The sequence below is a fragment of the Streptomyces sp. NRRL S-455 genome (assembly GCF_000717875.1).
Taxonomy (GTDB): Bacteria; Actinomycetota; Actinomycetes; order Streptomycetales; family Streptomycetaceae; genus Streptomyces.
The window spans coordinates 230,687-332,170 of the sequence record NZ_JOCT01000003.1; the positions used below are offsets into that span (position 1 = coordinate 230,687).

The following is a 101,484-nucleotide window of genomic DNA, read 5'->3' on the forward strand; positions in this document are numbered from 1 at the left end:
GTGCACACCACTGCGCAGCCGCACCAGATGCAGGGCCAGTTGCCCGAGCATCAGCGGATCTGCAACCTCTGCCGGGAAATCAAGTCGGTCGCCGAGATCTCGGCGCTCCTCACGATCCCTCTCGGCGTGGCCAGGATCCTCGTCGCCGACTTGGCGGAGGCGGGACTGGTCGCCATCCATCAGCCCGGCGGCGACGAGAACGCCGGCGGCCAGCCAGACGTGACACTGCTCGAAAGGGTGCTCAGTGGACTTCGCAAGCTCTAGCGGCGGTCCTTCCCGCTCCACCACCTCGGCGAAGATCGTGGTGGCGGGTGGCTTCGGCGTGGGCAAGACCACGTTCGTCGGGGCCGTCTCGGAGATCAACCCGCTGCGTACCGAGGCCGTCATGACGTCAGCTTCGGCCGGCATCGACGACCTCACCCACACCGGGGACAAGACGACCACGACGGTCGCCATGGACTTCGGCCGTATCACCCTGGACCAGGACCTGATCCTGTACCTGTTCGGTACGCCGGGCCAGCTTCGAGAACAGCGGCCTGCCGTTCGTCATCGCGCTGAACGGCTTCGACGGGCAGCAGCCGTACACGCCGGACCCGATCATCACGACCGACGCGCGGCATCGGGCCGATGCGAAGTCGGCGCTGATCACGCTGGTGGAGCATGCGCTGATGGCGCGGCTTCGCTAGTCAGTTGCTGTGGGACAGCCCCTGGCGGCCTCTGGGCTGCCGGGGGCTGTCGCGTTGCCGGGTGCGGGTTGTTTGTGGTTTCTCGCGCAGTTCCCCGCGCCCCCAAAAAAGAAGGCCCCTCCAGGAGGGGCCTTCTTTTGGGTTCTGGGACTCAGCGCCAGCTGTGCGGGGCGCGGAAGCCCGGCTCGCGTTCCAGGCGGCGCCAGCCGGCCTTGGCGCGGCCTCGGTGGGTCGGGGTCGAGTCGGTGGGGCGGGCGGCGGCGCGGGCCAGGAGGATCGCCGTGATGGCGGCGACTTCCTCAGGCTCGGCGTGGCCCTTCTCGACGCGGATGTCAGGCAGGTCCATGGGTGTCAGTCTCCGTGAGAGAGAGGTCCGCGGGGTTGCCGCGGCGGGTCCGCCGGGTTACTGGGGCGGGTTGCCGTGCTTGCGGGAGGGCAGGTCGGCGTGCTTGGTCTGGAGCATCGCGAGCGACTTGATCAGGACCTCGCGGGTTTCCGAGGGGTCGATCACGTCGTCGACCAGTCCGCGCTCCGCCGCGTAGTAGGGGTGCATCAGCTCGGACTTGTACTCCTTGACCATGCGTGTGCGCATGGCCTCGGGGTCCTCGGCCTCGGCGATCTGGCGGCGGAAGATGACGTTGGCGGCACCCTCCGCGCCCATGACGGCGATCTCGTTGGTCGGCCAGGCGTAGGTGAGGTCCGCACCGATGGACTGGCTGTCCATGACGATGTACGCACCTCCGTAGGCCTTGCGCAGGATCAGCGAGATCCTCGGCACGGTCGCGTTGCAGTAGGCGTAGAGGAGCTTCGCGCCGTGGCGGATGATCCCACCGTGCTCCTGGTCGACGCCCGGGAGGAAGCCGGGGACGTCCAGAAGGGTGATGATCGGGATGTTGAAGGCGTCGCACATCTGGACGAAGCGAGCCGCCTTCTCGGACGCCTCGATGTCCAGGACACCGGCCAGGACCTGCGGCTGGTTGGCGATGATGCCGACGACCTGGCCGTCCATCCGGCCCAGCGCGCAGATGATGTTGCGGGCCCAGCGCTCGTGGACCTCCAGGTACTCGCCGTCGTCGACGATCTCCTCGATGACCTTGGCCATGTCGTACGGCCGGTTGCCGTCGGCCGGGACCAGGTCGAGGAGGACGTCCGAGCGGCGGTCCACCGCGTCCGTGGACTCCGTGCGGGGCGGGTTCTCGCGGTTGTTCTGCGGGAGCAGCGAGAGGAGGTAGCGGACCTCGGCGATGCAGGTCTCTTCGTCGTCGTAGGCGAAGTGGCAGACGCCGCTGGTCTCGGCGTGGACGTCCGCGCCGCCCAGGCCGTTCTGGGTGATCTCCTCGCCGGTGACCGCCTTGACGACGTCCGGGCCGGTGATGAACATCTGCGAGGTCTCACGGACCATGAAGACGAAGTCGGTGAGGGCGGGGCTGTAGGCCGCGCCGCCCGCGCACGGGCCCAGCATGACGCTGATCTGCGGGATCACGCCCGAGGCCTTGGTGTTGCGCTGGAAGATGCCGCCGTAACCGGCGAGGGCCGAGACGCCCTCCTGGATGCGGGCGCCCGCGCCGTCGTTCAGCGAGACCAGGGGCGCACCGGCCGCGATGGCCATGTCCATGATCTTGTGGATCTTCGTGGCGTGGGCCTCGCCCAGGGCGCCGCCGAAGACGCGGAAGTCATGGGCGTAGACGAAGACCGTGCGGCCCTCCACCGTGCCCCAGCCGGTGATCACACCGTCGGTGTACGGCTTCTTGGTCTCCAGGCCGAAGCCTGTCGCCCGGTGCCGGCGCAGCTGCTCGACCTCCCGGAAGGAGTCCGGGTCGAGGAGGAGCTCGATGCGTTCCCGTGCGGTCAGCTTGCCCTTGGCGTGCTGCGCCTTGGTCGCCTTCTCACTCGGTCCGGCCACCGCCTGCGCACGGATCTCGTGCAGTTCGGCCACGCGTCCGCGCGCGTCGGTCGGCTCACCCGGCGCCTCATCCAAAACGGTCATGTAGCGACCTTACGAAGCCGACCGAGGATTGCGGGCCGTCGACTCCTCACAGTCTCCGGCCTGTTTTCCTGGTACCCCTGAACAGAACCGGGGCCTGGTGCAGCCTTTCCGACTGCTCAGAGGGCGTGTTGCTTGTAGGGGTCGCACAAAGCCGTCAGCCGAGAGTCACCTCACACATGTGTGGGGCGCATGCCTCCCCCGGGGTGACGCGCAGGCGCAGCCGGCGGCCCGTGGAGAGTACGTCGACCGACTCGTCCGCGCGGACGACCCGGCGGACCGGGCGGTTCCAGGTGATCTCCAGCGGCTCACCCGTACGGGGCGGTTCGCTCACGCAGAGGGTAGCGGTCCGGCCCCGGCGGACGGCCAGCACGCTCGCGCCGGCGGAGGCGGTGAGCGGGCCCGCCGTGCCGGCCTGCCAGAAGTTCGCGGCCGTGCAGCCGAGCGAGGGCACGGTGACCGCCTGGCGGCCGGCGTCGTTGGCGAGGACCGACAGCCAGCCGCGGTCGGCGGCGCGGCGCGCGACCGCGCGGCGGGACGCCCCGGGCATCAGGACGTAGGCGTAGCCGGCGTCCTCGGGGTCGGTCCCGTGGTCGAGCCAGAGGGTCTGCCAGCGGCGGGTGCGGCGCTCCGGTGCGCCGCCGGTGTTGATGTCGGACCAGGCGCCGGTGCGGTCCTCGCGCAGTGCCCGCGGCTCGCCGTCGAGGAACACCCAGCCGCCGTGGCCCTCAAGGTGGGCCCAGTCCGGGCCCCGGACGAAGCGCTGGGTGCCCGACTCGCCGAGGTTGCGGTTGTCGACGACCGTCTCGACCGGGACGCCGTCGGCGCAGCTGATCCCGGCGCCCAGGCAGATCACCGCGTCAGCGAGGCAGAACCAGGACTTGCGGGCCTGGAGGGTGGAGCCGAGGCCCTTGAGGTGCTGGCCGAGGGCCGCGTACTCGCCGTCGGTGGTGCCGCCGACCCAGCGCACGTCCGGGCGGGCCGCGCCCCACTCGCCGCCTTCCCGGTCGGCGAGGCGCTTGGTGGAGACCGTGACGCCGGGCAGGCGGTACCAGTCGACGGTCGGCCAGAACCAGTCCGTGTACTGGTCGCCGGTCCCGGCCCACCAGCTGACCATGCCGGCACCGGTGTGCCAGCCGCGTGGGTTCTCGCCGTTGCCGCACTCGTAGTGGGCGATGCGGTCGCTGGCCATGGCGATGTTCACGGTGAAGCCGGGGCGTCGGTGGACCGCACGGTCCATGGCGGCGAAGAGGCGGTGTCCGACGGGTTCGGGCGCGGCCGGGACGGGCGAGGCGGCGACCGCGTGCAGCCGGGCCAGGTCGGCCACGCCGAACTGGCGTGCCGAGAGGACCGGGGTGACCGTGTCGCGTTCGATCCAGCCCTTGATCCGGGCGTGCCAGCGGTCGCGTTCCGCCGGGCTCGCGCCGGTCGCGAGGAGGGCGATGGCCGCGATGAGCTGATGGCCGTGGAAGTGGTCGCCTCGCATGACCGCACGGTCGTCGTTGCTGAGGAGACCGCGGCTGATGGCCCGGCCGTTGACGCTGTCCATGACCAGTCCGTCGTGGATGAGCGGCGCGTAGGCGTGCTCGACGCTGTCCAGGATGATCTGCCGGTTCGGGTCGGTGACCTCCCAGTCGGTCCCGGCGAGCAGGGCGAAGAGTCTGCCGAGGCCGTCGAGCAGGACCTGCCCGTAGGTGCCGGAGTAGGCGACCCAGGTGTGCTGCACGAAGGAGCCGTCGGCGTGGAGGCCGTCGCCGCGGGTGACGTACGGGAAGACCGGGGAGAGCGCGTCACGGGCGAGGGCGATCTTGGCCGGGGCAGGGCCCAGGATGCCGCGCAGGGCGACGGAGCGGCACAGGTCGACGCGGTTGGCGCCGGTGGAGGTGCCGGAGTAGTCGCCGAGGGCCGAGTCGGGGACGAAGTGGTCGACGGCGGCGCAGGCGGCGGCGACGCGGGCGCCGTCCAGCTGGTCGTACAGGGCGGCCGTGATGTCCATGAGCAGCCGTGGGCTGCCGATCTGCCATTCCCACCAGTTGCCGTAGCGGGTGGTGGTGGGGTTGTAGACGGTGGCCGAGAGGTGGTCGAGACCGCGCAGGATGCCTGCGAGCAGGCCGGGGTCGGCGGTCGAGCCGGTGCCCTGCTGGAGGTAGGCCTGGGTCATGGTCCACAGACGGCTGTAGCTGCGGGTGATGCCGGACGGCGGGTCGAAGGGGTGGCCGGGCCAGAGGGAGTTCGCCGTCGGTGCCATCCCGGCCCACAGGTCGCGGGCGAGCCGGCCGGTCTCGGCGAGGCGGGAGGCGTACGGCTGTGCCGTCGCGTCGTAGCCGGTGCCGAGGGCGATGCCGAGCCACCGCCGCCGGAGGGTTTCGTAAGGGTCCGCGCCAGGAGCGTCCGGGACACCGGGCCGGGGCGTCGCACCGCCGGTCGCCGCCAGGGCCATGGCCGTCAGCAGCAGGGCACGGCGGCTGTGGCCGGGCAGGGCGGCGGAGCGGGCCGTGAGACGGGAGAAGGCGCGACGGCGGGGAAACATGCCCATGCCCTACCACCGAGAGAGTGCCCCTGAACGGGAGATCCAGCCAAGTGACCGGGACGGGAGCAGCGGCGCGTGCGTCAGCGCGTCGTCAGCCGAAACGGTGCAGCAGGCGGCGGTGGAGGCCGGGCGCGAGGCCGCGGACGCGGACGGGGAGGCGCAGCCAGGCGGGGATGAAAGCCTCGTCGTGATCCCGGCGTACGGCCTCCCAGATCGCGTCGGCGACGCAGCCGGGCGGGACGAGCCGGGGGCGGGCGCGACCGTGGGGCCTGCCGCGGCGGGCGAAGAAGGCCGTGTCGACCGGTCCGGGCATGATGAAAGTCGCGCCCACGCCCGTGCCGCGCAGCTCCTGGCGCAGTGCCGCGGCGAAGGCGGCCAGCCCGGCCTTGGCGGCGGAGTACACCGCCTCCTCCCGCACGCCCACACAACCCGAGATCGAGCCGATCAGCACCACGCGGCCCCGCCGGGCCGCGATCATCGAAGGCAGGACCTCGCGCACGAGGTGGAGCGTGGCGTTGAGGTCCAGGGCCAGCACCCGGTCGATGTCGGTGTGCGGCATGGCGGCGAAGGGGCCCACCCAGCCGATGCCCGCCCCGGCGATCAGGACGTCGATCCGGCCGGTCGTGCGCAGCGCGGACTGGGCCAGCAGGCGCGGACCGTCCGGGGCGGCGAGGTCGGCGGGCAGCACGACGGCAGGTGTGCCGGACGCCGTCCGCTCCAGTCGGTGCCGGTCGCGGCCGCTGAGGAGGAGTTGCCAGCCGTCCAGGGCGAAGCGCCGTGCCGTGGCGGCCCCGATGCCGGAGGAGGCCCCGGTGATCAGGGCCACGCGCCGGTCCAGACGTGGTGGCGGCCCGTACACGCGCACGCGTGCGGGGGCGGGGGCCGCCGGGCGGCGTGGGGCGGCGCCCGCCGGTGGGTCGTGGGCCGAGCCGGAGCCGGTGAGTGTCACGAGTCGCTCTCCCCTGCGCTGTTCATCCGCCGTGGTCTCGTCTGTCTCCCTGCGGTCCTTGCAACGGAACCTCGTCTTCCAGGACACCGCCATCGCGGTGCCCCGCGCCAGTTCGGGGACCCGGATCCTGGACGGCCTCACCCGTTCCGGCGTGCCGTGTCCGGCAGGTGGGTGGCGGACCACGCCTTCCGTACCGGATCGGGCAGGACCACCCCTGCGTGCCGTGCGATGCCGCCAGGCGGCGGTATGGGCAGTACGGGACACCGCCCAGCCGGGATACGAAGGACGCAGCCCTCCGTGTCCCGTACGGCTCCCGTGGCGAGGTGACCATGCGCGTGCTGCTCGTCCACCCCAGTGCCCTGATGTACTCCGAACTCTTCTTGCGGCTGGAGCCGCTGGGGCTGGAACGGGTGGCCGGCGCCGCCCGCGAAGCCGGCCACGAGGTGCGGGTCGTCGACCTCCAGGTGACGGGGCACCGGTCACTGCGCGACGAGGTGCGGTCCTTCCGGCCGGAGGCCCTCGGCATCTCGCTGAACTACCTGGCGAACATCCCGGAGGCGATCGAGCTGGCCGCCGAGGTGAAGCGGGTCGTGCCGGGCTGCTTCGTGTTCCTCGGCGGACACAGCGTCTCGTTCGTCGCCGAGGAGGTGCTGGAGCAGGCCGAGGGGGCGGTGGACGCCGTGGTGCGCGGGGAGGGCGAACCGGCGATCGCACCCTTGTTGGAGGCCGTGTGCGAGGGGGGTGTGGAGGGCGTGCCGGGCATCGTCACGGCCGCCGGGCGGGGACCCGCGCCGCTGATGCTGCACGGCATCGACACGCCGCTGCCCGCACGGGACCTCATGCGCCACCGCAGGCGCTACTTCATCGGAGAGCTGGACCCGTGCGCCTCCATCGAGTTCACGCGCGGCTGCCCGTGGGACTGCTCGTTCTGCTCGGCGTGGACGTTCTACGGCCGCAGCTACCGCAAGGCGTCACCCGAGGCGGCGGCCGAGGACCTGGCGAACATCCGTGAGCCGAACGTCTTCATCGTCGACGACGTGGCCTTCATCCGGCCCGAGCACGGGGACGCCATCGCCGCCGAGGTGGAGCGGCGCCGCATCCGCAAGCGCTACTACCTGGAGACCCGCAGCGACGTCCTGCTGCGTCACCCCGAGGTCTTCGCACGCTGGGCCCGGCTGGGGCTGCAGTACATGTTCCTGGGGATGGAGGCCATCGACGCGGAGGGCCTGGAGCTGTACCGCAAGCGGGTCAGCCCCGATGAGAACTTCCGCGCCCTCGAGACGGCCCGCCGTCTCGGCATCCAGGTCGCCATCAACCTGATCGTGGACCCGGCCTGGGACGAGGAACGCTTCCGGGTGGTGAGGGAGTTCGCGCTGGCCGTGCCGGAGATCGTGCACTTCACGGTGATGACGCCGTACCCCGGTACGGAGATCTGGCACACCGAGTCGCGGCGCCTGACGACCCGCGACTACCGGCTCTTCGACATCCAGCACGCGGTCGTGCCCACCACACTTCCCCTGGAACGCTTCTATGAGGAACTGGTGCGCACCCAGGCCGTCATCAACCGCAAGCACCTGGGCCTGCGCACCGCCGTCGGCGCGGCCCGGGTCCTGACCCGCAACCTGCTGCACGGTCAGACGAACTTCGCCCGCATGCTGTGGAAGTTCAACCAGGTGTACAACCCGCGCCGGCAGCTCGCCGACCACAGCCGGCCCGTGCGCTACGAACTGCCCCTGCCGCAGCACCTCGACGTCGGCGACCGGCGCCGGCTGTACGTGCACGACCGGGGCGCGACGCAGGGCGCGCCCTCCCGCCGGACGACCGACTAGCTGCGCGCGCCGCCCCAGCCGCATCCGGCGCAGCCGCTTGTGGGGGCCAGCGCCGCGTGGGTCAGCGCCGCCAGCAGGTGCGGCCGGTCGAGGAGCTTTCCGAGGGCGTCCGCGTACACAAGGGCCAGCCGGCCCCATCCAAAGATGTTGAACATTGAACAGAATGGGTCTACGGTGGACCGTGCCGAGGTAGTTCAATGCTCAACATGATCGCAGGAGGCGTACCCCCATGAGCATCTTCAGCCGCAACGACACCGAGACCGCCCCCGCCACCGACCTGGCCGCCCTGACCGGCGACTACACGATCGACCCCGCGCACTCGACGATCGGATTCGTCGCCCGGCACGCCATGGTCACCAACGTCAAGGGCGGCTTCCAGGACTTCACGGGCACGCTGCACCTCGACGGCACCGACCCGTCGCGGTCCACGGCCTCCATCGACGTCGTGATGAACAGCATCAGCACGGGCAACGCCGACCGCGACGGCCACCTGAAGAGCGCGGACTTCTTCAGGACCGACGAGTTCCCCACCATGACCTTCCGTTCCACCGCGGCGGAGGACCTGGGCGGCGGCGACTACCGCATCACCGGCGATCTGACGATCCTCGGCACGACCCGCCCCCTCTCCATCGACCTCGAGTTCAACGGCGCCGCGAAGGACCCCTTCGGCAACGAGCGCGTCGGCTTCGAGGGCAAGGCGGAGATCCTGCGCTCCGAGTGGGGACTCACCTGGAACGCCGCACTGGAGACCGGCGGCGTCCTGGTCTCCGACAAGATCAAGCTCAACTTCGACATCTCGGCGATCAGGAACGCCTGAGCCGGCGGCCACGCCGTACGGGTGGGCCCCGTGCGGCGTGGCCGAATCGGGCCCCTTGTGTGAAGTCTCGGGACGTTCCCATAATCCAGCAGCACAATTTTGACCGGTCCATGCCAGCACATGGACGTTCTTTTTGTCCCTGCTACTGTCATGCGCTCGTCAAACTGATGCTTCGGTTGCACATCTCCCCGAGTCAACCCCCCACGGAAGGCATCACGTTGAAGAGACTCCTCACGGCCCTCAAGAGATGCGCGGTCCTCGGCGCCGCCGCCCTCGCCGTCGCCAGCCTGCAGCCCGTCTCCGCCGCGCAGGCCGCCCCGTCGCCCGTCGTGGGCGGAACCCGTGCCGCCCAGGGCGAGTTCCCGTTCATGGTCCGGCTCTCCATGGGCTGCGGCGGCGCGCTCTACACCCAGCAGATCGTGCTCACGGCCGCGCACTGCGTGGGCAGCTCCGGCAACAACACCGGCATCACCGCCACCGCGGGGGTCGTCGACCTCCAGTCCACCAGCGGCCGGGTCCAGGTCCGCTCCACCAAGGTGCTCCGCGCCCCCGGCTACAACGGCACCGGCAAGGACTGGGCGCTCATCAAGCTCGCCCAGCCCATCAACCTGCCGACCCTGAAGATCGCCACCACTGCGCAGTACAACACCGGTGACTTCACCGTCGCCGGCTGGGGCGCCAACCGCGAGGGCGGCTCCCAGCAGCGCTACCTGCTGAAGGCCACCGTGCCGTTCGTCAGCGACGCCGCGTGCAAGGCCTACGGCGGTCTGTACAGCGGCCTCGTCGCGAACGAGGAGATCTGCGCCGGCTTCGACGCGGGCGGCGTGGACACCTGCCAGGGCGACTCCGGCGGACCGATGTTCCGCAAGGACAACGCCGGCAACTTCATCCAGGTCGGCATAGTGAGCTGGGGCGAGGGCTGCGCCCGGCCCGAGGCTCCCGGCGTCTACACGGAGGTCTCGACGTTCGCCTCCGCCATCGCCTCGGCGGCGTCAACCCTCTGACTACCCCTTCGTTCCCCCGTGCGGGCCCGGTGCCGTCGAGCGCCGGGCCCGCACGCCCTCGGCTTGCGCCCGCTGCACCAGCAACTCCGCGCGTCTGTTCGCGAACATGGGCGATGGCATCCGGGGAGATGCCCAGGCCGCCCCGCTTGGACCGCGCTCCTCCGCCCAGGCGCGGGAGGCGTGCGGAAAACCGGTGGACCCGGTCCCCAGGGCGAACCTAGTCTGCGGGGCATGTCCAGCCCCGAGGCGTCCAGACTGCGGCCACCGGCACTCCGGTGGCTGCTCGTGACGCCGATGCCGGGCCGCTGAGGCTGCCCGCTCGCTCCGCTGCCGGTGTGCCGTCCGACGTGTCGTGTCCGTCGTTCGACTTCCGGGTGCGGAGTTTCCTCATGCCGTTCGCTCTTCTTCTGCTGGGCCTTGCCGTGTTCGCGCAAGGCACGTCCGAGTTCATGCTGTCCGGGCTGGTGCCGGACATAGCGCGGGATCTGGGGGTGTCCGTTCCCGCGGCCGGGGCGCTGACCTCGGCGTTCGCCGCGGGGATGGTCGTCGGGGCGCCGCTGGTGGCGGGGCTCGCGCGGCGCTGGCCGCGCCGGGGTGCGCTGCTGTCGTTCCTCGTCGTCTTCCTCGCCGTCCACGTCACCGGTGCGCTCACCAGCAGTTTCGAGGTCCTGCTCGTCACCCGGGTCGTGGGCGCCGTCGCCAACGCCGGGTTCCTCGCCGTCGCTCTCGTGGCCGCCGTGGGCATGGTCCCGCCGGACGCCAAAGGGCGGGCGACGTCCGTGCTGCTGGGCGGGGTGACACTGGCCTGCGTGGCCGGGGTCCCCGCCGGGGCCGTGCTGGGCGAACTGTGGGGATGGCGAGCGGCGTTCTGGGCCGTCGCGCTGGTGTCGGTGCCGGCGCTGGTGGCGGTGGCGCGGTCCGTGCCGGGCGGCGCCGCCGGGGGTGCGCCGCCCGCGCTGCGGGGTGAGCTGCGGTCGCTGCGCAGTCCCCGGCTCGTGGTCACGCTGCTGCTGGGAGCCCTGGTCAACGGCGCGACGTTCTGCACCTTCACCTATCTCGCGCCGCTGGTCACCGAGGTGACGGGCCTGGGCGGCGGCTGGATTCCCGGGGTGCTCGCGCTCTTCGGGGCAGGGTCGTTCGCGGGGGTGACCGTCGCGGGCCGGTTCGCCGACCGGCGTCCCGTGCCGGTGCTGGTGGGCGGGGGCTTCGCGGTGTGCGTGGGCTGGTGCCTCCTCGCGCTCGGGGCCGGGCACCCCGCCCTGGCGCTCACGCTCGTCTTCGTCCAGGGGGCGCTGTCCTTCGGCGTCGGAGCGACACTGATCTCCCAGGCCCTCTACGCGGCCCCGGGGGCACCAACGCTGGCCGGCGGTCTCGCCACGGCGGCGCTCAACGTGGGCGCCGCGCTGGGCCCCTGGGCGGGCGGCGCGGCGATCGGCGCCGGGTTCGGCTACCGGTCGCCGGTGTGGGTCAGCGCGGGGCTGGTCGTGCTGGCGTGGGGCGTGGCGGGGGTGGTGCGGCGACAGCGACGGCACCAGGTGGAGCGGGACACAGGGGTGTCGCGGCGCTGAGTCCAGCCGGTGGGACGGTACGGGTCGCGGGGTGCTCCCCGCCGCCCGCCCGGGGACTCAGGGGCGGGAGCGACGAGGTGCGGCAGCGGGTCGCGTGAACCGCACCGGGCAGGCCTCGCAGACCGAGGCGTTTCCCGAACCGAACGCGCGCCGTGCCGCAGGGGCTCGTCAGAAGCCGCCGCCGAAGTCTCCCCCACCACCGAAGTCCCCGCCGCCGAAGCCGCCGCCGAAGTCTCCGGTGTCGTAGTCCGCGCCGGAGACGTCGCCGCCCTCGTAGCCGCCGAAGTCGCCGTAACCGGAGCCGTAGTCGGCCGCGTAGGCGGGGCCGGCCATCATGCTGCCGAGCATGGTGCCGACGAGGAGGCCGGGCAGGAGGCCGCCGCCGAAGTAGCCGCCGGCCCACGGGCCGTACGCCGGGCCGGCCTCCCAGTACGGGCGGCGGCCGTAGTCGGTGTCGACCTCTCGGATCAACGGGTCGCGGCCCTCGGCGAGACGGGTCCGGTCGGCCGCGCAGACCGGGACCTCGCGTTCGGTGCCGCCCTGGGGCGTCCAGCGGGCGTCGGCGACCGAGGGGCCGTGGCGCGGGTCGAAGAAGCACGGCGGGCGGCGCTCCGGCAGCGGGGCCCCCGTGCGGCGGGCCGCGAGGCGTGCCAGGGAGAACCGGCCGTCCTCCACGGCCTCGGTGACGGCCTTGACGTCCTCCGGCCTCGTCGCGGCCGCCATCAGGGACTTCGACCGCTCGTAGGCGTCCAGGGCGCGTTCGTAGTCGGTACGCATCGCGTCGTCGGCGCCCGGCTCCCCGGGATGGAAGTCGAGCCGGTCCAGCTCCTCACCGAAGGCCGTGATGTCCTCGTCGACCACCACGCGCAGCTTCTCCAGCGCGGCCCGCTGCTCCTCCTCGTGGCGGCGGCGGTTGCGCCGTGCCAGCGCGTAGGCACCCGCGCCGCCGGCCGCGACCAGGGCGCCGACCGTGATCAGACCGCCGACCGGTACATCGCTGCCCGAGCCGTCGCTCCAGCTGCTCGGCGCCGAACCGCCCACGTTGCGCAGGGCGCCGTCGACGAAGTCGTTCAGCTGGGCCTTGGCGTCGCCCGCGCCCTGGACGGCTGTGACCAGGTTGGACACCGACTGAGCGCTCATCACCGCGCTGTCCGCCCTGGCGTCGAACTTCTCGCCGAGGCGGATGCCGTACAGGCCGGTGACGCCGGTCTCGGTACGGAGGTTCTTGAAGAGGTCCTGCGTGGGGTAGTCGGCCGGAAGGACCGCCACGAAGACGGGCTTGTCCGCGTCCTTGATCTTGTCGGCGAGCGCCTCGGCGTCCGATGCGGCGAGCTGGTCGGAGGCGGCGGGATCGACGTAGACGGGACTCTCACGGAGCTCGTTGGCGACCTTCGACAGATCGGTGGCCGCGTGCGCCCCGGGCGCACCGACCATCAGCACCGCCAGTACGGCGGCGACCGGCACGATCAGCAGACGTACGACGGTGCGTACCAGCGCGGCCTTCATATCTTCGAAGCTACCCGAATCGGGACAGAAAGGGACATCCGTCAGGGTCAAGAATTCCGGGGGGAGCTGCGCCTACGATGCCTTGTCACCGCGGTGGGGCCTCTCCGGCCCACCGGTTCAGCAGAAGGGGCGGGTACAGGGGCATGTTCGGAAGACGCAGGGCCGCGGACATCACGGTGTCCGCACTCGCCGAGCTGGACCGGTCGCGTACGCGGGCCGACCTGCTGTGGGAGCTGTTCCGGCATGCCGAGGCGGAGGTGACGGGGGCGATCGGCTGGTACCTGGCGCGGCGCCGGGGGCCATCGCTGTGGTCGCGTTCGTTGCGGGCGCTGGCCGCGTTGCTGGTCATAGTCGGCTCGATCACGCCACTGGTGCACGCGGCTGCCCCTACGACCGTGCAGCCCGAGTGGGGTTTCGTCTTTCTGGCCGGCGGGGCGGGCTGCGTTCTGTTCGACCGGATCTTCGGCTTCTCGGCGTCCTGGACGCGGTACATCCGCACGGAACTGGCCCTGCAGCAGATCCTGAAGCGGGCGCAGTCCGAGTGGTCGCAGACGTTTCTGCGAACCACCGACTCCCCCAGCGACAAGGAGCAGGCCGCGCTGCTCGGGGTCATCGAGCGGTTGCGCACGGACGCCCAGCGGATCATCGAGGACGAGGGCTCGGCATGGGTCGGCTACCTGGCCGACGGGGTGGAGGAACTGACCCGCTCCACGTCCCACGCCTCCGGGCAGCGTCCGGGCGGAGCGGGGCTGTTTCGGCTCGACCGGGTGCCGGGGCGGGAGCGGGGTGGTGACGCCCCCGTGCCGAGGTCTCGCGACACGGCGATGTGAGACTCGGCAGCTCGGCGTTTCCAGGTGCTCGGCGTTGGTGCTGACGCCGGGGCGTTGCGCAGCCCGGCGGTGCGGGGTGCCGCTGCGCCCACCCGTGCCGCCCCCAGCGGCACGACTGCCCGCAGCTGGGACAGCCCGCACCCGCGCATGCACGGAAGGGGACGTGTCGGGGGGTGTCCGCCCGCAGCTGGTTGGCGCGTCAACGGACAGTCAATTGATCTCCGACCCCATCGCGCCGTTCCGAGGACGTCGACCATTCGCCGGAGCCGTCCGACGTGGAGATCAGTACGCGGGTCGTCGAGTTGGTGCCGTGCCTGCCCTCCAGGATGCGGACCTTGTAGTCCACCAGCTCCAGCTTGGCGAGCTGGGGATAGATCTTCTCCAGGCCGACGCGCAGCGCGCGGTCCAGCGCGTTGACCGGCCCGTTGCCCTCGGCCGTGGCGACGATGCGCTCGCCCTTCGCCCACAGCTTCACCGTGGCCTCGTTGGCGTGGGACCCGTCCGGCCGGTCCTCGACGATGGCGCGCCAGGACTCCACCTCGAAGTAGCGCAGCGGCTCGCCCTGGACCTCGGTCCGCAGGAGCAGTTCGAAGCTCGCGTCCGCCGCCTCGTACGTGTAGCCCCTGAGCTCGCGCTCCTTCACCCGCTCGACCACCCGGCCGACCAGCTCCCGGTCGCCGCCGAGGTCGATACCGAGTTCCTTGCCCTTGAGCTCGATGGACGCCCGCCCCGCCATGTCGGAGACCAGCATCCGCATGGTGTTGCCGACCAGCTCGGGGTCGATGTGCTGGTACAGGTCCGGGTCGACCTTGATCGCCGAGGCGTGCAGGCCGGCCTTGTGGGCGAAGGCGGAGAGGCCGACGTAGGGCTGGTGGGTGGAGGGGGTCAGGTTGACCACCTCGGCGATGGCGTGCGAGATGCGCGTCATCTCGCGCAGGTGCCCCTCGGGCAGGACCTTCTTGCCGTACTTCAGCTCCAGCGCCGCCACGACCGGGAAGAGGTTCGCGTTGCCGACGCGCTCCCCGTAACCGTTGGCCGTGCACTGCACGTGCGTCGCGCCCGCGTCGACGGCGGCCAGGGTGTTGGCGACCGCGCACCCCGTGTCGTCCTGGGCGTGGATGCCGAGCCGCGCGCCGGTGTCGGCCAGAACCGTGGAGACGACCGCCTGGATCTGCGCCGGGAGCATGCCGCCGTTGGTGTCGCAGAGGATCACCACGTCCGCGCCGGCCTGGGACGCCGTCCGGACCACGGACTTCGCGTACTCGGGGTTCGCCCGGTAGCCGTCGAAGAAGTGCTCGCAGTCGACGAACACCCGGCGGCCCTGCTCCGTCAGGAACGACACCGTGTCGCGGACCATCGCCAGGTTCTCGTCCAGGGTGGTGCGCAGGGCGAGTTCGACATGGCGGTCGTGCGACTTGGCGACCAGAGTGATCACCGGGGCGCCGGACTCCAGCAGCGCTTTGACCTGCGGGTCCTCCGCGGCGGTGGTGCCGGCCCGTCGGGTGGAGCCGAAGGCGACCAGCTGCGCGTGCCGGAAGTCGATCTCCTCCTGGGCGCGGGCGAAGAACTCGGTGTCGCGGGGGTTCGCGCCGGGCCAGCCGCCCTCGATGAAGCCCACACCGAAGTCGTCCAGGTGGCGAGCGATGGCGAGCTTGTCGGCGACGGTGAGGTTGATGCCCTCCCGCTGGGCGCCGTCGCGCAGGGTGGTGTCGAAGACGTGGAAGGAATCGTCGAGCTCGCTGCTTGCGGTCATGGTCTCAAGGCTCCTGAGGATGGGATCTCGGTCGTACCGGAATGACCGGCTCCACCGCCCTCACATACTCCCTCGCGCTCTCGCCTCCGGCTGCGGGTGGGCCAGAAATGCGAAAAACCTCTCGCGGGTGCGAGAGGTCTGCGCGCGGGTCGAGGACGACGGTGTCCGCCCGTACCTGGTCGTACGTGGCGGTCACTGCGGACCGGCGCGCCTGCTGCCAATAATCATGGCGAACGAGAGCACGGGGGCAGTCTGGCACAACCCCCGCGCCTCGCTCACGGCTGTCTCAGTATGCGGTCGGTCACGCAGGGGCACTCAGCCCAGCTGGTGCATCCAGCCGTGCGTGTCCTCGGCCGTACCCCGCTGGATGTCGAGCAGCGCCTGCCGAAGCCGCAGTGTGACCTCGCCCGGCTCCCCACCGCTCTGCTTCCATTCCGCCCCGGCCCGCTTCACCGTGCCGACCGGCGTGATCACCGCGGCCGTACCGCAGGCGAACACCTCGGTCAGCGACCCGTTCTCCGAGTCCCGCTGCCACTGCTCGACCGACACCCGCCCCTCCTCGGCCTCGTAGCCCAGGTCGCGGGCCACGGCCAGCAAGGAGTCACGCGTGACGCCTTCCAGGATGGAGCCCGTCAGCGAGGGTGTGACGATCTTGTCGCCGTACACGAAGTACAGGTTCATCCCGCCGAGCTCCTCGACCCACCGGTGCTCCACGGCGTCGAGGTAGCAGACCTGGTCACAGCCCTTGGCGGCGGCCTCGGCCTGGGCGAGCAGGGACGCCGCGTAGTTGCCGCCCGTCTTCGCGTCGCCCATGCCGCCGGGGACGGCACGCACGCGGTCCTCGGAGACCCAGATGGACACCGGCTTCACACCACCGGGGAAGTACGCACCGGCAGGCGAGGCGATCACCAGGAACAGGTACTCGTTGGCCGGCTTCACACCGAGCCCGACCTCGGTGGCGATCATGAACGGGCGCAGGTACAGGGATTCCTCACCGCCGTGCGCCGGGACCCACGCCTTGTCCTGCTTCACCAGCGCGTCGCACGCCTCGATGAACGTCTCGACCGGCAGCTCCGGCATCGCCAGCCGCCGCGCGGACCGCTGGAAACGCTCGGCGTTCTTCTCGGGGCGGAACGTGGCGACCGAGCCGTCGGGGCGGCGGTAGGCCTTCAGGCCCTCGAAGATCTCCTGCGCGTAGTGCAGGACCGTGGTGGCGGGGTCGAGGGAGATCGGCGCGTACGGCACGAGCTGCCCGTCGTGCCAGCCGCGGCCTTCCGTCCACTTGATCGTCACCATGTGGTCGGTGAAGTGGCGGCCGAATCCGGGGTTGGCCAGGATCGCCTCGCGCTCGCTCGCGGAGAGCGGGCTGGCGGAGGGCTTGAGCTCGATCGTGGGCGTCGTCATGGGTTGATGTCCTTCACCGGTTGTAGTGACGGGCCGCGCTCGGTACTGCTCTGATGGTGACCAGTGCTAGGACTTCCGAGCATTCCCTCTTTCCGCAGCCTCGCGTTCGATTATCGCCCGGAGGCGGCGGCGGAAGGAACGGGGTGAAAAGCGGCCCGGTGGTCGATGGTGGCACCCGGCGGGAACATGCGGAAGCCGCCGGGTGCGGATGCGACCCGGCGGCTTACGAAAAAGCAGCGGCGGGTCAGCCGGCTACTCGTACGGCGAGGGCGTCGCCGGTCTCCGAGGTGGAGCGGGCGGGCTTGCCGGTGCGCTCCGACAGGTCGGCGGAGACCGCCTCGTCGATGCGGGCGGCCTCGGCCTCGTAGCCGAGGTGGCGCAGGAGCAGGGCGACGGACAGCACGGTGGCGGTCGGGTCGGCCTTGCCCTGGCCGGCGATGTCCGGGGCCGAGCCGTGCACGGGCTCGAACATGGACGGGAACTCTCCGGACGGGTTGATGTTGCCGGAGGCGGCCACGCCGATGCCGCCGGAGACGGCCGCGGCGAGGTCGGTGATGATGTCGCCGAAGAGGTTGTCGGTGACGATGACGTCGAAGCGCTCGGGCTGGGTGACCAGATAGATGGTGGCCGCGTCGACGTGCATGTACTCGGTGGTGACCTCGGGGAACTCCTCGGCCACCCTGTTGAAGACGTTCGTCCACAGATGACCCGCGAAGGTCAGCACGTTGTTCTTGTGGATCAGCGCCAGCTTCTTGCGCGGGCGGGCCTGGGCACGCGCGAAGGCGTCACGGACCACGCGCTCGACACCGTAGGCCGTGTTCACGGACACCTCGGTGGCGACCTCGTGCTCGGTTCCCTTGCGGATCGTGCCGCCGTTGCCGGTGTACGGGCCCTCGGTGCCCTCGCGGACCACGACGAAGTCGATCTGCGGCTCGCCGGCCAGCGGGGTGGCGACACCCGGCAGCAGCTTAGAGGGGCGCAGGTTGACGTGGTGGTCGAAGGCGAAGCGGAGCTTGAGCAGGAAGCCGCGCTCCAGGACGCCGGACGGCACGCTCGGGTCGCCGATCGCGCCGAGCAGGATGGCGTCGTGCCGCTTCAGGGCGTCGAGGTCGGCGTCGGTGAGGGTCTCACCGGTGGCGTGGTAGCGCCGGGCGCCGAAGTCGTACTCCTTGGTCTCCAGCTTCACATCCTGCGGAAGGACGGCGGAGAGGACCTTCAGGCCTTCGGCCACGACCTCCTGGCCGATGCCGTCACCGGGGATCACTGCGAGATTGATGCTGCGAGACATGCGGGCACCCTACTCCTCGTCCCATGGGATGACACAGGCTGTCCGTGATGCGGACAGGAAGCGGGCACCCGCTCGGCGGACCGCACGCGGCCGACGGTTTCCGTTCACCCGTACGTGTTGCGGCCGTTGGGCTCCGCTGGGAAGTTCACTCGACATGGAGATCCCTCACTTCGGCATCCCGCCCGAGCTCGCCCGCCGGATGAGCATGGCCGAACAGCACGAGTACCTGCGGACGCGACTGTCCCGGCGCCGCACGCTGGTGACGGCGGGCGCGGTGGCGGGTGGCCTGCTGACCGGCTGTTCCGGCTCGGGACCGGGCGGCTCCACGCCGACCGGGAGTCCGTCGCCGAGCACGTCGAAGGTTCCGGGCCCCTTCATCGCCCCCTTCGGCCGCCATCTCGCCTTCGGCGCCGACCCGAAGACGCAGATGCGGATCTCCTGGCAGGTGCCGTTCGCGGTGAGGAAGCCGTACGTCCGCATCGGCCTGCGCCCCGACGACCTCGGCCGCAGGATCGAGGCCGAGCTGCGCGATCTGCGTACCCCGGAGCTGAAGGGCGTACGGGCGGCGGTCGAGCAGTACTACTCGCACGCCGCGCTGGACGGTCTGCGGCCGGACACGACCTACTACTACGGCGTCGGCCACGAGGGCTTCGACCCGGCGTCCCCGCGGCACCGTTCGACCATCACGTCCTTCCGCACGGCACCGGCGAGCCCGCCCGGGCGGTTCGTGTTCACCGCCTTCGGCGACCAGGGCGTCGGCGAGGAGGCGGCCCTCAACGACCGTCTGCTGCTGCGCCAGAACCCTGCCTTCCACCTCCACGCCGGCGACATCTGCTACGCCGACCCGACCGGCAAGGGCAAGGAGACGGACGTCTTCGACGCCCGGCAGTGGGACCGGTTCCTCAAGCAGACCGAGCCGGTGGCCAGGTCGGTGCCCTGGATGGTGACGACGGGAAACCACGACATGGAGGCCTGGTACTCACCGGACGGCTACGGCGGTCAACTCGCCCGCTTCTCCCTGCCGGACAGCGGCTTCGACGCCCGCACGGCCCCGGGCGTGTACGCCTTCACCTACGGCAACGTCGGCGTGGTCGCGCTGGACGCGAACGACGTGTCGTACGAGATACCCGCCAACCACGGTTACACGGAGGGGCGGCAGACGAAGTGGCTGGACCGGAAGCTCCGTGAACTACGGGCCGCCGACGACGTCGACTTCATCGTCGTCTTCTTCCACCACTGCGCCTACTCGACGTCCACGCACGCCTCCGACGGCGGAGTGCGCGCCGAGTGGCTGCCGCTGTTCGCCCAGCACCAGGTGGACCTGGTGGTGAACGGGCACAACCACGTGTACGAGCGGACCGACGCGATCAGGAACGGCGAGGTGGGCAGGCCGGTGCCGGTCGGCGGGACGACAGATCCGAAGCGGGACGGGATCGTGTACGTCACGGCGGGCGGTGGCGGCAAAGACCTGTACGGCTTCCCGGACGGCGTGAAGGAGAGCTACGAGGGGAGCCCCGCCGACCGCGAGTCGGTCGACACGTTCCGGTGGACCAAGTCCCGGGACACCAGGGCGGAGTCGGTGGAGTGGTCGCGGGTGCGCTACCGGGGGTTCTCGTTCCTCTCGGTGGAGGCCGTGAGCGGCGCCGCGCCGAGGCTGAAGGTGTCGGCGCTGGCCTCGAGCGGTGAGCGGATCGACCATTTCGAGGTGCGGCGCGGGGCCTGAGACCCCGCACCGCGCCTCGTCGGGTGCGGCTCCCGGATCAGGGGCGGTGCGGCTCAGTGGCCGGTGGATCCGCCGTTGTCCCTGCGGTCGAGGGCACGCTGGAGTGCGGCGGCGGCGTTCTTGCGGTCGGACTCGCTCGTACGGGAGACGTGGCGGACTCGGCGGCGGACGGTCGTCTCGGCCATGGGAAATCGACTCCTTCGACAGCGTGGAGCGCGGAGAGAGATACGAGACGCCGGAGGGGGCGGGGAGCGGTGCCGCAGGGGTTGCCTGCACGGGGCCCGGCTCACGACCGCCATTCGCTTGGTCGAGCGAGACGTTCGGCTTCTACAAAAGTAAGGGAGGCCGGAGCGTCTGTCTGCACAATTACTCGGACTTCCTACTATCTGAGACGGTGGACTGGGTCACACCGTGCTGACCTGCGGCGATTCCTAGAGCACATCACCGTCGCGCCAGTCGAAGACGAGTTCCTGAGCGGGGTCGAGCGGACCTGCGAGGCCGGTCCGGACGTACGTGCTGTCCTCTTCCTCCGGCAGGCGGACGATGCCGTCCCGGGGGCTGAGGGCGTGCACCTCCCCGCGCCACAGCCGCCAGCCGCGGGAGGTGTAGAGCCGGGCGCCGGCGTCGCTGGCGGAGAGGGCGCCGAGATCGTAGGCGCGGTCGACGACGCGTTCCAGTTCCGCCATGACCTGACCGCCGAGGCCGGTGCCGCGGGCGTCGGCGCGTACCGCGACGTTCTCGACGTACCCGGTCCGCAGCCACCGGCCGCGGTGCCGCACCCGGCGCATCACGACCGCCCCGTGCGCGGCCAGCCCCGAGGCGTCGTACACGAGGGTGTGCATGCCTCCGAGGCCGTGGTCCCAGTCCTCGTCGCTGAAGTCGCCGTCGAAAGCGGCGTCCAGGAGGTCCCGCACGGCGCGGAGGTCGGCGGGGGTGAGGTCGGCGGTGTGGGCGGAGTGCGCTCGGGTGGTCATCGGCCCAGTATGCGAACGGGCCGGGTGGCTCTCGACCGGTTCGACGCTGCCCGCACGGTCCGGTGACACGCCGGCGGGCCGGGTCGTACGACCCTTCTGCGGGGCACCGGCCTTGTCGTTGGTGCCGGAGGCGCGGCCGCCGCCGAAGGGCTGCTGGCCGACGACGGCACCGGTCGACTTGTCGTTGATGTAGAAGTTGCCGGCCGCGTAGCGGAGCTTGTCCGCCGTGTAGGCCGCCGCCGCGCGGTCGTTCGCGATGACCGAGCCGGTGAGGGCGTAGTCGGAGACGGACTCCATCTGCGTGAGCATCTCGTCGTACTTGTCGTCCTCGTAGACGTGCACGGCGATGATCGGGCCGAAGTACTCGGTGCGGAAGACCTCGTTCTCCGGGTCGTTGCACTCGATGACCGTGGGGCGGACGAAGTAGCCCTCGGAGTCGTCGTAGGTGCCGCCCGCGACGATCGTGCAGGTGGCGTCCTCCTTGGCGCGGTCGATGGCGGCCTTGTTCTTGGCGAAGGCACGCTCGTCGATGACGGCGCCGATGAAGTTCGACAGGTCGGTGACGTCACCCATCTTGATGCCGTCGACCTCCGCGGCGAATTCCTCCTTGAAGCCGGAGTTCCAGAGGGAGGCGGGGATGTACGCCCGGGACGTGGCGCTGCACTTCTGGCCCTGGTACTCGAAGGCACCCCGGGTGAGCGCCGTCTTCAGGATCGCCGGGTCGGCGGACGGGTGGGCGACGAGGAAGTCCTTGCCGCCGGTCTCGCCGACCAGACGCGGGTAGGTGCGGTACTTCTCGATGTTGTTGCCGACCGTCTTCCACAGGTACTGGAAGGTCTTGGTCGAGCCGGTGAAGTGGATGCCGGCGAGGTCGCGGTGCTCCAGGGCGACCTTGGAGACCTCGATGCCGTCGCCGGTGACGAGGTTGATGACGCCCTTGGGCAGACCGGCCTCCTCCAGCAGCTGCATCAGCAGCACGGCGGCGTGGGTCTGCGTCGGGGACGGCTTCCACACCACGACGTTGCCCATCAGGGCCGGGGCCGTCGGCAGGTTGCCCGCGATGGCGGTGAAGTTGAAGGGCGTGATCGCGTAGACGAAGCCCTCCAGCGGGCGGTGGTCCAGACGGTTCCAGACGCCCGGGGAGTTGGCCGGGGGCTGCTCGGCGAGGAGCTTGCGGGCGTAGGAGACGTTGAAGCGCCAGAAGTCGATCAGCTCGCAGGGCGTGTCGATCTCGGCCTGCTGGGCGGTCTTGGACTGGCCGAGCATGGTGGAGGCGGCGAGCGTCTCGCGCCACGGCCCGGACAGCAGCTCGGCGGCGCGCAGGATGATCGCGGCGCGGTCGTCGAAGGACAGGGCGCGCCAGGCGGGCGCGGCGGCCAGGGCCGCGTCGATGGCGTCCTGGGCGTCCTGCTGCGTGGCGTTGCGGTACGTGCCCAGCACGGCCTGGTGGTTGTGCGGCTGCACGACCTGGAAGGCCTCACCGCCGCCCATCCGCTTCTCACCGCCGATGGTGCAGGGCAGGTCGACGGGGTTGTCGGCCAGCTCCTTCAGCCTGGCCTCCAGCCGGGCACGCTCGGGCGAGCCGGGGGCGTAGCCGTGCACCGGCTCGTTGACGGGGGTGGGGACCTGGGTCACAGCGTCCATGGTTTCCGTAACTCCTTACTGAGCGGTGGTTCGGTCTCAGCCCGTGAAGAGCTGTCAGCCCTTGGTGAGCATCGAGCGGGCGAAGAAGCGCAGGTTGGCCGGCTTCTCCGCGAGACGCCTCATGAAGTAGCCGTACCAGTCGGTGCCGTAGGCGGTGTACACGCGCATGCGGTGCCCCTCGGCGGCGAGGCGCGACTGCTCGTCGCCGCGGATGCCGTAGAGCATCTGGAACTCGTACTCGTCGAGCTTTCGCCCGGCCTGGTGGGCGAGCTCCTGGCCGATGGCGATCAGGCGGGGGTCGTGGGAGCCGATCATCGGGTACCCCTCCCCTTGCATCAACGTCCGGAGGATCCGGACGTATGCCCGGTCGATCTCGTGTTTGTCCTGGTACGCGACCGAGGCGGGCTCCTTGTACGCGCCCTTGACCAGCCGTACCCGGCTGCCGTTCCCGGCGAGGCGGCGGGCGTCGGCCTCGGTGCGGAAGAGGTAGGCCTGGATGACGCAGCCGGTCTCCGGGAAGTCCTTCCGCAGCTCCTCGTGGATGGCGAACATCGAGTCGAGGGTGGTGTGGTCCTCGGCGTCCAGGGTGACCGTGGTGCCGATCTCGGCGGCTGCCTCGACGACCGGGCGGATGTTCTTCAGGGCCAGCTCGTGGCCGTCCTGGAATGTGGGGGTGGGCCCGGAGGGCCCATCGAACAGGGCGGTGGTGGGCGACGGGAGGGCCTGCCCGAACATCGACAGCTTCACCGACATCTCGGCGCGGGTGCCGAGCTCCAGCGGTTTCAGGCGGTCGATCAGCTCCAGGTAGGCGTCCCGGGCGGCGGCCGCCTGGGCGGGGCTGGTGATGTCCTCCCCGACGACGTCCAGCGTCAGTTCCAGACCCTGCTCGGCGAGCCTCCGGATGACCGGGACGATGTCCTCGACGTCCTCGCCCGGGATGAAGCGGTCGACGACCTGCTTGGTCACCGGGGCCGCCGAGACCAGGCGTCGCATCCGGTCGCTGCGAGACGCGGCGAGAATCACGGGACCCAGCACGGGGCACCTCCAGAGCACAACCAACGGATGGCCGGATCCCGGGCGGATGACGCTTCGGATACGGCGCGGAGAACCACCGTGAAACCTAAGGATCCCTCCGATCGTCGGCCATCGACAGCTGTCACGCATTCGTGCCGCAGATCTCAGACAGATGTATGAAGGCACCCCTGTGGTGCGCGACAATGCCGGGATGACGTCGGAACACAGGGGCGACTACGAGGAGCTGGTCGACGAGATCTCGGAGCTGCTCGGCGCGCCCGCGACGCTGGAGAACCGGGACTTCGAGCTGATCGCCTTCGGCGCGTACGACAGTGAGGGCGACCTCGATCCGTCGGCCCTGGACCCGGTGCGCACCCGCTCGATCCTCACCCGCCGCTCGACGGCGGCCGTGCGGGCGTGGTTCGAGGGCTTCGGCATCACGCGCGCTTCCGGCCCGGTGCGGATTCCGCCGACGCCGGAGGCCGGGGTGCACCGGGGGCGGATCTGCCTGCCCGTGCGGCACCGGGGCGTGGTCCACGGCTATGTCTGGCTCCTGGACGACGATCCGGGACCGAGCGACGACCAGCTGTCCGCCGCCATGCTGGTCACCGCCCGCATCGGCGCACTGCTCGCGGACGAGGCCCAGCACGGGGCCGACCTCAGCCGTGAACTGCGGGCGGTCCTCACGGCCGAGCGCGGCTGGCAGCGGGACATGGCGATCGCGGAGCTCCGCACCGCCCTCGGCACCCGCGCCGACGGCCCGCACACGGTGGTGTGCGTCGCGCCCTGGCCGTCGGCGGATCCGGACGACGCGCCCTCGGTCCGAGCGGTGCCGGGAGCGACGGCGCTGTGCACGCTGCCGTGGGGAGCGACGGACCAGTGCGTGGCGGCGCTGATCCGCTTGCGCTCGCCGGACGTCCTGACTCCGGCGACGACGGCGGCGGGGCGGCTGCTGGAGCGGGCGGGTGGGGGGAGCGGGCCAGGCGGCACACCGGGGGGACCGCCGGGCGGCACCTCGGGCGGAGGGGCCACCGGGGGCGTACGCGGAGCCTCCTCCGGCGCGCCGCGCGGCGCGGGCGGTCCGGCCTCTCGCGGCACGGTCGGCGGACCGGTCGGCGCCACCTCGCGCGGCCCCTCACGCGGACCGGCGAGTGTCACCCCACACGGCCCCTCACGCGGACCGTCCGCAGGTGTCGCCACTCCCCGCTCCGGCCTCGCCGAGCTGGGAACCGCCTGGTGGGAGGCGTCTGCGGCGGCACGGGCGGCGCTGGCCGAGACGCGGCTGGGCCCGGTCGCGCGGTGGTCGTCGATCGGCCCGTTCCGGCTGCTGACCGCGCTGCCGCCGGACGTGGCCCGGGATCCCGTCGTGGACGCCCTCGTCTCCCCCGGCCGGCAGGAGCTCGCCCGTACCGCCGAGGTCTACCTCGACTGCGCCGGCCAGGCCGCCCGCACCGCCGCCGAGCTGGGCATCCACCGCCAGACCCTCTACTACCGACTGGCCCGGATCGAGAAGCTCACCGGCCTCGACCTGGACGACGGAGAGGACCGCCTGCTGCTGCACATGGCCCTGAAGGCACACCGGCTCTGAGGACCTGCCCGGCCCTCCGGGTGACCGGCTCCCCATGTGATCCAAACGGCAATTGTTGAAAACGATTATCAATGCTACGGTCGGCGCATCCCATTGACCACCCCTTTACCCGGAGGGTCCCGTGCGCCTGCCCGCTCGCCGCCTGCTCCCCGCCACCGCCCTCACCGCCGCCACCGCGCTGCTCACGGGCTGCTTCACCGGTACGGAGCCGGCCACAGACGCCTCCGGGTCAGGGGGGAAACGCGTCCGCGTCGCCATGCTCCTGCCACCCCGCTCCGGCCTCTCCCCGCTCTCCGACGACGCGTTCAAGCTGTCCCGCTGGTCCACCGCCGAGACCCTGGTCAGACTGGACGCGGAGGGCGACGCACAACCCGCCCTCGCCACCGAGTGGACGCGGTCCGGGAAGACCTGGACCTTCACCCTCCGCGAGGGCGTCACCTTCCACGACGGCACGAAGCTCACCGCCCAAGCCGTCGTCAACTCCCTCACCAAGGCGGCCACCGCCTCCCCCAAGCCCCGCATCCTCGACGGCGTCGACATGACCGCGAAGGCCGACGGAAACCGGGTCACCGTCACCACCGGCGTCGAGGACCCCCTGGTGCCGCAGCGCCTCAGCTCCCCGCAGCTGTCGATCCTGGCGGCCAAGGCGTACCGGGGGAAGACGGTGAACCCCGTGGGAGCGGGCACCGGCCCGTTCGAACTGACCGAGGTCAACGGCACCTCCTCCGCCGCACTCGACCGCTACGACGGCTACTGGGGCAAGCGGGCCAAGGCCCCCGGCATCGACGTGAAGTACGTGCCCGACGGCACCGCCCGCGCGGCGGCGCTCCGCAGCGGCGAGGCCGACATCGTCGAGGCGATCCCCGTCTCACAGGCCGCCGTCCTCGACCAGGACCTCGTCACCGAGGTCCCCATGCCGCGCACCAACACCCTGTACCTCAACACCGAGAAGGGCGCCTTCCGGGACCCCGCCCTGCGCGCCGCCGCCCGCGAAGCCGTCGACGCACGGTCGATCGTGAAGGGCGTCTACGAGGGCCGCGCCGACGTCGCCGGGGGTCTGCTCGGGCCCGCCCTCCCCTGGGCCGCCGACCTCCGTACCCCCGCCAAGCGCACCAAGGCCGGTGACCCGGCCGGCAGGACCGTCACCATCGGCACGTACACCGACCGCTCCGAGATGCCCGAGGTCGCCGCCGCACTCCAACAGCAACTGCAGAAGGCCGGGTTCAGGGTGAAGCTGGACGTGCGCGAGTACGCGAACATCGAGTCCGACGCCCTCGCGGGCCGCTTCGACGCGTTCATCCTCTCCCGGGCCACCGTCCTGGACTCCGGCGACCCGGCCGCGTACCTCTACAGCGACTTCGCCTCCGACGGCACCTTCAACCTCTCGCGCCTCTCGGACCCGGAGGTCGACAAGGCGCTCAAGAAGGCCGCCGACACCCCGGTCGGCGACGCCCGCCGCAAGGCGGTCGTCGAGGCCGAGGCCGCCGTCCTCGCCCGGGACGCAGCGATCCCGATGCTCCACGAGCGCGTGATCCAGGGCGACGCCGCCGGGGTCGTGAACGCCGCCCACGACCCGCGCGAGCGGGAACTGGTCACGGCCGACACGTACGTCAAGTGAGAACCGTGGCGAAGCACGCGGCCGGGCTGACCCGCTGCGCCGGGCTCCTCACCGTCCTGGCCGTCGTCGGGCTCCTGCCCTGGCTCTCCCACCGGGACCCGGCCCTCACCGTGCTGCGGGCCCGGTCGGCCGAGCAGGAGGCGACCGAGGAGGCCCTGACCGCGATCCGCGCGGATCTCGGTCTTGACGCCGGGCCACTCTCCCTGCTGGGGCGGTGGGCCGGAGACCTGCTGCGCGGTGACTTCGGCACCTCGTGGGTGTCGGGCCATGACGTCCTGCCGTCGGTGCTCGCCGGGCTCCAGGTGTCGCTGGCGCTGATGGGCGCGGCGCTCGGCGTGGCGGTGCTGCTGGCCGCCGCGCTGGTGGCGCCGGTGCTGGTGCGCGGGCGCGGCTCGGCCGGGGCGTTCGCCGCGATGTCGGCCGCCGTACCGGAGTTCCTGCTGGCCATCGTCGCGCTGCTGGTGTTCGGGGTGTGGCTGGGGTGGCTGCCCACGTCCGGCTGGCAGAGCGCCGAGTACCTGGTGCTGCCGGCGCTGGCGCTCGGTGTCCCGGCGGGCGGGCTGCTCGGGCGGCTGGTCGCGGACGCGCTGCCCGCCGTGCTCGAGGAACGCTGGGTGGAGCTGTGGCGTGGCGCCGGGGTGAGCCGGGCCCGGATCGCGGGGGCGGCGCTGCGGCGCGTCCTGCCGCCGCTGGTCCCGCAGTTCGGGATGGTCGCCGTCGGTCTGACCGGCGGGGCGGTGGCCGTGGAGACGGTGTTCGCGGTGCCCGGCATCGGACGTACCGCCCTCGGCGCGGCCCGGTCGCAGGACCTGCCGCTGCTCCAGGGCTCGGTCCTCGCGCTGCTGCTGCTCGGCCTGGTCGCGGGCGCGCTGGCGGCGGGCGTACGGCACCGGCTGCTCGGGCCCGCCCTGCGGGACGCCGGGCTCACGTTGCCCGCGGCCCGCCCGGTCCGCGCGCACCCGGCGGTGCCGGTGACACTGGCCGCCGTCCTGCTGCTCGCCCTCGGCTGGGGCCTGCTGCGCGACCCGTACACCGTGGACACCACCGTCCGGCTCGCCGCGCCCTCCTGGGCACACCCGCTCGGCACCGACGGTCTGGGCCGTGACGTGCTCGCCCGACTGGGGCACGGCGCCGCGGCGACGGTCGGCACGGCGGCGGGCATCTGCCTGCTGGGGCTGCTGATCGCGCTCGCACTGGGCTTCCTGCCGGGGATCGCGGCGGGCGCGGCGGACATCGCCAACGCCCTGCCGCCGGTGATCGTCGGCATCCTGGTCGCGGCGGCCATGGGTCCCGGCACCGGCGGGGCGGCCCTCGCGGTGGCCCTGATCTCCTGGCCCGCCCTGTCCGCGCACGCGGCGGCGCTGGTGCAGGAGGTGCGGGCGTCGGCGTTCCTGACCGCCCAGCGGGCCATCGGGGCGAGCCCGTGGTGGATCCTCACCCGGCATGTCCTGCCGTCGGTGGCCGCCCCGGTCGCCCGCCACGCCCTGCTGCGCCTGCCCGGCATCGCCCTGGCCCTGGCCTCCCTCGGCTTCCTGGGACTGGGCGCCCAGCCGCCCGCCCCCGAGTGGGGCCTGCTGCTGGAGGAGTCCCGGGCCTATGTGGAACGCGCCCCGTGGGCGGCCCTCGCCCCGGCGGTGGCGCTGGCCCTGCTGGCCGGACTCGCGGTGTCGGGTGCGGCCCTCACCCAGGGCCGGAGAGTACGGCGAGCCACCCCGGCTCCGGCCAGGAAGGAGACCCCCGTTGGAGTCTGAGGCACTGCTGTCGGTACGCGAGCTGCGGATCGCCTTCGACGGGGTCGAGGCCGTGCGCGGCCTGTCCTTCGACATCCGCCCGCGTGAAGTTCTGGCGATCGTGGGCGAGTCGGGAGCGGGCAAGTCCCTCACGGTCCGGGCGCTCCTCGGGATGCTGCCGCGCGGCGCGGCCACCAGCGGGACGATCAGCCCGGACCTCTCGGCCCACCGCGGCCGCCGTATCTCCCTCGTCCCGCAGGACGCCCTGTCGGCACTGTCCCCCGTGCACCCGGTGGGCGACCAACTCGCCGCCGCCGTACGGTCGGTGACACGGGTCTCCCGCAAGGAGGCCCGGGCCCGGGCGGTCGCGGCCCTGGACGGCGTCGGCATCCCGGACGCGGCACGCCGGGCGCGGGCGTATCCGCACGAGTACTCCGGCGGGATGCGGCAGCGCGCGGTGATCGCCATGGCCACCGTCAACGAACCGGACATCGTGGTCGCCGACGAACCCACCACCGCCCTCGACGAGGACCACCGCGACCAGGTGCTGGAGCTGCTCGCCGAGCAGCGGGAGGCGGTCGGCGCCGCACTGGTCCTGGTCACCCACGACATGGACGTCGTGGGCGGGCACGCGGACCGGGTGCTGGTCATGTACGCGGGCCGGCTCACCGAACTCGGTCCGGCGAACGAAGTACTGACCCGTCCCCGCGCCCCCTACACGGCGGGCCTGCTGGCGTCCCTCCCGCGGAACGCCACCCCGGGCCGCCGGCTCCCCGCCCTGCGCGGCACCCCGCCGGCCCCGGGCACGCCGGCACCGGGCTGCGCCTTCGCCCCGCGCTGCCCGCTGGCGGCCGGCCCCTGCCACACGGCGGAGCCGGAGCCCCGGGAGGCGGCCGGGCGTCTGGTCGCCTGCCACCGCTGGGAGGAACTCCCCCACCCGGCGCACGACTTGTTCCTCCAGGAGCCCCAGCCCGCATGACTGAAACCCTGCTCGACGTCCGCGACCTGGTGGTCCGCTACGGCCCGGTGACCGCCGTGGACGGTGTCTCCTTCTCCCTGGCCGCGGGCGAGACCCTCGCCCTGAACGGCCCGTCCGGCTGCGGCAAGTCCTCCACAGCGCTGGCGGTCCTCCAGCTGCGCCGCCCTTCCGGCGGTGAAGTCCTCTTCGAGGGAAAGGAGTTGACGTCCCTCACCGAACGCGAGCTGCGTCCCCTCCGTCCCCGTATGCAGCCCGTCTTCCAGGACCCGTACGGCTCGCTGAGCCCCCGCCACCGCATCCGCGACGCCATCTCCGAACCGCTGAGGGTCCAGGGCCGCTGGCACCCCACCGACGGACCGGCCCGGGTTGCCGAACTCCTCGACCGGGTCGGCCTCGACCCCGCGTACGGCGACCGCCTCCCGCACGAGCTCTCCGGCGGCCAGTGCCAGCGCGCCGGCATCGCCCGCGCCCTGGCCTCCGACCCACGCCTGCTGGTCCTGGACGAGCCGGTGTCGTCACTCGACCCGTCGGTGCGCGCGGGCGTGCTGAACCTGCTCGCCGACCTCCAGGACGACCTGGGCCTCGGTTACCTGTTCATCTGCCACGACCGGGCGGTCGTACGGCACTTCGCGGACCGGGTGATCGAGATGCGGGACGGGCGCGTCACTTCCGGGCAGCGGCCTCGATCACCTGGCGCAGCCCCTCGGTGAGCTGGCCGGCCTCGGGCGCGCTCTTCGGATCGAACGTCCACTGCGCCATGAGGCCCATCATCACCGTCAGGTAGAAGTAGCCGAGGGTGTCCACCTGCTCGTCGGGGACGTCGTCCTCGCTCCCGCCGTGGAAGAGTGTGACGATGCCGCGCGCCCCTTCCCGCTGGGCGCGGGCGAGATGCTCCCGCACTTCCGGCAGCTGGTCGCCCATGGCCACGATCTCCATGCTGAGCCGCCACATCGAACCCGGTTCCCGCATGGTGGAGATGATGTTCGCCCACACCTCGGCGAACCGCTCCAGCGAACCCGGCTCCCCGCGCAGCTCCCCGCCTCCCTCGAAGGCGTCGGACATGCCCTCCACCATCTCGACGTACGCCTGCGCCAGCAACGCGTCCTTCGAGCCGTAGTGGTAGCCGATCGACGCCAGGTTGGTCCCCGACTCCTTGACGATGTCGCGCGCGGTCGTGCGCACGAACCCCTTCGCCAGCAGGCAGCGCTTGGCGCCCTCGAGCAGATCCTCGCGGTGTCCCATGGCTCGCCACCTTACCGCAGTATCCATACGGCCGTATTAAACAGTCGTACTAGACAAGCGTTTAATACGCTCGTACAGTCCTGCCCATGACGACTGAACCGCACCCTCCCACCCTCGCCGGGCGCCGCGAATGGACGGCTCTCGGCGTGCTGATGCTGCCGCTGCTGCTGGTTTCGATGGACGTGTCCGTCCTCTACTTCGCGATCCCCGCGATCAGCGCCGACCTGGAACCGAGCGCCACCCAGCAGCTGTGGATCTTCGACATCTACGGCTTCGTCCTGGCCGGCCTGCTGATGACGATGGGCTCCCTGGGCGACCGCGTCGGCCGCCGCAGGCTCCTGCTGATCGGCGCCGCCGCCTTCGGTACGGCGTCCCTGGTCGCGGCCTACGCGAACAGCGCCGAGACCCTGATCGCCGCCCGCGCGGTCCTCGGCATCGGCGGCGCGACGCTGATGCCGTCGACGATGGCGCTGGTGCGCACGATGTTCACCGACCCCGGGCAGCGCACCAAGGCGATCGGTGTGTGGTCCGGCGTGATGACGGCCGGCATCGCGCTCGGCTCGGTGATGAGCGGTGTCCTCGTCGAGCACTTCTGGTGGGGCTCGGTCTTCCTGGTCAACCTGCCCGCGATGCTGCTGCTCCTGGTTCTGGGTCCGTTCCTGCTCCCGGAGTCGCGGAACCCGCACCCGGGCCGCTTCGACGGGCTGAGCGTCCCTCTCTCGATGGCGGCGGTGCTCCCCGTGATCTACGGCCTGAAGGAGCTCGCGTCGCAGGGCTGGAACGTGCGGTACGTGCTGTCGGTGACGCTCGGGCTGCTGTTCGCCGCGCTGTTCGTCCACCGCCAGCGCACCACGGTCTCCCCGCTGATCTCACCGGAGCTGTTCCGGTGCCGCGGTTTCACCCCGGGCGTCGTCCTCAACCTCGTCGCCGCCTTCGGCATGATGGGCTCGGCCTACTTCACCACCCAGTACCTCCAGTCCGTCCTGGACAAGAGCCCGCTCGAGGCGGCGTTGTGGAGCCTGCTGCCGTCGGTGCCCATCGGACTCGCGGCGCCTCTCAGCGCACAGCTCGTGCAGCGCGGTGTTCCTCGCGCGTACGTGGTCGGCGCGGGCTTCGCGGTCAGCGCGTGCGGCTACGTGATGCTGGCACTGGCCGGCACGGACTCCCTCTGGCTGCTGCTGGCCGCGTGCGCCGTGCTGGCCTGCGGCATCGTCGCCGTCATGTCCCTGGTGGCCGATCTGGCCCTGAGCGCCGCCCCGGTGGAGAAGGCGGGCGCGGCGTCGTCGCTGCTGGAGACCGGCACCGAGTTCGGCGGCGCGCTGAGCATGGCGTTCCTCGGCTCCATCGGTACGGCGGTCTACCGCCACGAGATCCCGGCCTCGGCGCCCGCTCCGGCCCGCGAGACCCTGGGCGGCGCCCTGGCCGTCGCCGACCGGCTGCCGGGGCGCGCGGGGGACGCCCTGGCGACGGCGGCACGGGAGGCCTTCACCAGCGGCATGCACGCGGCGGCGGTCACGGGCGCGGTGCTGCTGGCCGGGGCGGCGGCAGCGGCGGCGCTGACCCTGCGGCGGGTCCGGGTACGCGAAAACGCCGGACGGGCTGATCAACTCAGCCCGTCCGGCGTCTGACGACGAGCCCGTTCAGGGCGAACGGGGGCCTGGGGGCGAAGCCCCCGGGCGGGGCCTCAGGCCAGGTTCACGGAGCGCGCCGAGGTCGCCCCGATCTCAGCGGCGACCTCGGCGAGCACGCCGGCGGTCACCGTGTCGTCGACGGTCAGCACGGCCAGCGCCTCGCCACCGGCCACGGCCCGCGACACCTGCATGCCGGCGATGTTGATGCCCGCCTCGCCCAGGATGCGGCCCACCGTGCCGACGACACCCGGCCGGTCCTCGTACTTCAGGACGACCATGTGGTCGGCGAGCGCGAGGTCGACGTCGTAGTCGCCCACGGCGACGATCTTCTGGAGGTGCTTCGGGCCGGCCAGCGTGCCGGAGACCGACACCTCCTCGCCGTCGGCGAGGGTGCCGCGCACCGTGACGACGTTGCGGTGCTCGGTCGCCTCGGAGCTGGTGGTCAGCCGCACCTCGACGCCGCGCTCCTGCGCGAACAGCGGCGCGTTGACGTACGACACCGTCTCGTCGACGACGTCCTCGAAGACACCCTTGAGGGCGGACAGTTCCAGCACCTTCACGTCGTGCTGGGTGATCTCGCCGTACACCTCGACGTCGAGGCGGACCGCGACCTCACCGGCGAGCGCGGTGAAGATCCGGCCGAGGCGCTCGGCGAGCGGCAGGCCCGGCTTGACGTCCTCGGCGATGACACCGCCCTGCACGTTCACCGCGTCCGGCACGAGCTCACCGGCGAGGGCGAGGCGCACCGAGCGGGCGACCGCGATACCGGCCTTCTCCTGCGCCTCGTCGGTGGAGGCCCCGAGGTGCGGGGTGCAGACGACCTGGTCGAACTCGAAGAGCGGGGAGTCCGTGCAGGGCTCCTTCGCGTAGACGTCGAGACCGGCACCGGCGACCCGGCCCTCCTTGAGGGCGGAGTACAGCGCCTCCTCGTCGACGATCCCGCCGCGCGCGGCGTTGACGATGCGCACGCTCGGCTTGACCTTGCGCAGCGCCTCGTCGCCGATCAGACCGAGGGTCTCGGGGGTCTTGGGGAGGTGGACGGTGATGAAGTCGGAGACCTCGAGCAGCTCGTCCAGCGACAGCACCTTGACACCCATCTGCGCGGCCCGCGCGGGCTGGATGTAGGGGTCGTAGGCGACGACCTTCATGCCGAAGGCGGACATGCGCTGGGCGACGAGCGCACCGATGCGGCCGAGGCCCACGACACCCAGCGTCTTCTCGGCGAGCTCGACACCCGTGTACTTGCTGCGCTTCCACTCGCCGTTCTTCAGCGCGGCGTTGGCCTGCGGGATGTGGCGGGCGGTGGCGACGAGGAGACCGCAGGCGAGCTCGGCGGCGGTCACGATGTTCGAGGTGGGGGCGTTGACGACCATCACGCCGGCCTTGGTGGCGGCGGAGACGTCCACGTTGTCCAGGCCGACGCCGGCTCGTGCGACGACCTTGAGCTTGTTCGCGGCGGCGATCGCCTCGGCGTCGACCTTGGTGGCCGAGCGGATCAGGATCGCGTCCACGTCGGCGATGGCCGGGAGCAGCTCGGCCCGGTCCGCGCCGTTGCACTGGCGGATCTCGAAGTCCGGGCCAAGCGCGTCCACGGTGGCGGGCGACAGCTCTTCAGCGATGAGTACGACGGGTTTCGAGCTCACGTGAGTCCTCACAAGTCCAATGCTGCGGACGGCCGTCCCGACGGCCGCGGGCGGTGGAGGTGGGCCGCGTGGAAGACGCACGACGCTGTGGGCCTGACGCGTATGTAGTGCAGCAGTCTAGTGGCGCCGAGGGCGTCTTTTGCGCCGCTGCGGAAGGATCACCCGTCCGTGGCCGGACGGGATGGACAACGCCGTACCACCGACGTTACCCCGGGTCGGCCGAAGGGGCCGGGGCAGTCGGCCCCGGCCCCTCGGCCGTGAGGCTTACGCCTCCTCGTTCACCCAGCTCATGAGCTTGCGCAGCTCCTTGCCGGTGGTCTCCAGCAGGTGCTCGGAGTCCTGCTTCTTGTACTCGTTGTACTTCTTCAGACCGCCGTGGTACTCGTCCATCCAGTTCTTGGCGAACGTGCCGTCCTGGATCTCGGCGAGGACCTTCTTCATCTCGGCCTTGGTGGCGTCCGTGATGATGCGCGGGCCGGTGACGTAGTCGCCCCACTCGGCGGTCTCGGAGATCGACCAGCGCATCTTCTCCAGGCCGCCCTCGTACATGAGGTCCACGATCAGCTTCAGCTCGTGGAGGCACTCGAAGTACGCGATCTCCGGCTGGTAGCCCGCCTCGGTCAGCGTCTCGAAACCGGCCTTGACCAGCGCGGCCGTACCACCGCAGAGGACGGCCTGCTCACCGAACAGGTCGGTCTCGGTCTCCTCAGTGAAGGTGGTCTTGATGACGCCGGCGCGGGTGCCGCCGATGCCCTTGGCGTACGACAGGGCCAGCGCGAAGGCGTTGCCGGAGGCGTCCTGCTCGACGGCGGCGATGCAGGGCACGCCGCGACCCTCCTCGTACTGGCGGCGGACCAGGTGGCCCGGGCCCTTCGGGGCGACCATGCAGACGTCCACGCCGGCCGGGGGCTTGATGAAGCCGTAGCGGATGTTCAGGCCGTGGCCGAAGAACAGCGCGTCGCCGTCGTTCAGGTTCGGGGCGATGTGCTCCTCGTAGACCTGGGCCTGGATCGGGTCCGGGACGAGGATCATGATGACGTCGGCCTCGGCGGCGGCCTCGGACGGGCTCACCACGCGCAGGCCCTGCTCCTCGGCCTTGGCCTTGGACTTGGAGCCCTCGTGCAGACCGACGCGGACGTCGACACCCGAGTCACGGAGCGACAGCGCGTGGGCGTGGCCCTGGCTGCCGTACCCGATGACCGCGACCTTGCGGCCCTGGATGATGGACAGGTCGGCGTCGGCGTCGTAGAACAGCTCGGCCACTTTGGGTTCTCTCCTCGGGAGTGCAGGTGTTGCGTCCCACCGTATGACGGGGGGCGGAAGGGAAGTCTGGGGGTCTCGGAATACGGGCGGCCGACGGCGCGCGCCGACCGCCCGTTTTCCGTCTTACGCCGACCGGTCGAGGGCGCGCAGCGACCGGTCCGTGATGGAACGGGCACCGCGGCCGATCGCGATCGTGCCGGACTGGACGAGTTCCTTGATGCCGTACGGCTCCAGCATCTTCAGCATCGCGGACAGCTTCTCGCCGGATCCGGTGGCCTCGATGGTGACGGCCTCCGGGGAGACGTCGACGGTCTTGGCGCGGAACAGCTGGACGATCTCGATGATCTGGGAGCGCGTCTCGTTGTCGGCGCGCACCTTCACCAGGACGAGTTCGCGCTGCACCGCCTGCGACGGCTCCAGCTCGACGATCTTCAGCACGTTGACGAGCTTGTTGAGCTGCTTGGTGACCTGCTCCAGCGGCAGGTCCTCCACACCCACGACGATGGTGATGCGGGAGATGTCGGGGTGCTCGGTGACGCCCACCGCGAGCGAGTCGATGTTGAAGCCGCGGCGGGAGAACAGGGCGGCGATCCGGGCGAGGATGCCGGGCGTGTTCTCCACCAGGACGGAGAGCGTGTGCTTGGACATGATCTGCTTCCTCTGCTTGAAAGTCCTGACGGCTCTCAGTCGTCTTCGTTGTCGCCGAAGTCGGGGCGGACGTCCCGGGCGGCCATGATCTCGTCGTTGGAGGTGCCGGCGGCCACCATCGGCCAGACCATCGCGTCCTCGTGGACGATGAAGTCGACGACGACCGGGCGGTCGTTGATGGAGTTCGCCTCTTCGATGACCTTGTCGAGGTCGTCCGGGGACTCGCAGCGGATGGCGTAGCAGCCCATGGCCTCCGACAGCTTCACGAAGTCGGGGACGCGGGTGCCGCGGGCCTCCGGGTTGACGTCGTCCGGGCCGGAGTGCAGGACGGTGTTGGAGTACCGCTGGTTGTAGAAGAGGGTCTGCCACTGGCGGACCATCCCGAGGGCGCCGTTGTTGATGACGGCGACCTTGATCGGGATGTTGTTCAGGGCGCAGGTGGTGAGCTCCTGGTTGGTCATCTGGAAGCAGCCGTCGCCGTCGATCGCCCAGACGGCCCGCTCGGGGGCTCCGGCCTTGGCGCCCATGGCGGCCGGGACGGCGTAGCCCATGGTTCCGGCGCCGCCGGAGTTCAGCCAGGTGCCCGGCTTGTCGTACTCGATGAAGTGGGCGGCCCACATCTGGTGCTGGCCGACGCCCGCCGCGAAGATCGTGCCCTCGGGGGCGAGCTGCCCGATGCGCTCGATGACCTGCTGCGGGGAGAGCGAGCCGTCGTGCGGCTGGTCGTAGCCGAGCGGGTAGGTCTCGCGCCAGCGGTTCAGGTCGTTCCACCACATGCTGTAGTCGCCCTGATGGCCCTCGCCGTGCTCCTTCTGCACGGCCTGGATCAGGTCGGCGATGACCTCGCGGGCGTCGCCGACGATGGGCACGTCGGCGGCGCGGTTCTTGCCGATCTCGGCCGGGTCGATGTCCGCGTGGACGATCTTGGCGAAGGGCGCGAAGCTGTCCAGCTTGCCGGTGACGCGGTCGTCGAAGCGGGCGCCGAGGGCGACGATCAGGTCGGCCTTCTGCAGGGCGGTGACGGCGGCCACCGAGCCGTGCATGCCGGGCATGCCCAGGTGCTGCGGGTGGTTGTCGGGGAACGCGCCGAGGGCCATCAGGGTGGTCGTGACGGGTGCGCCCGTGAGCTCGGCGAGGACCTTCAGCTCCGCGGTGGCCCGGGCCTTGAGCACGCCACCGCCGACGTACAGCACGGGGCGCCGGGCCTGGGTGATCAGCTTGGCTGCCTCGCGGATCTGCTTGGCGTGCGGCTTGGTGACCGGGCGGTAGCCGGGCAGGTCCATGGCGGGCGGCCAGGAGAAGGTGGTCTTCGCCTGGAGGGCGTCCTTGGCGATGTCGACCAGGACCGGGCCGGGGCGTCCGGTGGAGGCGATGTGGAACGCCTGGGCGATGATCCGCGGGATGTCCTCGGCCTTGGTGACGAGGAAGTTGTGCTTGGTGATCGGCATGGTGATGCCGACGATGTCCGCCTCCTGGAAGGCGTCCGTGCCGATCGCCTTGGACGCCACCTGCCCGGTGATCGCGACCAGCGGGACGGAGTCCATGTGCGCGTCGGCGATCGGGGTGACCAGGTTGGTCGCGCCGGGGCCGGAGGTGGCCATGCAGACGCCGACCTTGCCGGTGGCCTGGGCGTAGCCGGTGGCGGCGTGACCGGCGCCCTGCTCGTGGCGGACCAGGACGTGGCGCACCCTGGTGGAGTCCATCAGCGGGTCGTAGGCCGGGAGGATCGCACCGCCGGGAATGCCGAATACCGTGTCGGCGCCGACCTCCTCGAGAGAGCGGATGAGGGACTGCGCGCCCGTCACCTGCTCGGGGGCGGAGTGTCCTCCGGATCGGGGCCGGGGCTGCGGGTGGTGGGCCCCGGTGGCCTGCTCGGTCATCGGCATTCTCTTCTCAGATGCTGAGGGTTTTTGCGAGGTTTGTACGGTATCCGGCTGCTGCACGAAGGGTCCCTGTGCAACAAAAAACCCCTCGTGCCGCAAGGCAAGCGAGGGGAGCGCGCCGGGTGGGGTCGCTGAGCGGTCGAGGCTCAGCGTCAGCCGACGCGCTTTCCAAGTACGAGAATTCGGGTGCGCATGGCACAGACCCTCCCCCCGGCGCCCACTCACTGTCAAGTGGGTGGGACGGGAGTCTCATTATGTGAGCGAAGAGCGGTACCGCCTCCGATGACGGCGGACACGCCCGAGCCGTACCTCCGCGGGGCGCCGCCCGCGAACGCCGGCTCGGCCGGGCCGTCCGGCACCGGGTAGCGGCCGGAGGCGAGCGCCCGGCGCAGCCGGTACTCGTCCAGCGGACCGGAGAACGCCATGCCCTGCCCGTGCGTGCAGCCCATCTCGCGCAGGGCGGCGAGTTGCTCGGGCAGGTCCACCCCGTCGGCCACGGACTTCAGCCCGAGGTCGTTCGCAATGCGCAGCAGCCCACTGGTGATCTTGTGCAGCCGTGCGGACTCGACGACGCCTTCGACCAGGCCGCGGTCGAGCTTCAGGACGTCGACGGGGAGCCGCCTGAGGGCCGTGATCGCCCCGTAGCCACTGCCGAAGCCGTCGAGAGCGATCCGGACCCCGACCCGTCGCAGGGCGCCGAGACGCCGCTCCAGCTCGTCCAGCGAGACCCTCGGGTCGGCGTCGGACAGCTCGATGATCAGCGACCCCGACGGCAGCCCGTGACGCGTGAGCAGCCCTTCGATGGTGCCGAACGGCATCGACCGGTCGAGCAGCCGGCGGGCGCCCATCCGGACGACAACCGGCACGGACAGCCCTCTGGCGTGCCGCTCGGCAGCCTGTTCGACGGCCTCCTCGATCATCCAGCGGTTCAGCTCGGCGGTCTTGTCGCTGTCCTCCGCCACCCGCAGGAACTCCGCGGGGGTGAAGAGCACCCCCTGGGAGGAGCGCCAGCGCGCCTGTGCGGAGACCGAGGTGATCCGGCCGTCCTCCAGGCACACCACCGGCTGGTGCAGCAGGGCGAACTCGCCGTCGTGCAGCGCGGCCCGCAGGCGCGTGGCCAGCTCCGCCTTGCGTACCACGTCCTGCTGCATCTGCGGCTGGTACAGCTCGACGCGGCCCTTGCCGCCCGCCTTGGCGCGGTACATGGCCAGGTCGGCGTTGCGCAGCAGCTCGCCCGCGCCGAGGCCACGCTCGGCGAAGGCCACGCCGATGGAGGCGTTGACCCGGACATCGTTCCCGTCGATGAGGTACGGCTGGGACAGCGTCAGCCTGAGGCGGTCGGCGAGCTCCAGGATGTGCCGCTGCCTGGCCTCCCGGTCGCGGGTGTTGTCCCCGACGATCAGGGCGGCGAACTCGTCGCCGCCCAGCCGGGAGGCGGTGTCGCCCTGCCGGACCGAGTCGTGGAGTCTGCGGGCGGCCTGGACGAGCAGTTCGTCCCCCGCTTGGTGCCCGATCGTGTCGTTGACGGCCTTGAAGCCGTCGAGGTCGATGAAGAGCACGGCCGTGTTCCGCAGGGCCACGCCCCGGTCGGAGGCGCGGCGGCCCGAGAGGGCGTGCTGGACACGCTTGGTGAACAGGGCGCGATTGGGCAGGTCGGTGAGCGGGTCGTGCTCGGCGTTGTGCTGCAACTGGGCCTGCAGCCGGACCCTTTCGGTCACGTCCCTGCTGTTGAAGATGAGGCCGCCCTGATGGCGGTTGATGGTCGACTCGACGTTCAGCCAGCCCTCGTCACCGGAGCGGAAACGGCACTCGATACGTGTGGTGGGTTCCTCGACCGGGTCGGCGGCGAGGAAACGCCGCACCTCGTGCACGACGCAGCCCAGGTCCCCCGGGTGGATGAGGTTGGCCAGTTCCGTGCCCACCAGATCCTCCGCCGGGCGGCCGTAGACACCGGCGGCGGCCGGGGAGACGTAGCGCAGGACGCCACTGGGGGCGGCGATCATGATGACGTCGCTGGATCCCTGCACCAGGGAGCGGAAGTGGTTCTCCTTCTGCGCCAGCTCCTGGGTGAGGGTGATGTTGTCGAGCAGCATGATGCCCTGGCGCACGACGAGTGCGAGCACGACCGTGCCGCCGGTCAGCAGGACCACGCGGTCGACACTGCGGCCGTTGAGGACGTTGTAGAGGATCCCCAGCGTGCACACGGCGGCCGCGAGGTACGGCGTGAGGGCGGCGAGGGAGCCGGAGATGGGCCGGGCCGCCGGGTACCGGCTGTGCTCGTCTCCGGGCAGGGGCGGATGGTGGTGCGGGCCGCTGTGCGGTCCGGGCCCGCGCTCGTGCACCACGCGGGAGTGTCCCGCCGCGCCCTGCCGTTCCGGTCCGTGCCGGTCGCTCTCCGGTGTGCGGGGCGCGGCCCAGGGCGCGTACGCCAGGAGCAGCGAGCCGGCGAACCAGCCCGCGTCGAGCAGTTGTCCCGAGCGGTAGTCGTGGTGCATCAGCGGTGAGGTGAACAGGGCGTCGCACATCACGGTCAGGGCGAGGGCGCCGATGGCGGTGTTGACCGCCGAGCGGTTCACCGCGGACCGCCTGAAGTGCAGCGCGAGCACCATGCTGACCAGCGCGATGTCGAGCAGCGGGTAGGCCAGCGACAGCGCGGTGTGCGCCACGCTCGGCCCTTCGGACTTCGCGGCCTGGGCGAGGGCGAGGCTCCAGGCCAGCGTCAGCAACGAGCCGCCGATCAGCCAGGCGTCGAGCCCCAGGCAGACCCAGCCGGCCTTGGTCACGGGCCGTTTGGCGAGCACGAGGAGCCCGACGATCGCGGGCGGCGCGAAGCACAGGAAGAACAGGTCGGCGTAGCTGGGACTGGGCACGGGCACTCCCAGGACCACCTCGTACCACCCCCAGACCAGGTTGCCCAGGGAAGCCATCGCCGAGGAGAGGCCGAAGAGCAGCCAGGCGGATCGAAAGCGGGTGCGGCGGCTGCGGGCGCACAGGAAGCACGACACGGCGGCGGCCGCCGCCGCGGCGCTCAGTCCGAAGTCCCCCATGATCAGGGCCACTTCGTCCGAACCCCAGCCGAACGCGGAACCGACGGCGTATCCCGCGCAGACCAGGGCGAGGACGAGCTGGAGGGCCGGACCGGGCCGGCGCTCGGCGACCGGCGTGCGGGGCATCAGCACTCCCCGGGACGGAGACTGGGGCCGCAGCGCTCCGTCGAGTGTGGGGGTGGGGGTCGGGGGCGCGCTCACCGGGCCCTCCCGGCACGCACCGCTCCCGGGTCCCACGGGTCCCCGTGGCTGTTGATGTGATGGTCGCTGTGGTGGGTGTGGTGGCCGCCGTGATCGGCGTGGTGACCGCGTCCGCGCGCGGCCGCCCGCCCGGGTCGCCGCCGACAGCCCCGCCCCGTCGGATCGCTCGTCCAAAGGCCGTGCATCGCCTGTCGCCCCCCTCACAGTCCGAAGTGTCCATCCCCCGCGCCGAACGGTCCGCGGCGCTGCCCCTGTCGGGACGATACACCAGTCTCGTCACTCAGGGACATAGCTTCTCTACTCTGCGTGACGGCCAGCGGATATATGAGTACCCACCGCACCCGGAGGATCGCGGACGGTACTCAAGTTCGGATCAGCCGGTTGATGCACCCGTCGTGAGGATCACGTTGCGGAGCGGCTCCCGGTTCACATAACGGTTCAACTGGTCCACCAGGAGCCGCCTGGCGCGCGGCAGGAACGCGGAGGTGGGTCCGCCGACGTGCGGGCTGATGAGTACCCCCGGCGCACGCCACAGGGGGTGTTCGCGCGGCAGGGGCTCGGGGTCGGTGACATCGAGGGCGGCGGTGATGCGGCCGTTCTCCAGCTCGGCGAGCAGGGCCTTGGTGTCGACGACGGGGCCGCGGGCGATGTTGACCAGGAGCGCGCCGTCCTTCATCCGGGACAGGAAGTCGGCTCCGGCCAGGCCGCGGGTGGTTTCGGTGAGCGGGGTGGCCAGGATGACGACGTCCGCCTCCGGGAGCAGCGCGGGGAGTTCGGTGAGCGGATGCACCGGCCCGCGCGCCGTGGTGCGCTCAGAGCGCGCGACGCGCGCCACCCGCGCCACCTCGAACGGAACGAGCCGGTCCTCGATGGCGGCGCCGATCGATCCGTACCCGACGATGAGGACGTTCTTGTCGGCGAGCGCGGGCCGGATCCCCGCGAGCCATTCCCCCCGGCCCTGCGCCCGGACGAAGTCGGGGACGCCGCGCAGCGAGGCCAGGATCAGCGTGAGGGTGAGTTCCGCGGTGCTGGCCTCGTGCACCCCGCGCGCGTTGCACAGCCGCACTCCCGGACGCAGGTGCCGCAGCCCCGGCTGCACGTGGTCGATCCCGGCTGTGAGGGTCTGCACGACCTCCAGGTTGCTCATCTCCGGCAGGGGGCGTACGCAGAGCGGGCTGGGCTTCATGTAGGGGACGACGTAGAAGGCGCAGTCGGCCGGGTCCGCGGGGAAGTCCTCCTCGCCGTTCCAGAAGCGGTAGACGGGGCCCTCGGGGAGCCCCTCGATCTCGTCCGGCGGGATGGGCAGCCACACGTCAGCAGTCATGCTCTGGAGGCTATGTCAGGAGGCCGCGACGGCAGAGGTTAGGTTGGGGTGGCCGGAACAGGGAGGGTCACGACCAGGTGGAGCGCAGGACGATCGGCGCGGCGGCACTCGCGGTGGGGGCCGTCGGACTCGGGTGCATGCCGATGAGCTGGGCGTACAGCGCGTCGCGGCGGCGCGGCGACGAGTCGCTCAGAGCGGTGCACCGCGCGCTGGACCTGGGGTCCTCCCTGCTGGACACGGCCGACATGTACGGCCCGTTCACCAACGAGCTCCTGGTGGGGCGGGCGCTGAAGGAGCGGCGGTCCGACGCGTTCGTGTCGACGAAGGTCGGTCTGCTCGTCGGCGACCAGCACATCGTCGCCAACGGCCGCCCCGGGTACGTCAAACGGGCCTGCGACGCCTCGCTGCGCCGCCTCCAGACGGACGTCATAGACCTCTACCAGTTGCACCGGGCCGACCCGGAGGTCCCGGTCGAGGAGACGTGGGGCGCTATGGCGGAGCTCGTCCGGGCCGGGAAGGTACGGGCGTTGGGCCTGTGCGCGGTGGGCGCGCGGGCCGGGCGTCGTTCCGGGCGCCGGCCCTACGACGCGACGATCCGGCAGTTGGAGCGCGTGCAGCAGGTCTTCCCGGTGAGCGCGGTGCAGGCGGAGCTGTCGGTGTGGTCACCGGAGGCGCTGGAGACGTTGCTGCCGTGGTGCGAGACGCGGGGCGTCGGTGTCCTCGCCGCGATGCCGCTCGGCAACGGTTTCCTGACCGGCAGGCTGCGGCCCGGCGCGGGCTTCGAGGCGGACGACCTCCGGGCCCGGCACCCCCGCTTCACGGCCGAGATGATGGCCGCGAACCAGCCGATCGTCGCGGGCCTGCGCCGCGTTGCCCGTCGCCACGGCAACCACGTCACGCCCGCCCAGGTCGCCCTCGCATGGGTCCTCGCCCAGGGCCCCCACGTGGTTCCGGTGCCGGGCACGAAGCAGGAGCGCTGGGTCACGGAGAACACGGCCGCGACGCGCCTGCGTCTGACGGCCGAGGACCTGCGAGAGGTGGCGGGCCTGCCGCCGGCGCAGGGATCGTGGGACTGACCGGGAACCGGCGGCTGCGCGGTCGGTGGGGAGTCTTCGGGGCAAACCCGGTCACGGCGCCGCTCTCTTGGTTCTTGGTTCGGTGATCGGGAACTTGGCAGGCGCGGGAGGTGTATGACAAGGAGAACCCGCCGCCGCTCGAAGGGACCATGATCGTGCATCGTCGAGCCGTGCCGGCCGTGCTGGCCGCCGCCGCGCTCCTGCTGACGGCCGGCTGCTCCTCCGACGGCGGAGGTTCGTCCGGCGGAGACGAGGGCGCCTCCCCCAGCCGTACGTCACCGCAGTCGTCCGCGCCGGCGGGGCAGGCCGCCGAGGCGACCCCACCCGCCAAGGGCTCCGTGAAGGTGCTGCGCACCGTCGCCGAGGGCCTGGACTCCCCGTGGGGTCTCGCGCCCCTGCCGGGCGGCGGCCTGCTCGTCTCCTCCCGGGACGAGGGGACCATCGTCCGGGTCGACGAGAAGACCGGGAAGAAGACCGAGCTGGGCGAGGTGCCGGGCGTATCGGCCGCGGGCGAGGGCGGTCTGCTCGGCATCGCCCTGTCCCCCGACTTCGCCTCGGACCACATGGTCTACGCGTACTTCACCTCGGCCGGCGACAACCGCATCGTCCGCATGCTCTACGACGAGAAGAAGCCCGCCGGCGAACAGCTCGGCGCGCCCGACACGATCTACCGGGGCATCCCCAAGGGCTTCATCCACAACGGCGGCCGGATCGCGTTCGGGCCCGACAAGCTGCTGTACGTCGGCACGGGCGAGAGCGGCGACACGGGCCTGTCGCAGGACAAGGACTCCGTGGGCGGCAAGATCCTGCGGCTGACCCCGGAGGGCGAGCCGGCGCCGGGCAACCCGTTCCCGGACTCGCCGGTGTACTCGTACGGCCACCGCAATGTGCAGGGCCTGGCCTGGGACACCGAGCAGCGGCTGTTCGCCTCGGAGTTCGGCCAGGACACCTGGGACGAGCTCAACGCGATCAAGCCGGGCGACAACTACGGCTGGCCGGAGGCCGAGGGCAGGTCCGGCGACAAGCAGTTCCACAACCCGGTCGACCAGTGGACCACGGCCGAGGCCTCCCCCAGCGGCATCGCCTACGCCGAGGGGTCCGTCTGGATGGCGGGCCTGCGCGGCAAGCGGCTCTGGCGCATCCCGCTGAACGGCACCGAGGCCTCGGCCGAACCACAGGCCTTCCTGGAGGGCGAGTACGGCCGGCTGCGCACGGTGGTTCCGGCGGGCGGCGACCGGCTGTGGCTGGTGACCAGCAACACGGACGGCCGGGGCAACCCGGACGACGGGGACGACAGGATTCTGGAAGTGCGGGTGAGCTAGCGCCACAGCCGGGGAACCGGGCCGCTGCTCACTTCTCGGAGGGTTCCGCTCCCGGCTCCTGCGGCGGGCGGACCACGACCTTCCCGGACGTCAGGTCTATCGGACCGCGTCCGGGATCCCCGTCCCCGACGTCCTCCCTGGTCAGCTCCAGGCGGTTCTGCTCGTCGCGGGTGTGCTTGCGGCCCGGCGAGAACAGTTCCTCGAACACATTGAACACGGATCCTCCCTGGACCGTGACACCCCCGAAGTCCCTTACAGCGTAAACCTCAGCCGGGCGAACCGGGCATGAGCGATTCGGCCGGGAACATGCCCAGGCGGTGTGCCACCGCCGCGGCCTCGCCCCGCCCGGAGACGCCCAGCTTGGCCAGGATGTTGGAGACGTGGACGCTCGCGGTCTTCGGTGAGATGAACAGTTTCTCGGCTATCCGGCGATTGGTGTGGCCGGCGGCGACCAGACGCAGCACGTCCCGTTCGCGGCTGGTGAGGCCGAGTGCCGCGGCGGGGTCCGCGGGGGCCGGCCGGAGGGCGGGCGTCAGCGGGAGGCGGGCGCGCTGGGCGAGGGCTTCGGCGGCGTCGGCGAGCGGCCGGGCGCCGAGGTGGCGGGCGACGGCGCGGGTGAGGCGGAGCAGTTCGGTGGCGCGGTCGCGCTCGTCGTCCTCGCCATCCCCCGTCAGCAGGGACTCGGCCAGCCGGTACCGGACGCGGGCGAGGTCGTAGGGCCGCTCCAGGGCTTCGAAGGCGCTGACCACCTCCGACCAGGTGTCCGGGGTGCCGCGGCCCTCCGCGCGGTGGAGTTCGGCGCGCACCCACTGCTCGTGGGCGAGCCAGACGGGGGCGTTGGTGGTGAGCTGCTTGACGGCCCCGAGGATGCCGGCCAGCACCTCCTCGCGGCCTTCCCGTGCGGCGGGCAGCGTCCGGGCGTCGGCCTCGGCCGTGGCCGCTTCGAGCAGCAGCGGCCAGGCGTAGCGCTGGGTGCCGGGCGGGAAGCCGGACTCCAGGGTGCGGGCCAGTTCGGCGCGGGCGTCGTGGAGACGGCCCTCCGCGACGGCGACCTTGAGGGTGAGGCAGGCGATCGGGAGGTCGTGCTGCGGCATGGGGTCATGGGGGCCGTAGGAGGCGCGGCTCTCGGCGAGATGACGCCCCGCCTCGGACACCTCGCCCCGGGCGAGGGCGAGGAAGGCCAGGCTGTTGGCTCCCGACCCGTACGGTGCCGCCGTCTGCCCCCGCCGCTGGGCGCTGACCGCCGCCTCGGCGGCCTCGTCCCAGCGGCCCAGGGAGATGAGCGATTCGGCGAGGTTGCTCCAGATCCAGGCCTCGGCCACCCGCAGCCCCATCCTCCCCGCGAGCCGCAGGCCCTCCTGGAGGATGCCGACGGATTCCTCGGAGCGGCCGACACCTTCGAGGACGGAGGGCAGGTTCACATGGCTGCGGCCCACGACCGGTGCGAGACCGCGCGCCACCACCTCGTCCCTGACCTCGTACATGTGGGTCAGCCCCGCCTCGATCTGCCCGGCGTCGACCATGAGTCCGCCGAGCGTGAGCCGGGCGTTGGACTCGATGTCGTCGGCGCCCACCATGCGCGCGTACTCGACGGCCCGCTCGGCGGCGGTCAGTGCCTCGGGGCCGGGTTCGTGCAGAGACGACCAGTGGGCGGCGGTGGCGAGCACCTCGGCGTGCACCTCGGACGGCGGCAGGCCGCGCACCAGCTCCTGCGCTGTGGCGATCTCCTTCCAGCCGTCGCCACGGGCGAGGCTCTGCACCAGCCGGGAGCGCTGGACCCAGAACCAGGCGGCGCGCTGGGGATCGTCCTCCTCGTCCAGCAGGCGCAGCGCGCGCTTGGCGATCGTCAGGGCGCGTTCGCGCTCCCCGCAGAGCCGTCCCACGACGGTCGCCTCGGCCAGCAGGTCGAGGTACCTCAGCGCCGTGGTGGCCGGGTCGCAGCCGCAGGGCGGGTAGGCCTCGGCGTAGTCGGCGGGGCGCAGTGTGTCGCGCACGACGTCAGGGGCGTAGTCCCACAGTTCCATCGCCCGCTCCAGCAGCCGCAGTTGCTCGGCGTAGGCGTGCCGGCGGCGCGCCTCGACGGAGGCGTCGAGGACGGCGGGCAGGGCCTTGGCCGGGTCGTGGGCGTGGTACCAGTAGCTGGCCAGGCGGGTGGCGCGCTGGTCCGCGGGGACGAGGGCCGGGTCGCTCTCCAGGGCTTCGGCGTAGCGGCGGTTGAGACGGGAGCGTTCGCCGGGGAGCAGGTCGTCGCTGACGGCCTCGCGGACCAGGGAGTGGCGGAAGCGGTAGCCGTCGCCGCCGGGTGCGGGCGTGAGGATGCCGGCGTTCACGGCGGCCCGCAGCGCCTCGATGAGGTCGTCCTCGGCGAGCCGGGCGACGGCGGCCAGCAGCCGGTACTCGACGGTGGAGCCGCCCTCGGCGACGATCCGGGCGACCTGCTGGGCGGCCTCCGGAAGCCCTTCCACGCGGACCAGCAGCAGATCGCGCAGGGAGTCGGTCAGGCCGGTGCGGCAGCCCTCGTGGGCGGCGACGGCGAGTTCCTCGACGAAGAAGGCGTTGCCGTCGGAGCGTTCGAAGATGGCGTCGACCTGGTCCGGGTCGGGTTCCTGGGCGAGGATGCCGGCGATCTGGAGGCACACCTCGTCGCGGGTGAAGCGGGCGAGTTCGAGGCGGCGGACGCTACGGAGCCGGTCGAGCTCGGCGAGCAGGGGTCTCAGCGGGTGACGGCGGTGGATGTCGTCGGAGCGGTAGGTGGCGAGGACGACGAGGCGGCCCGTGCGCAGGGTGCGGAAGAGGTAGGCGAGCAGGTGCCGGGTGGAGGCGTCGGCCCAGTGCAGGTCCTCCAGGGCGAGCACGACGGTGTGCTCGGCGGCGACGCGCTCCAGCAGGCGGACGGTGAGTTCGAAGAGGCGGGCCATGCCGTCCTCGTCGTGCCGGCCGGCCTCACGCGCGGCCGCGGTGCCGATCTCTGGGAGCAGGCGGGCCAGTTCCTCCTCCTGCCCGGCCGCCGCGGCGGCGAGTTGCTCCGGCAGTTCGCGGCGCAGGGCGCGCAGCGCGGTGGAGAACGGCGCGAACGGCAGTCCGTCGGCGCCGATCTCGACGCAGCCGCCGAGCGCGACGACTGCACCCCGACGGCGCGCGGTGCCGGCGAACTCCTCGAGGAGGCGGGTCTTGCCGACTCCGGCCTCACCGCCGATGAGCAGCGCCTGGGGGTCACCGGCGGCGGCACCGGCGAGCACCTCGTCCAGCGTGCCCAACTCGGCGGCCCGGCCGATGAACACGGGGCTTACGGACCTTGTCTCCACGGCCCCGAGCATCGCACGCGGGCCCGGCAGCTCGGCACCGCTTTTCCCACGAGCGGCCCGCTGGACGGCGCCGGGGACGACAACGCCACCCGCGCCGTTCTCGGTCGGGACGACCACGGCACCCACCCCCGTCTCCTCGGCACGACCACACCACCGGCAGCCGGCCCCGCACGGGCGGGCACGGCACCCGCGCCCACCTCAGTCGGGACGACCACAGCACCCGTGGCTGCCTCCCGGGGCGCAGGAACGGGCACGGCACCCGCAACCGCCTCCACCCGGACAGCGACGGCCGCCGCACCCGCTCCCCCTCGGACCGTCCAGGCGTCGGCCGGTCCCGTTCCGGCGTTCACGCGGCCCTGGCGAAGAGGTGCCGGCGGAAGCGGCGGCTATGGCTCTCGTGCTCGGCGGAGCCTTCGGCCGCGCGGCGGACCCGGGCAGCCTCGCGGACCCGGCGTTCGCGGTCGGCGCGGCGGATGAGGTCGGCGGTGCGCATCTGCTGCATCTCGTACTCGTACATGGCGTGTCCTCGGTGGGAGAGCGGTCACGGAGGGGTTCCTCCGCGATGCCTCCACCTTCGTCTCCCGGGCGGGGCGGAAGCATCGGGAGAGTTCCGCATCTTCGGGGGCCGGTGGGGCCTTAGACACGCGTGAGGGGCCTCAGGAGCTCCGTAAGGTGCTTACGGATGACCCTGAGACCCCTCAGGAGCTGCCGCGACTCAGCTCGCCGACGGCAGTCCGAGCAGGATGCCGGTGTACTTGAGGACGGCCAGGAACAGGCCGATCACTCCGAGGGCCACACCCGCCCAGGCGACCGACTTGACCCAGGGAGCCTGGATCCTGCCGGGCGTGCCGAACGCGGGCCGGGCGAGCGTCCCGACGCCGACCACCAGCGCGATCACCGCGAACAGGCCGCCCCACAGGGCGGTGGTCTGCCAGGCGTCACCGTAGACCGCCTGGATCTGCTTGGCCACGCTCGCGCCCTGGGCGGTCTGGAGCTGACCGACGAGGTTCTGTCGGGCGGCGGCCACGGTGCCGACCCAGCTGCCGGTGAGCGAGACGACGCCCAGCGCGGCGGAGACCACGGCGGCGGCGCCCTGGCCGACGCCGGAGGGGCTTTCCTCCCTGGTCTCGGCGGCCGGGGCCTCGGCCCGGACCTCCGTGTCGGTCACCGCGTCGGACTTGGTGGTTTCCACCGCCTTCTCGTCGGTCGTGGCCTCGGTGGCCTCGGTCTCGTCCACTGCGTTCGTTGCCATGTCTCGCACCGTAGGGTCGCTGTCTGAGAAGTCTCTTAATGATCGTCGTGAGCGGCACGCGCGGATGCGTCGCGCCACTCGGGTGACAGCACCGACCAGACTTCGAGATCGTGCCGTACGCCACGGTAGTGGTGCGCCTCGCGCCGCACACCGTCGCGGGTCATTCCGAGCCGCCGTGCCACGTTCAGGCTCGGCCGGTTGCCCGCGGCGGCGACCCACTCGACGCGGTGGATGCCGCGCTGTTCGACGGCCCAGTCGATCAGCACCCGCATCGCGCGGGTGACGAGGCCCCGGCCCGTTCCGGCGGGCTCCAGCCAGCAGCCGACCTCGCAGGTGCCGTTCGCCGCGTCGAAGTTCAGGAACAGCACGCCGCCCACGAGCTTCCCGTCCAGCCACAGGCCGTGCAGGGACCCCGTGTCGGCGGCGCGCATGTCGGCGTACAGCTGGAGCTTGGCACGCGCCGAGGTCAGGTCCGTCTCGGTCGTCCCGAACGGGATGTACCGCCCGATGAACTCCCGGCCCCGCTCCAGGTGCGCCAGGAACTCCTCGGCGTGCCAGGGCTCGAGTGGTCTCAGTTCGGCGTCGTCACCCAGGGATATCGCGTACATCCCGCTGCCGCTCCTCCTCGGCCAGGACGCCCGCCACCTCGGCGTCCGTCGCGGCGGCCAGCCTCTCATGGGCGGCACGGCACTCGGGCGGTTCGATGCTGATCCGCGGCATGCGCCGGTCCAGCCAGCGGGGCAGCCACCAGTTGGCGCCGCCGAGCAGGTGCATCAGGGCGGGCACCAGGAGCGTGCGGAGCACGAAGGCGTCCAGGGCGACGGCCGATGCCAGCGCGATGCCGAACATGGCGATCACCCGGTCGCCGCTGAGGACGAAGGCCAGGAAGACCGAGATCATGATGACCGCCGCCGAGTTGATCACCCGGCTGGTCTCCGCCAGGCCGACCCGGACGGCTCGCCGGTTGTCGCCGGTCTCCAGCCACTCCTCGTACATCCGGCTGACCAGGAAGACCTGGTAGTCCATGGAGAGGCCGAAGAGCACCGACACCATGATCACGGGCAGGAACGGCTCGATGGGGCCCGCGCTGCCGAGGCCGAGCAGTTCGCTGCCCCAGCCCCACTGGAACATCGCGACCACCACGCCGAAGGCGGAGGCCACGGCGGCGACGTTCATCGCGGCGGCCTTCAGCGGGATGCCGATCGACCGGAAGGCGAGCAGGAGCAGCAGACAGCCCAGGCCGATGACGACTCCGGTGAAGACGGGCAGCTTGGAGACGATGACGTCGGCGAAGTCGTCGTAGCCGGCCGTCATGCCGCCCACCTGCACGTCGAGCGAGGTGCCCGCCTCGGCGCGCGGCAGCACCTCGTCGCGCAGCCGGTCGACGAGGTCGCTGGTCTGCTTCGACTGCGGGGAGGACTCCGGTACGACGGTGAGGTAGGCGGTGTCCCCGCCGGAGTCGAACGTCACCGGGGTCACCGAGGCGACGCCGTCGGTGGTGCGGAGGGTGCCGTCGAGGTTGTCCAGGGCGAGTTTGTCCTCGGCTCCGTCGACCTTCGTGACGAGGGTGAGCGGGCCGTTCACGCCGGGGCCGAAGCCGTCGGCGAGAAGGTCGTAGGCCTGGCGGGTGGTGGACGTCCCGGGGTCGTTGCCCTGGTCGGAGGTGCCGAGGTGCAGGGAGAGCGTGGGCAGTGCGAGGACCGCCATGACGGCCAGGGCGACGGCACCGAGCACCTTGGGGTGACGCTCCACGAACGCCGACCAGCGGGCGGCGAAGCCGGTGGGCAGTTCCGGCTCGGGCCCGTGCTCCGCCAGGCGGCGGCGCTCGCGGCGGCTGAGCGCGCGCATCCCGATGAGGGACAGCAGCGCGGGGAGCAGGGTCACGGAGGCCGCGACGGTGAGGATCACGGTGAGGCTGGCCGCTATAGCGACGCCGTTGAGGAAGCTCAGCCGGAGGATCAGCATGCCCAGCAGGGCTATGCAAACGGTGGCACCCGCGAAGACGACCGCCCGTCCCGTGGTCGCGACGGCGTTCGTGGCGGCCTCGGTGACGGACTGCCCGCGTTTCAGGCCGCGCCGGTGTCTCGTCACGATGAACAGCGCGTAGTCGATGCCGACACCGAGCCCGATCAGCATGCCGAGCATGGGGGCGAAGTCGGCGACGGTCATGGCGTGCCCGAGCAGCACGATCCCGGCGTAGGCGGTGCCGACGCCGACCAGGGCGGTAGCGATGGGCAGCAGCGAGGCGGCGAGCGAGCCGAAGGCGAGGAACAGCACGACGGCGGCGACGACCACACCGACGATCTCGGCGGTGTGGTCGCCGGAGGTCTGGGTGAGCTCGACGGCGCTGCCGCCCAGTTCCACCTGGAGGCCGTCGGTCTCGGCGCTCTTCGCGGCGTCGACGACGGCCCGCGCCTCGGACTCGCTGATGTCCTGGGCCTGGTCGTCGAAGGTGACCGTGGCGTACGCCGTCCGGCCGTCCGCGCTGATCCGGCCGGCGCCCGGGCCCTCGTAGGGGCTGGTCACGGAGGCCACACCGGCCAGCTTCCCGACGCGGTCCAGGGTGCGGGTCATGGTCTGCTCGACGTCGGCGGCGCGGACGCTGCCGGACGTGGTGTGCCAGACGACGGTGTCGCTGTCGCCGCCGAGTCGCGGGAAGCCCTCGTGGAGCATCTGGGTGGCGCGGCCCGACTCGGTGCCGGGGACCTGGTAGTCGTTCGAGTAGGCGGAGCCCGCTGCGGCGGCGCCTGCGGCGACCCCTGCGAAGGCGAGGAGCCACAGCAGAACGGTGACCATACGGCGTTGGACACACCAGCGTGCGAGGGCTGCCACGAAACGTGCTCCCAGGGTTACTTTTCTGGATCTTTGGCCGGGAGCAGTCGTCCATGAACTGAACAGCCCGCAAAGAACGCATGAGCAATGCGGAATCACTCTTGCAGGGGAACGAGATCGTTTGTCGGTTTCGTGGGCTTATTCACAGTGGTCGCGGTCAGTCGAACTGGTCCCCCAGCGCCATCGCCATCACCCCCGCGATCAGCAGCCACAGCGCCCGCCGGGTGCGGCCCCGGGAGCCCAGCACGGCCGCGACAGCACAGACGGCGGCCCCGCCGGCGTACGCGGCCGGGACGAGCGCGGTCGCGGAGCGGGTGAGGCGGAGCAGCGCCGCGGCCAGTCCCGCCAGGGTCAGCAGGACCCCGGTCACGGCAGCCGTCCAGCGGGCTCGTCGCGCGTCCTCTTCCGTGTCGTCGTCTGAGTCAGAAAAGTCGTCGTCTGTCTCAGGAAGATCGACGTCTGACTCAGGAAGATCGACGTCTGACTCAGCAAGATCGGCGTCCGAGTCGGGAAAGTCGGCGTCCGTCTCCACGACCTCGGCGTCTGTCTCCGGTATCTCCGGGCCGGTGTCGGAATCAGCGCGTCCACTCATGGCCGAGACGGTAGCGCGCCGTGAACGGAAACCGGATGCAGGGTGGTGAGACCCCCTGTTAGCGTCCGCTGGTCCGAGGAACGCCCGCGGCACCTCGCCGCCCGGCCGAAGCAGGTGCATTGTTTGACGGTCCGACCGAGCTCCGACGCATCCCCTTTCTTCCCCAAGGACTCAAGGAGCCCGTTCACCGATGCCGGACATCACTTCCCGGACCTCGAACGACCCCCTCACTGACCGCGTGAGCCACCCCGGCTACCCGCGCAGCAACCGCTACGACGCCCGCTGGACCATCGAGAACCAGATGGGCCCGCACGCGCTGTGGCTGCTGGAGTGGCTGGCCCCGGCCCTGGGACTCGACACACTGCGTCCCGGCTCGCGCGTGCTCGACCTGGGCTGCGGACGCGCCATGACGTCGATCTTCCTCGCCAGGGAGTACGACGCTCAGGTCACCGCCGCCGACCTGTGGATCAAGCCCGACGAGAACGCCGCGCGCATCGCGGAGGCGGGCATGGCCGACCGCGTCCTGCCCGTGCTGGCCGAGGCGCACGACCTGCCCTTCGGCGAGAGCAGCTTCGACGCGATCGTCTCCATCGACGCGTACCAGTACTTCGGCACCGATGACCTGTACCTGCCCGAGCTGACGCGGCTGCTGAAGCCCGGCGGGCGGATCGGTGTCGTCGTACCGGCGCTGCGCGAGGAGATCGACGGCGTCGAGCCACCGGAGCACCTGAAGCCGTACTGGGAGCCCGCCTTCTGGTGCTTCCACACGGCAGGCTGGTGGCGGCGTCACTGGATGCGCAGCGGCGCCGTGGAGGTCGAGACGGCCGACTGGCTCGACGACGGCTGGCGGGACTGGCTGCGCTGGTGCGAGGTCGTCGCCGAGGAGCACACGGACGAGTTCCACATCCGGATGGCCGGACAGTGCGCCGAGATGCTGCGCCTGGACCGGGGCGAGACGCTGGGCTTCGTCCGGGTCGTGGGACGCCGACCGTAGGACGCATACGCAGGGGGGATGCACCGGGCTCGGTGCATCCCCCCTGTCGGGTTCCGCGGGGCTCAGCCCTCGCTGACGCCCAGCTTCTCCAGGATCAGCTCCTTGACGCGCGCCGCGTCGGCCTGACCCCGGGTCGCCTTCATGACCGCGCCGACCAGGGCACCGGCCGCCGCCACCTTGCCGCCGCGGATCTTGTCCGCGACACCCGGGTTGCCGGCGATCGCCTCGTCGACGGCCGCCGTCAGCGCGCCCTCGTCGGAGACGACCTTCAGACCGCGCTTGTCGACGACCTCGTCCGGGGTGCCCTCGCCCGCGAGGACACCCTCGATGACCTGACGGGCCAGCTTGTCGTTCAGGTCGCCCTTCGCGACGAGCTCGGTGACCCGGGCGACCTGCTGCGGCGTGATGGCCAGCTCGTCGAGCGCCTTGCCCGACTCGTTGGCGCTGCGGGCCAGCTCGCCCATCCACCACTTGCGGGCGGAGGCGGCGTCGGCCCCGGCCTCGATGGTGGCGACGATCGGCTCCAGCGCTCCGGCATTGAGGATCGCCTGCATGTCGGTGGCCGAGACGCCCCACTCCTCGCGGAGTCGGTTGCGGCGGACCAGCGGCAGCTCGGGCAGCCCGGCCCGCAGCTCCTCGACCCACTCACGGGACGGGGCCACCGGGACGAGGTCGGGCTCCGGGAAGTACCGGTAGTCCTCGGCCTCCTCCTTCACGCGGCCCGAGGTCGTCGACCCCGTGTCCTCGTGGAAATGCCGGGTCTCCTGCACGATGGTGCCGCCGGAGGAGAGCACGGCCGCGTGCCGCTGGATCTCGAAGCGGGCCGCGCGCTCGACGGACCGCAGCGAGTTGACGTTCTTCGTCTCGGAACGCGTGCCGAACTTCTCGGTGCCGTTCGGGCGCAGCGACAGGTTCACGTCGCAGCGCATCTGGCCCATCTCCATCCGGGCCTCGGAGACGCCGAGCGCCCGGATGACCTCGCGCAGCTCACGGACGTAGGCCCGCGCGACCTCGGGGGCACGCTCGCCCGCGCCCTCGATCGGCTTGGTGACGATCTCGATGAGCGGGATGCCGGCGCGGTTGTAGTCGAGCAGGGAGTGGGACGCGCCGTGGATACGGCCGGTGGCGCCGCCGACGTGCGTCGACTTGCCGGTGTCCTCCTCCATGTGGGCGCGCTCGATCTCCACGCGGAAGGTCTCGCCGTCCTCCAGCTGCACGTCGAGGTAGCCGTTGAAGGCGATCGGCTCGTCGTACTGGGAGGTCTGGAAGTTCTTCGGCATGTCCGGATAGAAGTAGTTCTTCCGGGCGAAGCGGCACCACTCGGCGATCTCGCAGTTCAGCGCGAGGCCGATCTTGATGGCGGACTCGACACCGGTCGCGTTGACGACCGGCAGCGCGCCGGGCAGGCCGAGGCAGACCGGGCAGGTCTGCGTGTTGGCGTCCTGGCCGAGGGCGGTCGAACAGCCGCAGAACATCTTGGTCTTGGTGCCGAGTTCGACATGGACCTCGAGGCCCATGACGGGGTCGTACGACGCGAGTGCGTCCTCGTACGACACCAGGTCGGTCGTGGTGGTCACGGTGAAACTTCCCTCTCAGCCCAGCAGGACGTCGTCGTCGCCCAGCCGCTTCAGCTCGCGGTAGAGAATGGCCAGGTTGGTGACGACGGCCGCGCCGGTCACGACGGCGTCGATCAGCCGCAGCGTGTCGTTGTCTCCGCGGGCCTTCTTGATCTGCTTGTAGACACCGACGGCGCCGAACGCCGACGTGGCCATCGACACGTACAGGCCGGACTTGGAGTTCTTGAAGCCCTTGGCCTTGGACAGTGCGCTCACAGCGACGGAGCCTCCTCGATCAGCGGGTGGCCCCACTTTTCCACGAAGGCGGCCTCGACGGCGGCACCCACCTTGTAGAGGCGGTCGTCCTTCATGACGGGGGCGATGATCTGCAGGCCGACCGGGAGGTTGTCCTCCGGGGCGAGACCGCACGGCAGCGACATGGCCGCGTTGCCCGCCAGGTTGGTCGGGATGGTGCACAGGTCGGCGAGGTACATCGCCATCGGGTCGTCGGCGCGCTCGCCGATCGCGAAGGCGGTGGTCGGGGTCGTCGGGGAGACGATGACGTCGACCTGCTCGAACGCCTTGTCGAAGTCCTGCTTGATGAGCGTGCGGACCTTCTGGGCGCTGCCGTAGTAGGCGTCGTAGTAGCCGGAGCTCAGCGCGTACGTGCCGAGCATGATGCGGCGCTTGACCTCGGGGCCGAAGCCGGCCTCGCGGGTGAGGGAGGTGACCTCCTCCGCCGAGTGGCTGCCGTCGTCGCCGGTCCGCAGGCCGTAGCGCAGGCCGTCGAAGCGGGCGAGGTTGGAGGAGCACTCGGAGGGCGCGATCAGGTAGTACGCCGACAGCGCCAGGTCGAAGGACGGGCAGTCCAGCTCGACGATCTCGGCGCCCAGTTCCTTGAGCAGCTCGACGGACTCGTCGAACCGCTGGATGACGCCGGCCTGGTAGCCCTCGCCGCGGAACTGCTTGACGACGCCGACGCGCATGCCCTCGACGCTGCCGTTGCGGGCGGCCTCGACGACCGCCGGGACGGGCTCGTCGATGGAGGTGGAGTCCATCGGGTCGTGTCCGGCGATCACCTCGTGCAGCAGGGCCGCGTCCAGGACCGTGCGCGCGCAGGGGCCGCCCTGGTCGAGGGAGGAGGAGAACGCCACCATGCCGTAGCGGGAGACCGCGCCGTACGTCGGCTTCACCCCGACCGTGCCGGTGACGGCGGCGGGCTGGCGGATGGAGCCGCCGGTGTCGGTGCCGATGGCGAGCGGGGCCATGTGCGCGGCCAGTGCGGCGGAGGAGCCGCCTCCGGAGCCGCCGGGGATCTTCGTCAGGTCCCAGGGGTTGCCGGTCGGGCCGTAGGCGCTGTTCTCGGTGGAGGACCCCATGGCGAACTCGTCCATGTTGGTCTTGCCGAGGATCACGACGTCGGCGGCCTTGAGCCGCTGGGTGACGGTCGCGTCGTACGGCGGGATCCAGCCCTCGAGGATCTTCGAACCGACGGTCGTGGGCACGCCCTCGGTGGTGAAGATGTCCTTCAGCGCCAGGGGCACACCGGCCAGCGGGCCGAGCTTCTCCCCGTTGGCGCGCTTCTCGTCGACGGCTCGGGCCTGGGCGAGGGCGCCCTCGCGGTCGACGTGCAGGAAGGCGTGCACCTTCTCGTCGACGGCCTCGATGCGGGCGAGGTGGGCCTCGGTGACCTCGACGGCCGTCAGCTCGCCGGAGGCGATCTTCGCGGCGGTCTCGGCGGCGGTGAGCTTGATGATGTCCGTCACGTTCTTAGTCCTCCCCCAGGATCTGCGGCACCTTGAAACGCTGCTGCTCCTGGGCCGGGGCGCCGGAGAGCGCCTGCTCGGGGGTGAGCGAGGGACGGACCTCGTCCGGGCGCATGACGTTCGTCAGCGGGAGCGGGTGCGAGGTCGGCGGTACGTCTTGGTCGGCGACCTCGCTGACGCGGGCGACCGCGCCGATGATGTCGTCCAGCTGTCCCGCGAAGTGTTCGAGCTCTTCGGGCTTCAGCTCCAGACGCGCCAGCCGGGCGAGGTGGGCGACCTCCTCGCGCGTGATGCCAGGCATGCAGCGATCCTCTGGGGGTGAGTGAATGTGGTTTGGCCCAATCCTATGGGTCGGGAGGCCGTGCCCGTGAAACGGTTTGCCGGACCCCGGTGCTCCCGGCTCTAGCCGATCCGGCCCGAGTCGTCCGCCGTCGCCGCCGGGAGGGCCGCCCGGGGGCGCTGCCAGCCGCGGGATCCCCGGGCGCGGAGCCATGCCGTGGTCTCGTCGGGGGGCATCGCGGCGGCGACCAGCCAGCCCTGGACGGCGTCGCAGCCGAGGTCGCGCAGGCGTTCCCAGGTCTCGTCGTCCTCGACGCCCTCGGCGACGACGAGCAGGCCGAGGGAGTGCGCGAGGTCGACCGTGCAGCGCACGATCTCGGCGTCCTCGGTGTCGACCGCGAGCCGGGCGACGAACGAACGGTCGATCTTCAGCTCGCTGACCGGGAGCCGGCGCAGGTGCACGAGCGAGGAGTAGCCCGTGCCGAAGTCGTCCAGGGACATCTTGACGCCGTGCCCGGTCAGCGCGTTGAGGGTGTCGGCGGCGCGCTGCGGGTCCTCCAGGAGGACGTGTTCCGTGATCTCGAGTTGGAGCGCTCCCGCGGGCACGCCGTGCCGGGCCAGCCGGGCTGCGACCGAGCCCGCGAAGCCGGGGATGTGGACGTCGCGCGGGGAGACGTTGACCGCGACCGGGACGAACAGTCCCTGGGACCGCCAGCGCGCGACCTGGGCGAGGGCGGTCTCCAGGACGTACTCGGTGAGATGGGGCATCAGCCCGGAGGACTCGGCGATCGCTATGAACTCGTCCGGCGGCACCTTGCCCCGCTCGGGGTGGACCCAGCGGACCAGGGCCTCCAGGCCGGCGACCTGACCGTCGAAGCGGACCTTCGGCTGGTAGTGCAGCTCGACCTCGTGGGCGTCCAGCGCCCGGCGCAGGTCGCCCAGCAGGCCGAGCCGGTCCGGAGTGTTGGAGTCGCGCTTGGACTCGTAGACCTCGACACCCGTACGGTCCCGCTTCGCCTGGTACATCGCCACGTCCGCCCGCCGCAGCAGCCCTTCGGCGTCGAGGGCGTGGTCGGGGAAGACGGCGACCCCGGCGCTGGCCTCCAGGACGAGGGTGAGGCCGTCGAGGTCGAGCGGTGAGCTGAGCGCGGAGACGAGGTTGCGGGCGACCCGGGTCGCGGAGGTCGTGGAGTCGGCGACGGGCAGTAAGACCGCGAACTCGTCCCCGCCGAGCCGCGCCGCCTCCGCCCCGCGCGGCAGCGCCACGCGCAGCCGGTCGGCGATCTGCAACAGCAGCCGGTCACCGGCCAGATGGCCGAGGGTGTCGTTGACCGACCGGAAACGGTCGAGGTCGATCAGCATCAGGGCGGCGCGGGCGTCGATGCGCTCGGCGTCGTCCAGCGCGGTCCAGATGCGCTCCTGCAGCCACTGACGGTTGGGCAGCCCGGTCAGCGGGTCGCGCAGTTGTTCCTCAGCGCGGGCCCGGGCGATCCAGAGCGTGGAGTCCAGTGCGATGAGCGGGATGGAGAACAGGGGCAGCAGGATCGGTTTGGCCACGGCCACCACGCACACCAGCGGCGCGATGCCCAGCAGCGCCACCGCCACCAGGCCCTGCCGGACCAGGGCGGTGCGGGCGACGGTGGGCAGGCCCGGGCGCGGGGCGTGCAGGTACCAGAGCAGGACGCGGGAGACGGCGAGGTAGGCGGCGGCGACCAGGGCCACCTGGGGGGCCGTGTAGAGCGTCCAGGTGTCCGGGTCCGCCGGGGACTCGACGGACGGGACGGAGCCGAAGGCGCCCAGCACCAGGGCGCCGGCGCCGATGCCGAGGAGGTCGACCGCGCCGTGCAGGACGCCCTGGCGCCAGCGGTGGCGGCGGGCCACTCCGACCAGCACGACGACCGTGAGGCTGACCATGCCGGCCGGCACCCAGCCGTACAGCAGCAGCACGGCGAGGGTGAGGGCGGCGCCCGAGCCGGTGCCGCCCCACCAGCGGGAGCGGCCGAGCATGACCAGGTGGCCGACGATGATGCCGGTCAGCACGGCCAGCGCCCAGCCGGCCCGGCCGGCCGGGAAGAGCGCGTGGCCGCCGGTGAAGGCGCGGTAGAAGCCGGCGCCCAGGACGAACCCGGCCGCCGCGACGACCGCCGCGGGCAGCGCGGGCCAGGACTGGTGCCGTTCGGCGCCGGCACCCTGGTCCGTGCCCGTCAGCAGTCCAGGGGCGTGTTCGGTGACCGGCTGGGCGGCACCGCGGCCGTCCGCGGCGGCACGCCCCCCGACGCGCCCGTCCGCGGTGTACTGTCCGACGGCGCGCACCTCCACGCCCGGACGCCCCGCCGGCCGTCCGGTCCCACGGACTGCCCGCCATGCGACCGCCACGCGGCGCAGGCGCAGCCGTGAGCCCGGCACGGCGCTCTCGGTCGGTTCCATTCCCGTCCCTCTCACAGCCGGCGGTGCCCACGCCACGCGGCCCGGTGCCCGACAACCTTCAACGGCCCGCGTTGGAAATCCAATCCCTTCCCCGTGCTCCGCGCGAGCACGAAGATGCCCCGACCGCAGCTGGGCACGGCAGGCGCACATCTCAACAGTAGGCCGCAGAAGGCGTTTACGGGCGGCGGTCGCCGACGGTTGCCCGAATGCGTCCCGGCCACCCGTATGCATCTGGTATGCGCCGAACGGGTGGCCTTCAACCGCTACTCCTCGGCCGAAAGGGCGACTTCGGCTGCCGCGTCCGGGCCCTGCTCCAGCAGGACCCCGAAGCCCTCCTCGTTCAGGACCGGCACCTTCAGCTGCATCGCCTTGTCGTATTTCGATCCGGGGCTGTCACCCACAACGACGAATGACGTCTTCTTCGAAACCGAGCCGGTGACCTTCGCTCCGCGGCTCTGCAGCGCCTCCTTGGCGCCGTCCCGTGTGAAGTGTTCGAGGGTGCCGGTGACGACCACGGTGAGGCCTTCGAGCGGGCGCGGTCCCTCGTCCTCGCCGGTGCTCTCCGCCTCCATGCGGACGCCCGCGGCCTTCCACTTACGGATGATCTCGCGGTGCCAGTCCTCGGCGAACCACTGCTTGAGGGAGGCGGCGATGGTCGGGCCGACGCCCTCGGTGACCGCCAGTTCCTCCTCCGTGGCCTGTTCGATGCGCTCGATCGAGCGGAACTCGCGGGCCAGGGCCTCGGCCGCGACCGGCCCGACGTGACGGATCGACAGGCTGGTGATGATCCGGGCGAGCGGGCGCTGCTTGGCCGCCGCGATGTTCTCCAGCATGGCAAGCGCGTTCTTGCGGGGCTCGCCCTGCTGGTTCGCGAAGATCGTGGCGACCTTCTCCTCGCCGGTCCTGGGGTCGCGCTTGGGCAGGCCGCTGTCCGGGTCGAGGACGTACGCCTTGATGGGCAGCAACTGCTCGATGGTGAGGTCGAACAGGTCGCCCTCGTCCACCAGCGGCGGGTCCTTCGGCTCCAGCGGCGCGGTGAGAGCGGCGGCGGCGACGTAGCCGAAGTGCTCGATGTCCAGCGCCTTGCGGCCCGCGAGGTAGAACAGACGCTCGCGCAACTGGGCGGGACAAGTACGGGCGTTGGGGCAGCGCAGGTCGACGTCGCCCTCCTTCATCGGCCTGAGCGGGGTACCGCACTCGGGGCACTCGCTCGGCATCACGAACTCGCGCTCGCTGCCGTCGCGCAGGTCGGCGACCGGCCCGAGGATCTCCGGGATGACGTCACCGGCCTTGCGCAGCACCACCGTGTCACCGATGAGGACGCCCTTGGCCTTGACCACGTCCTGGTTGTGCAGCGTGGCGAACTCGACCTCGGAGCCGGCGACCGTGACCGGCTCGACCTGGGCGTACGGCGTGACCCGGCCCGTGCGGCCCACGCCCACGCGGATGTTGACGAGCTTGGTGTTGACCTCCTCCGGCGCGTACTTGTACGCGATCGCCCAGCGCGGGGCGCGCGAGGTGGAGCCGAGGCGGCCCTGGAGCGGGATCTCGTCGAGCTTGACGACGACACCGTCGATCTCGTGCTCCACGGAGTGGCGGTTCTCGCCGTAGTGGGCGATGAACTCCCGTACGCCTTCCAGTCCGTCGACCACCCTGTTGTGCCGGGAGGTGGGCAGGCCCCAGGTCTTCAGCAGGTCGTACGCCTGGGAGAGGCGGGTCAGGCCGGTGTAGCCCTCCAGGGCGCCGATGCCGTGCACCACCATGTGCAGGGGGCGGGTGGCGGTGACGCGCGGGTCCTTCTGGCGCAGTGAACCGGCCGCCGCGTTGCGCGGGTTGGCGAAGGGCTTGTCGCCGGCCTCGACGAGCCGGGCGTTGAGCTCCTGGAACTTCTCCATCGGGAAGTAGACCTCGCCGCGGATCTCCACGAGGTCCGGGACGCGGTCGCCCTCGAGGCGCTCCGGGATCTCGGCGATCGTCCGGACGTTCGGCGTGATGTCCTCGCCGGTGCGGCCGTCGCCGCGGGTCGCCGCGCGGGTGAGGCGGCCGTGCTCGTAGGTGAGGTTCACGGCGAGGCCGTCGACCTTCAGCTCGCACAGGAAGTGGTACTCCTGCTCGCCCAGTTCCCTGGCGATGCGCTCCGTCCAGGCGGCCATCTCCTCGTCGTTGAACGTGTTGTCGAGGGAGAGCATGCGCTGGCGGTGCTCGACCGCCGTGAACTCCGTCTCGTACGACCCGGACACCTTCTGGGTCGGCGAGTCCGGGGTGCGCAGCTCCGGGTGCTCCTCCTCCAGCGCCTCCAGGGAACGCAGCAGCTGGTCGAACTCCGCGTCGCTGACGACGGGAGCGTCCTTCACGTAGTAGCGGAAGCGGTGCTCCTCGATCTGCTCCGCGAGGCGCGCGTGCTTCTCCCGTGCCTCGGCGGGCACCGTCGTCGTCTCCGCTTGCTTGTCGCCGGCCACCGTGTCGTCCTCCCGTTACTCTGGGTTGTCCGCGAGGGATCTCGCCGCCCGGACGCAGTGGGCGAGCGCGGTGCGCGCGTAACTCGGAGATACCCCCGCGAGTCCGCACGCCGGAGTGAGCGTGACCGCCTCCGCGAGAAGCCCCGGTGACAGCCCCAGCCTGCGCCACAGCGTCCTGACACCCATGACGCTACCGGCAGGGTCTGACAATGGGCCCTCCGTGCCCGGGACAACACCGGCGAAGAGCCGGGTCCCCGCCTCCACCGCCTCACCGATCACCTCGTCGTCACGCTCGGTGAGCAGGGAGAAGTCGAACGAGACGGCCGCCGCGCCCGCCCGCCGCAGCAGGGCGAAGGGGACGTCCGGGGCACAGGAGTGGACGACGACCGGGCCGTCCCCGTGCACGCCGACGACATCGCGGAGTGTCTGCTCGACGATCTGCCGGTCGACGGCCCGATGGGTCCGGTAGCCGCTGGCGGTTTTCACCTGGCCGCGCAGGACGGGGGTGAGGGACGGCTCGTCGAGCTGGAGGACGAGCTGTGCGCCCGGGACGCGCCGCCGCACCTCGGCGAGATGCAGACGCAGCCCCTCGGCGAGGGAGGCGGCCAGGTCACGGCAGGCGCCGGCGTCGGAGAGGGCCGCCTCGCCGTTCCTCAGCTCCAGGTTGGCGGCGAGGGTCCAGGGCCCGACGGCCTGGACCTTCAACGGCCCCCCGTACTCCTGCGTGAACTCCTCCAGCGCGTCGAGGTCCTCGCCGAGCCAGGAACGGGCCCGCTTGGTGTCCCGCCCCGGCCGGTCGCCGAGCCGCCAGCCGCTGGGCTCCACGCGCGCGTACAGCTCGACGAGCATCCCGGCGGTCCGGCCGATCATGTCCGCTCCGGGTCCCCGGGCGGGCAGTTCGGGCAGGAAGGGGAAGTCCTCGAAGGTTCCGGTGACGGTCTTGGCGGCTTCTCGGGCGTCGCCGCCCGGCATGGAGCCCACACCGGTGGCGGCGCCGAACCTGAACTGGCTGTTTTCGCTCACCCGCAGAAGCCTACGCAGCGGCTCGGCCCGGGTCAGTTCCCAGGTCGCACCGTCAGGTCGTTGACCTCCGCGTCCCTCGGCAGGTCCAGGGCCATCAGGATCGCCGTGGCCACGGACTCCGGGTCGATCCACTTCGAGGCGTCGTACTCCTTGCCCTCCTGCTGGTGGACCTTGGCCTGCATGGGGCTCGCCGTGCGGCCGGGGTAGACCGAGGTGACGCGGACGCCGTTGCCGTGCTCCTCGTGGCGCAGGGAGTCGGCCAGGGCCTTCAGGCCGTGCTTGGACGCGGCGTACGCGGACCAGCCGGCGTGGGCGTTGAGGCCGGCACCGGAGTTGACGAAGATCACGTGGCCTCGGGCGGCGCGCAGCTGGGGCAGGAAGTGGCGGGTCAGCTCGGCGGGGGCGACGAGGTTGACGTTGAGCTGGTGGCGCCAGGACTTCGGGGTGAGCTCGCCGACCGGGCCGAGGTCGACGACCCCGGCGATGTGCAGCAGCGAGTCCACGCGGTCGGGCAGCGGCTGGTGGGAGAACGCCCAGGAGAGCTTGTCGGGGTCCGACAGGTCGCCGACCAGCGTCTTCGCCCCGGGGAACTCGGCCGCCAGCTCCTTCGCGCGGCCGGCGTCGCGCGCGTGCAGCACGAGGTCGTCCCCCCGGGCGTGAAGACGGCGGGCCACGGCCGCGCCGATGCCGGAGCCCGCCCCGGTGATCACATGAGTAGCCATGCCCGCCATGCTCGCATCAGAGCCAGGGGTCTTGTGATGGATCTCCGCGGGAGAAGGAGCGGCGTTCGGTGCGTGCGATCGGCGTGCGGTGCGGAGGGCCATGTGGCGGAGCCACCTGGCCCTTCGCGCCGTGCGGCATGGGGGTCCCCCCTGCTCGAGCGAAGCCGAGAGCTTGGGGGAGTGCGTGCCGGGCGTCGCGACGCTGCGGAGATCCATCACAAGACCCCAAGGTCACTCGATGCCCTGGCTCTCCTCCAGATACGCCAGCGCCCCCACCGGCTCCTCCGCGAAGAACACCAGGTCGGTGAGCGGGCGGGGCAGGAACCCCTCGTCCTCCATGCGGCGGAACTGCTCCTTCAGGCCGTCGTAGAACCCGGCGGTGTTGAGCAGGACCACCGGCTTGTCCGTGTGGCCGTGCTTCTTCAGCTCCAGGATCTCGGTCGCCTCGTCGAGCGTGCCGGTCCCGCCCACCATGATCACCACGGCGTCGGCCTTCTCCAGGAGGAGCCTCTTGCGCTCGGCCAGGTCCTTCGCGACGACCATCTCGTCGACGCCGGGGCGGGCCTTCGCCGAGAGGAACTGCACGGAGACGCCGACGAGCCGGCCGCCCGCCTCCTGCACGCCGTCGGCGACGACCTTCATCAGGCCGACGTCCGAGCCGCCCCACACGAGCGTGTGGCCGCCCTTGCCCAGCAGCGTGGCGAATTCCCGCGCGGGAGTGGTGTAGCGCTCGTCGAGATCGGCGGCGGAGAGGAAGACACAGATGTTCATGGCCCCACCGTACGGGCCCGGTCGGCGGCCACGGTCACGCGCATCTTGGACTGCCGGTGCGGCAGCCGCTCCCAGTCGTCCATGAACCGGGCGTCCAGGCCGTGCCGGGCGGCGAGTCCGGTCAGCGTCTCCGTGCGGTAGTAGAAGTCCTCGCGCAGCACCTGGTGCTCCTCGCCCTCGGTGCGGTCGAAGGTGAAGTCGAAGAACCCGCCGGGCGCGAGGATCCTGCCGACGTGGGCGAAGCACTCCTCGATGACGTGCGGCGGGGAGTGGGAGAAGACGCTGTGCGCGTGCACGACGTCGAAGTGCGCGTCGGGCAGGAAGGCGAAGGTGAGGTCGTCGGCGAGCGCCAGGTACGGCAGCTTGGGCTGCAGTTTCTCGGCGACGAGGGTGTCCTGGGCGGCGAGCAGGATGTGCGGCGAGATGTCGATGCCGTAGTAGTGGGCGGTGTCGAGGTAGTCGATGAACAGCCGTCCGGCGCGCAGGTTGCCGCAGCCGATCTCCAGCATGCGGTGGTGCGGCTGGAGACCGTGCCCCACCAGGTAGTCGAACTGCATGCGCCCGATCCGCGCCCACGCCTCGCGCGACGGGTTGTGTCCCACCGCCGCCTCCGCGCTGCGCGCCGCGTCGGAGGCCATCACGGCGCGGTAGTACGCGATGTGGTCCCGGTACCGCAGCCGCAGCCAGGCGTCCCGCGCCGCGCGCCGGGCGTGCGCGGGTATGCGCCCCGGGTGGCGCAGGGCGTACCGGACCTGGTGGGCCAGGCTGCTGCGGTTCCTTGCCGGTTCCGTGGCTCGCATGAGGGCCTCCTGCGGCGAGGGCGTGGGAAGAACTCCGCTTCAGCCTGCGCTGTATCCAGGGAGTCGGCTACCCAAGGAGGGCGATCGTGACGAACGGGCATCGCATCACCATCGAGCGGAGCGGCCGGTCCGTGCGCGTGGTGCACGGCGGGCAGGTGCTGGCGGAGAGCGACCGGCCCCTGGTCCTGCGCGAGACGGGCTGCCCCGAGCGCTACTACATCCCGGCCGAGGACGTGCGCCTCGACCTGCTGACACCCTCCGGCACGCGCACGTACTGCCCGTTCAAGGGCACCGCGTCCTACTGGTCACTGCCTGACGCCCCGGACCTCGTCTGGGCGTATCCGGACCCGAAACCGGACGTCGCGGAGATCAAGGACCACCTCTGCTTCTACCAGGTGGAATTGTCGTGATCGGCTGACGCGCGGCCCGCCTCATCGATGAACACCGCGCGGTGCGGCAGTCTGCACTGACATGGACAAGAAGATCCTTTCACGCGACGGCACCCGCATCGCCTACGAGAGCACCGGCCGGGGCCCCGCGGTCGTCCTGGTGAGCGGCGCGATGTCGACGGGCGGCACCCTGGCGCCCTTGGCCGTGTCCCTGTCGGAGCGTTTCCAGGCCGTCGTCTACGACCGCCGGGGCCGCGGCGCCAGCGGGGACACGGCGCCCTACGCCGTGGAGCGCGAGGTCGAGGACCTGGCCGCGGTGATCGACGCGGTGGGCGGCGAGGCGTCCCTGTACGGCACCTCGTCGGGCGGGGCGCTTGCCCTGGAGGCGGCGGCGAGCGGCCTGCCGGTGCGGCGCGTGGCGGTGTACGAGGCGCCGTTCGCGATGTCCGACGAGGGTGCGGAGGAGCGCGCGGAGTACACCCGGCGTCTTACGGAGGCCCTCGGTGAGGGGCGGCGCGGGGACGCGGTCGAGCTGTTCCTGCGGCTGACCGGCCTGTCCGAGGCAGTCATCAAGGGCGCCCGCCAGTCCCCCCTGTGGGCCGGCATGGAGGCGATCGCCCCGAGCCTCGCCTACGACGACGCGGTGATGGGCGACGGCCGTGTGCCCCGCGCCCGGCTGGCCTCGGTCGGTTGCCCCGTCCTGGCGGTCGCGGGCGACGCCAGCCCGTCCTGGCTCCGGGAGGCGGCCAGAGCGATCGCGGACTCGGTCCCCGAGGGCGCCTACCGCACGCTCCAGGGCCAGACGCACATGGTGGAGCCGAATGTGCTGGCGCCGGTGCTGGCGGAGTTCTTCGGCCGTGGTTGAGCGCGGTGGCGCGGTGTCATCTCACCGCGCCCCGCCACAGGTCCGGTTCCTCTTCCGCGAAGCGGCGCTCGCGCTCGTCAGCGTCCGGCAGTGCCCGCCGGACCAGCTCGCGGAACGCGCCACCGTGCCCAGGCACCCGCAGATGTGCAGGCGGCGGTGTTCGAGGTTGTCGTTCACCGCCGTGTGTCAGACCGCCGAGGTGGCCTGCTTGGCGCGGACCGTCGACGCGATCGTCGCCGACCCCACCACCCGCGTGCCGTCGTACAGCACGATCGCCTGGCCGGGGGCGACGCCGCGGACCGGCTCGGTGAAGGTGACCTCCAGGGAGCCGTCGACCAGCTCGGCGGTGACCTCGGTCTCGCCGCCGTGGGCGCGCAGCTGGGCCGTGTAGGTGCCGGGGCCGGCGGGGGCGGTGCCGCACCAGCGGGGCTTGATCGCGGTCAGGGCGGTGACGTCCAGGGCGGAGGCCGGGCCGACGGTCACGGTGTTGTCCACCGGCGAGATGTCGAGGACGTAGCGCGGCTTGCCGTCGGGGGCCGGGGTGCCGATGCGCAGGCCCTTGCGCTGGCCGATGGTGAAGCCGTACGCGCCCTCGTGGGTGCCGAGCTTCGCTCCCGACTCGTCGACGATGTCACCCTCCGCCTTGCCGAGCCGGTTCGCCAGGAAGCCCTGGGTGTCGCCGTCGGCGATGAAGCAGATGTCGTGCGAGTCGGGCTTCTTGGCCACCGCCAGGCCCCGGCGCTCGGCCTCCGCGCGGATCTCGTCCTTGGTGGTGACCGTGTCGCCGAGCGGGAAGAGCGCGTGCGCCAGCTGCTTCTCGTCCAGCACGCCGAGGACGTACGACTGGTCCTTGGCCATGTCGGAGGCGCGGTGCAGCTCGCGCGTGCCGTCCTCGTGGACGATCACCTTCGCGTAGTGGCCCGTGCAGACCGCGTCGAAGCCCAGCGCGAGCGCCTTGTCCAGCAGCGCGGCGAACTTGATCTTCTCGTTGCAGCGCAGGCAGGGGTTGGGTGTGCGCCCGGCCTCGTACTCGGCGACGAAGTCCTCGACGACGTCCTCGCGGAACCGGTCGGCGAGGTCCCACACGTAGAAGGGGATGCCGATGACGTCGGCGGCGCGGCGGGCGTCGCGCGAGTCCTCGATGGTGCAGCAGCCCCGCGCGCCCGTGCGGAAGGACTGGGGGTTGGCGGAGAGCGCGAGGTGGACGCCGGTCACGTCGTGGCCCGCCTCGGCCGCGCGGGCGGCGGCGACGGCCGAGTCGACTCCGCCGGACATGGCGGCCAGGACGCGGAGGGGACGGGAGCGCTGCGGGGTGTCAGTCATAGCCCCTCCAGGGTACGGGGCGCGGGAACCAGCGCCCGCGGGTAACCGTTGACGATCACATGGGACAGCGGAAGGCTCCGAGGGACGGCGACCGGAAGGTCGGGCGACGCGCGTTGCTGATCGGCGGGGCGGCGGCAGCGGCGGGCACGGCCGTGCTGGCCCGGGACGAGCTCGCGCGTCTGTGGTGGCGGGCTCCCGGCGTGGAGAAGCCGCGCAAGGAGGGCGAGGTCGACTTCGCGGGCGCGCGCTGGGTGGCGGCGTCGGACGCGAACTGGCGCCGCGCGGACCGGCCCGACGACTACGGCATAGACATGGTGATCATCCATGTCACACAGGGCAGCTTCGACAGCGCGGTGAAGGCCTTCCAGGACCCGGGGCACAGGGCGGCCGCGCACTACATCGTCCGCCAGGACGGGCACGTCGCACAGATGATCCGCGAGCTGGACGTGGCGTACCACGCGGGCAACCGCGACTACAACGAGCGCAGTGTCGGCATCGAGCACGAGGGCTTCGTGGACCGTCCGCAGGACCTCACGGACGAGATGTACGAGGCCTCCGCCCGTCTCACGGCCCGGATCTGCGCGCGGTACGGCATACCCGTGGACCGCGAGCACATCATCGGCCATGTGGAGGTCCCGGGCACGGACCACACGGACCCCGGGCCGCACTGGGACTGGGACAGGTACATGCGGCTGGTGCGGGAGGCGCGTACGACCCCGGCCTGATTCCGGCCGGGCCGCGTCAGGGGGTTTCTGATGGATCTCCGTGGAGGAAGGAGCGGCGTTCGGTGCGTGCTCTCGGCGTGCCGGGCGTCGCGACGCCGCGGAGATCCATCAGAAGCCCCCTAGGTGAGCCCGGCCGCCCTGGCCCGTTCCACCGCCGGCCCGATGGCCTTCGCCAGCGCCTCGACGTCGGCCTCGGTGGAGGTGTGGCCGAGGGAGAAGCGGAGGGTGCCCCGGGCCAGGTCCGGGTCGGTGCCGGTGGCGAGGAGGACATGGCTGGGCTGTGCGACGCCGGCGGTGCAGGCGGAGCCGGTGGAGCACTCGATGCCCTGGGCGTCGAGCAGGAGCAGCAGGGAGTCGCCCTCGCAGCCGGGGAAGGTGAAGTGCGCGTTGGCGGGGAGGCGGCCCTCCGGGTCCGGGTCGCCGCCGAGGATCGCGTCCGGCACCGCCGCACGGACGGCGGTGACGAGGGCGTCGCGCAGGGCGCCGATCTCGCGGGCGAACCACTCGCGCTGCTCGGCGGCCAGCCGCCCGGCGACCGCGAAGGAGGCGATGGCGGGCACGTCGAGGGTGCCGGAGCGCACATGCCGCTCCTGGCCGCCGCCGTGCAGGACGGGCACGGGGGTGTGTTCGCGGCCGAGGACCAGGGCGCCGATGCCGTACGGCCCGCCGATCTTGTGGCCGGTCACCGTCATGGCGGCGAGGCCGGAGGCGGCGAAGTCCACGGGGATCTGGCCGAAGGCCTGGACGGCGTCCGAGTGCAGGGGGACCCCGAATTCGGCGGCTGTGTCGGCGAGTTCGCGGACCGGCAGGATCGTCCCGATCTCGTTGTTGGCCCACATGACGGTGGCGAACGCCACGTCGTCGGGGTTGCGGGCGATCGCCTCGCGCAGGGTGTCCGGGTGGACGCGGCCGTGGGTGTCGACCGGCAGGTACTCGACGGTGGCGCCCTCGTGTTCGCCGAGCCAGTGCACGGCGTCGAGGACCGCGTGGTGCTCGACGGGGCTGGCGAGGACACGGGTGCGGGCCGGGTCGGCGTCGCGGCGTGACCAGTAGAGGCCCTTGACGGCGAGGTTGTCGGCCTCCGTGCCGCCCGAGGTGAAGACCACCTCGCTGGGGCGTGCGCCGAGGGCTTCGGCGAGGGTCTCGCGGGCCTCCTCGACGGTACGGCGGGCCTGCCGGCCGGATGCGTGGAGGGAGGAGGCGTTGCCGGTGGCACCCAGGTGGGCGGTGAGCGCCTCTGCCGCCTCCGGGAGCATCGGGGTCGTCGCGGCGTGGTCGAGGTAAGCCATGGTGAGCCCGATTCTACGGCTCCCCTTCGAGCGGCCTCAGAGCAAGGTTGGCCGAATCCGAAGGGAGCTGAACCGCTTGCCGGGGCGGCTGCGACCCGTTGCCCCCGGGCCGGCCGCGGCTCGTCGGCGGGCGGTTGCCCGACGACGGCTCAGAAGCTCCAGGAGGGCGTGCTGTCCGCCTGCATGAAAGCCACGAGGACCACGAGGTCGGCGACGCCCAGGCCAAGACCCAGATACGCGCGGCCGCGGCGCTTGGTGCCGCGCCACAGGGCGATGCTCGCCAGCACGATGGCGACCGGGCCGAGGAAGATGTTGAGGACGAGGAGGCCGAGCAGGCCGAGGACGAAGGACGCGACGGCCATGCCGTCGGCGTCGCGGATACCGGTGCGGCGTGTGGCAGGTGCGGTGAGCTGCATGGTGATCTGCTCCCGGTGTCGGGTCGGCGGTGGGTGGTCAGTGGGCCCGCGTGTGGCGCCGGCGACCGTGGCGCTCGCGGAGCGCGAAGATGCCGAGCCAGACGGCGATGACGGCACCGGCGGCGACGGAGAAGGTGAGCGGGGCGTGGGCGACGGCGCCCAGGACCACGCCCAGCAAGAGCAGCGCGGCGACGAGGAACAGCATGGAGAACAACCCCCAGGATTTCGGTGAACGATTGTGGTAACACTTGTTCACTGACTTCCCAGTCTAACGCCTCCCATGACTTTCCTATTCCAGAGAACAGTTGTTAACTGCATGGTATGAGTCACACCCTCGGCACCCGGCAGGCCCAGAAGCAGAAGACCCGGCAGGCGCTCCTGGACGCGGCCCTGGAGCTGCTGGAGGAGCAGAGCCTGAGCAGCCTCGGGCTGCGCGAGGTCACCCGCGCCGTCGGTGTCGCCCCGACCGCCTTCTACCGCCACTTCCGCTCCACGGCGGATCTGGGCGTGGCCCTGGTCGAGGAGGCGCTGGGCAGCCTGCACCCGATGATCCGGACGACGGTGTCCACGACGGGTGACCAGGAGGAACGCGTCACACGAGCCATCGAGCTGATCGCCCGTCACGTCGACGGGTACCCCGCCCATGTCCGGTTCATCGCCCGTGAACGACATGGCGGAGTTCAGCCGGTACGAGAGGCGATACGCGGCCAGCTGACCCGGTTCGCCCAGGAGGTCAAGGACGCACTGGCCCAGGACCCGGCGTCGGAGGGCTGGTCCGAGGACGACCTGCTGATGCTGGCGCACCTCTACGTCGACCAGATGCTGATCACCGCGTCGCTCTTCCTGGAGGCCCTGGAGGGTCCGGAGGAGGAACGCGAGGAGCGGACCCGGCAGGTCACGCGGGTGGCGACCCGTCAGATGCGGCTGATCGGGCTCGGTCGCCACCACTGGCTGGACTGACCGTCCGCCGGAAACGCCAGGGGCGGCGCGCCCGTTTCCACGAGCGCGCCGCCCGGAGCCCCACCGGGCATCCCCGAAAGGCGCCCTGGACCCGCCCTGTCAGCGAGGCAGAGATTCAGGCCAGCCGGGCCCGCGCCAGTTGCCGGGACTGGGCCACCAGCCGGCCGGCGCTGTCCCACACCTCGGCGTCCTCCTCGAGGAAGCCGCCGGCGAGGTTGCGCGTGATGATCGACACGCGCAACGGCCCCGGGGCCGGCCGGCAGCGCACGTGCACGGTCAGCTCGACGGTGGGCACCCAGCCCTTCAGCCCGAGTTCGAAGGCGGTGGGCGGCAGGGCGTCCACCGCCAGCAGCAGCGAGAACGGGTCGTGGTCGCGGCCGTCCGCGAGGCCGAACCAGGCCCGCATCTCCCCCTTGCCGGACGGTTGACCGAGGGCCCAGCCCAGCGTCGACGGGTCGAGCTTGAGCATCAGACGGTCGGTGATGGCCGAGCTTCCGGGTACGGGGGCGGGCGCGTCCTGGGGGCCGAAGCACTGGTCCATCGGCGGTATGGCGGGCGGCTCGGCGGTGGTACGGACGTCGTCGGGCAGGGCGTCCAGGTCGCCGTAGGAGGCGAGGACGCGGATGCGTTCGACCTCGCGACCCTCGTCGTCGTACTGGAAGAGCGAGGCCTGGCCGGTCGACAGGGTCCGGCCGGTGCGGACGACGTCCGTGCGGACGACCGCCGGGCCGGGCTGGGACGCGGTCAGGTAGTGCGCCGAGACGGTGAAGGGGTCGGCGTGCGGCAGGGCGTCCGCCAGGGCACGACCCAGGACGGCCAGCAGATAGCCGCCGTTGACGGCGCTGATGATCGTCCAGCCGGCGGAGAGGTCGATGTCGTAGACGCCGTGCGCGCGGCGGGTGACCGCGGTGTCACGGTCGAACTCGCTGTCGCCGATCGTGGCCCGGACGGCCGGGGCAGTGGCTGCTTCTGGCATGGCTGAACATTACAAGAACTAACTACTAAGCGGTAGCTTTGCCTTCACGGCCGGGTGGGCTGCTCCTCCTCGCTCACCATCGACCGCCGGTGCCACGCGCGCGGAGCCCGCCAGTGGTACCGCATCGCGAGCAGGCGCAGCACGAAGCCGGTGATCACCGCGAGAGCGCTGGTGAACGGGTTCAGGGCGTCGTAGCGGATGCACAGGGCGACCATGGCGGAGCCGACGATCGCCGGGACCGCGTACAGGTCACGGTCCCAGCGCAGCAGTGAGGGCACCTCGTTGGCGAGGACGTCCCGCAGTACTCCCCCGCCCACGGCGGTGGTCAGGCCCAGGCCGGCCGAAGCGGTCAGGCCGAGCCCGTACTCGTACGCCTTGATCGTGCCGGCGACGCAGAACAGGCCGAGTCCGGCCGCGTCGAAGACGTTCACGGCGACCTGGATGCGCTCCACCTGCGGGTGCAGGAAGAAGACGAGGAGGGTGGCGAGCAGCGGGGTGAGGAAGTAGCCCAGGTCCGTGAAGGCGGCGGGCGGTACCGCCCCGATGACCAGGTCCCGGAAGAGTCCGCCGCCCAGCGCGGTGACCTCGGCGAGGACGGCCATGCCGAACACGTCGAAGTTCTTGCGCACGGCCAGCAGGGCGCCGGAGATCGCGAAGACGAAGATGCCGATCAGGTCGAGCGTGTGCTGGACGGACGGACTGAAGAGTTGCTGGAGCACCCGGACATCCTCGCGCACCGTTCCCGAGGACTGAGCGGAGGTGGGTCTCGCTGTCAGGCCTCATGCCCGGCCGTCCGTGCCCGGGGGTGGCAGGCGGTGCGCCCCCCACGCCAGGGGGCCGCGGCACGCACATGCCGGACAGGCGGGAGCCCTCCCGCCTGTCCGGCATGTGCGTGGGGTCAGCCCGGCGGTCAGGCCGGCTTGTCCTCCGATGCCGGTCCGCCCGTTTCCTCCGGTGTGCCGACGCCCGGGGAAGCCTCGCCGGCGGGCTCCTCCCCGACTTCGCCGGCCAGCGCCGCCGACGTCTCCGCCGACTCGGCGAGCACCGCGTCCGGTACCAGTTCCCCCGCGTCCTTCGCGGCGGAGAGGAGGACCGTGTCCTGCGGGGCCTGGTCCTCGAAGTTCTCCGGGTGGTGGCAGGCCACCCGCTGGCCCGGCTTCAGCTCCAGCAGCGGCGGCTCGGTGGTCCGGCAGATCTCCGTCGCCTTCCAGCACCGGGTGTGGAAGCGGCAGCCGCTCGGCGGGCTGATCGGCGAGGGCACGTCGCCGCGGAGAAGGATGCGCTCGCTCTTGGCGGTCCGGCGCTTGGGGTCGGGGATCGGCACGGCCGACATCAGTGCCTTGGTGTACGGGTGCATCGGCGCCTTGTAGAGCGCGTCCCGGTCGGCGAGCTCCACGATCTTGCCGAGGTACATCACCGCGATGCGGTCCGAGACGTGGCGCACCACGGACAGGTCGTGCGCGATGATCACGTAGGTCAGACCGAGCTCCTGCTGGAGGTCGTCCAGCAGGTTCACGACCTGCGCCTGGATCGACACGTCGAGCGCCGAGACGGGCTCGTCCGCGACGACCAGCTTCGGTTTGAGCGCGAGGGCACGGGCGATGCCGATCCGCTGGCGCTGACCGCCGGAGAACTCGTGCGGATAGCGGTTGTAGTGCTCGGGATTGAGGCCGACGACCGACAGCAGCCGCTGCACCTCCTTCTTGATGCCGCCCTCGGGGGTGACCTTCTGGAGGCGGAAGGGGGCGCCGATGATGGTGCCGATGGTGTGGCGCGGGTTCAGCGACGAGTACGGGTCCTGGAAGATCATCTGCACGTCGCGGCGGAGCGGGCGCATGCCCCCGACGCCGAGGTGTGTGATGTCCCTGCCCTCGAACTCGACCGTGCCGGCGGTCGGTTCCAGTAGCCGGGTGATCAGCCGGCCCATGGTCGACTTGCCGCAGCCCGACTCGCCCACGACGCCGAGGGTTTCACCTGCGCGCACCTCGAAGTCGAGTCCGTCGACAGCGCGGACGGCGCCGGTCTGCCGCTTGAGCAGACCCTCGCGGATCGGGAAGTGCTTCTGCAGCCCGGTGACCTTCAGCAGGATCTCGCCGGGGGCCGGGTCCTTCTCGGTCAGGGTCGCACCGTCCGCCTGTGCGGGGATGCTCACTGCCTTGTCCTCTGCTTTGTCGCTCACAGCTTCGGCGCAATCTCTTCGGTCCAGATCCGCTCCCGCTGCTCCTGCGTCATGTGGCAGGCGGCCCAGTGGCGGCCGCCGACCTCGGTCAGCTCGGGGCGGACCGTGCGGGTGACGTTGTCCTTCGGGAGGTCCGCGTAGGGGCAACGCGGGTTGAAGGCGCAGCCGGACGGGATGTTGATCAGCGAGGGCGGGGAGCCCTTGACCGGGATGAGCCGGTCCTGCTGGTCGCGGTCCAGGCGTGGCATCGAGCCGAGCAGGCCCCAGGTGTAGGGGTGGCGCGGCTCGTAGAACACCTTCTCCGCGGGACCGCGCTCCACGCACCGGCCGCCGTACATCACCAGGAGGTCGTCGGAGAGTTCGGCGACGACGCCCAGGTCGTGCGTGATGATGATGACCGCGGAGCCGAACTCCTTCTGCAGGTCCCGGATGAGGTCGAGGATCTGTGCCTGGACCGTCACGTCGAGGGCGGTCGTCGGCTCGTCCGCGATGAGCAGTTCGGGGTTGTTGACCAGCGACATCGCGATCATCGCGCGCTGGCGCATACCGCCGGAGAACTCGTGCGGATAGTTGTCGACCCGCTTGTCCGGCTGGGGGATGCCGACCCGGTCGAGCATCTCCACGGCTCGGCGCTTGGCGGTCTTCTTGTCCACGTCGTGGTGGATGCGGTACGCCTCCACGATCTGCTGGCCGATCGTGTAGTACGGGTGCAGCGCGGACAGCGGGTCCTGGAAGATCATCGCCATCTCGCGGCCGCGCAGCTTGCGCACGTGGTCCGGGTCGGCGGACAGCAGCTCGGTGCCGTCCAGCCAGATCTCGCCGGAGATCCGCGCCCTGCGCTTGCCGTACTGGCCGGCGGTGTGCAGGCCCATGATGCCGAGCGAGGTGACCGACTTGCCGGAGCCGGACTCGCCCACGATGCCGAGGGTCTTGCCCTTCTCCAGCGAGAAGCTGAGCCCGTCGACGGACTTGACCAGGCCGTCGTCGGTCGGGAAGTGCACCTTGAGGTCGCGCACTTCGAGGAAGGCGGAGGGGGCGGGCCCGGCGGAGACGGGTTCCCCGACGGCCGCTCCCGTCTTGTTCAGGTCGGTCATCCCAGCCTCACTCGCGGGTCGATGACGGCGTACAGAAGGTCCACGACGAGGTTGGCGACGGCGATCGCGAGGGCCGCGAACAGGGTCACGCCGAGGATCACCGGAAGGTCCTTGCTGCTGATGGCCTGGACCGCGGCGAGCCCGAGGCCCGGCAGGTTGAACGTCGACTCGGTGAGCACGGCGCCGCCGAGCAGCACACCGATGTCGAGGCCGAACACGGTCAGGATCGGCGTCATCGCCGAACGCAGGGCGTGCCGGGTGATGACGACCCGTTCACCGAGACCCTTGGCGCGGGCGGTGCGGATGTAGTCCTCGCCGAGCACCTCCAGCATGGTGGCACGGGTGAGACGGGCGTACATCGCGGCGTTCAGCAGGGCGAGCACGATCCACGGCAGCAGCAGGGTCTCGAACCAGACGCCGATGGGGTCGTCGGTGCTCAGGTTGTCCTCGATCTTCACCCAGCCCAGGCTGTGCACGAAGATGCCCATCGCGACCATGCCGGTGAAGAAGATCGGCAGGGAGACACCGCCGAGGGCGGCGATCATCGCGCCGCGGTCCCAGATGGTGCCCCGCTTGAGCGCGGAGACCACACCGGTGGCGACACCTCCGGCCAGCCACAGCACGCACGCGCCGGCGGCGAGGGCGGCGGTGACGGGCAGCGCGTCCTTGAGGGTGTTCCACACCGGCTCCTCCGTGACGAAGGAGTAGCCGAAGCAGGGGGCCGGGCAGTGCGTCACGTCCTCGCCGTTGGCGAAGTCGCGTCCCAGGGGGATGCCCTTGACGAAGTCCCAGAACTGCAGGAGCAGCGGATCGTCGAGGCCCAGCTTGGTCCGGATTCCCTCGACCTGCTCGGCTCCTGTGGCCTTGCCGGCGAAGAGGACGGCGATGTCCTGTCCCGCCCACCTGGGCAGCATGTAGAAGACGGTGAAGGTCGCGAGCAGTACGACCAGCACCATGATGACGACGGCGATCAGGCGCCGGATGAGATAAGCAAGCACTGTGCGCGGCCCGGCGGCGGCCGGAACCCCCGCGAGGGGTTCCGGCCGCCGCCCGGGGCCATCACCTGCCCTTCGGACTGGCGGGTTTCGGCGGCGAGGGAACGGTCGGCTACGGCAGTTCGGCGGTTACTTCGTGACGCCGAGCATGACGTAGTCGTAGCGGCCGTTGTACGCGGCGGACGAGTAGACGTTCGTCAGCCGGGGGCTGCGCCAGGAGATGTTCTTCTCGTAGATGAAGGGCATCCAGTCGGCGTTGTCGATCAGGCGCTTGTTCATGTTCTCGTAGATCGCCTTGGACTTGGCCGGGTCCGTCGACGCGATCGCGTCGTCGAACATCTTGTCGATCTCCGGGTCCTTGATCTGCGACTCGTTGTAGTTGCCGTTCGGGAAGATGAAGCGGCTGTCGAACAGCGGCTGCGCGTAACCCTGGCCGGTCGGGAAGTCCGGGCCCCAGCCGGTCATGGTCATGCCGTAGCCGCGCTCCTTCACGACCTTCGGCGAACCGCTGATGCTGGAGGACTGGGCACCGTCGATCGGGTCGACCTCGATCTTGATGCCCACCTTGGCGAGCTGCTCCTGCAGAGCCTCGGCGGCGTCGACCTCGGCCGGCTGGTTGGTCCGGGCGGTGATCTTGGTGGAGAAGCCGCCCGGCTTGCCGCACTCCTTCAGCGCCTCCTTGGCCTTCGCGATGTCCGGCTTGCCCTTGCGGGCGAGGACGCCGTACGGGTCGTAGTCGGTGTAGCCGGGGATCGTCTTCGGGAAGACGGAGTTGGCGATCTCACCACCGGCGACCTCGCCACCGCGGACCTGCTGCAGACCGGCGAAGTCCGTGGCGTAGAAGACGGCCTTGCGGCAGTTGACGTTGTCGAACGGCTTGGCGGTGTGGACGAGGGCCACGTACCGGACGAACGACGTCTGGATGTTGTCGATGTTCGCCTTGTGGTCCTGCGTGGCGGTGACGCGGCCCGACTGGGTCATGCCGGTGCCGTTGACGTCGAGGTCGTAGTCACCTTCCATCAGCCGCTTGTCGTTCTCCTCCAGGTTGGCGGAGATCGTCACGGTGATCTTGTCCGGAAGGGCCGGGCGGATCGGGTCCGAGGACTTCTTCCAGTTGGTGTTGCGGACCAGGGTGAGGCCCTTGCCCGCCTTGTAGGACTCGACCTTGTACGGGCCGGAGGAGAAGGGCTTGTTGGTGTACTTGGCGCCGGTGTCCGCGCTCTGCTTCACCGGGGCGCCGGTGGGCATCGCCAGGAACTGCTCGAAGTCACCGTTGGGCTTGGGCAGCTTGAAGACGATGGTCTTGTCGTCCGGCGTCTCGATGGCCTTCAGACCCAGCTTGTCCTTGGACTTGTCCTTGTACGGGCCCGGGTATTCGCCCTTGGGGTCCAGCGTCTGCTTGATGTACGCGGGACCGCCGGTGATGGTGTCCGTCGCCCAGATGCGCTCGATGCCGTACTTGATGTCCTTGGAGGTCAGCGCGGAGCCGTCCTCCCAGGTCAGTCCGTCACGCAGCTTGTACGTGTAGGTCTTGCCGTCGGTGGAGACCTCGGCGGGGCCGGTGGCGAGGTCACCGACCAGCTTGTTGGACGCCTCGCCCGGCTTGGTGTCGTACGTGACCAGGGTGCGGGTGAAGAACCGCATGAAGTCCCAGGTCATGCCGTAGTAGGTGCGCTGCGGGTCCAGGGAGTCGAAGTCCTGCTTGCCTATGAACTTCAGCGTCCCACCCTTCTTGGTGGAGGCGTTGACGACCTTGTCGAGCGCCGCGTTGTATCCCGCGCCCTCGTCCTTGCCGTTGTCGCTGTCACCGCCGCCGCACGCCGTGGTGGTCACCAGCGCCGCGACTACGAGGGCCGCACCGGCAGCAAGCCGTCGCTTCGGGGAAGCTGTGGACATTTTCTCGTAACCTCCGAGATTCGCGGTCCCGGTCCTGAGCCGGAGAACCATGGGGTCAGCCACCTGACGGTGCGGCAGGGGCAAGTTCTTGTGAGAGCTTCAGCGGGCGCCCTTGGGGTCCAGGGCGTCGCGCAGACCGTCTCCGAAGAGGTTGAACGCGAGGACGGTCACGAAGATGGTCACGCCCGGGAAGACCATGAACATCGGGTCGTGCTCGTAGGTCTCCAGCGCGTCGCGCAGCATGCCGCCCCAGGACGCCGTCGGCGGTCGGACGCCCGCCCCGAGGAAGCTGAGCGCCGCCTCCGTGAGGATGTTGGTGGGGATCATCAGCGTCGCGTAGACGAGGATCGGGGCGACCAGGTTGGGCAGCAGCTCCCGGAAGAGGATGTGCCGTCGGCCGCCGCCGAGGCTGCGGGCGGCCTCGACGTACTCGCGCTCGCGCAGGCTCAGGGTCTGGCCGCGCACGATGCGGCCCACATAGGGCCAGCCGAAGAAGCCGATGACCAGGACGAGTACGGCGATCCGCACGCCCGAACCGGTCAGGCCCAGCAGGTCGTCGGGGAGCACCGAGACCAGGGAGATGATGAACAGCAGCTGCGGGAAGGAAAGCAGCACGTCCATGGTGCGGCTGATCAGCGCGTCGACCCAGCCGCCGAAGTAGCCCGCGATGACGCCGAAGAGGGTGCCGAGCACCATGGCGACCACGGCGGCGAGGAACGCCACGAGCAGGGAGATCCGGGCGCCGTAGACGATGCGGCTGAACACGTCGCGGCCCTTGTTGGGTTCGACGCCGAAGAGGAATTCGCTGCTCACGCCGCCCCACGCGCCCTGCGGCAGGTTGGTCAGCGGGTCCAGCTCGTCCTGGTGGAACTCGTTCGGCGGGTGGCCGAGCAGATTGACGATCAGCGGGGCGAACACGGCGACCAGGGTCAGGAAGAGGACGAAGACGCCCCCGGCGAGCGCGACCTTGTCCTGCCTGAGACGGCTCCAGGCGATCTGCTTGAGGGACCGGCCCTCGACCTTCGTGGCGCCTGACTCCGCCGGGTCGGCAGGAGCAGTCGGGGCCGCTTCCGCGGTCGTGTCGTGCAATGGCGCCGTCATCTGGCAGGGACCCCTCTCAACCGGCGGTGACCGGCCCGCACGTGCCGCGGTAGCGGCCTGATCGTCCGTCGTAGTCAGGGGTTCAGACCCCTCACGTGGTGCACAGGGGTGAAGAACCCCTGGTGCGGGGAGTCTTCAACGCTTCGCCGATCTGTTGCCAGACTTGACGGCGAATGGATGCCTAACCGTGATGCTGACCTGGAGATTCCGTTATGCGGACGTCACAGAACGTGAGTCGGACACAAGGCAGTTGGGGTACAAGAGGCAGAGCCTTGTATTTACCCGCGTAGATGCGGACATGTCCCGCAATATCGATGTCGTCCTCTGTGACCAGGCTGTGCGGGGTGGTTGGAGTGCGGTGAAGAAGGTCCGGACGCCCGGCGTGCGCCCGGAGAAGTCCGTCAGTACCCGCCCGGGTATCCGTAGCCGCCCGCGGCCGGGGCCTGGACCGGGGCGGTGGCGTGGGCCTCGCGGTCGTAGAAGGGGCGGGCTCTCGCGCGCAGCCACATGGCGACCGGGTCGTGCTCGTCGGACATCGCGACGGTCGAGACGGGCAGCCCGTCCGGTACGGCGCCCAGGGACTGCTGCATCATCGCGCGTACGGAGTCCACGGCCGGCGGCGAGGTGTCGTACACATCCAGTCCGATGGCGAGGTAGGGCGCTCCGAGCGCGGGCTGCACCCAGGCGCGGCGCAGCGAACGGACGGCCGGGGTGCGGTGGGCGTTCTGCGTGAGGAGGGCGTAGAACTGCGGGACCTCGATGGCCGGTTCGGACAGCCGCAGCGGGCCGGCGGGCTGGCGGTCCAGGCCCGTGGCGATCCGGCGCAGGTCGAGCCAGGGGATGCCGACCCCGCCGCCGGGGGCGTGCGGGTTGAGCCAGAGGCCGTAGTGGTCGGGATAGAGGGCACGGGCCACGTCGACGCCGTCGACCACCTCGTACGAGCGGTTCCAGCCGCTGGCGGAGAGCTCCTGGGCGGAGGTCACGCAGGGCGCGTAGCCGTGCCCGTCGACCTCCATGTTCCCGTACTGGGCGTCGGGGGAGCCGGCCTGGCCGTGCCAGAGGAGCATCCAGACCTGACCGGTGTGCGGGGTCGCGAGCGCGCGCAGGAGTGCCTCGTAGGCGTCGTAGCGCCCGGGCGTGACCTGGCGCAGCATGTGCTCGACCTGTCCGGCCGCGGCCGTGCCGCTCGCGCTCACCTTTACCGCCCCTTCGTACAACGCCTCAACCGTGACCTAGCTTAAGCCCGCCCGGGAGCTCGGGGCCCGGTGTCGGTTCGCGGGTCCGCCCGGTACCTGAACTACCGCTGGTAGAAGGGCCGGACCCTGGCGCGCATCCACTCCCCCACCGGGTCCTCCGCCACGTCCAGGAGGACCAGGTTGACCGGCCAGGGGGCCGGGGACCTGGTCACCGCCCGGGTGAGGGCCTCCAGGGGAAGGGCGCGCAGGTCGCCTTCCCACTGGGAGAGTTCGACGCCCACGAACATCACCGGGTCGGCGGTCTCGATCGCGGCGAGGCAGCGGCGGGCGGTGAGGACGACGCCGGTCGCCTCGAACTCGGCGGAGGCGACGCTGAGGAAGTCCACCGGGTCGTCCTGCCAGTCGGGCTCGAAGAGGCGGACCCGGCCGCCGCTCGCGGGGCCGTCCAGCGGGGTGCGGCCTGCCCGGCAGAGCTCGGCCACGGCGGGCGGCGGGAGCGGGATGCCGACCACACCGCCCGGGTTGATGGCTATCCCCGCGTGCGGGGGCAGGCCGCGGGCGAACTCCACGGCCGGGGCGATGGTGTACGACATGTGGGAGCCGACGACCTGACGGAACTGCTCCTCGGAGCTGAACACCGGCACGAACGCCTGGCCGTCGATCTCGATGCCGGGCAGGTCGAGGGGGCCGCTCTGCGGGCCGCCGCCGTTGGGGAGCGGGACCCACACGAAGCTCCGGCCGAGCACCTCGACGATCCGCCCGCCGGCCGACGGCCCGGCGCCGAGGGAGGCCGAGAGCACCTCCTCCAGCTCGTTGCCGGGCCAACCGCCGTGCGGGTGGGTCTGCGTCTGCGCCGGGAAGTCCGCGGAGAAGTCCGCCGGGAAGTCCATCTGCCTACCGCCTGCCTGGAACCACTGCTGTGGCTAAGAGGCTAACGGCTGACCGAGGGCGAGCGGTCCACGCGTACGCGACGCCGTCCGGCACGCGGCGATCCGCCGGCGGACCACGGCACCCGGCACCCGGCGGTCGCCCCTGAACCACGTCCCCTGGCCTGCCCTTGGACCACTGCACCCGACACGCGGCGAGCCGCCACGGGACCACCGCACCCGCCGTCCAGCGGTCACCCCCGAGCCACGCGGTCCGGCGATCGCCCCTGAACCACGTCTCCGGCGGTCGCGCAAAAACCGCGGCAACCGCCCTCCACCGCTTCCCCCTCGAGCCACGGCACCCGGCACCCAGCGCCTCACCCCCGAGCCACAGGGGTCCGGCCATCGCGCAGAAACCGCGGCAACCGCCCTCCACCGCTTCCCCCTCGAGCCACGGCACCCGGCACCCAGCGCCTCGCCCCTGAACCACGGAGCCTGCGCTCGCCCACCCGAGGGCCGGCACCCGGCACCCAGCGCCTCACCCCCGAGCCACAGGGGTCCGGTGGTCGCCCATGATCACGACGCGCGGCGTGCCGCACATCCGCGCCCGGGCCACGGCACCCGGCCGTCAGCCCGTGAAGCCGATACGGCGCAGGGTGTTCGCCGCGTCCCGGTCGGCGAGGATCGCGGAGCCGCAGCCGGCGGGCAGTTCGCCCCGCTCCACCGAGCGCAGCAGGCGGTGGGTCGCCGCACGGTGGCGCAGGAACGCGTAGCGCGAGACTCCGCGGCCGCGGTCGCGCTGGCCGGCCAGGGCCTCCTCCGCCGTGACGTCGAGCAGCAGCAGATGCAGGGCGGCGCCCCGGCGGCGGGCCTCGCGGGCGAGCCAGCGGCGGACCCAGGTCTGGGTGCCGCAGTCGTGCACGACGACCCCCTCACCGGTGCGCAGGGCGCGGCGCAGCCCGGCGTAGTGGGCGAGGCGGACGAGCGGGCGGTAGACCGCGTACGGCAGGAAGCGCGGCATGCGCCCCTCCCAGCGGTCGCGGGTGTCCTGGGAGTCGATGCGCCGACCCGGCACGGTGCGCCTCATCAGCGTGGACTTGCCGCTGCCCGGGAGGCCCGTGACCACGACGAGGTCGCGGGGGCCGAACAGCAGCGCGTGGGGGGATCGGCCGGCGCGGTCGCGCAGATCGCGGACGACCGGCACCGGCACCGGGCCGCAGACCGCCCGGGCCGCGCCGGCCGGCTGCCCGGGCAGCGCGACGCCCGTGGTCGTGGCGTACGCCGTGGTCCTGTTCACCGTGATCGTCCTCCCCTGGGGCCAGGTACGGAGTCCCATCCCCGCCGAGTGTAAAGAGAAGGTAATGCCCGATGTCTCTGGTTTTAGTCCTCTTCCTGCAACAGGACTGCTACAGGGTGATCCCCCTGCCGCCCCGCGAGGATGCGTGCAATGATGTGCGCGCCAACTGCATACCGGCCGTTTGAATCCGCGCGGGAGAGTTCCCAGCACCGCTGACGCTGGGGCGCCGAAGGAGCAAGTCCCTCCCTTGAATCTCTCAGGCCCCGTTACCGCGCGGGCGAGGCACATCTGAAAAGCGGGTCGCCGACCGATGGCGGCTCCACCCAAGGTGCAAGCCAGGGCCCCGTGCGGTCATGGCGAACCTCTCAGGTTCCGATGACAGATGGGGAGGACCGCCCTCGCCCGTCATTGCCCTGGGAGACGACCGACCGTGAGCAGTACAGGAGAACTCCGTCACACCGCGCTCGATGCCCTGCATCGTTCGCTCGGCGCGACGATGACCGACTTCGCCGGCTGGGACATGCCCCTGCGCTACGGCTCCGAGCGCGACGAGCACAACGCCGTGCGCACGAAGGCCGGGCTCTTCGACCTCTCCCACATGGGCGAGATCACCGTCACGGGCCCGCAGGCCGCCGCCCTGCTCGACTTCGCCCTGGTGGGCAACATCGGCGGCGTGAAGCCCGGCCGCGCCCGCTACACCATGATCTGCCGGGCCGACGGCGGCATCCTGGACGACCTGATCGTCTACCGGCTGGCCGAGACCGAGTACATGGTGGTGGCCAACGCCTCCAACGCCCAGGTGGTCCTGGACGCACTGGTGGAACGTTCCGCCGGTTTCGACGCCGAGGTGCGCGACGACCGGGACGCCTACGCGCTGCTCGCCGTACAGGGTCCCGAGTCGCCGGGGATCCTGAAGTCCCTCACCGACGCCGACCTCGACGGCCTGAAGTACTACGCCGGCCTGCCCGGCACGGTCGCGGGTGTCCCGGCCCTGATCGCCCGGACCGGGTACACCGGCGAGGACGGCTTCGAGCTGTTCGTGAAGCCGGAGCACGCGGTCGAGCTGTGGCAGGCCCTGACCAAGGCGGGCGAGGGCGCCGGGCTGGTCCCCTGCGGGCTGTCCTGCCGCGACACACTGCGCCTGGAGGCGGGCATGCCGCTGTACGGGCACGAGCTGAGCACCTCCCTCACGCCCTTCGACGCCGGGCTCGGCCGGGTGGTGAAGTTCGAGAAGGAGGGCGACTTCGTGGGGCGCGAGGCCCTGCGGGAGGCCGCCGCCCGCGCGGAGCAGAACCCGCCCCGCGTCCTGGTCGGCCTGGTCGCCGAGGGCCGCCGGGTCCCGCGCGCCGGGTACGCGGTCGTCGCCGGCGGCGAGGTGATCGGCGAGGTCACCTCCGGCGCCCCCTCCCCGACGCTCGGCAAGCCCCTCGCGATGGCCTACGTCGACGCCGCGCACGCCGCGCCCGGCACGCCCGGTGTGGGCGTGGACATCCGGGGCAGTCACGAGCCGTACGAGGTCGTGGCGCTGCCGTTCTACAAGCGCCAGAAGTAGACACTGGCCACGGGCGCCACAAGCGCTCCCGGGCACATCACCCGCTCACCAGCGGTCCCCTTCATCACCACTCCCGCGTGTACAGGAGAATTCAGGCCATGAGCAACCCCCAGCAGCTGCGCTACAGCAAGGAGCACGAGTGGCTGTCGGCCGCCGAGGACGGCGTCTCGACGGTCGGTATCACGGAGCACGCGGCCAACGCGCTCGGCGATGTCGTGTTCGTCCAGCTTCCCGAGGTCGGTGACTCGGTGTCCGCGGGCGAGACCTGTGGCGAGCTGGAGTCGACCAAGTCGGTGTCCGACCTGTACTCCCCCGTCTCCGGTGAGGTCACCGAGGTGAACGAGGACGTCGTGAACGACCCGTCGCTGGTGAACTCGGCCCCCTTCGAGGGCGGCTGGCTGTTCAAGGTGCGGGTCGCGGACGAGCCGGGCGACCTGCTCTCCGCCGACGAGTACACCGCGTTCTCCGCCGGCTGAGGAGTCGTAGCCGTATGTCCGTCCTGAACACACCCCTGCACGAGCTCGACCCGGCCGTGGCCGCCGCGGTCGACGCCGAGCTGCACCGCCAGCAGTCCACGCTCGAGATGATCGCCTCGGAGAACTTCGCTCCGGTCGCGGTCATGGAGGCGCAGGGCTCGGTCCTCACCAACAAGTACGCCGAGGGCTACCCGGGCCGCCGCTACTACGGCGGCTGCGAGCACGTCGACGTGGTCGAGCAGATCGCGATCGACCGCGTCAAGGAGCTGTTCGGCGCCGAGCACGCCAACGTGCAGCCGCACTCGGGCGCCCAGGCCAACGCGGCAGCGATGTTCGCGCTGCTCAAGCCGGGCGACACCATCATGGGTCTGAACCTCGCGCACGGCGGGCACCTGACCCACGGCATGAAGATCAACTTCTCCGGCAAGCTCTACGACGTCGTCGCCTACCACGTGGGCGACGACGGCCGCGTCGACATGGCCGAGGTCGAGCGGCTGGCGAAGGAGTCCAAGCCGAAGCTGATCGTGGCGGGCTGGTCGGCGTACCCGCGGCAGCTGGACTTCGCCGGGTTCCGCCGGATCGCGGACGAGGTCGGCGCGTACCTGATGGTCGACATGGCCCACTTCGCCGGTCTCGTCGCCGCCGGGCTGCACCCCAACCCGGTGCCGCACGCCCACGTGGTCACCACCACGACCCACAAGACCCTCGGCGGCCCGCGCGGCGGTGTGATCCTCTCCACGGCCGAACTGGCCAAGAAGATCAACTCCGCTGTCTTCCCCGGTCAGCAGGGCGGCCCGCTCGAGCACGTGATCGCGGCCAAGGCGGTCGCCTTCAAGGTCGCCGCCTCGGAGGACTTCCGTGAGCGCCAGCGCCGTACGCTGGAGGGTGCCCGCATCCTGGCCGAGCGTCTGGTGAAGGACGACGTCCGGGCGGTGGGCGTGGACGTCCTGTCCGGCGGCACGGACGTGCACCTGGTCCTGGTCGACCTGCGCCACTCGGAGCTGGACGGCCAACAGGCCGAGGACCGCCTCCACGAGGTGGGCATCACGGTCAACCGCAACGCCATCCCGAACGATCCGCGTCCGCCGATGGTGACGTCCGGTCTGCGGATCGGCACGCCGGCCCTGGCGACCCGCGGATTCACGGCCGAGGACTTCGCGGAGGTCGCGGACGTCATCGCCGAGGCGCTGAAGCCGTCCTACGACGCCGAGGCCCTCAAGGCCCGGGTGAAGGCCCTGGCCGACAAGCACCCGCTGTACACGGGTCTGAACAAGTAACGAAGAAACCTTTCAGGGCGTCCTGCCCCGCGCGGGCGGGACGCCCTGGCCCCCTTGCACCACCCCCGTAGTCAGGAGTCCCCCCGTGGCCATCTCGGTCTTCGACCTGTTCTCGATCGGCATCGGCCCGTCCAGCTCCCACACGGTCGGCCCCATGCGGGCGGCCGGGTTGTTCGCCCGGCGGCTGCGCAACGAGGAACTGCTGGAGTCGGTCGCCTCGGTGCGCGCCGAGCTGTACGGCTCGCTCGGCGCCACGGGCCATGGGCACGGCACGCCCAAGGCGGTGCTGCTCGGCCTGGAGGGTGAATCGCCGCGCACGGTGGACGTGGAGACGGCCGACGAGCGGGTGGAGACGATCAAGTCGGACGGCCGCCTGCGGCTGATGGGCGAGCACGAGATCGCCTTCTCCTTCGACGACGACATGGTCCTGCACCGCCGCAAGGCCCTGCCGTACCACGCGAACGGCATGACCCTGTGGGCGTACGACTCCTCGGGCGCGGAACTGCTGACGAAGACGTACTACTCGGTCGGCGGCGGCTTCGTCGTCGACGAGGACGCGGTCGGCGCCGACCGCATCAAACTCGACGACACCGTGCTGAAGTACCCCTTCCGCACGGGCGACGAGCTGCTGCGCCTGACGGAGGAGACGGGCCTGTCGATCTCGGCGCTGATGCTGGAGAACGAACGGGCCTGGCGGACCGAGGGGGAGATCCGCGAGGGCCTGCTGGAGATCTGGCGCGTGATGGAGGAGTGCGTCGCGCGCGGCATGTCCCGCGAGGGCATCCTGCCGGGCGGTCTGAAGGTGCGCCGCCGGGCCGCGAACACCGCGCGCAAGCTGCGCTCCGAGGGCGACCCGCAGGCCCTCGCCATGGAGTGGATCACGCTCTACGCGATGGCGGTGAACGAGGAGAACGCGGCCGGCGGCCGGGTCGTCACCGCCCCCACGAACGGCGCGGCCGGCATCATCCCGGCGGTCCTGCACTACTACGTCAACTTCGTGCCCGGCGCCGACGAGGAGGGCGTGGTCCGTTTCCTGCTCGCCGCGGGCGCGATCGGCATGCTGTTCAAGGAGAACGCCTCCATCTCCGGCGCCGAGGTCGGCTGCCAGGGCGAGGTCGGCTCCGCCTGCTCGATGGCGGCGGGCGCGCTGGCCGAGGTCCTCGGCGGCTCACCCGAACAGGTCGAAAACGCCGCGGAGATCGGCATGGAACACAACCTCGGCCTGACCTGCGACCCGGTCGGCGGCCTGGTCCAGATCCCGTGCATCGAGCGCAACGGCATGGCCGCGGTGAAGGCCGTCACGGCCGCGCGCATGGCGATGCGCGGCGACGGCTCCCACAAGGTGTCCCTGGACAAGGTCATCAAGACGATGAAGGACACCGGCGCCGACATGTCGGTGAAGTACAAGGAGACGGCCCGGGGCGGGCTGGCGGTGAACATCATCGAGTGCTGACGAGGACTCCGTCCGGCGGGAGGCGCGGCGGCGGGCCTGCGGTCACCGGGCCGATGCGCGTACGTCCGCCACGGCCGCGGGCAGGCCGGCCGGGTCGTCGGTGACGACGACCGCCACGACGGTGTCCGTACCGGGCCAGTCCTCGGCCAGCACGACCCGTGGATCGGCGAGCGCCGTCTCGGCCAACTCGGCTGCCGGGCGCCCGGACCTGGGCAGGAGCACCATGGCGGCGCCGCGCACCGGCTCGGGGATCTCGCCCGGCGGTTCTCCGCCGGTGAGGAGGGCGAGCAGCGTCTCGTAGGGCCGGACCGCCCCTCGGTGCGCGTACGGAATGAGATGGGAGTTGATCAGGTCGCCGCCCAGCCGTCCGCCGACCTCCAGCACGACGGGCCCCGCGGGACCGAGACGCAGATCGACGTGGAACCCGCCGGTTTCGAGGCCGACGGCGAGCACGGCCTGTTCGGCGGCCCGCGCCAGGCCCTTGACCTCCGAGTCGGGCAGGGCGGAGGGGACGGCCGTGGCCCATGACGGGGAGAGCGGCCCGTCGACCCACTTGTCGGTGACGCCGAGGATCCGCACCGTGCCCTCGGAGACGACACCGGAGACGGAGTGTTCCGAGCCGTCCACGTACTCCTCGACGAGGAAGTCGCCGGTCCCGGAGTAGTTGGCGGCGGTGAGCGCGAACACCTCGTCCAGGCCGGTGCCGTCGGTGATCAGCGCCATGCCGCGGCCGCCGGAGCAGTGCGCCGGCTTGAACACCAGAGGGCGGACGCCGGCACCGAGCTCCGCCACGACGGCCCGCAGGTCGTCGGCCGTCCGGCCCGCCCGCCACGGCGGGTTGAGGCCGTACGGTTCCATGGCCCGTCGCTGGGCGGCCTTGTCCGTGGTGACGGCCGCGGCCGCGGTACCGATGCCGGGCACCCCGAACCGTTCCGCGAGCAGAGCGGTGAGGCCGACGTACTTGTCACCCCAGCAGACGACGGCGACCGGGGCCTGGCCGGCTGAGGCCTGCGCGGCCTGGTCCGCGAGGGAGGAGCCGCGGTCGAAGGAGCCGCGCTGGTGGCCGGGGAGCCCGGTGTGGGAGACATCGGCGTCCGAAGCGACATGGACGCTCAGTCCCCGGGCCGCTGCGGCGTCGAGTTCGGCCCGCCATTCCAGCGGTGAGCGCCGCAGGCCGAGGTAGAGCACTGTAGGGGTGTTGGCTGTGGTCATCTGTCAGAACCGTTCTGGCGGCCGGACCGCCAAGGATCGCTGTCGTGAAGGTTTTTGACTACCCATCATGCAGTCGGTGCAGGCGCCCACGGCCATCCGCACCTGGCGACGGTCCTGGTCACCCACACCTGGAGGAACTGCCCGCCCACACCACGCACGCCCTGCTGCTGCGCGAGGGCCGTCCGCTCTCCGGCGGCCCGGTGGCCGGGGTGCTGACAGCCGGCCGGCTCGGCATGTGCTCCGACCTGCCGCCGGCACGGGAACGGCACGACGGCCGCTGGAGCGTCCGTACCGCACACCGGGCGCGACCGTGAGCGGCGCGGGCCGGACATGACGAGGGGCCCGGTCCGTCCGCGGACGGGCCGGGCCCTCACTCCTCGCAGCGCCGGAGCGCCCGCGTCACTTGTTCAGGTAGCTCCAGAACTCATCGAAGCTCAGCTTCTTGTCGCCGTCGAGGTCGCGGGCCTTGATGACGACCTCGGCGACCGACTCGGTGACGTTCCAGTCGCCCGACCGGGCCAGGGCGGTCTTGAACTCGGCAGCGGTGATGTAACCGTCACCGTCCGTATCGATCCGCTCGAACTGCTTGCGTGCTTCCTCGATGTCCGCCACCGATCCGCCCCTACTCTCGTGTTCTGCGCCGTGCCGACGCGTCCTGCTGACGCAGGTCAGATTAGCTGCCCGTACGTGCCTCCAGCGCGGCGACCACCCAGGCGAACTCCTCCCGGTACGCCGCCTCGGGCCCGGTGCCCTTCACGGCCGCGAGCAACTCGCGGTAACGGGCGACCCGGCCGGTGGCGTGCGACCGCAGCCGGTCCAGCACGATGGCGGGGTCGGCCTCGCCCAGCAGCTCGCGCACCACCTCGGCGGCCTCCGGCGAGTCGGGGGCGATACCGCGCCCGCGGGCGTCGGCGCCCAGTTGCACGAGCCGCCGGGAGAACCACAGGGACGCCCCGGCCGGCGTGTCGTGCCCGTGGTCGGCGGCGTTGAACTCGGCGGCCCGGCGCATCTCGGCCCTGAAGTCCGGGCTCTGGAGCATCTCGGCCAGCTCCAGCCAGGCGTCGACCTGCTCGGGAGTGGGCTCTTCGGGCAGGTCGGCGGCGGTGCTCCGCATGCGTGCGCGGATCACCGGGTCCGCCGTGTCGAGCCCGTGGAAGATCTCGTCGACGAACTCCTCCAGGATGCGCCGCCGCTCGGCCGCCGACAGCCGTGCAAGTCTGTTCACCAGAGTCATCTCCTCCGCGTCGGACCCCCGCTTCGCGACCGTCGACAGCACCGCACGGGTCACCTTCAACGACCGGATCTGCGCGTCGAGCGCGACCACGTGCGCGGCCGCGACCTGAGCCACCGTCGTCTCACCGGCCAGCACCCGGCGGATGTCCGCGAGCCCGAGCCCGAGCTCGCGCAGCGTCCGGATCAGCTCCAGGCGCGCCACGGAGGCGGCGTCGAACAGCCGGTAGCCGCCCGCGGACCGGGCCACCGGGGGCAGCGCGCCCTCGTCGGACCAGTACCGGATGGTGCGCACGGTCAGCCCGGTGGCCCGGGCCAGTTCGCCGATGGTGAGCAGCCCGGTGCCGTGGTTGGTCATGTGCGGGAGTCTGGACCCTCCAGCGGGTGGAGACTCAAGGGGCCGGTCAGTGCCGGGACCGGCCGGACTCGCTCACCGGAAGGCGCCCGTGTGGCCGGGCGGGTAGCGGCCGGGTTGCGTCGAGCGCCGACCTCCCGGGTGGGGCAGGCGTCAGCGTTCCGTGACCCGCATCTCGAACCACGTGGTCTTTCCCCGGGGCAGCAGGTCGACGCCCCAGCGGTCGGCCAGCTTGTCGACGAGGAACAGGCCGCGTCCGCTGATGTCCATCGCCTGGACCGGCATCAGACACGGCAGCCCCCGCGAGGGGTCACGGACCTCGACACGGATCCAGCCGCGGCGCCGGTGCAGACGCAGTCCGAAGACCCGGGCGCCGGTGTGGCGTACGGCGTTACCGACCAGCTCGGAGACGAGTAACACCGCGTCCTCCGTGGTCTTGGGGGGGAGCCCCCAGTGGCGAAGGATCACGACCTGGGCCAGTCGTCTGGCGGTGGCCGCGGATTCGGGGCGGGACGGCAGTGGGACCTCCGCCTCCGTCGGATTGCCGTACAACTCCAGTGCCTTGAGCGCGCGTTCGTCCTCGACGGTCGGCGACCAGCGCGCCGCGGCCGCATGTGCGTGTCCCCGCGGCTGTTCCATACCCTCCAGCCCCGCCATGCCCCCATCATGGCCGCCTGGAGCACCCCCGGGGGCCGTTCCCGGGGAATACGCCCCTGGGAACGGACCGCCGTCCAGTGACCCGATGACATATGCCAAAGGCATTTCGGAGTCCACCGCAGCGGCTCTGACCTGCGACGATGCCCCGCTTCGCGACAATGGGCGGAATCACTCGATCCGACACGCTTAAGGCTGCCTTAAGGCTGTCATAAACCGCCCCATCGAGGGATGGGGATCAGACGCCGCGTCAACTGCAAGCCCTGAAGGGGGATTCACAGGAACTTCGCCTTGCCCGGCCCTTCCTCCACGAAGCTGCGCATCCCCCGCTCGCGGTCCTCGGTGGCGAACAGGCCCGCGAACCAGTTGCGTTCGATCGTCAGGCCCGTGTCGAGGTCCGTCTCCAGACCCGCGTCGATGGACTCCTTCGCGGCGCGCAGCGCGAGCGCCGGGCCCTGCGCCAGCTTCGCGGCCCAGGCGTGCGCCTGCGTGTACACCTCCTCGGCGGGGACGACCCGGTCCACCAGGCCGATCTCCTTGGCCTCGGCCGCCTTCACCATCCGGCCGGTGAAGATCAGGTCCTTGGCCTTGGAGGGGCCGACCAGCCGGGCCAGGCGCTGGGTGCCGCCGGCGCCGGGGATCAGACCGAGCAGGATCTCCGGCTGGCCGAGCTTGGCGTTCTCGCCGGCGATCCGGTAGTCGGCGCACAGCGCGAGTTCGCAGCCGCCGCCGAGCGCGTAGCCCGTGACGGCCGCGACGACCGGCTTGGGAATCCGCGCCACCGCCGTGAACGAGTCCTGCAGGGCGCGGGCGCGCAGGACCATCGCGGTGTGGTCCATCGCCTGCATCTCCTTGATGTCCGCGCCGGCCGCGAACACCTTCTCGCCGCCGTAGACCACCACGGCCCGCACGTCCTCGCGGCCCGCGGCCTCCTCGGCGAGTTCCTTCAGCCGGTCCTGCGTGGCGATGTCCAGCGCGTTCATCGGCGGGCGGTCCAGGCGGAGCGTGCCGACGCCTTCAGCGACTTCGAGAGTGACGGTCATAGGGAGCAGGTTAACGGGGGCTAACGGGTATCGGACCGGTGCTGTGAGTCACATCCGGCCGGGGGTCCGGGGGTCGTCCCCCGGGGCAAGCACAGCACGGGGGCTAACGGGTATCGGACCGGTGCTGTGAGTCACATCCGGCCGGGGGTCCGGGGGTCGTCCCCCGGGCAAGCACAGCACGGGGGCTAACGGGTATCGGACCGGTGCCGTGAGTCACATCCGGCCGGGGGTCCGGGGGTCGTCCCCCGGGCAAGCACAGCACGGGGGCTGACGGACGGGGCCCCGGTGTGGTCCGTCACACCGGGGCCCCGTCGTCAGTTCGGCGTCACCGCTTCCACTTCTCCCACGACATGTTCCACCCGTTGAGCCCGTTGTCCGGGTCGACGGTCCTGTCCTCGGAGTTCTTGACGACCACCACGTCGCCGATCATCGAGTGGTTGAAGAACCACGCGGCGGGCACCTTCTTGTCCCAGCCGCCGCGGACGTCGCGCAGGCCGATGCAGCCGTGGCTGGCGTTGTAGTTGCCGAAGGCGCCGCTCGCCCAGTAGTTGCCGTGCAGGAAGGTGCCGGAGGTGGTGAGGCGCAGGGCGTGCGGGACGTCCTTGATGTCGTACTCGCCGCCGTAGCCGACCGTCGCCCCGTTCATCCGGGTCACGGGGAGCATCTCGCTGATGACCATCTGGCCGTTCCAGGTCTCCATGCCGGGCTTGCCGGTGGTGACCGGGATGGTCTTGATCACCTTGCCGTCGCGCATGACCTTCATGGTGAGCTTCTTGGCGTCGACGACGGAGACCTGCTCACGGCCGATGGTGAAGTCGATGGTCTTGTCCTGCTCGCCGTAGACGCCGGGGCGTCCTTCGACGCCGTCGAGGTCGAGGTCGACGGTCACCTTCGTGCCGGGCTTCCAGTACTTCTCGGGGCGGAAGTCGAGACGGTCGTTGCCGAACCAGTGTCCCTCGACGTCGACGGCCGGCTCCGTCCTGATGCGGATGGCCTTCTCGACGTCCTCCGGGTTGGTGATGCCCCGGCTGAAGCGGATGGAGAACGGCATGCCCACCCCGACCTTGGAGCCGTCCTCGGGGGTGAAGCTGCCGATGAAGGTGTCGTCCGGCGTCAGGGTCGTGAAGCCGGCGTCCTCCGCGGCCGTGCGGCCCTCGGAGTCCTTGGCCACCGCGTGGACCGTGTACTTGGTGGCGGCGGCCAGGTGGGTGGACGGCGTCCAGCCGGCGCCGTCCCCGGATATCTTCCCGTCTATCTTCCGGCCCTTGGCGTCCTTGACCACGACCTCCGTCAGCCTGCCCTTGGCGGCGGTGACCTTCAGCGTGCCGCTGGTGTCGACGGACTTCGCGCCGTCCTTGGGCGTGATGCTGACGACCGCCTCGGACTGCTTGCTCCGCGCGGCGTCCGAGCCCTTGCCCTTGCCGTCTCCCTCGCCGGAACCGGTCCCCCCGCCACCGCACGCCGTGACGGCGAGGAGCAGCACGCCGACCATCAGCGCGAGAAGTCCGTTCCTGCCACCAACCGACGCCCCCGATATCGGTCGCCCGTTCAAGTTGTTCTCCCCTCCCCGGGCCTGGTCAGGCCCGCACCCCTGCGCGTCCCCCGCGCACCGGCGAATAGTAACCAGAGGGCGCCGGGCCCCGACGGCCCGTGACTGTCACTGTTCAGTCCCAACTTCAACGGAAGGTCGGGGCAATCCGCCCCCCTGCCGGGTTACTTCACCGCGCTGCCCGCTTTCCATGCCTTCCAGCCCATATTCCAGCCTCCGAGCCCGTTGTCGGCAGCGACCTTCTTGTCTTCGCTGTTGACGACCTCCACGACGTCCCCGACGAGGCTGCGGTCGAAGAACCAGCCGGCCGGGGTGGCGGGGCCGCCCCCCTTCACATCGCGCAGTCCGATACAGCCGTGACTGACGTTGCTGCGTCCGAAGACGGTGTGGTGGGCCCAGTAGTTGCCGTGCAGGAAGGTGCCGGAGTCGGTCAGGCGCATGGCGTGCGGGACGTCCGGGATGTCGTACTCGCTCTTGCCGTCGCGCTTCTTGAAGCCGACCGTGGCGCCGTTCATCCGGGTGACCTCCAGCATCTCGGTCACCACCATCTTGCCGTTGTACGTGGTGGTCTTGGGAGCGCCGGCCGTGACCGGGACGGTGGCGAGTGTTTCGCCGTCGCGCAGCACCTCCATGGTGTGCCGGGCCGCGTCGACCACGGAGACCTGGCTGCGGCCGACGGTGAAGGTGAGTGACTTGTGCTGGAGGCCGTAGACCCCGCGCGCCCCCTCGACGTCCCGCAGGCGCAGGGTGACGGTGACCTGGGTGCCGGGTTTCCAGTAGTGCTCGGGGCGGAAGTCGAGGCGGTTGCGGCCGAACCAGTGGGGGCGGATCTCGACGGCGGGCCGGGCGGTGACCCGGACCGCGCGTTCCACGGCTGCGCGGTGGGTGATCTCCCGGTTGAACTCCAGCGAGACGATCATGCCGGTGCCGACCGTGGCGCGGTTCTCCGGGGTGACGTAGCCGATGAAGCGTTCCTCGGGGACGTACGTCGTGAAGGTGGTGTGCCGGGCCGAGCGGCGTCCGTCGCCGTCCACGGCCACCGCGTCGATCGTGTACTTGGCGGCGAGGGCCAGGCGCTTCTCCTCGGGTTCCCAGGTCAGGCCGTCGGCGGAGAGGCGCCCGGGCACCGGGGTCTCCTGCGCGTCCTGCGACCTGACGACCTTCACCGACTCCAGGCGGCCGTCGGGCACGCGCACCCGCAGCTTCCGGCCGGGGCGCACACCCCTGCTGCCGTCGTCGGGGGAGATCCGGATGACGTCCTCGGGCGCCGGGGGTGCGCCGAACGCCCCCGCGATCCCGCCCGCGTCGTCCGAGGTACAGCCCGTTGCCCCGGTCAGGAGCCCTGCCCATGTCACTACGGCGGCCAGCGCGGCCCTCGCGCGCCGCGCGCGCCCTTGTACGTGCCTCACGTGGTGCCCAACGACCGGCCGCGTCCCCGGGAAACGACCATGCCCGCCCCGAGGGAAACGTGAGTGCGACCCATGCTCTGGGCAGAACAGTGGGGAGGACGACGCGCAGGGTAGCCGCGCCCGGGATGCAGCACGGGCCGCGCCCCTCTGGCCCCCGTCGTTCCACGAGCCGCGGGAGGCTGACAGGTGTCCAGCGCAGCCGAGCAGGAGGCGGTGGCCGGTCATCAGGCCACCGGGAACGGGCGCCAGGCCGCCGCGAACGGTGTACGGCGGGCCGCGCCGCCGCCCGCGACGACCGCCCGGCCGGGCGCGCCGACGCCGCTGGGCGCCCGGTTCCGGGTCGCCCCGGACGGAGTGGCGGGAACCAACTTCGCGCTGTGGGCAGGCGGGGCCGAGGCAGTCGAGCTGTGCCTCTTCGACGAGGCGGGCAAGGAGTCGCGGGTCCGGCTCGCCGAACTGACCCACGGGATCTGGCACGGCTTCGTCCCGGGTGTGCTGCCCGGGCAGCGCTACGGCTACCGGGTGCACGGCCGCTGGGATCCCTGGACCGGCGCCCGCTGGAACCCCGCGAAGCTGCTCCTGGATCCGTACGCCCGTGCGGTGGACGGGGAGTTCTCGCTGCCGGCGGAGGTGTACGGGCACGTCCGTGACTGGCCGCAGCAGCACGTCGCCGACACCGTGCGCGACGAGCGGGACTCGGCGCCGTACGTCCCCAAGGGCGTCGTCGTCCACGATGGCGGAACCGAAGACGAATGGACGTACGACCGCCGCCCGAAGACGCCGTGGGCCGACTCGGTGATATACGAGCTGCACGTCAAGGGCTTCACCCAGCGGCACCCGGACATCCCCGGGGAACTGCGCGGCACCTACGCCGGCCTGGCCCATCCGGCCGCGATCGAGCACCTGGTGAAGCTGGGCGTGACGGCGGTGGAGCTACTGCCGGTGCACCAGTTCGCGCACGAGGACCACCTGCTGCGCAAAGGCCTGCGGAACTACTGGGGATACAACTCCGTCGGCTACTTCGCCCCGCACGCGGCCTACGCCGCCTCCGGGACGCGGGGCCAGCAGGTCGGCGAGTTCAAGCGCATGGTGCGCGCCCTGCACGCGGCCGGGATCGAGGTCATCCTCGACGTGGTCTACAACCACACCGCCGAGGCGGGCGAACTCGGCCCGACGCTCTCCCTGAAGGGCATCGACAACCGCGGCTACTACCGCCTCCAGGACGACGCCCGCCGCTACGCCGACTACACCGGATGCGGCAACACCCTGCATGTGGTCCAGCCGCACGTCCTGCGGCTGATCACCGACTCGCTGCGCTACTGGGTGACGGAGATGGGCGTGGACGGCTTCCGCTTCGACCTCGCGGCGGCGCTGGCCCGCTCCATGCACGACGTCGACATGCTCTCCCCGTTCCTGGCCGTCATCGCCCAGGACCCGGTGCTGCGGCGGGTGAAGCTGATCGCCGAGCCGTGGGACGTCGGCTCGGGCGGCTACCAGGTGGGGGCGTTCCCGCCGCTGTGGACGGAGTGGAACGACCGGTACCGCAACGCCGTACGGGACTTCTGGCGGCACGCGCTGCCGGACGTACGGGAGATGGGCTACCGCCTGTCGGGCTCCAGCGACCTGTACGCCTGGGGCGGGCGCAGGCCGTACGCGTCCGTCAACTTCATCACCGCGCACGACGGTTTCACCCTGCGCGACCTGGTGAGTTACGAGCGCAAGCACAACGAGGCGAACGGCGAGGGCAACCGGGACGGCACGGACGACAACCGTTCCTGGAACTGCGGCACCGAGGGCGAGACGGACGACGAGGGCGTACGGGCGCTCAGGCGCCGCCAGCTGAGGAACCTGCTCACCACACTGCTGCTGTCGACGGGCGTGCCCATGCTGGTCGCGGGTGACGAACTCGGCCGCACCCAGCGTGGCAACAACAACGCGTACTGCCAGGACAACGAGATCGGCTGGGTGGACTGGGGGCTGCTGGAGGATCCGGGCTGGAAGGCACTGTTCGAGCTGACCTCCCGGCTGATCGCGTTGCGCCACCGGCACCCGGTGCTCCGGCGCCGGGCCTTCTACTCGGGCCGGGCGCAGACCGCGGACGGGCTGCGCGACCTGGCCTGGTTCACCTCCCGGGGGACCGAGATGACGGAACGGGACTGGTACGCGCCCGCCGCCACGCTGGGCATGTATCTGTCCGGGCGGGACATCCCTGGCCGGGACGAGTTCGGGGAGCAGATCCTCGACGACAGCTTCCTCGCCGTGCTGCACGCGGGCGAGGGGCCGGTGAACTTCATGCTGCCGGGGCCGCCGTGGGCGGAGCGGTACGAGGTCGTCGTCGACACGAGCCTGGAGGAGCAGGGGGAGGCGCCGGGCGTGGAGCACGCGGCGGGGGCGGAGATCACGGTGCCGGGGCGGGCGGTGCTGCTGCTGAGGGTGGCGGGCTGAGGCGTCGTTCCGGCTCCCCCTCGGGCACCCGTGCGCACAGGTCGTAGGACCAACGGCCGACCCGCGGCCGGGCAAAACTCGGTGGGCGGTTTCAGTGGCGGTCCGTAGGCTCGCTGCTGATGGCCACCACACCCGCACCCGCCCAGGACCGTTCCGCCGTGCGTACGCTGCTGCGCCTGTGGCCGTACGTGCGGCCCGTACGGGCACGGCTGTTCACCGCCGCGTTCGTGGCGATAGTCGCCTCCTGCGTGGGTCTGGTCATCCCGCTCGTCCTGAAGTGGATGGTGGACGGGCCGGTCGCGGACCGGGACCCGGCCGGGGTGTGGCTGGGGGCGCTGTACCTGCTGCTGCTCGGCTTCGCGGAGGCCCTGCTGTTCGGGCTTCGGCGGTGGCTCGTGGCGCGGCCCCTGTCCCACGTCGAGGCGTCGATGCGGGCCGACCTGTACCGGCACCTCCAGCGGCTGCCGGTGGCCTTCCACGACCGGTGGGCTTCGGGACAGTTGCTGTCCCGGGGCACGACCGACCTGATGCTGCTGCGCATGTTCCTCGCCTTCCCCTTGACGTTCCTCCTGGTCAACGGGGTGACGATCGTCGTCGGGGTGGTCATCATGCTGCTCCAGGACTGGACTCTGGGGCTGGTCGTCCTCGGCCCCGCGGTGCCCGTCATGGTGACCTGCGTGATCTTCGAGAAGCGGTACGCGAAGGTGGCCCGGCTCGCCCAGGACCAGGTCGGTGACCTGACGACGGTCGTCGAGGAGAGCGTCCTCGGCATCCGCATCATCAAGGGCTTCGGCCGCCACCGGAGCCAGGCGCGGGCGTTCCGTGAACTGTCGGGGACCCTGCGCGGCACGGAACTGCGCAAGGCGCGGCTGCTGGCGACGATCTGGGGCGTCATCGTGACGCTGCCGGAGGTCGCCATCGGGGCGGCGCTGGTCGTCGGGGTCGTCCAGGTGGCCGACGGGGGCTTGTCGGCGGGCACGCTGGTGGCGTTCCTCTCGACGGCGCTGGCGTTGCGGTGGCCGGTGGAGTCGATCGGGTTCCTGCTGGCGATGAGCCAGGAGGCGGCGACGGCCACGGAGCGGTATTTCGAGGTGATGGACGAGGAGGTCGAAGGGGCTGCCCCCGTCGCCGGCGCGAGTCCGGCCGGCGGCGGAGACAGGGGGCTTCGCTTCCACGGCGTCACCTTCCGCTACCCCGACGCCCCGCCCGGCTCCCCGCCGGTCCTCGACGAGGTCGACCTCCACATCCGTCCCGGCGAGTCCATGGCCCTGGTCGGCGCCACCGGCAGCGGCAAAACGACGCTCACCGCGCTCATCCCCCGCCTCTACGAGCTGACCTCGGGCCGCATCACGCTCGACGGCGTCGACATCACCACCCTGTCCCGGCAGGCCCTGCGCGCCAAGGTCGCCGTCGCCTTCGAGGAGCCCACGCTCTTCTCGGCCCCGGTCGGCGACAACGTTCTCATGGGTGCCGACGGCGCCGCCGGGGCTGCCGACCTGGAGCGCGCCCTGTCCGTCGCACAGGCCGACTTCGTGTACGCGCTGCCGCAGGGGACGGACACCCAGGTCGGGGAGCAGGGCCTCAGCCTCTCCGGCGGGCAGCGGCAGCGCCTCGCGCTCGCCAGAGCCGTCGTCGGGCAGCCGGAGTTCCTGGTGCTGGACGACCCGCTGTCGGCCCTGGACGTGCACACGGAGGCCGCCGTGGAGGCCGCCCTGAGGCACGTCCTCGCGGACACGACCGCCCTCATCGTGGCGCACCGCCCGTCCACCGTGCTGCTGGCCGACCGGGTCGCCCTGCTGTCCGGCGGCCGGATCGCCGCGGTCGGCACCCACCACGAACTGCTGCGTACGAACGCCGAGTACGCGCACCTGATGTCCGGAGAACAGTCAGGGGAAGAGGAGGGCGCACGATGACGGCGGCCACCACCACACCGGCCGATCAGGAACCCGAGGACCGGCCGGCCGCCGCCGGCGACCCCTTCGACCGGGACGTCCTGCCCACTCCCCCGGGCGCCACGGCCGCCCTGCTGCGTTCCCTGCTCGCGCCGCTGAGGGCCCGCGTCTCGGTCACCACGCTCCTGCTGCTGCTCCAGCAGGCGGTCGTGCAGGCGGGGCCGCTGCTCGTGGCGTACGCGATCGACCGTGCCGTACCGGCGTTCCGGGCCGGGGACCAGGGGCCGCTGATCGCGGTGGCCGTGGGATATCTGGCGTGCGCGCTGGCCGCCGGAGGTCTCCAGTTCGCGTTCGTCGCGGCGGCGGCCCGCGTGAGCCAGGACGTGCTGCTCGACCTGCGCGGCCGGATCTTCCGCCACGCGCAGGCGCTGAGCGTCGACTTCCACGAGCGCTACACCTCGGGCCGGCTCATCTCCCGGTCCACGACGGACGTGGAGTCGCTGCGGGAGCTGCTGGACGAGGGCCTCCAGGAGCTCGTGACGGTCATCCTGTCCTTCGTCTACATCTCGGCGATGCTGCTCTGGCTGGATCTGGGCCTGGGCGGCGTGGCGCTGGCGTCGTTCGTGCCGCTCTACGCGCTGGTGCGGCTGTACCAGCGGCGGGCCGGGCGGGTGTACCGGGCGCGGTCCACCGCGATCGCCGCCGTCATCGTCAAGTTCGTCGAGACCATGAACGGTATCCGGCCGGTGCGCGCCTTCCGCCGTGAGACCGTCAACGACGCGGACTTCGCCGTGCTCAACCAGCGGCACGAGCGGACCAACGGCGACGCGCTGCTGGAGATGGCCCGGTACGTCACCGGCTCGCGGCTGGTCGCCAACACGGCGGTCGCGGCGATCGTGCTGTGGGGTGCCTACCGGGTCGCGGACGGCACGCTGGCCCTCGGTGTGCTGGCGGCGGCGGTGCTGTATCTGCGGCGGCTTTACGACCCCATCGACCGCCTCGGGATGTTCCTCAACTCGTACCAGTCGGCGGCGGCCTCGCTGGAGAAGATCGCCGGGCTGCTCGCGCAGACCCCGTCCGTGCCCGAGCCGTCGGCTCCCCGGCAGCTGCCGCCACTGGAGGGCGAACACCCGGGCCGTGAGGTCGTCTTCGACGGCGTCCGCTTCGGCTACCGCACCGGCGGCGAGGTGCTGCCCCGCTTCGACCTGACGATCCCGGCCGGACAGACGGTCGCCGTCGTCGGCTCGACGGGTGCCGGCAAGTCGACCCTGGCGAAGCTCCTGGCCCGGTTCTACGACCCCTCCGGCGGCCGGGTACTGCTGGACGGCGTCGACCTGCGCGACCTCGCCGTGCCCGAACTGCGGCGCGGGGTGGTCATGGTGACGCAGGAGGCGTTCCTCTTCTCCGGCACGGTCGCCGAGAACATCGCGATCGGCCGCCCGGACGCCGGCCGCGAGGAGATCGAGCGGGCGGCGAAGGAGATCGGCGCGCACGACTTCATCAGCGCCCTGCCCGACGGTTACGACACCGACGTCCGCAAGCGGGGCGGCCGCATCTCGGCCGGTCAGCGCCAGCTGGTGGCGTTCGCACGGGCGTTGCTCGCCGATCCGGCGGTGCTGATCCTCGACGAGGCGACCAGCTCGCTGGACATCCCGGGCGAGCGGGCGGTGCAGCGGGCGATGGCGACGGTGCTGAAGGGCCGTACGGCGGTGGTCATCGCGCACCGGCTGTCCACCGTCGAGATCGCGGACCGGGTTCTGGTGATGGAACACGGGAAGATCGTGGAGGACGGCGAGCCGGCCGAACTCGTCGCGGGGACGGGCAGGTTCGCGGATCTGCACCGGGCCTGGCGGGACAGTCTGGCGTAGGGCGGGGGCGGAGGGCGGGGGCGGAG

The 101,484-nt window shown here is 71.4% G+C and carries 84 protein-coding genes, 3 pseudogenes and 1 riboswitch (1 of these 88 running past the window's edge); of the genes and pseudogenes, 29 read left to right on the plus strand and 58 right to left on the minus strand.

Annotation, left to right across the window (positions count from 1 at the left end; genetic code table 11):
• Both IE97_RS0105160 and IE97_RS39845 read left to right on the plus strand, forming a co-directional pair.
• Window positions 1-264 carry the 3' end of a DUF742 domain-containing protein gene (locus IE97_RS0105160; RefSeq protein WP_030231803.1) on the plus strand. It extends 312 nt beyond the left edge of the window, so 264 of the gene's 576 nt are visible here — the last part of the coding sequence; its start codon lies off the left edge, out of view; it ends in the stop codon at window positions 262-264.
• Window positions 245-686, plus strand: a pseudogene (locus IE97_RS39845) (GTP-binding protein). Before IE97_RS0105160 ends, IE97_RS39845 begins: the two are co-directional and overlap by 20 nt.
• Window positions 687-837: 151 nt before the next feature.
• Here IE97_RS39845 and IE97_RS0105170 read toward each other — a convergent pair.
• From IE97_RS0105170 to IE97_RS0105185, 4 genes are all read right to left on the minus strand, one after another.
• Window positions 838-1,032 (minus strand): acyl-CoA carboxylase subunit epsilon, encoded by a 195-nt coding sequence (locus IE97_RS0105170; RefSeq protein WP_030231806.1) that lies wholly within the window; start codon window positions 1,030-1,032, stop codon window positions 838-840.
• Between the two features lie 57 nt (window positions 1,033-1,089).
• A complete protein-coding gene (locus IE97_RS0105175; protein ID WP_037837452.1) occupies window positions 1,090-2,673 on the minus strand; it encodes an acyl-CoA carboxylase subunit beta in 1,584 nt (527 codons plus the stop codon).
• A 154-nt stretch (window positions 2,674-2,827) separates the two neighbouring features.
• Window positions 2,828-5,110, minus strand: coding sequence for a polysaccharide lyase 8 family protein (locus IE97_RS0105180; protein WP_051704859.1), 2,283 nt, complete (start codon window positions 5,108-5,110; stop codon window positions 2,828-2,830).
• A gap of 181 nt (window positions 5,111-5,291) precedes the next feature.
• Window positions 5,292-6,149: an SDR family NAD(P)-dependent oxidoreductase gene (locus tag IE97_RS0105185; protein WP_030231819.1), complete on the minus strand. Its 858-nt coding sequence runs from the start codon at window positions 6,147-6,149 to the stop codon at window positions 5,292-5,294.
• A 329-nt stretch (window positions 6,150-6,478) separates the two neighbouring features.
• Between IE97_RS0105185 and hpnR the strand changes: the two genes are divergently transcribed.
• Window positions 6,479-7,978 (plus strand): hopanoid C-3 methylase HpnR, encoded by a 1,500-nt coding sequence (gene hpnR / locus IE97_RS0105190; protein WP_030231823.1) that lies wholly within the window; start codon window positions 6,479-6,481, stop codon window positions 7,976-7,978.
• Here the strand turns inward: hpnR and IE97_RS41940 are convergent.
• A complete protein-coding gene (locus tag IE97_RS41940; RefSeq protein WP_158708242.1) occupies window positions 7,975-8,133 on the minus strand; it encodes a hypothetical protein in 159 nt (52 codons plus the stop codon). The genes hpnR and IE97_RS41940 overlap by 4 nt on opposite strands.
• Window positions 8,134-8,207: 74 nt before the next feature.
• On the opposite strand from IE97_RS41940, the gene IE97_RS0105200 reads away from it, so the two are divergent.
• The 3 genes from IE97_RS0105200 to IE97_RS0105210 all read left to right on the plus strand — a co-directional run bounded on the left by IE97_RS0105200 (window position 8,208) and on the right by IE97_RS0105210 (window position 11,367).
• Entirely contained in the window at window positions 8,208-8,795 is a 588-nt protein-coding gene (locus IE97_RS0105200) for a YceI family protein (RefSeq protein WP_030231826.1), read from the plus strand.
• 218 nt (window positions 8,796-9,013) lie between these two features.
• Window positions 9,014-9,799 carry a S1 family peptidase gene (locus IE97_RS0105205; protein WP_030231829.1) on the plus strand — a complete coding sequence of 262 codons (786 nt, stop codon included), beginning with the start codon at window positions 9,014-9,016 and terminating at the stop codon, window positions 9,797-9,799.
• A gap of 389 nt (window positions 9,800-10,188) precedes the next feature.
• On the plus strand, window positions 10,189-11,367 hold the full coding sequence (locus IE97_RS0105210) for a Cmx/CmrA family chloramphenicol efflux MFS transporter (RefSeq protein ID WP_037837455.1): 1,179 nt from the start codon (window positions 10,189-10,191) through the stop codon (window positions 11,365-11,367).
• A 168-nt stretch (window positions 11,368-11,535) separates the two neighbouring features.
• Here the strand turns inward: IE97_RS0105210 and IE97_RS0105215 are convergent, their stop codons facing one another.
• Window positions 11,536-12,873 carry a hypothetical protein gene (locus IE97_RS0105215; protein ID WP_030231837.1) on the minus strand — a complete coding sequence of 446 codons (1,338 nt, stop codon included), beginning with the start codon at window positions 12,871-12,873 and terminating at the stop codon, window positions 11,536-11,538.
• A 143-nt stretch (window positions 12,874-13,016) separates the two neighbouring features.
• Here IE97_RS0105215 and IE97_RS39195 point away from each other — a divergent pair, with 143 nt between their 5' ends.
• The gene (locus IE97_RS39195) at window positions 13,017-13,703 is read left to right on the plus strand and encodes an SLATT domain-containing protein (protein WP_051704851.1); all 687 of its coding nucleotides are present in this window, start codon (window positions 13,017-13,019) and stop codon (window positions 13,701-13,703) included.
• Window positions 13,704-13,902: 199 nt separating this feature from the next.
• Here IE97_RS39195 and cimA read toward each other — a convergent pair whose 3' ends face one another.
• From cimA to IE97_RS0105235, 3 genes are all read right to left on the minus strand, one after another.
• Window positions 13,903-15,456 (minus strand): citramalate synthase, encoded by a 1,554-nt coding sequence (cimA, locus tag IE97_RS0105225; RefSeq protein WP_051704852.1) that lies wholly within the window; start codon window positions 15,454-15,456, stop codon window positions 13,903-13,905.
• Between the two features lie 315 nt (window positions 15,457-15,771).
• Window positions 15,772-16,860 carry a branched-chain amino acid aminotransferase gene (locus tag IE97_RS0105230; protein ID WP_030231847.1) on the minus strand — a complete coding sequence of 363 codons (1,089 nt, stop codon included), beginning with the start codon at window positions 16,858-16,860 and terminating at the stop codon, window positions 15,772-15,774.
• A 244-nt stretch (window positions 16,861-17,104) separates the two neighbouring features.
• Window positions 17,105-18,148 carry a 3-isopropylmalate dehydrogenase gene (locus tag IE97_RS0105235; RefSeq protein ID WP_030231850.1) on the minus strand — a complete coding sequence of 348 codons (1,044 nt, stop codon included), beginning with the start codon at window positions 18,146-18,148 and terminating at the stop codon, window positions 17,105-17,107.
• A 154-nt stretch (window positions 18,149-18,302) separates the two neighbouring features.
• On the opposite strand from IE97_RS0105235, the gene IE97_RS0105240 reads away from it, so the two are divergent.
• A complete protein-coding gene (locus IE97_RS0105240) occupies window positions 18,303-19,871 on the plus strand; it encodes a purple acid phosphatase family protein (protein WP_030231852.1) in 1,569 nt (522 codons plus the stop codon).
• A 53-nt stretch (window positions 19,872-19,924) separates the two neighbouring features.
• Here IE97_RS0105240 and IE97_RS43415 read toward each other — a convergent pair whose 3' ends face one another.
• The 4 genes and pseudogenes from IE97_RS43415 to IE97_RS0105255 form a co-directional block, all read right to left on the minus strand.
• A complete protein-coding gene (locus tag IE97_RS43415; protein WP_010048656.1) occupies window positions 19,925-20,056 on the minus strand; it encodes a hypothetical protein in 132 nt (43 codons plus the stop codon).
• Between the two features lie 246 nt (window positions 20,057-20,302).
• Window positions 20,303-20,845: a GNAT family N-acetyltransferase gene (locus IE97_RS42400; protein ID WP_030900850.1), complete on the minus strand. Its 543-nt coding sequence runs from the start codon at window positions 20,843-20,845 to the stop codon at window positions 20,303-20,305.
• Window positions 20,846-20,941: 96 nt separating this feature from the next.
• Window positions 20,942-22,489: pseudogene (gene pruA, locus IE97_RS0105250) on the minus strand (L-glutamate gamma-semialdehyde dehydrogenase); the annotation flags it as partial.
• Window positions 22,490-22,543: 54 nt separating this feature from the next.
• Window positions 22,544-23,524, minus strand: coding sequence for a proline dehydrogenase family protein (locus IE97_RS0105255; protein WP_030231859.1), 981 nt, complete (start codon window positions 23,522-23,524; stop codon window positions 22,544-22,546).
• Between the two features lie 190 nt (window positions 23,525-23,714).
• Here IE97_RS0105255 and IE97_RS0105260 point away from each other — a divergent pair, with 190 nt between their 5' ends.
• The 5 genes from IE97_RS0105260 to IE97_RS0105280 all read left to right on the plus strand — a co-directional run bounded on the left by IE97_RS0105260 (window position 23,715) and on the right by IE97_RS0105280 (window position 30,128).
• Window positions 23,715-25,091, plus strand: a complete 1,377-nt coding sequence (locus tag IE97_RS0105260; protein WP_037835506.1) for a PucR family transcriptional regulator — start codon at window positions 23,715-23,717, stop codon at window positions 25,089-25,091.
• A gap of 121 nt (window positions 25,092-25,212) precedes the next feature.
• Window positions 25,213-26,709: an ABC transporter substrate-binding protein gene (locus IE97_RS0105265; RefSeq protein WP_030231865.1), complete on the plus strand. Its 1,497-nt coding sequence runs from the start codon at window positions 25,213-25,215 to the stop codon at window positions 26,707-26,709.
• Window positions 26,710-26,714: 5 nt separating this feature from the next.
• Complete coding sequence (locus tag IE97_RS0105270) at window positions 26,715-28,460, plus strand: ABC transporter permease subunit (protein ID WP_030231869.1); 1,746 nt, start codon at window positions 26,715-26,717, stop codon at window positions 28,458-28,460.
• Window positions 28,450-29,418: an ABC transporter ATP-binding protein gene (locus IE97_RS0105275; RefSeq protein WP_030231873.1), complete on the plus strand. Its 969-nt coding sequence runs from the start codon at window positions 28,450-28,452 to the stop codon at window positions 29,416-29,418. Before IE97_RS0105270 ends, IE97_RS0105275 begins: the two co-directional genes overlap by 11 nt.
• Complete coding sequence (locus IE97_RS0105280) at window positions 29,415-30,128, plus strand: ATP-binding cassette domain-containing protein (RefSeq protein WP_030231877.1); 714 nt, start codon at window positions 29,415-29,417, stop codon at window positions 30,126-30,128. Before IE97_RS0105275 ends, IE97_RS0105280 begins: the two co-directional genes overlap by 4 nt.
• Here IE97_RS0105280 and IE97_RS0105285 read toward each other — a convergent pair.
• Complete coding sequence (locus tag IE97_RS0105285) at window positions 30,082-30,660, minus strand: TetR/AcrR family transcriptional regulator (RefSeq protein WP_030231882.1); 579 nt, start codon at window positions 30,658-30,660, stop codon at window positions 30,082-30,084. The two genes, IE97_RS0105280 and IE97_RS0105285, sit on opposite strands and share 47 nt — an antisense overlap.
• 86 nt (window positions 30,661-30,746) lie before the next feature.
• Between IE97_RS0105285 and IE97_RS0105290 the strand changes: the two genes are divergently transcribed.
• A complete protein-coding gene (locus tag IE97_RS0105290) occupies window positions 30,747-32,288 on the plus strand; it encodes an MFS transporter (protein ID WP_030231887.1) in 1,542 nt (513 codons plus the stop codon).
• Window positions 32,289-32,344: 56 nt separating this feature from the next.
• On the opposite strand, the gene serA is transcribed toward IE97_RS0105290, so the two are convergent.
• The 6 genes from serA to IE97_RS0105320 all read right to left on the minus strand — a co-directional run bounded on the left by serA (window position 32,345) and on the right by IE97_RS0105320 (window position 42,300).
• A complete protein-coding gene (serA, locus tag IE97_RS0105295) occupies window positions 32,345-33,934 on the minus strand; it encodes a phosphoglycerate dehydrogenase (RefSeq protein WP_030231890.1) in 1,590 nt (529 codons plus the stop codon).
• 264 nt (window positions 33,935-34,198) lie between these two features.
• Window positions 34,199-35,197: a ketol-acid reductoisomerase gene (ilvC, locus tag IE97_RS0105300; protein ID WP_030231893.1), complete on the minus strand. Its 999-nt coding sequence runs from the start codon at window positions 35,195-35,197 to the stop codon at window positions 34,199-34,201.
• Window positions 35,198-35,320: 123 nt separating this feature from the next.
• Window positions 35,321-35,845, minus strand: coding sequence for an acetolactate synthase small subunit (ilvN, locus tag IE97_RS0105305; protein ID WP_030231897.1), 525 nt, complete (start codon window positions 35,843-35,845; stop codon window positions 35,321-35,323).
• A 35-nt stretch (window positions 35,846-35,880) separates the two neighbouring features.
• Window positions 35,881-37,725: an acetolactate synthase large subunit gene (locus IE97_RS0105310; protein ID WP_030231901.1), complete on the minus strand. Its 1,845-nt coding sequence runs from the start codon at window positions 37,723-37,725 to the stop codon at window positions 35,881-35,883.
• Window positions 37,726-37,955: 230 nt separating this feature from the next.
• On the minus strand, window positions 37,956-40,976 hold the full coding sequence (locus tag IE97_RS0105315; RefSeq protein WP_030231904.1) for a putative bifunctional diguanylate cyclase/phosphodiesterase: 3,021 nt from the start codon (window positions 40,974-40,976) through the stop codon (window positions 37,956-37,958).
• A 373-nt stretch (window positions 40,977-41,349) separates the two neighbouring features.
• Window positions 41,350-42,300 (minus strand): 2-hydroxyacid dehydrogenase, encoded by a 951-nt coding sequence (locus IE97_RS0105320; RefSeq protein WP_030231907.1) that lies wholly within the window; start codon window positions 42,298-42,300, stop codon window positions 41,350-41,352.
• Window positions 42,301-42,377: 77 nt separating this feature from the next.
• On the opposite strand from IE97_RS0105320, the gene IE97_RS0105325 reads away from it, so the two are divergent.
• The gene (locus IE97_RS0105325; protein ID WP_030231909.1) at window positions 42,378-43,376 is read left to right on the plus strand and encodes an aldo/keto reductase; all 999 of its coding nucleotides are present in this window, start codon (window positions 42,378-42,380) and stop codon (window positions 43,374-43,376) included.
• 149 nt (window positions 43,377-43,525) lie between these two features.
• On the plus strand, window positions 43,526-44,698 hold the full coding sequence (locus IE97_RS0105330) for a PQQ-dependent sugar dehydrogenase (protein ID WP_030231911.1): 1,173 nt from the start codon (window positions 43,526-43,528) through the stop codon (window positions 44,696-44,698).
• 28 nt (window positions 44,699-44,726) lie between these two features.
• Here the strand turns inward: IE97_RS0105330 and IE97_RS0105335 are convergent, their stop codons facing one another.
• The 7 genes from IE97_RS0105335 to IE97_RS0105365 form a co-directional block, all read right to left on the minus strand.
• Complete coding sequence (locus IE97_RS0105335; RefSeq protein ID WP_030231914.1) at window positions 44,727-44,915, minus strand: DUF6191 domain-containing protein; 189 nt, start codon at window positions 44,913-44,915, stop codon at window positions 44,727-44,729.
• A gap of 49 nt (window positions 44,916-44,964) precedes the next feature.
• Complete coding sequence (locus IE97_RS0105340) at window positions 44,965-48,015, minus strand: helix-turn-helix transcriptional regulator (RefSeq protein WP_037844013.1); 3,051 nt, start codon at window positions 48,013-48,015, stop codon at window positions 44,965-44,967.
• A 334-nt stretch (window positions 48,016-48,349) separates the two neighbouring features.
• On the minus strand, window positions 48,350-48,520 hold the full coding sequence (locus IE97_RS42405; protein ID WP_199807115.1) for a hypothetical protein: 171 nt from the start codon (window positions 48,518-48,520) through the stop codon (window positions 48,350-48,352).
• 198 nt (window positions 48,521-48,718) lie between these two features.
• Window positions 48,719-49,264, minus strand: a complete 546-nt coding sequence (locus IE97_RS0105350; protein WP_030231918.1) for a hypothetical protein — start codon at window positions 49,262-49,264, stop codon at window positions 48,719-48,721.
• Window positions 49,265-49,290: 26 nt separating this feature from the next.
• Window positions 49,291-49,863 carry a GNAT family N-acetyltransferase gene (locus IE97_RS0105355; protein WP_030231921.1) on the minus strand — a complete coding sequence of 191 codons (573 nt, stop codon included), beginning with the start codon at window positions 49,861-49,863 and terminating at the stop codon, window positions 49,291-49,293.
• Window positions 49,841-52,087, minus strand: coding sequence for an MMPL family transporter (locus IE97_RS0105360; protein WP_030231924.1), 2,247 nt, complete (start codon window positions 52,085-52,087; stop codon window positions 49,841-49,843). The genes IE97_RS0105355 and IE97_RS0105360 overlap by 23 nt, the downstream gene beginning before the upstream one ends.
• Before the next feature lie 157 nt (window positions 52,088-52,244).
• Window positions 52,245-52,679, minus strand: coding sequence for a hypothetical protein (locus tag IE97_RS0105365; RefSeq protein WP_030231926.1), 435 nt, complete (start codon window positions 52,677-52,679; stop codon window positions 52,245-52,247).
• Between the two features lie 190 nt (window positions 52,680-52,869).
• Between IE97_RS0105365 and IE97_RS0105370 the strand changes: the two genes are divergently transcribed.
• Complete coding sequence (locus IE97_RS0105370; protein ID WP_030231929.1) at window positions 52,870-53,673, plus strand: SAM-dependent methyltransferase; 804 nt, start codon at window positions 52,870-52,872, stop codon at window positions 53,671-53,673.
• Between the two features lie 62 nt (window positions 53,674-53,735).
• Here the strand turns inward: IE97_RS0105370 and gatB are convergent, their stop codons facing one another.
• From gatB to IE97_RS0105420, 10 genes are all read right to left on the minus strand, one after another.
• On the minus strand, window positions 53,736-55,250 hold the full coding sequence (gatB, locus tag IE97_RS0105375) for an Asp-tRNA(Asn)/Glu-tRNA(Gln) amidotransferase subunit GatB (RefSeq protein ID WP_030231931.1): 1,515 nt from the start codon (window positions 55,248-55,250) through the stop codon (window positions 53,736-53,738).
• 15 nt (window positions 55,251-55,265) lie between these two features.
• Window positions 55,266-55,505 carry a hypothetical protein gene (locus IE97_RS0105380; RefSeq protein WP_030231933.1) on the minus strand — a complete coding sequence of 80 codons (240 nt, stop codon included), beginning with the start codon at window positions 55,503-55,505 and terminating at the stop codon, window positions 55,266-55,268.
• Complete coding sequence (gene gatA, locus IE97_RS0105385; protein WP_030231937.1) at window positions 55,502-56,995, minus strand: Asp-tRNA(Asn)/Glu-tRNA(Gln) amidotransferase subunit GatA; 1,494 nt, start codon at window positions 56,993-56,995, stop codon at window positions 55,502-55,504. Before gatA ends, IE97_RS0105380 begins: the two co-directional genes overlap by 4 nt.
• Before the next feature lie 4 nt (window positions 56,996-56,999).
• The gene (gene gatC / locus IE97_RS0105390; protein ID WP_030231941.1) at window positions 57,000-57,296 is read right to left on the minus strand and encodes an Asp-tRNA(Asn)/Glu-tRNA(Gln) amidotransferase subunit GatC; all 297 of its coding nucleotides are present in this window, start codon (window positions 57,294-57,296) and stop codon (window positions 57,000-57,002) included.
• Window positions 57,297-57,397: 101 nt separating this feature from the next.
• Complete coding sequence (locus IE97_RS0105395) at window positions 57,398-59,701, minus strand: putative bifunctional diguanylate cyclase/phosphodiesterase (protein WP_030231944.1); 2,304 nt, start codon at window positions 59,699-59,701, stop codon at window positions 57,398-57,400.
• Window positions 59,702-59,964: 263 nt separating this feature from the next.
• Complete coding sequence (gene ligA, locus IE97_RS0105400; RefSeq protein WP_030231948.1) at window positions 59,965-62,160, minus strand: NAD-dependent DNA ligase LigA; 2,196 nt, start codon at window positions 62,158-62,160, stop codon at window positions 59,965-59,967.
• 15 nt (window positions 62,161-62,175) lie between these two features.
• Window positions 62,176-63,183 (minus strand): methionine synthase, encoded by a 1,008-nt coding sequence (locus IE97_RS0105405; protein WP_030231952.1) that lies wholly within the window; start codon window positions 63,181-63,183, stop codon window positions 62,176-62,178.
• Window positions 63,184-63,215: 32 nt separating this feature from the next.
• Window positions 63,216-63,905, minus strand: coding sequence for an SDR family oxidoreductase (locus IE97_RS0105410; RefSeq protein ID WP_030900834.1), 690 nt, complete (start codon window positions 63,903-63,905; stop codon window positions 63,216-63,218).
• Between the two features lie 231 nt (window positions 63,906-64,136).
• Entirely contained in the window at window positions 64,137-64,676 is a 540-nt protein-coding gene (locus tag IE97_RS0105415) for a TIGR00730 family Rossman fold protein (protein WP_030231959.1), read from the minus strand.
• Window positions 64,673-65,476, minus strand: a complete 804-nt coding sequence (locus tag IE97_RS0105420; protein ID WP_030231964.1) for a class I SAM-dependent methyltransferase — start codon at window positions 65,474-65,476, stop codon at window positions 64,673-64,675. The genes IE97_RS0105415 and IE97_RS0105420 overlap by 4 nt, the downstream gene beginning before the upstream one ends.
• Before the next feature lie 86 nt (window positions 65,477-65,562).
• Between IE97_RS0105420 and IE97_RS0105425 the strand changes: the two genes are divergently transcribed.
• A complete protein-coding gene (locus IE97_RS0105425) occupies window positions 65,563-65,886 on the plus strand; it encodes a DUF427 domain-containing protein (RefSeq protein WP_030231968.1) in 324 nt (107 codons plus the stop codon).
• Between the two features lie 61 nt (window positions 65,887-65,947).
• Window positions 65,948-66,730 carry an alpha/beta fold hydrolase gene (locus IE97_RS0105430; protein WP_030231970.1) on the plus strand — a complete coding sequence of 261 codons (783 nt, stop codon included), beginning with the start codon at window positions 65,948-65,950 and terminating at the stop codon, window positions 66,728-66,730.
• A 186-nt stretch (window positions 66,731-66,916) separates the two neighbouring features.
• Here IE97_RS0105430 and mnmA read toward each other — a convergent pair whose 3' ends face one another.
• Complete coding sequence (mnmA, locus tag IE97_RS0105435) at window positions 66,917-68,053, minus strand: tRNA 2-thiouridine(34) synthase MnmA (RefSeq protein WP_030231973.1); 1,137 nt, start codon at window positions 68,051-68,053, stop codon at window positions 66,917-66,919.
• A 59-nt stretch (window positions 68,054-68,112) separates the two neighbouring features.
• Between mnmA and IE97_RS0105440 the strand changes: the two genes are divergently transcribed.
• Window positions 68,113-68,778, plus strand: a complete 666-nt coding sequence (locus IE97_RS0105440; RefSeq protein WP_030231976.1) for an N-acetylmuramoyl-L-alanine amidase — start codon at window positions 68,113-68,115, stop codon at window positions 68,776-68,778.
• 119 nt (window positions 68,779-68,897) lie between these two features.
• Here the strand turns inward: IE97_RS0105440 and IE97_RS0105445 are convergent, their stop codons facing one another.
• The 3 genes from IE97_RS0105445 to IE97_RS41310 all read right to left on the minus strand — a co-directional run bounded on the left by IE97_RS0105445 (window position 68,898) and on the right by IE97_RS41310 (window position 70,688).
• Window positions 68,898-70,067 (minus strand): cysteine desulfurase family protein, encoded by a 1,170-nt coding sequence (locus IE97_RS0105445; RefSeq protein ID WP_030231978.1) that lies wholly within the window; start codon window positions 70,065-70,067, stop codon window positions 68,898-68,900.
• 149 nt (window positions 70,068-70,216) lie between these two features.
• A complete protein-coding gene (locus IE97_RS0105450) occupies window positions 70,217-70,483 on the minus strand; it encodes a hypothetical protein (RefSeq protein ID WP_030231982.1) in 267 nt (88 codons plus the stop codon).
• A 37-nt stretch (window positions 70,484-70,520) separates the two neighbouring features.
• Window positions 70,521-70,688: a hypothetical protein gene (locus IE97_RS41310; protein WP_030231985.1), complete on the minus strand. Its 168-nt coding sequence runs from the start codon at window positions 70,686-70,688 to the stop codon at window positions 70,521-70,523.
• Between the two features lie 116 nt (window positions 70,689-70,804).
• On the opposite strand from IE97_RS41310, the gene IE97_RS0105460 reads away from it, so the two are divergent.
• On the plus strand, window positions 70,805-71,443 hold the full coding sequence (locus tag IE97_RS0105460; RefSeq protein ID WP_030231989.1) for a TetR family transcriptional regulator: 639 nt from the start codon (window positions 70,805-70,807) through the stop codon (window positions 71,441-71,443).
• A 115-nt stretch (window positions 71,444-71,558) separates the two neighbouring features.
• On the opposite strand, the gene IE97_RS0105465 is transcribed toward IE97_RS0105460, so the two are convergent.
• The 10 genes from IE97_RS0105465 to IE97_RS0105510 form a co-directional block, all read right to left on the minus strand.
• Window positions 71,559-72,419: a thioesterase family protein gene (locus IE97_RS0105465; protein ID WP_030231992.1), complete on the minus strand. Its 861-nt coding sequence runs from the start codon at window positions 72,417-72,419 to the stop codon at window positions 71,559-71,561.
• A 44-nt stretch (window positions 72,420-72,463) separates the two neighbouring features.
• A complete protein-coding gene (locus IE97_RS0105470; RefSeq protein ID WP_030231995.1) occupies window positions 72,464-73,138 on the minus strand; it encodes a trimeric intracellular cation channel family protein in 675 nt (224 codons plus the stop codon).
• A 191-nt stretch (window positions 73,139-73,329) separates the two neighbouring features.
• Complete coding sequence (locus IE97_RS0105475) at window positions 73,330-74,571, minus strand: ABC transporter ATP-binding protein (RefSeq protein ID WP_051704853.1); 1,242 nt, start codon at window positions 74,569-74,571, stop codon at window positions 73,330-73,332.
• A gap of 23 nt (window positions 74,572-74,594) precedes the next feature.
• Window positions 74,595-75,692, minus strand: a complete 1,098-nt coding sequence (locus IE97_RS0105480; RefSeq protein ID WP_030232002.1) for an ABC transporter ATP-binding protein — start codon at window positions 75,690-75,692, stop codon at window positions 74,595-74,597.
• The gene (locus IE97_RS0105485) at window positions 75,689-76,690 is read right to left on the minus strand and encodes an ABC transporter permease (protein WP_030232005.1); all 1,002 of its coding nucleotides are present in this window, start codon (window positions 76,688-76,690) and stop codon (window positions 75,689-75,691) included. The genes IE97_RS0105480 and IE97_RS0105485 overlap by 4 nt, the downstream gene beginning before the upstream one ends.
• A 126-nt stretch (window positions 76,691-76,816) precedes the next feature.
• The gene (locus IE97_RS0105490; protein WP_030232008.1) at window positions 76,817-78,583 is read right to left on the minus strand and encodes an ABC transporter substrate-binding protein; all 1,767 of its coding nucleotides are present in this window, start codon (window positions 78,581-78,583) and stop codon (window positions 76,817-76,819) included.
• A gap of 99 nt (window positions 78,584-78,682) precedes the next feature.
• Window positions 78,683-79,684 (minus strand): ABC transporter permease, encoded by a 1,002-nt coding sequence (locus tag IE97_RS0105495; protein WP_030232011.1) that lies wholly within the window; start codon window positions 79,682-79,684, stop codon window positions 78,683-78,685.
• Between the two features lie 401 nt (window positions 79,685-80,085).
• Window positions 80,086-80,880, minus strand: coding sequence for an enhanced serine sensitivity protein SseB C-terminal domain-containing protein (locus IE97_RS0105500; protein WP_030232016.1), 795 nt, complete (start codon window positions 80,878-80,880; stop codon window positions 80,086-80,088).
• A gap of 101 nt (window positions 80,881-80,981) precedes the next feature.
• Window positions 80,982-81,770, minus strand: coding sequence for an enhanced serine sensitivity protein SseB (locus tag IE97_RS0105505; RefSeq protein ID WP_030232021.1), 789 nt, complete (start codon window positions 81,768-81,770; stop codon window positions 80,982-80,984).
• 604 nt (window positions 81,771-82,374) lie between these two features.
• Window positions 82,375-83,043, minus strand: a complete 669-nt coding sequence (locus IE97_RS0105510) for an AAA family ATPase (protein WP_030232024.1) — start codon at window positions 83,041-83,043, stop codon at window positions 82,375-82,377.
• A gap of 182 nt (window positions 83,044-83,225) precedes the next feature.
• A riboswitch (glycine riboswitch) is annotated at window positions 83,226-83,325 on the plus strand.
• Between the two features lie 100 nt (window positions 83,326-83,425).
• Here IE97_RS0105510 and gcvT point away from each other — a divergent pair.
• The 4 genes from gcvT to IE97_RS0105530 all read left to right on the plus strand — a co-directional run bounded on the left by gcvT (window position 83,426) and on the right by IE97_RS0105530 (window position 87,801).
• Complete coding sequence (gene gcvT, locus IE97_RS0105515; protein WP_420706056.1) at window positions 83,426-84,595, plus strand: glycine cleavage system aminomethyltransferase GcvT; 1,170 nt, start codon at window positions 83,426-83,428, stop codon at window positions 84,593-84,595.
• A 98-nt stretch (window positions 84,596-84,693) separates the two neighbouring features.
• Window positions 84,694-85,071 (plus strand): glycine cleavage system protein GcvH, encoded by a 378-nt coding sequence (gene gcvH, locus IE97_RS0105520; protein ID WP_030232033.1) that lies wholly within the window; start codon window positions 84,694-84,696, stop codon window positions 85,069-85,071.
• 14 nt (window positions 85,072-85,085) lie between these two features.
• Window positions 85,086-86,348, plus strand: coding sequence for a serine hydroxymethyltransferase (gene glyA, locus IE97_RS0105525; protein ID WP_030232036.1), 1,263 nt, complete (start codon window positions 85,086-85,088; stop codon window positions 86,346-86,348).
• An 85-nt stretch (window positions 86,349-86,433) separates the two neighbouring features.
• A complete protein-coding gene (locus IE97_RS0105530) occupies window positions 86,434-87,801 on the plus strand; it encodes an L-serine ammonia-lyase (RefSeq protein WP_030232041.1) in 1,368 nt (455 codons plus the stop codon).
• Window positions 87,802-87,843: 42 nt separating this feature from the next.
• Here the strand turns inward: IE97_RS0105530 and IE97_RS39200 are convergent, their stop codons facing one another.
• Complete coding sequence (locus tag IE97_RS39200; protein WP_078603092.1) at window positions 87,844-89,013, minus strand: ATP-grasp domain-containing protein; 1,170 nt, start codon at window positions 89,011-89,013, stop codon at window positions 87,844-87,846.
• Between the two features lie 90 nt (window positions 89,014-89,103).
• Here IE97_RS39200 and IE97_RS42790 point away from each other — a divergent pair.
• Window positions 89,104-89,327, plus strand: a pseudogene (locus IE97_RS42790) (ABC transporter ATP-binding protein); the annotation flags it as partial.
• Window positions 89,328-89,412: 85 nt separating this feature from the next.
• Here IE97_RS42790 and IE97_RS0105540 read toward each other — a convergent pair.
• The 6 genes from IE97_RS0105540 to IE97_RS0105565 all read right to left on the minus strand — a co-directional run bounded on the left by IE97_RS0105540 (window position 89,413) and on the right by IE97_RS0105565 (window position 95,253).
• On the minus strand, window positions 89,413-89,625 hold the full coding sequence (locus IE97_RS0105540; RefSeq protein WP_030232047.1) for an EF-hand domain-containing protein: 213 nt from the start codon (window positions 89,623-89,625) through the stop codon (window positions 89,413-89,415).
• 61 nt (window positions 89,626-89,686) lie between these two features.
• Window positions 89,687-90,601 (minus strand): MerR family transcriptional regulator, encoded by a 915-nt coding sequence (locus IE97_RS0105545; RefSeq protein ID WP_030232051.1) that lies wholly within the window; start codon window positions 90,599-90,601, stop codon window positions 89,687-89,689.
• A gap of 150 nt (window positions 90,602-90,751) precedes the next feature.
• Window positions 90,752-91,360, minus strand: coding sequence for an ATP-binding protein (locus IE97_RS0105550; protein WP_078603093.1), 609 nt, complete (start codon window positions 91,358-91,360; stop codon window positions 90,752-90,754).
• Between the two features lie 167 nt (window positions 91,361-91,527).
• Window positions 91,528-92,295: an enoyl-CoA hydratase/isomerase family protein gene (locus tag IE97_RS0105555; protein ID WP_030232058.1), complete on the minus strand. Its 768-nt coding sequence runs from the start codon at window positions 92,293-92,295 to the stop codon at window positions 91,528-91,530.
• Window positions 92,296-92,620: 325 nt separating this feature from the next.
• On the minus strand, window positions 92,621-93,847 hold the full coding sequence (locus IE97_RS0105560; RefSeq protein ID WP_030232061.1) for a L,D-transpeptidase family protein: 1,227 nt from the start codon (window positions 93,845-93,847) through the stop codon (window positions 92,621-92,623).
• A gap of 161 nt (window positions 93,848-94,008) precedes the next feature.
• Window positions 94,009-95,253 (minus strand): L,D-transpeptidase, encoded by a 1,245-nt coding sequence (locus IE97_RS0105565; protein ID WP_030232064.1) that lies wholly within the window; start codon window positions 95,251-95,253, stop codon window positions 94,009-94,011.
• Window positions 95,254-95,439: 186 nt separating this feature from the next.
• Between IE97_RS0105565 and glgX the strand changes: the two genes are divergently transcribed.
• The 3 genes from glgX to IE97_RS0105580 all read left to right on the plus strand — a co-directional run bounded on the left by glgX (window position 95,440) and on the right by IE97_RS0105580 (window position 101,458).
• The gene (gene glgX, locus IE97_RS0105570; protein WP_030232067.1) at window positions 95,440-97,698 is read left to right on the plus strand and encodes a glycogen debranching protein GlgX; all 2,259 of its coding nucleotides are present in this window, start codon (window positions 95,440-95,442) and stop codon (window positions 97,696-97,698) included.
• Window positions 97,699-97,817: 119 nt separating this feature from the next.
• On the plus strand, window positions 97,818-99,611 hold the full coding sequence (locus tag IE97_RS0105575) for an ABC transporter ATP-binding protein (RefSeq protein ID WP_030232070.1): 1,794 nt from the start codon (window positions 97,818-97,820) through the stop codon (window positions 99,609-99,611).
• A complete protein-coding gene (locus IE97_RS0105580; protein ID WP_030232073.1) occupies window positions 99,608-101,458 on the plus strand; it encodes an ABC transporter ATP-binding protein in 1,851 nt (616 codons plus the stop codon). Before IE97_RS0105575 ends, IE97_RS0105580 begins: the two co-directional genes overlap by 4 nt.
• The last annotated feature ends 26 nt before the right edge of the window (window positions 101,459-101,484 follow it).

Bases quoted from the DNA above. Each gene is read 5' to 3' on its own strand.
- IE97_RS0105215 (WP_030231837.1), bottom strand. From the start codon at position 12,873: ATGAAGGCCGCGCTGGTACGCACCGTCGTACGTCTGCTGATCGTGCCG.
- IE97_RS43415 (WP_010048656.1), bottom strand. From the start codon at position 20,056: ATGGCCGAGACGACCGTCCGCCGCCGAGTCCGCCACGTCTCCCGTACG.
- IE97_RS0105450 (WP_030231982.1), bottom strand. From the start codon at position 70,483: ATGCAGCTCACCGCACCTGCCACACGCCGCACCGGTATCCGCGACGCC.
- IE97_RS42400 (WP_030900850.1), bottom strand. From the start codon at position 20,845: ATGACCACCCGAGCGCACTCCGCCCACACCGCCGACCTCACCCCCGCC.
- hpnR (WP_030231823.1), top strand. From the start codon at position 6,479: ATGCGCGTGCTGCTCGTCCACCCCAGTGCCCTGATGTACTCCGAACTC.
- IE97_RS0105280 (WP_030231877.1), top strand. From the start codon at position 29,415: ATGACTGAAACCCTGCTCGACGTCCGCGACCTGGTGGTCCGCTACGGC.
- IE97_RS41310 (WP_030231985.1), bottom strand. From the start codon at position 70,688: ATGCTGTTCCTCGTCGCCGCGCTGCTCTTGCTGGGCGTGGTCCTGGGC.
- gcvT (WP_420706056.1), top strand. From the start codon at position 83,426: ATGGGGAGGACCGCCCTCGCCCGTCATTGCCCTGGGAGACGACCGACC.
- IE97_RS0105240 (WP_030231852.1), top strand. From the start codon at position 18,303: ATGGAGATCCCTCACTTCGGCATCCCGCCCGAGCTCGCCCGCCGGATG.
- IE97_RS0105310 (WP_030231901.1), bottom strand. From the start codon at position 37,725: ATGACCGAGCAGGCCACCGGGGCCCACCACCCGCAGCCCCGGCCCCGA.
- IE97_RS0105230 (WP_030231847.1), bottom strand. From the start codon at position 16,860: ATGACGACGCCCACGATCGAGCTCAAGCCCTCCGCCAGCCCGCTCTCC.
- IE97_RS0105480 (WP_030232002.1), bottom strand. From the start codon at position 75,692: ATGACCGACCTGAACAAGACGGGAGCGGCCGTCGGGGAACCCGTCTCC.
- IE97_RS0105290 (WP_030231887.1), top strand. From the start codon at position 30,747: ATGACGACTGAACCGCACCCTCCCACCCTCGCCGGGCGCCGCGAATGG.
- IE97_RS0105235 (WP_030231850.1), bottom strand. From the start codon at position 18,148: ATGTCTCGCAGCATCAATCTCGCAGTGATCCCCGGTGACGGCATCGGC.
- IE97_RS0105285 (WP_030231882.1), bottom strand. From the start codon at position 30,660: ATGGGACACCGCGAGGATCTGCTCGAGGGCGCCAAGCGCTGCCTGCTG.
- IE97_RS0105460 (WP_030231989.1), top strand. From the start codon at position 70,805: ATGAGTCACACCCTCGGCACCCGGCAGGCCCAGAAGCAGAAGACCCGG.
- ilvN (WP_030231897.1), bottom strand. From the start codon at position 35,845: ATGTCCAAGCACACGCTCTCCGTCCTGGTGGAGAACACGCCCGGCATC.
- cimA (WP_051704852.1), bottom strand. From the start codon at position 15,456: ATGACCGCAAGCAGCGAGCTCGACGATTCCTTCCACGTCTTCGACACC.
- IE97_RS0105445 (WP_030231978.1), bottom strand. From the start codon at position 70,067: ATGGCTTACCTCGACCACGCCGCGACGACCCCGATGCTCCCGGAGGCG.
- IE97_RS0105575 (WP_030232070.1), top strand. From the start codon at position 97,818: ATGGCCACCACACCCGCACCCGCCCAGGACCGTTCCGCCGTGCGTACG.
- IE97_RS0105365 (WP_030231926.1), bottom strand. From the start codon at position 52,679: ATGAGTGGACGCGCTGATTCCGACACCGGCCCGGAGATACCGGAGACA.
- IE97_RS0105355 (WP_030231921.1), bottom strand. From the start codon at position 49,863: ATGTACGCGATATCCCTGGGTGACGACGCCGAACTGAGACCACTCGAG.
- IE97_RS0105260 (WP_037835506.1), top strand. From the start codon at position 23,715: ATGACGTCGGAACACAGGGGCGACTACGAGGAGCTGGTCGACGAGATC.
- IE97_RS0105410 (WP_030900834.1), bottom strand. From the start codon at position 63,905: ATGGCTACTCATGTGATCACCGGGGCGGGCTCCGGCATCGGCGCGGCC.
- mnmA (WP_030231973.1), bottom strand. From the start codon at position 68,053: ATGACTGACACCCCGCAGCGCTCCCGTCCCCTCCGCGTCCTGGCCGCC.
- IE97_RS0105490 (WP_030232008.1), bottom strand. From the start codon at position 78,583: ATGTCCACAGCTTCCCCGAAGCGACGGCTTGCTGCCGGTGCGGCCCTC.
- IE97_RS0105200 (WP_030231826.1), top strand. From the start codon at position 8,208: ATGAGCATCTTCAGCCGCAACGACACCGAGACCGCCCCCGCCACCGAC.
- IE97_RS42405 (WP_199807115.1), bottom strand. From the start codon at position 48,520: ATGTACGAGTACGAGATGCAGCAGATGCGCACCGCCGACCTCATCCGC.
- IE97_RS0105330 (WP_030231911.1), top strand. From the start codon at position 43,526: ATGATCGTGCATCGTCGAGCCGTGCCGGCCGTGCTGGCCGCCGCCGCG.
- IE97_RS0105175 (WP_037837452.1), bottom strand. From the start codon at position 2,673: ATGACCGTTTTGGATGAGGCGCCGGGTGAGCCGACCGACGCGCGCGGA.
- IE97_RS39195 (WP_051704851.1), top strand. From the start codon at position 13,017: ATGTTCGGAAGACGCAGGGCCGCGGACATCACGGTGTCCGCACTCGCC.
- gatC (WP_030231941.1), bottom strand. From the start codon at position 57,296: ATGCCTGGCATCACGCGCGAGGAGGTCGCCCACCTCGCCCGGCTGGCG.
- IE97_RS0105180 (WP_051704859.1), bottom strand. From the start codon at position 5,110: ATGGCCCTGGCGGCGACCGGCGGTGCGACGCCCCGGCCCGGTGTCCCG.
- IE97_RS39200 (WP_078603092.1), bottom strand. From the start codon at position 89,013: ATGACCACAGCCAACACCCCTACAGTGCTCTACCTCGGCCTGCGGCGC.
- gcvH (WP_030232033.1), top strand. From the start codon at position 84,694: ATGAGCAACCCCCAGCAGCTGCGCTACAGCAAGGAGCACGAGTGGCTG.
- IE97_RS0105505 (WP_030232021.1), bottom strand. From the start codon at position 81,770: ATGGACTTCCCGGCGGACTTCTCCGCGGACTTCCCGGCGCAGACGCAG.
- IE97_RS0105210 (WP_037837455.1), top strand. From the start codon at position 10,189: ATGCCGTTCGCTCTTCTTCTGCTGGGCCTTGCCGTGTTCGCGCAAGGC.
- IE97_RS0105545 (WP_030232051.1), bottom strand. From the start codon at position 90,601: ATGACCAACCACGGCACCGGGCTGCTCACCATCGGCGAACTGGCCCGG.
- IE97_RS0105440 (WP_030231976.1), top strand. From the start codon at position 68,113: ATGGGACAGCGGAAGGCTCCGAGGGACGGCGACCGGAAGGTCGGGCGA.
- IE97_RS41940 (WP_158708242.1), bottom strand. From the start codon at position 8,133: ATGTTCAACATCTTTGGATGGGGCCGGCTGGCCCTTGTGTACGCGGAC.
- IE97_RS0105430 (WP_030231970.1), top strand. From the start codon at position 65,948: ATGGACAAGAAGATCCTTTCACGCGACGGCACCCGCATCGCCTACGAG.
- IE97_RS0105495 (WP_030232011.1), bottom strand. From the start codon at position 79,684: ATGACGGCGCCATTGCACGACACGACCGCGGAAGCGGCCCCGACTGCT.
- IE97_RS0105555 (WP_030232058.1), bottom strand. From the start codon at position 92,295: ATGACCGTCACTCTCGAAGTCGCTGAAGGCGTCGGCACGCTCCGCCTG.
- IE97_RS0105370 (WP_030231929.1), top strand. From the start codon at position 52,870: ATGCCGGACATCACTTCCCGGACCTCGAACGACCCCCTCACTGACCGC.
- IE97_RS0105320 (WP_030231907.1), bottom strand. From the start codon at position 42,300: ATGACTGCTGACGTGTGGCTGCCCATCCCGCCGGACGAGATCGAGGGG.
- IE97_RS0105170 (WP_030231806.1), bottom strand. From the start codon at position 1,032: ATGGACCTGCCTGACATCCGCGTCGAGAAGGGCCACGCCGAGCCTGAG.
- IE97_RS0105415 (WP_030231959.1), bottom strand. From the start codon at position 64,676: ATGAACATCTGTGTCTTCCTCTCCGCCGCCGATCTCGACGAGCGCTAC.
- IE97_RS0105580 (WP_030232073.1), top strand. From the start codon at position 99,608: ATGACGGCGGCCACCACCACACCGGCCGATCAGGAACCCGAGGACCGG.
- IE97_RS0105395 (WP_030231944.1), bottom strand. From the start codon at position 59,701: ATGGAACCGACCGAGAGCGCCGTGCCGGGCTCACGGCTGCGCCTGCGC.
- IE97_RS0105420 (WP_030231964.1), bottom strand. From the start codon at position 65,476: ATGCGAGCCACGGAACCGGCAAGGAACCGCAGCAGCCTGGCCCACCAG.
- glyA (WP_030232036.1), top strand. From the start codon at position 85,086: ATGTCCGTCCTGAACACACCCCTGCACGAGCTCGACCCGGCCGTGGCC.
- IE97_RS0105550 (WP_078603093.1), bottom strand. From the start codon at position 91,360: ATGCCTTTGGCATATGTCATCGGGTCACTGGACGGCGGTCCGTTCCCA.
- IE97_RS0105465 (WP_030231992.1), bottom strand. From the start codon at position 72,419: ATGCCAGAAGCAGCCACTGCCCCGGCCGTCCGGGCCACGATCGGCGAC.
- IE97_RS0105340 (WP_037844013.1), bottom strand. From the start codon at position 48,015: ATGCTCGGGGCCGTGGAGACAAGGTCCGTAAGCCCCGTGTTCATCGGC.